Origin of the sequence: Paraburkholderia sediminicola, assembly GCF_046030555.1 — a bacterium.
GTDB lineage: Bacteria > Pseudomonadota > Gammaproteobacteria > Burkholderiales > Burkholderiaceae > Paraburkholderia > Paraburkholderia sediminicola_E.
Genome location: NZ_JAQQCH010000026.1, coordinates 1 through 102,201 on the forward strand (window position 1 = coordinate 1; position 102,201 = coordinate 102,201).

At 61.8% G+C, this 102,201-nt stretch carries 87 protein-coding genes and 4 pseudogenes; 39 read left to right on the forward strand and 52 right to left on the reverse strand.

Going from position 1 to position 102,201, the window contains the following annotated elements; translation table 11 throughout:
- A partial coding sequence (locus PQQ52_RS28485; RefSeq protein WP_408218903.1) for a hypothetical protein occupies positions 1-256 on the forward strand: 256 nt, incomplete at its 5' end.
- Positions 257-420: 164 nt separating this feature from the next.
- On the opposite strand, the gene PQQ52_RS28490 is transcribed toward PQQ52_RS28485, so the two are convergent.
- The 5 genes from PQQ52_RS28490 to mprF all read right to left on the reverse strand — a co-directional run bounded on the left by PQQ52_RS28490 (position 421) and on the right by mprF (position 8,465).
- A complete protein-coding gene (locus PQQ52_RS28490) occupies positions 421-2,277 on the reverse strand; it encodes a serine aminopeptidase domain-containing protein (protein ID WP_408218906.1) in 1,857 nt (618 codons plus the stop codon).
- Entirely contained in the window at positions 2,261-2,521 is a 261-nt protein-coding gene (locus PQQ52_RS28495; RefSeq protein ID WP_408218909.1) for an acyl carrier protein, read from the reverse strand. The genes PQQ52_RS28490 and PQQ52_RS28495 overlap by 17 nt, the downstream gene beginning before the upstream one ends.
- A 172-nt stretch (positions 2,522-2,693) precedes the next feature.
- Positions 2,694-4,307: an amino acid adenylation domain-containing protein gene (locus PQQ52_RS28500; RefSeq protein ID WP_408218912.1), complete on the reverse strand. Its 1,614-nt coding sequence runs from the start codon at positions 4,305-4,307 to the stop codon at positions 2,694-2,696.
- A gap of 343 nt (positions 4,308-4,650) precedes the next feature.
- Entirely contained in the window at positions 4,651-5,916 is a 1,266-nt protein-coding gene (locus tag PQQ52_RS28505) for a virulence factor family protein (RefSeq protein WP_408218915.1), read from the reverse strand.
- A complete protein-coding gene (gene mprF, locus PQQ52_RS28510; protein ID WP_408219126.1) occupies positions 5,913-8,465 on the reverse strand; it encodes a bifunctional lysylphosphatidylglycerol flippase/synthetase MprF in 2,553 nt (850 codons plus the stop codon). Before mprF ends, PQQ52_RS28505 begins: the two co-directional genes overlap by 4 nt.
- A gap of 502 nt (positions 8,466-8,967) precedes the next feature.
- Here mprF and PQQ52_RS28515 point away from each other — a divergent pair.
- Both PQQ52_RS28515 and PQQ52_RS28520 read left to right on the forward strand, forming a co-directional pair.
- The gene (locus PQQ52_RS28515) at positions 8,968-9,102 is read left to right on the forward strand and encodes a hypothetical protein (RefSeq protein ID WP_408218918.1); all 135 of its coding nucleotides are present in this window, start codon (positions 8,968-8,970) and stop codon (positions 9,100-9,102) included.
- Between the two features lie 166 nt (positions 9,103-9,268).
- Positions 9,269-9,811: a PaaI family thioesterase gene (locus PQQ52_RS28520; RefSeq protein WP_408218921.1), complete on the forward strand. Its 543-nt coding sequence runs from the start codon at positions 9,269-9,271 to the stop codon at positions 9,809-9,811.
- Positions 9,812-9,844: 33 nt separating this feature from the next.
- On the opposite strand, the gene PQQ52_RS28525 is transcribed toward PQQ52_RS28520, so the two are convergent.
- Positions 9,845-9,997: a hypothetical protein gene (locus PQQ52_RS28525; protein ID WP_408218924.1), complete on the reverse strand. Its 153-nt coding sequence runs from the start codon at positions 9,995-9,997 to the stop codon at positions 9,845-9,847.
- A 243-nt stretch (positions 9,998-10,240) separates the two neighbouring features.
- Between PQQ52_RS28525 and PQQ52_RS28530 the strand changes: the two genes are divergently transcribed.
- Positions 10,241-11,638, forward strand: coding sequence for an MFS transporter (locus PQQ52_RS28530; protein ID WP_408218927.1), 1,398 nt, complete (start codon positions 10,241-10,243; stop codon positions 11,636-11,638).
- Between the two features lie 69 nt (positions 11,639-11,707).
- On the opposite strand, the gene PQQ52_RS28535 is transcribed toward PQQ52_RS28530, so the two are convergent.
- The 5 genes from PQQ52_RS28535 to PQQ52_RS28555 form a co-directional block, all read right to left on the reverse strand.
- Positions 11,708-12,361: a glycosyltransferase family 2 protein gene (locus PQQ52_RS28535; RefSeq protein WP_408218930.1), complete on the reverse strand. Its 654-nt coding sequence runs from the start codon at positions 12,359-12,361 to the stop codon at positions 11,708-11,710.
- Entirely contained in the window at positions 12,358-12,963 is a 606-nt protein-coding gene (locus tag PQQ52_RS28540) for a class I SAM-dependent methyltransferase (protein ID WP_408218933.1), read from the reverse strand. The genes PQQ52_RS28535 and PQQ52_RS28540 overlap by 4 nt, the downstream gene beginning before the upstream one ends.
- A gap of 24 nt (positions 12,964-12,987) precedes the next feature.
- Positions 12,988-14,157 carry an acyl-CoA dehydrogenase family protein gene (locus tag PQQ52_RS28545; protein WP_408218936.1) on the reverse strand — a complete coding sequence of 390 codons (1,170 nt, stop codon included), beginning with the start codon at positions 14,155-14,157 and terminating at the stop codon, positions 12,988-12,990.
- Positions 14,158-14,343: 186 nt separating this feature from the next.
- Positions 14,344-16,317, reverse strand: a complete 1,974-nt coding sequence (locus PQQ52_RS28550; RefSeq protein WP_408218939.1) for a PAS domain-containing hybrid sensor histidine kinase/response regulator — start codon at positions 16,315-16,317, stop codon at positions 14,344-14,346.
- 143 nt (positions 16,318-16,460) lie between these two features.
- Complete coding sequence (locus PQQ52_RS28555; protein ID WP_408218941.1) at positions 16,461-17,510, reverse strand: NAD(P)/FAD-dependent oxidoreductase; 1,050 nt, start codon at positions 17,508-17,510, stop codon at positions 16,461-16,463.
- Between the two features lie 270 nt (positions 17,511-17,780).
- Between PQQ52_RS28555 and PQQ52_RS28560 the strand changes: the two genes are divergently transcribed.
- Positions 17,781-18,890 (forward strand): porin, encoded by a 1,110-nt coding sequence (locus PQQ52_RS28560; RefSeq protein WP_408218944.1) that lies wholly within the window; start codon positions 17,781-17,783, stop codon positions 18,888-18,890.
- A gap of 2 nt (positions 18,891-18,892) precedes the next feature.
- Positions 18,893-20,011, forward strand: a complete 1,119-nt coding sequence (locus tag PQQ52_RS28565) for a nucleoside hydrolase (RefSeq protein ID WP_408218947.1) — start codon at positions 18,893-18,895, stop codon at positions 20,009-20,011.
- Between the two features lie 46 nt (positions 20,012-20,057).
- On the opposite strand, the gene PQQ52_RS28570 is transcribed toward PQQ52_RS28565, so the two are convergent.
- Entirely contained in the window at positions 20,058-20,984 is a 927-nt protein-coding gene (locus PQQ52_RS28570; protein WP_408218950.1) for a LysR family transcriptional regulator, read from the reverse strand.
- A gap of 83 nt (positions 20,985-21,067) precedes the next feature.
- Between PQQ52_RS28570 and PQQ52_RS28575 the strand changes: the two genes are divergently transcribed.
- Positions 21,068-22,414, forward strand: coding sequence for an NCS2 family permease (locus PQQ52_RS28575; protein WP_408218953.1), 1,347 nt, complete (start codon positions 21,068-21,070; stop codon positions 22,412-22,414).
- Positions 22,415-22,522: 108 nt separating this feature from the next.
- Positions 22,523-23,620 (forward strand): adenosine deaminase, encoded by a 1,098-nt coding sequence (gene add, locus PQQ52_RS28580; RefSeq protein WP_408218955.1) that lies wholly within the window; start codon positions 22,523-22,525, stop codon positions 23,618-23,620.
- Between the two features lie 52 nt (positions 23,621-23,672).
- On the opposite strand, the gene PQQ52_RS28585 is transcribed toward add, so the two are convergent.
- Complete coding sequence (locus PQQ52_RS28585) at positions 23,673-24,533, reverse strand: LysR family transcriptional regulator (protein ID WP_408218958.1); 861 nt, start codon at positions 24,531-24,533, stop codon at positions 23,673-23,675.
- 166 nt (positions 24,534-24,699) lie between these two features.
- Between PQQ52_RS28585 and PQQ52_RS28590 the strand changes: the two genes are divergently transcribed.
- Both PQQ52_RS28590 and PQQ52_RS28595 read left to right on the forward strand, forming a co-directional pair.
- Entirely contained in the window at positions 24,700-26,100 is a 1,401-nt protein-coding gene (locus tag PQQ52_RS28590; protein WP_408218961.1) for a DHA2 family efflux MFS transporter permease subunit, read from the forward strand.
- A 226-nt stretch (positions 26,101-26,326) separates the two neighbouring features.
- Positions 26,327-27,256: a LysR family transcriptional regulator gene (locus tag PQQ52_RS28595; RefSeq protein WP_408218964.1), complete on the forward strand. Its 930-nt coding sequence runs from the start codon at positions 26,327-26,329 to the stop codon at positions 27,254-27,256.
- Between the two features lie 469 nt (positions 27,257-27,725).
- Here the strand turns inward: PQQ52_RS28595 and PQQ52_RS28600 are convergent, their stop codons facing one another.
- From PQQ52_RS28600 to PQQ52_RS28610, 3 genes are all read right to left on the reverse strand, one after another.
- On the reverse strand, positions 27,726-28,442 hold the full coding sequence (locus PQQ52_RS28600) for a Crp/Fnr family transcriptional regulator (protein ID WP_408218967.1): 717 nt from the start codon (positions 28,440-28,442) through the stop codon (positions 27,726-27,728).
- Positions 28,443-28,660: 218 nt separating this feature from the next.
- A complete protein-coding gene (locus PQQ52_RS28605) occupies positions 28,661-28,903 on the reverse strand; it encodes a hypothetical protein (protein ID WP_408218970.1) in 243 nt (80 codons plus the stop codon).
- A gap of 113 nt (positions 28,904-29,016) precedes the next feature.
- Positions 29,017-29,268 (reverse strand): DUF1488 family protein, encoded by a 252-nt coding sequence (locus PQQ52_RS28610; protein WP_408218973.1) that lies wholly within the window; start codon positions 29,266-29,268, stop codon positions 29,017-29,019.
- Between PQQ52_RS28610 and PQQ52_RS28615 the strand changes: the two genes are divergently transcribed.
- On the forward strand, positions 29,267-29,617 hold the full coding sequence (locus PQQ52_RS28615; RefSeq protein WP_408218976.1) for a hypothetical protein: 351 nt from the start codon (positions 29,267-29,269) through the stop codon (positions 29,615-29,617). The two genes, PQQ52_RS28610 and PQQ52_RS28615, sit on opposite strands and share 2 nt — an antisense overlap.
- A gap of 521 nt (positions 29,618-30,138) precedes the next feature.
- On the opposite strand, the gene PQQ52_RS28620 is transcribed toward PQQ52_RS28615, so the two are convergent.
- The 5 genes from PQQ52_RS28620 to PQQ52_RS28640 all read right to left on the reverse strand — a co-directional run bounded on the left by PQQ52_RS28620 (position 30,139) and on the right by PQQ52_RS28640 (position 35,533).
- The gene (locus PQQ52_RS28620; RefSeq protein WP_408218978.1) at positions 30,139-31,584 is read right to left on the reverse strand and encodes an isoxanthopterin deaminase; all 1,446 of its coding nucleotides are present in this window, start codon (positions 31,582-31,584) and stop codon (positions 30,139-30,141) included.
- 18 nt (positions 31,585-31,602) lie between these two features.
- Positions 31,603-32,331: an ABC transporter permease gene (locus PQQ52_RS28625; protein ID WP_408219129.1), complete on the reverse strand. Its 729-nt coding sequence runs from the start codon at positions 32,329-32,331 to the stop codon at positions 31,603-31,605.
- Positions 32,332-32,516: 185 nt separating this feature from the next.
- Entirely contained in the window at positions 32,517-33,350 is an 834-nt protein-coding gene (locus tag PQQ52_RS28630; protein ID WP_408218981.1) for an ABC transporter ATP-binding protein, read from the reverse strand.
- 2 nt (positions 33,351-33,352) lie between these two features.
- Complete coding sequence (locus PQQ52_RS28635) at positions 33,353-34,399, reverse strand: aromatic ring-hydroxylating dioxygenase subunit alpha (protein WP_408218984.1); 1,047 nt, start codon at positions 34,397-34,399, stop codon at positions 33,353-33,355.
- A 69-nt stretch (positions 34,400-34,468) separates the two neighbouring features.
- On the reverse strand, positions 34,469-35,533 hold the full coding sequence (locus tag PQQ52_RS28640) for an ABC transporter substrate-binding protein (protein ID WP_408218986.1): 1,065 nt from the start codon (positions 35,531-35,533) through the stop codon (positions 34,469-34,471).
- A gap of 562 nt (positions 35,534-36,095) precedes the next feature.
- Here PQQ52_RS28640 and PQQ52_RS28645 point away from each other — a divergent pair.
- Positions 36,096-36,275 (forward strand): hypothetical protein, encoded by a 180-nt coding sequence (locus PQQ52_RS28645; protein ID WP_408218988.1) that lies wholly within the window; start codon positions 36,096-36,098, stop codon positions 36,273-36,275.
- A 214-nt stretch (positions 36,276-36,489) separates the two neighbouring features.
- Positions 36,490-37,569, forward strand: coding sequence for a glycosyltransferase family 2 protein (locus PQQ52_RS28650; RefSeq protein WP_408218990.1), 1,080 nt, complete (start codon positions 36,490-36,492; stop codon positions 37,567-37,569).
- A gap of 176 nt (positions 37,570-37,745) precedes the next feature.
- Here the strand turns inward: PQQ52_RS28650 and PQQ52_RS28655 are convergent, their stop codons facing one another.
- The 3 genes from PQQ52_RS28655 to PQQ52_RS28665 form a co-directional block, all read right to left on the reverse strand.
- Positions 37,746-38,471 carry an amino acid ABC transporter permease gene (locus tag PQQ52_RS28655; protein ID WP_408218992.1) on the reverse strand — a complete coding sequence of 242 codons (726 nt, stop codon included), beginning with the start codon at positions 38,469-38,471 and terminating at the stop codon, positions 37,746-37,748.
- Between the two features lie 2 nt (positions 38,472-38,473).
- On the reverse strand, positions 38,474-39,199 hold the full coding sequence (locus PQQ52_RS28660) for an amino acid ABC transporter permease (protein WP_408218995.1): 726 nt from the start codon (positions 39,197-39,199) through the stop codon (positions 38,474-38,476).
- Positions 39,200-39,309: 110 nt separating this feature from the next.
- A complete protein-coding gene (locus tag PQQ52_RS28665) occupies positions 39,310-40,131 on the reverse strand; it encodes an ABC transporter substrate-binding protein (RefSeq protein ID WP_408218998.1) in 822 nt (273 codons plus the stop codon).
- On the opposite strand from PQQ52_RS28665, the gene PQQ52_RS28670 reads away from it, so the two are divergent.
- Both PQQ52_RS28670 and PQQ52_RS28675 read left to right on the forward strand, forming a co-directional pair.
- The gene (locus PQQ52_RS28670) at positions 40,118-40,372 is read left to right on the forward strand and encodes a hypothetical protein (protein WP_408219001.1); all 255 of its coding nucleotides are present in this window, start codon (positions 40,118-40,120) and stop codon (positions 40,370-40,372) included. The two genes, PQQ52_RS28665 and PQQ52_RS28670, sit on opposite strands and share 14 nt — an antisense overlap.
- Positions 40,373-40,419: 47 nt before the next feature.
- Positions 40,420-40,641, forward strand: a complete 222-nt coding sequence (locus PQQ52_RS28675; RefSeq protein WP_408219004.1) for a hypothetical protein — start codon at positions 40,420-40,422, stop codon at positions 40,639-40,641.
- A gap of 174 nt (positions 40,642-40,815) precedes the next feature.
- On the opposite strand, the gene PQQ52_RS28680 is transcribed toward PQQ52_RS28675, so the two are convergent.
- The 12 genes and pseudogenes from PQQ52_RS28680 to PQQ52_RS28735 all read right to left on the reverse strand — a co-directional run bounded on the left by PQQ52_RS28680 (position 40,816) and on the right by PQQ52_RS28735 (position 57,348).
- Positions 40,816-42,129 carry an MFS family transporter gene (locus PQQ52_RS28680; RefSeq protein ID WP_408219007.1) on the reverse strand — a complete coding sequence of 438 codons (1,314 nt, stop codon included), beginning with the start codon at positions 42,127-42,129 and terminating at the stop codon, positions 40,816-40,818.
- A gap of 1,257 nt (positions 42,130-43,386) precedes the next feature.
- Positions 43,387-45,099 carry a SpoVR family protein gene (locus PQQ52_RS28685; RefSeq protein WP_408219009.1) on the reverse strand — a complete coding sequence of 571 codons (1,713 nt, stop codon included), beginning with the start codon at positions 45,097-45,099 and terminating at the stop codon, positions 43,387-43,389.
- Entirely contained in the window at positions 45,096-46,367 is a 1,272-nt protein-coding gene (locus tag PQQ52_RS28690) for a YeaH/YhbH family protein (protein ID WP_063495930.1), read from the reverse strand. Before PQQ52_RS28690 ends, PQQ52_RS28685 begins: the two co-directional genes overlap by 4 nt.
- A 187-nt stretch (positions 46,368-46,554) precedes the next feature.
- Positions 46,555-48,477, reverse strand: a complete 1,923-nt coding sequence (locus PQQ52_RS28695) for a PrkA family serine protein kinase (protein ID WP_408219012.1) — start codon at positions 48,475-48,477, stop codon at positions 46,555-46,557.
- A gap of 662 nt (positions 48,478-49,139) precedes the next feature.
- A complete protein-coding gene (locus PQQ52_RS28700) occupies positions 49,140-49,901 on the reverse strand; it encodes a hydratase (protein ID WP_408219015.1) in 762 nt (253 codons plus the stop codon).
- A 434-nt stretch (positions 49,902-50,335) separates the two neighbouring features.
- A complete protein-coding gene (locus PQQ52_RS28705; protein WP_408219018.1) occupies positions 50,336-52,108 on the reverse strand; it encodes a methyl-accepting chemotaxis protein in 1,773 nt (590 codons plus the stop codon).
- Between the two features lie 362 nt (positions 52,109-52,470).
- Entirely contained in the window at positions 52,471-53,511 is a 1,041-nt protein-coding gene (locus PQQ52_RS28710; protein WP_408219021.1) for a LacI family DNA-binding transcriptional regulator, read from the reverse strand.
- 164 nt (positions 53,512-53,675) lie between these two features.
- Positions 53,676-53,786 (reverse strand): annotated as a pseudogene (locus tag PQQ52_RS28715) (ABC transporter permease); the annotation flags it as partial.
- 186 nt (positions 53,787-53,972) lie between these two features.
- Complete coding sequence (locus PQQ52_RS28720; protein ID WP_408219131.1) at positions 53,973-54,125, reverse strand: hypothetical protein; 153 nt, start codon at positions 54,123-54,125, stop codon at positions 53,973-53,975.
- A 351-nt stretch (positions 54,126-54,476) separates the two neighbouring features.
- A complete protein-coding gene (locus PQQ52_RS28725; RefSeq protein ID WP_408219024.1) occupies positions 54,477-55,439 on the reverse strand; it encodes a sugar ABC transporter substrate-binding protein in 963 nt (320 codons plus the stop codon).
- A 346-nt stretch (positions 55,440-55,785) separates the two neighbouring features.
- Entirely contained in the window at positions 55,786-56,763 is a 978-nt protein-coding gene (gene corA / locus PQQ52_RS28730; protein WP_408219026.1) for a magnesium/cobalt transporter CorA, read from the reverse strand.
- A gap of 144 nt (positions 56,764-56,907) precedes the next feature.
- The gene (locus PQQ52_RS28735) at positions 56,908-57,348 is read right to left on the reverse strand and encodes a hypothetical protein (RefSeq protein WP_408219029.1); all 441 of its coding nucleotides are present in this window, start codon (positions 57,346-57,348) and stop codon (positions 56,908-56,910) included.
- 274 nt (positions 57,349-57,622) lie between these two features.
- On the opposite strand from PQQ52_RS28735, the gene cydX reads away from it, so the two are divergent.
- The 3 genes and pseudogenes from cydX to PQQ52_RS28750 all read left to right on the forward strand — a co-directional run.
- Positions 57,623-57,772 carry a cytochrome bd-I oxidase subunit CydX gene (gene cydX, locus PQQ52_RS28740; RefSeq protein WP_408219032.1) on the forward strand — a complete coding sequence of 50 codons (150 nt, stop codon included), beginning with the start codon at positions 57,623-57,625 and terminating at the stop codon, positions 57,770-57,772.
- Positions 57,769-57,846, forward strand: a pseudogene (locus PQQ52_RS28745) (ATP-binding protein); the annotation flags it as partial. The gene cydX and the pseudogene PQQ52_RS28745, both read left to right, overlap by 4 nt.
- Positions 57,832-57,969: pseudogene (locus PQQ52_RS28750) on the forward strand (ATP-binding protein); the annotation flags it as partial. The pseudogenes PQQ52_RS28745 and PQQ52_RS28750, both read left to right, overlap by 15 nt.
- 166 nt (positions 57,970-58,135) lie before the next feature.
- Here PQQ52_RS28750 and PQQ52_RS28755 read toward each other — a convergent pair.
- From PQQ52_RS28755 to PQQ52_RS28765, 3 genes are all read right to left on the reverse strand, one after another.
- Positions 58,136-59,233: a saccharopine dehydrogenase family protein gene (locus tag PQQ52_RS28755; RefSeq protein WP_408219034.1), complete on the reverse strand. Its 1,098-nt coding sequence runs from the start codon at positions 59,231-59,233 to the stop codon at positions 58,136-58,138.
- Positions 59,234-59,505: 272 nt separating this feature from the next.
- The gene (locus PQQ52_RS28760; RefSeq protein ID WP_408219037.1) at positions 59,506-59,964 is read right to left on the reverse strand and encodes an Lrp/AsnC family transcriptional regulator; all 459 of its coding nucleotides are present in this window, start codon (positions 59,962-59,964) and stop codon (positions 59,506-59,508) included.
- Positions 59,965-60,130: 166 nt separating this feature from the next.
- The gene (locus PQQ52_RS28765) at positions 60,131-61,015 is read right to left on the reverse strand and encodes a LysR substrate-binding domain-containing protein (RefSeq protein ID WP_408219040.1); all 885 of its coding nucleotides are present in this window, start codon (positions 61,013-61,015) and stop codon (positions 60,131-60,133) included.
- Positions 61,016-61,202: 187 nt separating this feature from the next.
- Here PQQ52_RS28765 and PQQ52_RS28770 point away from each other — a divergent pair.
- Together PQQ52_RS28770 and PQQ52_RS28775 are read left to right on the forward strand one after the other, a co-directional pair.
- Positions 61,203-61,722 (forward strand): annotated as a pseudogene (locus PQQ52_RS28770) (Spy/CpxP family protein refolding chaperone).
- A 206-nt stretch (positions 61,723-61,928) separates the two neighbouring features.
- On the forward strand, positions 61,929-62,366 hold the full coding sequence (locus PQQ52_RS28775) for a PGDYG domain-containing protein (protein WP_408219042.1): 438 nt from the start codon (positions 61,929-61,931) through the stop codon (positions 62,364-62,366).
- Positions 62,367-62,477: 111 nt separating this feature from the next.
- Here PQQ52_RS28775 and PQQ52_RS28780 read toward each other — a convergent pair whose 3' ends face one another.
- The 8 genes from PQQ52_RS28780 to PQQ52_RS28815 all read right to left on the reverse strand — a co-directional run bounded on the left by PQQ52_RS28780 (position 62,478) and on the right by PQQ52_RS28815 (position 70,446).
- Complete coding sequence (locus tag PQQ52_RS28780; protein ID WP_408219043.1) at positions 62,478-62,846, reverse strand: DUF3022 domain-containing protein; 369 nt, start codon at positions 62,844-62,846, stop codon at positions 62,478-62,480.
- A gap of 100 nt (positions 62,847-62,946) precedes the next feature.
- The gene (locus PQQ52_RS28785) at positions 62,947-63,759 is read right to left on the reverse strand and encodes a YhfC family intramembrane metalloprotease (protein ID WP_408219045.1); all 813 of its coding nucleotides are present in this window, start codon (positions 63,757-63,759) and stop codon (positions 62,947-62,949) included.
- A gap of 60 nt (positions 63,760-63,819) precedes the next feature.
- Positions 63,820-65,034 carry a LacI family DNA-binding transcriptional regulator gene (locus PQQ52_RS28790; protein WP_408219048.1) on the reverse strand — a complete coding sequence of 405 codons (1,215 nt, stop codon included), beginning with the start codon at positions 65,032-65,034 and terminating at the stop codon, positions 63,820-63,822.
- Positions 65,031-65,996: a 2-hydroxyacid dehydrogenase gene (locus PQQ52_RS28795; RefSeq protein ID WP_408219050.1), complete on the reverse strand. Its 966-nt coding sequence runs from the start codon at positions 65,994-65,996 to the stop codon at positions 65,031-65,033. Before PQQ52_RS28795 ends, PQQ52_RS28790 begins: the two co-directional genes overlap by 4 nt.
- A complete protein-coding gene (locus PQQ52_RS28800) occupies positions 65,996-67,288 on the reverse strand; it encodes an MFS transporter (protein WP_408219053.1) in 1,293 nt (430 codons plus the stop codon). The genes PQQ52_RS28795 and PQQ52_RS28800 overlap by 1 nt, the downstream gene beginning before the upstream one ends.
- Positions 67,289-67,438: 150 nt before the next feature.
- Entirely contained in the window at positions 67,439-68,422 is a 984-nt protein-coding gene (locus PQQ52_RS28805) for a sugar kinase (RefSeq protein ID WP_408219056.1), read from the reverse strand.
- A 171-nt stretch (positions 68,423-68,593) separates the two neighbouring features.
- Positions 68,594-69,367: an IolE/MocC family protein gene (locus PQQ52_RS28810; protein WP_408219059.1), complete on the reverse strand. Its 774-nt coding sequence runs from the start codon at positions 69,365-69,367 to the stop codon at positions 68,594-68,596.
- A gap of 149 nt (positions 69,368-69,516) precedes the next feature.
- Positions 69,517-70,446, reverse strand: a complete 930-nt coding sequence (locus PQQ52_RS28815; RefSeq protein ID WP_408219061.1) for a LysR family transcriptional regulator — start codon at positions 70,444-70,446, stop codon at positions 69,517-69,519.
- A 120-nt stretch (positions 70,447-70,566) separates the two neighbouring features.
- On the opposite strand from PQQ52_RS28815, the gene PQQ52_RS28820 reads away from it, so the two are divergent.
- From PQQ52_RS28820 to PQQ52_RS28860, 9 genes are all read left to right on the forward strand, one after another.
- A complete protein-coding gene (locus PQQ52_RS28820; RefSeq protein WP_408219064.1) occupies positions 70,567-71,667 on the forward strand; it encodes a YeiH family protein in 1,101 nt (366 codons plus the stop codon).
- 131 nt (positions 71,668-71,798) lie between these two features.
- Positions 71,799-72,536 carry a glutathione S-transferase gene (locus PQQ52_RS28825; RefSeq protein ID WP_408219067.1) on the forward strand — a complete coding sequence of 246 codons (738 nt, stop codon included), beginning with the start codon at positions 71,799-71,801 and terminating at the stop codon, positions 72,534-72,536.
- Between the two features lie 112 nt (positions 72,537-72,648).
- The gene (locus PQQ52_RS28830; protein ID WP_408219069.1) at positions 72,649-74,382 is read left to right on the forward strand and encodes a ClcB-like voltage-gated chloride channel protein; all 1,734 of its coding nucleotides are present in this window, start codon (positions 72,649-72,651) and stop codon (positions 74,380-74,382) included.
- 528 nt (positions 74,383-74,910) lie between these two features.
- Complete coding sequence (locus PQQ52_RS28835; protein ID WP_408219071.1) at positions 74,911-76,290, forward strand: CBM96 family carbohydrate-binding protein; 1,380 nt, start codon at positions 74,911-74,913, stop codon at positions 76,288-76,290.
- Positions 76,291-76,562: 272 nt separating this feature from the next.
- Entirely contained in the window at positions 76,563-77,900 is a 1,338-nt protein-coding gene (locus PQQ52_RS28840; protein WP_408219074.1) for a C45 family autoproteolytic acyltransferase/hydrolase, read from the forward strand.
- Positions 77,901-78,159: 259 nt separating this feature from the next.
- Positions 78,160-78,414, forward strand: coding sequence for a hypothetical protein (locus tag PQQ52_RS28845; RefSeq protein WP_408219075.1), 255 nt, complete (start codon positions 78,160-78,162; stop codon positions 78,412-78,414).
- Between the two features lie 25 nt (positions 78,415-78,439).
- Entirely contained in the window at positions 78,440-78,670 is a 231-nt protein-coding gene (locus PQQ52_RS28850) for a DUF2795 domain-containing protein (protein WP_408219078.1), read from the forward strand.
- Complete coding sequence (locus PQQ52_RS28855) at positions 78,667-79,539, forward strand: AraC family transcriptional regulator (RefSeq protein ID WP_408219081.1); 873 nt, start codon at positions 78,667-78,669, stop codon at positions 79,537-79,539. The genes PQQ52_RS28850 and PQQ52_RS28855 overlap by 4 nt, the downstream gene beginning before the upstream one ends.
- A gap of 134 nt (positions 79,540-79,673) precedes the next feature.
- Entirely contained in the window at positions 79,674-80,063 is a 390-nt protein-coding gene (locus tag PQQ52_RS28860; RefSeq protein ID WP_408219084.1) for a cupin domain-containing protein, read from the forward strand.
- Positions 80,064-80,107: 44 nt separating this feature from the next.
- On the opposite strand, the gene gvmR is transcribed toward PQQ52_RS28860, so the two are convergent.
- The gene (gene gvmR, locus PQQ52_RS28865) at positions 80,108-81,157 is read right to left on the reverse strand and encodes a transcriptional regulator GvmR (protein ID WP_408219086.1); all 1,050 of its coding nucleotides are present in this window, start codon (positions 81,155-81,157) and stop codon (positions 80,108-80,110) included.
- Between the two features lie 256 nt (positions 81,158-81,413).
- Here gvmR and PQQ52_RS28870 point away from each other — a divergent pair, with 256 nt between their 5' ends.
- Positions 81,414-81,626, forward strand: a complete 213-nt coding sequence (locus PQQ52_RS28870; RefSeq protein ID WP_408219089.1) for a hypothetical protein — start codon at positions 81,414-81,416, stop codon at positions 81,624-81,626.
- A gap of 22 nt (positions 81,627-81,648) precedes the next feature.
- Here the strand turns inward: PQQ52_RS28870 and PQQ52_RS28875 are convergent, their stop codons facing one another.
- The gene (locus PQQ52_RS28875) at positions 81,649-82,266 is read right to left on the reverse strand and encodes a TetR/AcrR family transcriptional regulator (protein WP_408219091.1); all 618 of its coding nucleotides are present in this window, start codon (positions 82,264-82,266) and stop codon (positions 81,649-81,651) included.
- Between the two features lie 219 nt (positions 82,267-82,485).
- Here PQQ52_RS28875 and PQQ52_RS28880 point away from each other — a divergent pair, with 219 nt between their 5' ends.
- From PQQ52_RS28880 to PQQ52_RS28890, 3 genes are read left to right on the forward strand one after another with little or no spacing between them, the layout of a single operon-like run.
- Complete coding sequence (locus PQQ52_RS28880) at positions 82,486-83,640, forward strand: efflux RND transporter periplasmic adaptor subunit (RefSeq protein ID WP_408219094.1); 1,155 nt, start codon at positions 82,486-82,488, stop codon at positions 83,638-83,640.
- Positions 83,637-86,759: an efflux RND transporter permease subunit gene (locus tag PQQ52_RS28885; RefSeq protein WP_408219096.1), complete on the forward strand. Its 3,123-nt coding sequence runs from the start codon at positions 83,637-83,639 to the stop codon at positions 86,757-86,759. The genes PQQ52_RS28880 and PQQ52_RS28885 overlap by 4 nt, the downstream gene beginning before the upstream one ends.
- Positions 86,760-86,763: 4 nt before the next feature.
- On the forward strand, positions 86,764-88,275 hold the full coding sequence (locus tag PQQ52_RS28890; RefSeq protein WP_408219099.1) for an efflux transporter outer membrane subunit: 1,512 nt from the start codon (positions 86,764-86,766) through the stop codon (positions 88,273-88,275).
- Positions 88,276-88,789: 514 nt separating this feature from the next.
- Here the strand turns inward: PQQ52_RS28890 and PQQ52_RS28895 are convergent.
- Together PQQ52_RS28895 and PQQ52_RS28900 are read right to left on the reverse strand one after the other, a co-directional pair.
- Positions 88,790-89,668: a lipid A biosynthesis lauroyl acyltransferase gene (locus PQQ52_RS28895; RefSeq protein ID WP_459252561.1), complete on the reverse strand. Its 879-nt coding sequence runs from the start codon at positions 89,666-89,668 to the stop codon at positions 88,790-88,792.
- 414 nt (positions 89,669-90,082) lie between these two features.
- A complete protein-coding gene (locus PQQ52_RS28900; RefSeq protein WP_408219104.1) occupies positions 90,083-92,584 on the reverse strand; it encodes a penicillin-binding protein 1A in 2,502 nt (833 codons plus the stop codon).
- Between the two features lie 586 nt (positions 92,585-93,170).
- Here PQQ52_RS28900 and PQQ52_RS28905 point away from each other — a divergent pair.
- The 3 genes from PQQ52_RS28905 (at position 93,171) to PQQ52_RS28915 (ending at position 96,240) form a co-directional block, all read left to right on the forward strand.
- Entirely contained in the window at positions 93,171-93,788 is a 618-nt protein-coding gene (locus tag PQQ52_RS28905; RefSeq protein WP_408219107.1) for a hypothetical protein, read from the forward strand.
- Positions 93,789-94,240: 452 nt separating this feature from the next.
- Complete coding sequence (locus tag PQQ52_RS28910; RefSeq protein WP_408219109.1) at positions 94,241-94,921, forward strand: PspA/IM30 family protein; 681 nt, start codon at positions 94,241-94,243, stop codon at positions 94,919-94,921.
- Between the two features lie 122 nt (positions 94,922-95,043).
- Positions 95,044-96,240, forward strand: a complete 1,197-nt coding sequence (locus PQQ52_RS28915; protein WP_408219112.1) for a tetratricopeptide repeat protein — start codon at positions 95,044-95,046, stop codon at positions 96,238-96,240.
- A 104-nt stretch (positions 96,241-96,344) separates the two neighbouring features.
- Here PQQ52_RS28915 and PQQ52_RS28920 read toward each other — a convergent pair whose 3' ends face one another.
- Positions 96,345-97,034 carry a TetR family transcriptional regulator gene (locus PQQ52_RS28920; RefSeq protein ID WP_408219115.1) on the reverse strand — a complete coding sequence of 230 codons (690 nt, stop codon included), beginning with the start codon at positions 97,032-97,034 and terminating at the stop codon, positions 96,345-96,347.
- Between the two features lie 149 nt (positions 97,035-97,183).
- Between PQQ52_RS28920 and PQQ52_RS28925 the strand changes: the two genes are divergently transcribed.
- The 3 genes from PQQ52_RS28925 to PQQ52_RS28935 all read left to right on the forward strand — a co-directional run bounded on the left by PQQ52_RS28925 (position 97,184) and on the right by PQQ52_RS28935 (position 101,594).
- Entirely contained in the window at positions 97,184-98,674 is a 1,491-nt protein-coding gene (locus PQQ52_RS28925) for a flavin-containing monooxygenase (protein WP_408219118.1), read from the forward strand.
- A 170-nt stretch (positions 98,675-98,844) separates the two neighbouring features.
- Positions 98,845-99,846: an alpha/beta fold hydrolase gene (locus PQQ52_RS28930; protein ID WP_408219120.1), complete on the forward strand. Its 1,002-nt coding sequence runs from the start codon at positions 98,845-98,847 to the stop codon at positions 99,844-99,846.
- A gap of 344 nt (positions 99,847-100,190) precedes the next feature.
- Complete coding sequence (locus tag PQQ52_RS28935) at positions 100,191-101,594, forward strand: methyl-accepting chemotaxis protein (RefSeq protein WP_408219123.1); 1,404 nt, start codon at positions 100,191-100,193, stop codon at positions 101,592-101,594.
- Positions 101,595-102,201: the final 607 nt, after the last annotated feature.

The window sequence follows — 102,201 nt, forward strand, 5'->3', positions numbered from 1 at the left end:
CGCAACGCCACGCTGTCCGCAGGTTCCGCAACCTGATTGGGTTCGTGTAACGACAAAGCAAGCTCCTGTGCGGCAAGGGCAAATCAACAGAAAGATCACCAGGAGGCAGGCGAAAAGCGGACATAAAAAAACCCGCCTCGTGGGGCGGGTTGATGTCGCTGCTATCAGACGCGCGCTAACCCACCATTCGATGAATGGTGCTAATAATCAGCGCAATACGGATGTCGAGGCAGTTCATGCGGTTGATCTTCGTTGAGTTGGCGGCCTTTGTCAATCCCTGTTCGTTACGTCGGGCAACGTCGCCTGTGAGCCGTGCGACGGCGGCGATGTCTCGCCGTATTGCTAACCACTGCAGCAAACGGTGTAGTACCCGGCGCGGTAAAGGGAAACGCTGAGGGAGGCGCGAAGGGAACCGCAAACTCACGGTTGCGGCACTTTCACGACCCGCAAGCCAGGATTCGGCGCAACGGTTTCACGCCGCGTACTCAGCACTCTTTCGCGCAGAAACAGGTCGAACTGCGCCATCACCGCATCACGGGCAGCGCGTGAAAAGAGCGCGTGATCCACCTTGCCGACGACCTTCGCGGTGATGTTCCTCAGCTTGCCGAGCTGCGTGCCGTTCGGTCCGAAATGAATCTCCAGTTGGTCCAATCCCTCGTCGAGCGGACCGTACATCAGCGAGGTTTGCACACCCTTGCGCTCGAGTTCCAGCGCGATTCTGCGGGCCGCGCCAGCTGGCGTCGACAGCCCGAAGAGTCGCTCGAGCGCCCTGCTGGCGCGCGCGGTGATGCGCGCGCATAGGCGGCGCGCGAGTTCGGCACTGATCGCGCGGCCATTCACCTGTCCGGTCAGAAGCCGCAGCCATTTGCGTGGATTGCGCATTGCACGCCGGTAGACGACGCTCGACGCCACGTGCTGCGCGCCGGGTCGCGTTTGTGCTCCACCCCACACGAACAGCGGCGGATTGACGGCGGCGCAACCCACCACGCCGGGATGCGTGAGCGCCGTATGAATGCTCACATACGCACCTGTGCAAACGCCGAACATGACGGTTTTCGGATAGCCGGCCGCTGCTAGCCAGTCGACGCCCGAGCGAGCGTCCGAGACTGCATATTGGGCGTACACCCTATCGAGCGTCAGCGCTTCGTCGCGGCGCAGACTATCGCCGAGACCACGGAAGTCCATGCGCAGCGATGCGATGCCCTGCCCCGCGAGATGCCGCGCCATGAGCACCGCGAAACGGCCGTCGCCGATCCGGTGCACGCCGCCCGTGTTGACGAACAGTACCGCCGGCGCCCCTTCAAGCGCGCGCAATGGCTGACAGAACACCCCTGCGTAGTGCCCGCCATCGAACACCACGGGCACCTCCTGACCGTGTTCGAACTCGATCCGCGCCGTCGCTGCGCAGCCCAGCAGCTCAACCGCCGTCCCGGTCGCTGTGACCGCCTTTGCGCCCAGCCATTCGAGCACGCTGCCGAATGCCTGGGCCGGCGGCTCGCTATAGCTAGGATCGAGCAGGAACCTGCTGTACTCGCTGAAAATCTGCAGGTCAGCTTGAGCGCCCTGAGCCTGATAATGCATGGCCAGCCGCTTCAGACGCGCACTTTCGCCCAGCTCCTGCAGCAGCACACGCCGCGCGGGACATTGCGTGCCCTGCTCGAGGTCGACCTTCGCGAGCATCTCGAGTGAGTCGGGATAGAGACGGAAGCCATGCGCACCGATCGTTTCCGCGGCCTCGGCATCGAGGGTGACCCCAAGTGATTTTTGCGCACTAAGCCAGCTTTGATGCTGGATTTCCAACTCGCGGATGTAGTTCTTGCCCGAACTCAGCGGCAGGAGCAGCACGAGATTCTCGACATCGCCCAACTCTTCGGCGGCCAACGCCGCGAGCGTAGCACCCAGCCGAAGCCCGCATAAGCTCAGGCGCGTCACGCCGGTTTCGGCGCGCAGCCACGCTGCGGCTGCCTTGATGCTGTCGAGCCACACGCGCAAGCGCTGCGGGTCTTCTTCGCTACCGCTCGAATCGCCAGTGCCGGGGTAGTCGAAGCGCAGCGCGGGCATGCCGTGCGCGGCGAGCGCCTCGGCAAATTCGCGCCAGCCGTGATACGTGCACAGTGCTTCGTAGCCGAACGGATTGCATAGCAACACAGCCATTTCCGCCTGGGTGTGGACTGGTCGGTGCAACCATCCGAAACAACCGTCGAATGTTACCGGCATCATGGTGGTCGGATTCGTCATGATCTGTCGCTGCAACGCCACTTCAGGTTCGCGGCGCAAGCGATTCCTCCGGCACGAGGTGCGCAATCGTGCGCGCGAGGGATTCGATGCTCTGAAACAGATCGTGGGTAATCAGTGCGGCCGGAATTTCGATGGCGAATTTTTCTTCGATGGCCATCATTATGCGAACCGAGCCGAGCGACGACAAACCTGCCGCGTAGAGATCGTCGTGATCGACCAGCGAGTTGACCGGTACGTCGAGACAGGCAGCCTCTTGAAGAATGCTGCGCACGTAAGTTTTCATTTGATACCCCGAAAATCTGAATTTTTAGCTACAGCATCGATGCATCGATTCAAAAGCGCACACACGGATGCACCGTCATCCATGACCTGGTCCAAAACACTCGCTAACGCGAGGAAATCGTCGGCATTTCAAAACAATATTTCGTTATACCGATCATGTTCGTTCATGAAAATCAGGCGACCGCATTGCTGCTTGCACAGCATTCGGCGAGCGCCTTTCTGTCGATCTTGCCGTTCACATTGAGTGGCAACGCGTCGAGCATCACGATTCGCTGTGGTAAGGCATACACGGGCAATCGCTGACGGCACGCCTGCAGAATCTGCAACGCGCTGCCTTGCGCGTTGGTGACGAAGGCAATCAGGCCACCGGCACGGCCCGCATCGTCGACGGGCCAGGCGACCACCGCGCAAAGCGCCGCATGACTGCATGCCTGCACGACATGCTCGACTTCTTCGAGCTCGATCCGGTTGCCGCGAATCTTGATTTGCGTGTCCAGCCGCCCTTGAAACACAATGCCCTGCCCGGCTACTTCGCGTGCGGCGTCCGAGCTTCGATACCAGCGCTGCGAGCTATGACCCGGATAACTCGTCGAAACGAAGTGGCAATTGCCCGATTCGTTCGGTGACAGATAGCCCGCGGCCAACTGCGGTCCACCGATCAGCAGTTCACCGCTTTCGCCGGGTGCGACCGGCGTAAGCGCGGCGTCGACGATCAACAACTCCATCCCGGGCAATGCGGCCCCGAGTGGCATGACCGCATGCTGCGGGTCGTCCGCAAATTCCGGTGTGACTTCGAAAGCGGCACAGGCCACCGTCGTTTCGGTCGGCCCGTACATATTCAGCACACGGCTGTTCGGCGCGGCGCGCAACCACGCCTGTACCAGCAAACGCGGTAACGGCTCACCGCCGAACTGGGTGACACGCACGCTCGGAAATTCGTTCGCCGCCAGTTTGCGAAACTGCTGCATGAAGCCGGCCACCGAAGGCACGCTGCTCCAGTGGGTGATCGCATGTTCCTTGATGAATGCCGCGTTGTAGATCGGCTCGACGGTCTTCGGCACATACAGACAGCCGCCGTTTGCCCAGCACACGAACATATCGTGTACCGACGGATCGAAGGTGAGCTCGCATAATTGCGCGTAGCGCGCGCGAGGAACCCTGCCCAGCAATTGCAGCTGCCCTGTCACGTAAGCGTTGGCGTTGGCGTGCGAGATCGGTACGCCTTTGGGTGCGCCGGTCGAACCGGACGTGAAGAGAATGTAGGCCAGATCGTGCGGTGCGCGTAACGCAGGCGCTTTTGCAACAGATGAGTCCGGATGGAGCCTGCCCCGCGCACCGGCGGCAGAGACTGACGCCGCGCTCGTCCCCTGGACATCTTCAGCGGCCTGCACGCCTTCACCATCGAGCAGCAAAATCCGTGGGCAGTCGTCGAGCAGCGACAACGCTTCTTCGAGTAAGGCCGTGCAACGCCGATCGACCACCAGCAGCGGCGCGCCCGACTGTTCGATCACAGCCGCAATGCGCGCGGCGGGCACATTGGCATTGAGCGGCACATAAGCGAAACCGGCCTTCAGTATCCCCAGCAGACCGGCGTAGGCGGCCACGCTGCGATGTGCAAACAACAGGCAGCGCCCCGGGCGGCCGGCCGGCATTGCGTCTGCCAGACTGGCTGCAATCCGGCGCGCCCGCGATGCGATCTCACCGTAGTAATAGAGGCGTTCATCGACCCATAGCGCGGGACTATCCGGCTCGCTCGCGGCAGTGTCGAAGAAGAAGGAGTCCAGCATTGACAGCCTCAGTCCGTTGGGCATTGAACCGGCACGCGCATCGGCCTATCCGGACGGGCGCGAGAACAACTGCCGGTCATGCCGAAAGCACGCCGCGGGGCAGCAGAGCTACCCGGTGGCGCGCTGCGTTGTAGCAGAAGAGTTTCAAGAAAGATCCGCGGACGACACTGAGGAGTAGCAGTGTTCTCACGCGATATCGCGTGGGAACACTGTCGTCCAGGGCTTCGTAAGGATCATAGAATCCGGCAGAGCCGGTATATGTGCGATACCGCTCTCAACAGACGAATGAGGGTATGCAGGACAGACGCGCCGCTGCTCCGGCGACGCGCTTCAAACAGATGTGCTAATCACGCACGCCGCTTTGCTTCCTGAAGGCGTCCAGCATGCGCCGCTCCAGCGCGTTGTAATCGCGGCCGAAGTGATGATCGCCCGACGTGCGAATTACCGTGATGCCGGTGTTGGTAAGCGCCGGGCACAGCGTGTCTTTCTCGTTCTCACCATAGAAGCACTGCACGATTGCGGGCGGTACGCGCGTCAATTCCGGCTGTACCTTCAAGGCTTTATCGCTCGCCGGCATACCGAGCCAGCCACCCACGCGGATCTGGAAATCGGCATCCGGCGCGAAGCCGAGCAGCGCAATCAGCGACACTTTCGCGCGCAGCGCTTCAGGCAGGCGGTTATACGCGAACGGCATCACGTCGGCGCCAAACGAATAGCCGACGAGCGCAATGTGTTCCGCATGCCAGCGCGCCCCGTAGGTTTGCATAATGCGCGCCAGATCGCGGCTCGTCTGCGCCGGCGTCTTTTCGCTCCAGAAATAGCGCAGGCTGTCCACACCGACTACCGAGACGCCGTCTTTCTGCAAGGCGAGCGAGATGGTCTTGTCGAGATCGCGCCAGCCGCCGTCGCCGGAAATCACGATCGCCATGAGACCGTTCAGATGCGCGGCCGGCAATTCGATCAGCGGCAGGTCGGAGACGTCGTCATCATTCGTCGACGCCGTTTGCAAATGCGGCGTGACCATGGCAACGAGTCGCGTGCGATCGCCGTTGCCGGGCGTCGCCTTTTCGACGAAGCCAGGCACCTTGTCGCGGATGATCGTCGGGTCCGGCGGGCACGGTTGAAAGCGCGGATCCAGATCGCGCTCCGCATCCACCGAGACCGCGCCGGCAACCGTATTCGACGGTGCCTGTTCAAGCACATGCATCGCGAGCGTCGCGCCCTGCCCCGTCCCGGCGACGATCGGCGCGAAATAGCGGCTCGATTGCGATTGCCGTTCGAGTTGATGGCTCAAGGCCTCAGCATCGCCCACCAGTTGATGACAGGCTTCTTTTTTCGCACTGAGGTTGGCCACATAGCGGGCCGTATCCACACCTACGGTCAACGCGCCGGCCTTGGCGAGCGCATCGGCGGTTTGCTGGTCGGCTGCGCTCCAGCCGGTTGCCGGCGAGTAAAGCACCACGAAACCGCGCAAGGGTCCGGCCGGCTGGGTCACCGTCACGTCGCCATAACGGCCGCCGGACACGGTAGTGGTCGCAGCAAAGGCAGCCGCGCTGCCAATAACGAGGCTCGCCGCAGCGGCGAGCCTGAAAAACGAATGCAATGTCATGAACGCCGGCCTCCTGCCAGCAATGACAGGTCCGCGAGCGTGAAAAACACCCCCATCGAACCCGACGCCGCGAGATAGCGCGGCTCCCAATGCGGCTGGAACTTACTCTTGAAAGCGCGCAGTCCGCGGAAGTTATAGAAGTGGCCACCGAAGCGCCACACGATACCCGCCAACCGATGCCAGCGCGACGCGAGTGGCGTCGGCTGCATGCCGGAGAGCGGTGCGATGCCGAGACTGAGCGAGCGGAACCCTGCCTGCTTCAGATGCAACGCCAGTTGGGTGAACAGATATTCCATCGCATACGGCGACGCGCTTTCCACGTGCCGCATTACGCCGACCGTCGCTTCGGTGTTCATGTCGGTCGTCATGAAAGTCACAAAAGCGGCCGGCTCGCCGTTCTGGCGTACCAGCATCACGGATTGCGCGGCAAGGTATTCGTCGGTAAACGCGGCCACTGAAAAGCTCTTTTCACGCGCGTCGCGGCTATCGAGCCAGCCGTCGGAAATCTCGCGCAGCGTTTCGAGCGACGCCGGCACATCGGCCTGATCGATCACTTCGACGGTAAAGCCATCACGCTCGCCACGTTTGAGCGCATAGCGAAGATGCGCGCGATGCGAGCCCTTCAGGTCGAAATCGTCGAGCACCACGTGGGCTTCTTCGCCGAGCTTCATTAGCGTGAGGCCGGCGTCGAGATAGAGCGGCAGGGCGTTGGCGCGCACCTGATAGAACGCCGCACGGCCGCCGTGCGCATGCGCGAGCGCGACGAACTTGCTGATCAAACCGGCCCACTCCTCGCGCGGTCCGACCGGATCGTGAAGCGCGGCCCACGTGCGGCCATTTTTCGCGTACATCAGGAAGGCTTGGCGCGACTCGGAAAAGAGAAAGCTCTTGTCGCCCATCAGGGCGAGACCGGCGTCGCTACGCTCCTGGGCGCGTACGATGCGCGCCGCGTCCCGCAAATCTTGCGGCGCGGGCATGACGAATCGGCCCGCCGCCGGACGCAGCAACTGCCAGAAAGAAAACGTGGCGGCGAACAGACTCGCGGCCAGCGTCGCGCGCAGCGCCCGCGGCGCGCGTTCGTCGAAAGCGAATTGCCACCACAGGTCTTGCGTATACGGCACGTCGCGAAACGCAAACAGCATGACCCACACGGCCAGCATCAGCACCATCGCCACCGACACCAGCCAGCCCGCCGTAAAGCGCTCGGCGAACAGCGACGAATGACGGTTGAAACGGCGACGCGTGGACAGCAGCAGCGCGATCAGCATGCCGAGCACGCCCGCTTCCACGAACGCAAGCCCTTTGGTCAGCGACAGCGCGAGGCTTAACACCGCCAGCAGCAAGGTCACCCACCACGCGGCATCCAGACGCCGCAGCAAACCGCGCGCGACGAACAACAGCAGCACGCCGAGCACGCTGCACAACATCTGCGAGCTTTCGAGCACCCACAGCGGCAGCACGTCACGCAGAATCAGAATGCGTTGCCAGAACGCCGGCGTCGCGCTGGAAATCACCAGCATGCCGCCGACCACGAACGTGACAAGGCTCAGAAACAGCGGCGCGAGTTTGTACGCGCCCGCCGCATGACGCAGCGGCAAACGGCTTTTCAGCGCGCGGCCTTCGAAACCGGCGAGTAGCGCCGCCGAGACGATCAACGGGACGCCAAAGTAAATCGCACGATAGGCGAGCAGCGCCGCGACCATCTGATGCGTTTCCACGCTGCCGTTCAGCGTGAACACCATCGCTGCTTCGAACACGCCGACGCCGCCAGGCGTGTGGCCGATCATGCCGAGCAGCATCGCGGCGGCATAGACGGTGATGAAGGTCACGAAGCCGACGTCCGCATGTGGCAGCAGCGCCCACAACGCGAGACCCGCGGCCACCACGTCGAGCACGGCGAGGGCCACTTGCGCGACCAGGTCGCGACGCGCCGGGATATCGAACGACAACCATTGCCAGCGTGTGCGGATCGGGCGTGTGTCGGGACGGCAGGCGGCCGCCCCGAGTCCGAGCGCGACGAGCAGCGCCGCGCCGCTCCAGCGCAGCGTGGGCGGCGCGAGATGCAGCATCGTCGCGAGACGGTCGGCGAGGCACACCATGCCGAGCGCCGTCATCAGCACCAGCGCGAGCGCCAGCGAAACACTCGTAAAAACCGTCATGCGGCCGATCTGTGCGGGTGTGACGTTCGACACGCCGTACACGCGGGCGCGCACGGCGCCCCCCGTCAACGCGCCGAAGCCAGTCGCATTGCCGAGCGCCGAGCCCGCGGTCGCACCGATCCACAGCGCCGCGCGCGGCACTGCCGCGCCCAGGTAGCGCAAGCCGACCGCGTCGCGGCCGACCAGCGCGATATAGCTGAGCGTGGTCGCGCCGAGCGCAGCAGCCCACTCGCCCGCCGTCAGGTGACGCAGTTGGCGCATAACCGAGCGATAGTCGACCGCTTGCGAGAGATGTTGCAAGACGAGCAGCAGCAGCCCGCAAATGACGAGCGCGAGCACGGGCGAGAGAACGCTTCGCTTGCCAAGTGTCTTCGATGCACGGACGAACATCGCGCCTAGCAGGTCGAATTTATTGTTATAGCGGTGGAACATGGTCAATGCGGGCCTTGCGTAGAGCTGTCGCGGCGACGGGTCGTCTGCCACGGCGTCGCCTTACTTCGGCGATTACAAATGGATAACGGCAAAGCGTTAAAAAGGTTGACAGTGTTAGTCAAGGTCAACCAATTTGTCGGGTTTTAACCTGGACCGGCAATTGACGTAGAACGCGTTGCGCGGCGTGACAGAGCAATATGCGTCGATAAAACGGTCGATATTGCCGATTGACTTGCCGTGCTGATGAGGACCGCTGCGCTCGACAAGGGGTCGGATTTTAAACGTTTATTGAAGATTCGGAGATAAAGATTCGGTATCGCGTGAGTCGTGCAGGATCGCGCACCGTTTTAAAGGACGACTGACTCCATCAAGGTTTCTGCTTCGCGTGCCGTAATTGAGAGCAAGGGCACGGCGAAATGTTGAATCTCTCCGCGCGAAAACCGGTACTTGAAGGGGAACGATGATGGCAGATCAGGATTGGGTGATGGCCGGTATCTATCTGGTGGCGCTGGTGTCGACAGCGATTTTGATGAGCGCGCTATCCGCGCGAACGGCCAAAGTGCAGCGCGCCGTGGCGTCACGTACCCGCCAATAACGCACGAGCCGGCACGGACAATCCGAACCCCACTGTGAACGGCACGGGCGCCGCGCGTGCCTGCGATCCAGAGGGGGCCCTCCAGCGCCCTGAGACGGTTTGATGCTCTAATCGATGACGATGCATCGATTCCGAAGCATGCTTGCCTCAGGACAGGAGACACGGATTGACGAACGAACAACAGCTCGAGCGCTGGCTCGCACGCGAGCAGGAAGTATTGGCGATACTTAACGCCGGCCCGGGCCCTGGCGTTGCGCGCCCAGAACAGGTGGCGGGCAAGACCGGCCTGGAAGTCATGCAGGCAATGATGAACGCGGAACTGCCCTACGCCGCGATCGCGCGCACACTCAACTTTACGATCGTCGAAGTCAGTGCGGGACAGGCGGTGTTTCAGGGCACCCCGCTCGCGCAGCATCTGAATCCACTGGGCACCGTGCATGGCGGCTGGATCGCCACCCTGCTCGATTCCGCACTAGGCTGCTCGGTGCATACCTTGATGCCGCCAGGCCGTGCCTACACCACCGCCGAGCTAAGCGTGAATTACGTGAAAGCCGTGACGCCGCGCGTGCAACGCGTGCGTGCCGAGGGCAAGGTGATTCATTGCGGACGGCAACTGGCGACGGCGGAAGCTCGCCTTGTCGGCCCCGACGGCACGCTCTATGCGCATGCCACGACGACCTGTCTGGTGTTCGAGATTCCTAGCCGGTGACACACCAGCTATTTGACTAGCTGACTAGCCCGTTTACTGCGGACGACGGTGCGCTTCAGCGATCACCGCGCAGTTTTGCAGATGCAGATTGAGCGCATGCAGAGCCAGTGCGCGGATCTTGCCCAGCCACGTGGTGTTAGCAGCGTTAGCAGTGCGGGCGGTAGCGACGTTGGAAGCAGTGTTCATGGTGGACTCCTGTATAGGGTTTATACCTAGGCAATAACCCGATTATAGCCGTCTCATGCCGCGCCGCAACAAATATCAATAATGTCCTCCGGGTGTTGTGCGACGGTCACATCCGGAACCCGACCAATCTCGAAAAAGGGAAGCATCAGCCGCGCGCTATTAACCATCCGCACCGTACAGGTGCAATAATGGCCCCTTTGCCTGCGGCTCTCTGCCGCAGGCCGATCGCCCGCCCGCGCTCCCATGACCGTCGTCCAGAAAGCCCTGATTGCGCCCCTTATCGTCGCATGTGCGATGTTCATGGAAAGCGTCGATGCGAACGTGATCGTCACCGCGTTGCCCGCCATGGCACGCGACTTCGGGCGCGATCCGGTCACGCTGAAAATCGCGGTGACGAGCTATGTACTCGGTCTCGGCGTGTTCATCCCGGTATGCGGCTGGCTCGCGGACCGCTTCGGCGCGCGCACGATTTTCCGCACCGCGATCGGCATCTTCGTGACCGGCTCACTCTTGTGCGCTGCGTCGAACTCGCTGGCCACCTTCACCCTCGCTCGTTTTGTGCAGGGCGTCGGCGGCGCGATGATGGTCCCGGTTGGGCGGATCATCATCTTCCGCGTGGTCCACAAGTCCGACTTCATTCGCGCGATGAACTATCTGAGCGTTCCCGCGATGCTCGGACCGGCCGCCGGGCCGCTGCTCGGCGGCTTCATCACGACCTATCTGCACTGGCGTCTGATCTTCTTCATCAACGTGCCGATCGGCATTCTCGGCATCTATCTGACCAACCGGCACATCGCCAATACGCGCGAACCGGACCCCGGGCCACTCGACTGGATCGGTTTTTTTCTGTCGGCAGCGGGCGCGGTGCTGCTTCTGCTCGGACTGTCGCTAGTCGGTGGTGAACTCATGTCGAATCGGGACGCGTTCGGCATGTGCGCGAGCGGCGCAGTGCTGCTCGTGGGCTACGTCCTGTACGCGCAACGCGTCAAACTCCCCTTGCTCGATCTGCGCTTTTTCAAGGTACCGACGTTTCAGGCGAGCGTGCTCGGCGGCTCGCTGTTTCGCATCGGCCTCGGGGCGTTGCCGTTTCTGCTGCCGCTGATGCTGCAGGAGGGACACGGCATGAGCGCGTTCGAGTCCGGCCTGATTACCTGTGCGTCCGCGTTCGGCGGCATGTTCATGCGTACGGTCGCTTCGCGCGTGCTGCATCGCTTCGGTTTCCGTTCGGTGCTGGTGGTGAACGCGGCGCTGTCGGGCATTTCCATCGCGGCGTGCGGACTGTTTTTCCCCGGCACGCCGACCTGGATCATCTGGTTCGTCGTGTTGCTCGGCGGTTTCTTCCCCGCGCTGCAGTTCACGAGTCTCAACTCGCTGACTTACGCGGAAATCGCCAGCCGCGACGTGGGCCGCGCGACGAGTCTCGGCAGCGTCGTGCAGCAGATGTCGCTCGGCCTCGGCGTGACCGTGGGCGGTATCGTGCTGCAGATTTCGCGCGTGCTGCATGGACATCCGAGCATCATGTGGTCGGATTTCTGGCCCGCGTTCCTGGTGGTGGGCTTGTGCTCGTTCGCGTCGATCCCCGTAACGCTGCGCATGCCGCATCGCGCCGGTGAAGAGATCGCGCGAGGCGGTCGCGGGTAAAGTGCCGCCCCGTCGATTCTTCTATCGGATCAGCGCCGACCATCAAGCGGACTGCGGCCGCCGGCCGCATTAGCCAGCCGCCCATGCGGCGAGCGTGTCGCCGAAACCACCGCGTGCGCGGCTCATCGTGCGCGCGCTGGTGATCACGCGCGGGGCGGCGCTCCACGCGATGCGGGCACCCGTCGCGATCAACCGGTCGACGAGCGCGACGTCTTCGCTGCACGTGAGGGGTGGGAAACCGCCGGCCCGTCGATACGCGTCGGCCGAGACGCCGAGATTCGCGCCGTGCACGTGTCGATGACCGTCCGCGTCCACATAGGTCTTGCGAAAATATTCGCGCACGCTGTGCGGATGAGCACTCCACTCGTCGACGGCAATCGAGCCGCACACCGCATCTGCGTCCAGCGACAACTGCGCGACCAGCCAACCTGGCGACACGCGGCTGTCGGCGTCGGTGAAGGCAAGCCAGCGGGCGCCGTCCGCCAGCAACAGGTCAGCCCCCGTCGCCCGCGCGATGCCGACATTGCGCGCCTTCAGGCTCAGCGTCTCGACGCCGTAAGCGCGCGCGATCGCGCCGGAAAAATCGCTGCAGGCATCGAGCACGATGACGATCCGCACCGCTTCGCCGGCCAGACCATCGTGCCGCGAGGCTTCGATCAACGCGGCAAGACACGGCGCCAGCAACGCCTCTTCGTTATGCGCCGGAACGACCACGCCGATCATCGGAGCCCCTCGCGTTGCGCCACCGAACGCGCATCGCGCGACCATACGTCGATCAACAGATCGGCTTCGTCGTGATGCGCGAGACGCGAAAGGCCGCAGCGCGCATCGAACAACGCGTGGGCGGTGTCGGCGCTCTCCAGCGCCTCGGCAAACGGACGGCGCCAGTGGCACGCGAGCAGCGTGCCGTCCGGCGTGAGCGATGCTGCGATTCGCGCGGCCAGCGTCTCGAGGTCGGCTGCATCGAGATAGTAGGCAAATTCGCTGATCACGATCAGGTCGAACGGTCCCGCCTCGGTCGGCCATTCGTGCGGCACCGTGCGTTGTTCAACGCGGACCTGCGGCATATCGGCAACACGTTCGCGTGCAAGACGCACCGCTGTTTCGTGCAGATCGGCGGCGAGCAGCGCGTCGCAACGGGTCGCCAGTTCGGCTGTCAGTTCGCCAATCGCGCAGCCCGGCTCGAACGCGTTGAGATAGCGGGGACGCGGCAGCAGTGCGAGCGTGAGCGAGCGCTTGCGGCGCTCGTACCAGCCTTCGCGCAGATTCCACGGGTCGTCGCTGCTTGTGTAGAGTTCGTTGAAGTACGCCGCTGTCGAAGACATATCAGCAGCCCTCCCTGTCGTGCATCAGAGCATCCACGGCGCACCTCCGGCAGCGGCGTTGCAGTCGAACTTTGCCTTGACGGTCAACTCGCCGAGTGCGGCAAGATCGCGTTCGGCATGGCTCTGCCGCAAGAACACCGGCAGGTCGGCCAGCGCACGGGCAAAGTGCGCATCGCGGCACAGCGGACCGGCGCCGAGCGAGCGCGTCGCATGACTCATCACCGCAGTTGCCGCTTCTTCAACGACGAGGCGCGCGCGCATGGCTGCTCGCTGCGAATCGGCTCGCGGGTTCGCGTCGATATGAGCGGCGGTTTCGCGCAGCACCGCGGCGGCGCTTGCTAACGCAACATCGACCGCGCCAAGGTGGGCGTTGCGATGCGCGTCGGCGCGTTGGGTGGACGCCGCACGCAGCCTCCGGCCGATCTGCGCGGCGGCGCCATACCAGCACGCGGCAATGCCAGCACCGCCATGCCAGAAACCAGGCCGGCGCACATATGCATGCGCCGCACCCACGAGCGTGGCCGGCGTCTGATCGAAGGTGACGTCAGCGCTCGCCGTGGACTGCATGCCGACCGCTTGCCACGTCGACAGGTCGATCGAAATCGACGCGTGATCCATCGCGACGGCAGCCAGCACCGGTTCGTCGTCAAGCCATGCGGTGACGAGCGCGTGACTGACTACGCCCGCTCCCGAACACCAGGCTTTCGTGCCGCTTAGCTGCAGTTGCCCGGCATTACCGGGACGCACCTCACGCCGGCTGGCCCGAACACGCGCATCAGGCGGCTCCGCGGCCCACACGCCCCAACGACTGTCAGGGGACGGCGTGGGGCCACGCAACTCGGCGAGAATCGCCAGCGCATCGGTATGCCCTTCGAACAGTTTGACGAGACCGAGATCGCACGCCGCAACCGCGGCGAGAGCACGCCATCGCGCCAGCGTCTGCCCCTGCCCGGGCAATGGCATGAAGGGCAAACGGTCGTAGCCCTGTTCGACCAGCGTGCGCAGAACATCGCCCAGCGCGGCGGGATCGGCCGCATCGAAACGCGTGTCATGCAGAAAATCTTCGAGCGGCCTGGCGGAGCGCACAGCCTGCTGCGCGACAGGTGCCGCATGAGGATCGCGAGTGTGGATTCTGCTGACTTTTTCCGGCCGCCGCGCACTCACGCCGGCCGCACGATCACGCGTATCGAGCATTGCGCCTCCCTGGAACTGTTCGATCTAGGCGCGCGGACTTTCGATAGCCGCAGCGCGTGCAGACAAACAGCAAGCGGCGTGCCTCAGGCATCGAACGCCTGGAGGCACGCAATGGTTCAGGGGATAGAGCGCGCTGAGGATCGCGGCATGCAGCGCCGCGGGTTGAAGGAAGCTCGCCTGGGACCGTTAGCCGGCACCGTGCTGCTGGCGCCGGGCCTCCGCCTGCGCCAGCAACGCGTCGAACAACGCGAGTTCCACTGGCTTGACGAGATGGGCGTCAAAACCGGCCGCCCGCGTCTGTTCGCGATCGCTTGCATGACCGAAGCCCGTCATGGCGGCGAACACGGTACGGGCCAGCGCGGGCATTTCGCGCAACGCCGCCAGCGTCGCGTAACCGTCCATTTTTGGCATGGCAAGGTCGATCAGTGCAACATGGGGCGCGAGGCGCGGCGCGGCTTCGAGCGCCTGCGCGCCGTCGTAGGCAATGCGGACTTCGTGGCCTTTGAGTTGGAGCAGCATGGCGAGGCTGTCGGCGGAGTCCCGATTGTCGTCCACCAGCAGGATACGCAACGGCGACACCGCGTTTGCCGCAGCATCAGCCTGATCGGACTGACTTTCGGCGGGCGCCTCGGCCAACGGCAGACTGAGCGTGAACGAACTGCCACAGCCTTCTCCCTCGCTGCTCGCGATGATGCTGCCGCCATGCAGTTCAACCAGCGATTTGCACAATGTGAGGCCGATGCCGAGGCCCCCTTCGCCGGCGCTCTGCTTATCTTTCTCCTGGACGAATAACTCGAAGATCGCATCGAGCGAACGTACGGAAATGCCGCGGCCATGGTCCCGCACTTCCAGCACAGCCATGCGATGATTGAGACGTCCGAAGATCTCGATGCGGCTATTGAACGGCGAAAACTTCGATGCGTTGTGCAACAGGTTTTGCAGCACCTGCACGAGCCGCGTCGTATCGCCGTCGACGATAAGCGGGTCGGCCGGCATGTGTTGCACCACACTCTGCTCGCGTGCATCGGTGAACGGCCGCGCGGCTTCGATCGCGCGCACCACCACTTCGGCCAGATCGACGCGCGCGACGCGCAAATCGACCTTATCCGACATGATGCGGCCGACGTCGAGCAGATCGTCGACCAGACGTGTGAGATGGGTGACCTGACGGTCGATCATATCGCGCGAGCGCGCCAACGTCGGACTCAATCCCGCTTCGAGTTGCATCACCCCAACCGCGTTGCGCACCGGCGCCAGCGGATTGCGCAACTCGTGGGCGAGGGTCGCGAGAAATCTGCGCATGCGCTCGCCGGAGCGCTCCAGTTCTTCGCGTTCACGGCGCTCAGTCAGGTCGCGGGTGACCTTCGCGAAACCGCGCAGCTGGTTCGATTCGTCATACATGGCGGTGATGTTGACGTTGGCCCAGAAGGTCGTGCCGTCCTTGCGCACGCGCCAGCCCTCGTCTTCGACATGGCCGATCTGCTTCGCGATCGCCAGCTCGCGCACCGGTTTGCCGGCCGCCACGTCTTCGGGCGGATAGAAAGTCGAAAAATGCCGGCCGATGATTTCGTCGCGCGTATAGCCTTTGATGCGCGCGGCGCCCGCGTTCCAACTCACAATACAGCCATCCGGATCGAGCATGAAAATCGCGTAGTCTTTCACGCTGTCGACCAGCAGACGGAAGCGCTCCTCGCTTCGCCGCAATGCTTCCAGATACTCGCGCTGCGCGGTCAGATCGCGGGTAATCTTGGCGAAACCGGTCAGCAGCCCAGCCTCATTGCGCACCGCCGTGATGACCACATTCGACCAGAAGGTCGTGCCGTCTTTGCGAATCCGCCAGCCTTCGTCCTCGAAGCGGCCGGTAAGCGCGGCCTGTTGCAACTCGTAAGCCGGCCAGCCACGCTGCACGGCTTCGTCAGTGTAAAAACGGGAGAAGTGCGCGCCGATGATCTCGTGTGCCGCGTAGCCGTTCAGCTTCTGCGCACCGGCATTCCAGCTGACGATATGCCCGGTCGGGTCCAGCAGGAAGATTGCGTAATCCTCGATCGACTGGACCAGCGCCCAGTAATCGACCTCCAAGGGTGTGTTCGCACGGAGCGCAGGCGGCTCCTGAGCGGACCCGCCGTGACCGCTTGCGGAAGCGGCGCCTGTCTTGTTCATAGTGGGAAGAATCAAGTGGTTTGCCCAAAAGCATACACCGGCCTGTCTTCATATCCTCCTTGTTGTCCAACGTTACCCATTCGACAACTGAAAACGCCGTTTTGCCACCCCGTGCGCAGCAAACCCGGTACCTTGCAGGACCCTTAACCCGCCGCCCCGACCTTTTCCGCCAGCTTCGCGTCATAACTGGAATGGACATGGACCCGTTTCTTCTCCGGAAACGCATACGTATACGCCTTGCGTAGCGCTAACGATGCCTCATGAAAACCGGACAGAATCAGTTTCTGCTTGTTCGGATAGTTGGCAATGTCGCCGACCGCGAAAATGCCGGGCCGCGAGCTTTCGTAGTTGGACGTATCTACATCGACGCGACCGCCGTGGGTCGACAGATTCCATTTCGCGATCGGTCCAAGATCGGCGACCAGACCGTACAGCACGACGAGTTGCTCCGCTTCGAGCTGCGTTTCGCCTTCGATATGCCGCAGCGCGATCGATTTCAACGTATCGTCCTCGACACCAAGCCCCGAAATCGCGCCGACTATAAAGTCCATCTCGCCCGCCTCGACCGCCCGCCGCATCGACGCCACGCTCGAATCCGCCGCACTGAAGCCGTTGCGACGATGCACCAGCGTCACGCGCCGCGCGACCTGGCGCAATGCCAGCGCCCAGTCGAGCGCGGAATCTCCGCCGCCGGCCACCACCACCGTCTTGCCTGCGAAATCCGCGAGACGTGGCACGCTGTAGTGCACATGGCGCGACTCCAGCGGCACGGCTTCGGCCAGCGCCAGTTTTTGCGGGACGAACGCACCATTCCCGGCGGCTAGCAGAATCGCCGCCACATCGAATATGAGCCCGCGGTCCGTGCACACAGTCCAGCGCCCGTCGTCGCGCTGCTCGACCGACTCGACTCTCTGCTCGAGATGGATCGGCACATCGAACGGCTTGCATTGCGCCATCAAACGCTCGACCAGCTCGCGCGCGGTACATGACGGAATCGCGGGAATATCGTAGATCGGCTTGTCCGGATAGAGCTCCGTGCACTGCCCGCCGATCTTGTCGAGCGCATCGACAATCTGGCATGACAGGCCGATCACGCCCGCTTCGAAAGCGGCAAAGAGACCCACGGGGCCCGCGCCGATGATCAGAACATCGGAGCGAACCGGTTGCGAAAGCTGGTCTGCGGGGAGCGTCATTCGGGATCTCTTCTCGTCTGATAGGTCAATGAGACCCACCATACAGAATCGATCGAAACCCGGCAACGATGCCATTACAGGCGGTAAGGACGCTAGAGTCGCGGTCGTCCCCCGGTTTCGCCGATGGCCGGCAAGGACCTCTTTGAATAGATTAAATTTATGGAACTATAAAAAAACAACATTATTTTTATAGCCGGTGACTTCGTATAGTCGAGCCCAGTTCGAATACGCCCTACGCAAGGCGCCCTCCTTTCCCGCTACTGGACCACGATGAAACTACTCAAGTTCGCCCCTCTCGCGATCGCCGGCGCACTCTCCAGCGCCGCCCATGCGCAAAGCAGCGTGACGCTGTATGGCCTGATTTCGGCGGGCGTCGGCTATGCGACGAATCAGGGCGGCAAGAACGCGTGGCAGGCACTCTCGGGAACCAACCAGAATCCGCGCTGGGGGCTGAAGGGCGTTGAAGATCTGGGCGGCGGCACGACCGCGATCTTCCAGCTGGAAAACGGCTTTAACGTGATGAGCGGGACCGCGTCACAAAACGGCCGCGAATTCGGCCGCCAGGCGTTTGTCGGACTCGCCAGCAAGACGTTCGGTACGCTGACGTTCGGCCGTCAGTACGACACGGTGCACGACTACGTCGGCCCGGTGATCATCGCGAGCAACGGCGTCAACATCGGCGACAACGACAACGGCTATAACGACATTCGCGTGCAAAACGCGGTGAAATACGTGACGCCTGACTACCGCGGCCTGAAGGCCACGGCCGAATATGGTTTCAGCAACGCCACCGGTTTCGCCAACAACAATGCGTACAGCTTCGGCGCCGGTTACGAGAACGGCCCGCTGAAGTGGAGCGCGGTCTACGCGCAGTACAACAACCCGTTTAGCGCGACTAATCCGGACGGCGCGATTTCAAACGACTATGCCTCGTCGCTGCTGATCTTCGCGAAGAGCGCGCTGCATCCGGCGGCGTATGCGAGCAAGCAGCGCATCTTCGGCACGGGCGGCTTCTATACGGTCGGTCCCGCGCAATTTGCAGCGCTCTTCACCGATGTCCGCTACGATTATCTCGACGGTTCACATCTGCATTTGCAGAACTACAACCTGAACCTGAACTATCACGTGACGCCCGCGTTCATTCTCGGCGCGGCCTATGCGTTCACTGACGGCAAATACGATGTGATCAACACGAGCCCCAAATGGCATCAGGTCAATCTGCAAGCCGATTATTTCCTGTCCAAACGCACCGACGTCGCGTTGACGGTGATCGCGCAGCAAGCCGCTGGCGACGCGCAACACGCGCAGATTTTTGCCTACGCTCAATCCACCGGCATACGTCAGATGATCGCGACGGTCGGCATGCGCCACGTGTTCTGACCATGATGAACGTCTTCGATCCAACGCAAGACCGGCGCGCGTTTTTGCGCACGGCCATGGGACTGGCTGCGAGTGCGTCGGCGTGGCCGATGCTGGCCGCCGCGTCGGGTGCTGGCGGGGCGGATAACGCGGCAAGTGGCACGTCATCTTCGAATAGCGCGGCTCTGCAAAGCGGCGCGCGCCGCAGCGTGATCATCGATTGCGATCCCGGTCAGGATGACGCAATTGCCATCCTGTTCGCCCTCGGCGCGAACGACCGGCTCGAGGTGCGTGCGATCACGGCGGTCGCGGGCAACGTGCCGCTCAATCTCACCGAGCGCAATGCGCGCATCGTGCGTGACTGGGCCGAGCGGTCGCAATCTTTGCCGGTCTATGCGGGCTGTCCGCGCCCACTCACACGCGAACTGATCACAGCCGCCAATGTGCACGGCAAGACCGGCCTCGAAGGCGTGCCGCTGCACGAACCGTTCGCGCCTGTCGCGCCGCAACACGCGGTTGCTTTTCTGATCGACGCTTTGCGCGCGGCGCCCCCGCATAGCGTGACGCTGTGCGCGCTCGGACCGCTGACCAATCTCGCCACCGCGCTCATCGAAGCACCGGAGATTCGCAATGGCATCCGCGAAATCGTGCTGATGGGTGGCGCTTTCTTCGAACGTGGCAACATCACGCCCGCGGCCGAATTCAATATCTACGTCGATCCGCAGGCTGCGCAAGTCGTGTTCGCAAGTGGTGTGCCGATCGTCGTGCTGCCGCGCGACGTCGCCGTGAAAGCGATGATCACGCCGGCACGGATCGCGCCGATTCGGGCGCTCGGCAATCGCTGCGGCACGATGGCCGCCGACATCATGGCTGCGGAAGTCGCGTATCAGAAGGGACGCAAGGGTGTCGAAGAAGCCCCGATGTACGACCCCTGCGCGACGGGCTACCTGATCGAGCCGTCGCTATTCAAAGGACGCGAGGTCAACGTGATGATCGAGACAGTCGGCGAATGGACGCTCGGTGAAACGGTGGTGGACTGGAGCGGGCACAGCGGCCGTAAGCCGAACGCGACCTGGATCACCGAAGTCGACGCGGACGGTTTTTACGCCGCCTTGCGCGCCCGGCTCGCCACGCTGCCGTGAATCGGTGAAAGACTCGACAACGCTCATGCATCCAGCGCGCGTTGCGTCAGATATGCGCGGCGATCCACTCGCGGCACGCACGCACATGCGGGCCGCGATCGTCGCCAGCGAGCGAAATCAGCGCGATCGAACGGGTGACGGACGGCTTGTCGAGGCGCAACGCGATCAGTTCCGTGTCATGCAGATGCATGGTGTAGAGACTGGGCAGCACCGCAATCGCCAGACGGTTGCGCACCAGTTCGTACAACGGCTCCGTGTACTCGACGCGGTATGCAACCGTCAGTTGCAGACCTTCGGCTCCGCCGGTGCGCCGCAACGCATCGCTGACGCTACCGCGCACGAACACCGCCAGATCGCGGCCCACCAGCTTTGCCCACGCAAGGCTCTTCTTCTGCGCGAGCGGATCGTCGCGCCGCACCACCCCCACGATCTGATCCTCGAACAGATCCTGGTAGCGCAGCGCGGCTTCGCCGTCGTTATCCGCCGCGGTCGCATCGGGCTCGTGCACACCGACGCCGAAGTCGACCGCGCCCTGGCGCACGGCATCGATCAAGGCGGTGTTCGGCATGTCGTTCAGCGTGAAACGCAGCGACGGTTGGTGGGCACGCAACAAGACGAGCGCGGGCAACAGGCGCGCCGCTGCCGACGGAATCAGTCCAATGCGCACCGTCTGCACGCGTTCGGCGAAGGTGCTCGCCATATCGTCGAAGGTGCCGCGCGCCTGATTCAGCAGCCGCTCCGCGAGCGGCAGCACGCTGGCGCCCGCATGCGTGAGCGTCAGCCGATGCGCGGAACGCGCGAACAGCGGGCCGCCGAGCAGAAATTCGATCTGCCGGATCGCCGCGGTCAGCGCCGGCTGGGTCAAGGCGAGCGATTGCGCGGCCTGCGTGAAACTGCGTGCATGCGCAAGCGTGACAAAGTACTGGATTTGCCGCAGCGTGAGCGCGGGCAGCAGGGACGAACGGTCGGTCATGGAGTGCAATGCATCGACGCAATGCGCAGCAGTATAAATGGCGTAGTTACAGGATGAATCAATTGATCAATAACGAATCTTCAATGCCGACGACAAACAACCCGGCACCCGTCGCGCGCGGCGGGTGGCTCGAACGGCGTTTCGCGCTCGCTGAGCGTAAAACCAGCGTGCGTATCGAAACCATCGCCGGCATCACGTCGTTTCTCGCGGCCGCCTATCTGCTGGTGGTCATTCCGTCATTGCTGTCGGCGGGCGGCATGGATCGCGGCGCGGCGACCACCGCAACGATTCTCGTGTTCGTGCTGAGCACGGTATTGATGGCGCTGTATGCGAATCTGCCGTTTCTGGTGGGGCCCGGCATCGGTGGCTCGGTGATTCTCGGCATTACGCTCGCAGGCGAACACGTCGCATGGCAAACGGGTCTGGGCATTGCGTTCGTGTCCGGCGTACTGTTCCTGATCCTGACGCTGGTGGGCGCGCGCAGTCTCGTGGTGCGCCTGATTCCGGCGCAGATCAAACTCGGACTCGGGGCATCGATCGGTTTGTTCATCGCGGTGCTCGGCTTCCGTAACGCAGGGATGGTAGTCGCCAACGCGAAAACCAATGCGCTGGCACTCGGCGATTTCTCGCGTCCCGGCACCCTGGTCGCATTGATCGGGCTCGGCGCGGCGGTCGTGCTGCAAGGCCGCCGCGTTCCCGGCGCGATTTTGTGGGCGATCCTGATTGCAGCCGGCGCCGGTGTGCCGCTCGGCGTCACGCATATGCCCGCGTCGCTTCTGTCATGGCCGCATAGCATCGCGCCGATCGCGTTCAAGCTCGACATTGCAAGTGCATTGAGCGCGGCCGCGATCCCCTATCTGTTCGTGTTCTTCGCGGCGGAGTTTTTCTCGACGCTCGGCACCACGCTCGCCGTCGGCGCCAAAGCGGATCTGCTCGACGAAAACGCGAATTTGCCGAATATCAACCGGCCGTTTCTCGTCGATTCGATTGCCGCAACCCTCGGTCCGGTATTCGGCATTCCGGCACTCACCGCGCTGGTTGAATCGGCGGCAGGCGTTGAAGCGGGTGGGCGTACCGGTCTTTCCTCGCTCGCCGCGGCCGCGATGTTCGCGCTGATGCTGTTGTTCGTGCCGGTCGCGCTGGCCATTCCGAAAGAAGCGACTGCTCCGGCACTCATGCTGATCGGGCTGTCGATGTTCAGCACGATTCGCCATACCCATTTCGACGACTTCAGCGACTCGCTGCCCGTTCTTTCGATGGTGCTGCTCACGCTGATGTCGAACAGTTTCGGCACCGGCATCGCGGGCGGCCTGCTCTGCTACGTCCTCGTCAAGCTGCTCGCCGGACGTTTCCGTGAAGTACCGTGGGGCCTTTACGTGCTGGCCGTGCCGCTCGGCTATTACTTCTATACCGTGGTCAAACCGCATTGAGTTCATCACTTTAACTTTAGCGACCCAACGCAGCGGCACGTTTCATCCTGCATTTGCACTAAACTGAATTTGCGTCGAGTCTTACGCACTACCGAAAACCATACCGACATGAAAGAGACATTGGGCAACGTGCCCACATCGCGCCTCGGCATTACGCTGACCGACGCCCATCGCGCCTTCTTCACCGCCCTCCCGAAGGTCGAATTGCATTGCCACCTTCTGGGCGCGGTGCGTCATGAGACTTTCGTCGCGCTCGCCGAAAAGAGCAACGCGCCGATCGACCGCGAAGAGATCGACGCGTTCTATACGCGCGGCGAAAAACCCGTCGGCGTGCTGCGTGTGCTGCGCGCGCTCGACGAACATCTGCTCACGCATGCAGACGACCTGCATCGCATCGCCTATGAATATCTCGCCGATGCCGCCTCGCATCAGGTACGTCATAGCGAGTTCTTCTGGAATCCTACCGGCACGGTGCGCGTTTCGAAGATTCCCTATGCGGATGCGCAAGCGGCCATCGTCACCGCGATTCGCGACGCCGCGCGCGATTTCGGCATCAGCGCGCGGCTGATCCCGAGCATCGACCGCGAAGCCGATCCCGACGAAGCGGTCGCGCTGGTCGAATGGATGTGCGCGCATCGCGCGGACGAAGTGGCGGGCCTCGGTATCGACTATCGCGAGAACGACAGGCCGCCGGAGCTGTTCTGGAAGGCGTACCGCAATGCACGTCACGCCGGTTTCAAAACCACCGCGCACGCGGGCGAATTCGGCATGCCGTGGCGCAATATCGAGACGGCCGTCGACCTGCTGCAATGCGACCGGATCGATCATGGCTATACGATCGTCGACAACCCTCAATTGGCGGCTCGCTATGCAGAGCGCGGCATCGTGTTCACCGTGGTGCCGACCAACTCCTACTATTTGCGCACGCTCGCCCCAGAAGTCTGGGCCGAGCAGCATCCGATGCGGCGCATGCCGGGCATGGGCCTGAAAATTCACCCGAACACCGACGACCCCACGCTGCACAAAGTAACGCCGAGCGAAGCATGGCAATTGATGTTTAGCCACTTCGGCTTCAGCATCGCCGAGTTGCGGCAGTTCATGCTGAACGGCATCGACGGCGCATGGGTCGACGAAGCGACGCGACGCGCATGGCGCGCAGCGTGGGGCGCGGAGTTCGACGCGTTGGCGGCAGCCCTGCCCGCTTAAGCGAAACAGCGCCTCGGGTCACGCCACCCGCTCAGGCGCCGCCCGCGCGGCTTCATTCGCCGATCCACGACCCGCGCAAATCGCTGTCGTGCAGCAATTGCAGCAACGTGCCCGCCGGACGGCTTAGCCGTTTGGCGGCCAGCGCGATGAATTCCACCGAGGGCAGCGTCGGCAAACTGGCCGCGTTGAGCGGCGGCGCCAGGCCCCGCGCGGCCAGATACTGCGGACGAACCGTGATGCCGAGCCCGCCCCGCGCGGCGGCGATGCAGCCCGCATGACTGCTGCTCGTGCACACCACCTGCCAGCTGAAACCCGCTTCGGCAAGTGCATCGAGCACCACGGCGCGCGTCACGCTCGGCTCGGCAACCAGAATGAGCGGCAAGGGCTGGCTGAGATCGACCAGCGTGCCGGTGCGCGCCAGCCACTCCAGCCGCCCCGTGAAAAGCGGCACGCCGCGGCGGTCGCCCAGACGCCGTTTCCCCACCAGCAAATCGATCGAACCGGCGTCCAGCAACTCGTACAGCTTGCCCGTCATGCCGATGGTGATTTCCAGTTCGACATCGGGATGGGCGTCGCGAAACGCCGCCAGCACCGTGGGCAGCGGCCCGAGCGCGACGTCGTCCGATGAGCCGAGCCGCACACGCCCTTTCAGACGCGGCGCGCGAAACTGCGACTCGGCCCGCGCGAGCGCCTGCAGGATCACGCTGGCGTGCGCGAGCATGGCCTCGCCGTCCGGGGTCATGGCGAGCGAATGGGTGTCGCGCACGAACAGGCGCCGCCCGACACTCTGTTCGAGCCGGCGGATATGTTCGCTGACGCTCGACTGAGTGAGGTCGAGTCGCCGCCCCGCCTCGGTGAAGCTGTGGCAAGCCGCGACTGTCGCGAAGGTCTTGAGCCAGATGGGATTGAGCATGGGCCATTGTCGTCCCGGTTATCGGCAAAGTCGATAACAGTCAATGCTCCTAGTGGGGTTCCCGATTGACGACAATGTCAATATCATGACGGAATCCCCCCAACAATTGCTTCGAGCACGGCCCGCCGGTCTGTCTGCCCCCGCCGCCCGGTCGCTCAATTGAACAATGAACAAGGATTCCGCCCAGACCGCGCTACTGTGGATCGTCGCCGCCGGCTTTTTCATGCAGTCGCTCGACACGACGATTGTCAACACGGCGTTGCCGTCGATTGCGAACAGCCTGCACGTCGCGCCTCTCGCGATGCAGCCGATCGTGGTCGCCTACACGCTGACGATGGCGATGCTCACGCCCGCTTCAGGCTGGCTCGCCGACCGCTTCGGCACGCGGCGCGTCTATTTCGCGGCGATCCTCGTGTTCGTGCTCGGCTCGATCTGCTGCGCGAGCGCACATACGCTCGGTCAGCTGGTGATGGCGCGGGTCCTGCAAGGGCTGGGCGGTTCGATGCTGCTGCCGATCGGCCGGCTTGCCGTCCTGCGCAGCGTCTCGAGCGAGCAATACGTGTCGGCGCTCGCGTTCATTTCGATTGCCGGCCAGTTGGGGCCGATCGCCGGGCCGACGCTCGGCGGCTGGTTCGTTGAGGCCATCACGTGGCACTGGATCTTTCTGATCAACGTACCGATCGGCGCATTGGGTCTCTACGCGGTACAGCGGTTTTTGCCGGCGCATGGAGAAACCAGGGCGCCGCCCTTCGACTTCGTCGGTTGCGGGCTGCTGTCGCTGTGCATGATCACTTTTTCGCTGGCCGTCGAGGCGCCGGTCGAGACGCACCGCGCGGCATGGTCGGCGGGTCTGTTCGCGCTCGCCGTGATCAGTGCGCTCGCCTACATTCCGCACGCGAGGCGCCGCAGCAATCCGCTCTTCAAACTCTCGCTCTTCAGCGAGCCGAATTTCAGCGTCGGTCTGATCGGCAACCTGGTGTGCCGCATCGGCTCGAGCGCCGTACCGTTCCTCGTGCCGTTACTGCTGCAATTGCAACTGGGTTACTCACCGCTGCATTCCGGCCTGATGATGCTGCCCGCCGCCCTGGCCGGCACCCTCACCAAACGCTGGATTGCGCCGCTCGTGCGGCGCTATGGCTATGACACGTTCCTGCTCGTCAACACGGTGATCGTGGGGTCGGCGATCGTTGCGTTCGCATTGATTACGCGTGGCACGCCGCTCATCGTCGAGATCGTGATTCTGGCTGTGTTCGGCGGCGCCAACTCCATGCAATTCGCGGCGATGAACAGCGTCACGCTCAAAGGCCTCTCGCATGAAGATGCCGGCAGCGGCAACAGCCTCTTTTCGATGGTGCAGATGCTCGCGATCGGGCTGGGCGTCTCCATCGGCGGCGGGCTGGTGAATCTGTTCACGGCGCAATGGGGATCGGCGGCGCTCGGCTTCCGCCTGAGCTTCGTGTGCGTGGGCGTCATCACGCTGGTGTCCGCCTGGGTGTTTCGTCATCTCGACGAGGCGCCTGTCACGCGCGATGTGGCTGGCCAGGCGAGCCAAGGCGCGGGGCGCTGATATGCCTCACGCATGGCGAGCATCGCAGCCCATGCGCGCGTCAGGCAAACTCATCCGGATTGGCGCCCATCCGGACGCCTGACGCGATAGCGCGACTGTCACTCCACTCATGATGCAGCGTCATCGATCCGCTCGGACAGATGGCCTTTCCCGACGTCGTCGCCTGAATTCAAACGGCGTTTCGCGTTAGCATGTCACGCATTAATGCATAACAAGGGAATATCACATGCCATTTGACGAGCGCATGCTGAACGGCATGGGCGTGCTGACGGCGATCGTCGACTGCGGCAGTTTTGCGGCAGCCGGCGAAGCACTCGACATGTCGCAATCCGGGGTCAGCCGTTCGGTTGCGCGGCTCGAAGCACGTCTCGGTATCCGGCTATTCGACCGCACGACCCGCTCGGTCACACTGACTGACGAAGGCCGGCGCTTTTACGAACAGATCGTTCCGCTACTCGGTGGACTCGAGGAAGCAGCGGCTTCGGCGGCGCTGGGCGCCACCGCGGTTCGCGGACGGCTGCGCGTGAACATGGACCCGTTCTTTTCGCGCCTCGTATTGGGGCCGAGGCTGGGTGGCTTCATCGATAAGCATACCGATCTGCAACTCGAGTTGGTCACGCGTGACCAGTTAGGCGACATGGTCGCCGACGGCTTCGACCTTGCGATCCGCTTCGGCGATCCGCCGGTTTCGACGCTGATTGCACGCAAGCTGCTCGACACACGGATTCTGACCGTGGCTGCGCCGTCGTATCTGAAGAAGCACGGACATCCAGCGAGCCCGGCCGAACTCGAAAGCGGCAAGCACGTGTGCATCAAGTTCCGTGATCCGCTGACGGGTTACCCGTTCAGCTGGGAGTTTCACCACGGACGCAAGAAGATCGTGATTACGCCGCAAGGCCGCTTGACCGTGAACGACGTCGGCACCTTGCATAGCGTGTGCGCCGCGGGCCAAGGTGTCGCGCAGATTCTCGCGCTCGGTGCCGAGTCCCTGCTCGCCAATGGCAAACTGGTCGAACTGTTCCCGGACTGGGGCGACGAGGTCTATCCGCTGTACGCGCTCTATCCTTCGCGACATCATCCGCCGGCCAAGGTGCGGGCATTCTTCGACTTTATCGTTTCGCTGACTGGAAGCCCGATACGCGAAACGGTTGCTTGAGTCGCGATGGGGCGAGCGCGATGCGTTGCCGAACATCAATCGTCAACCACGCGCCTACCGGCGCAGAGCACGCGAATTCGCATCCTGTACGGTAGCGTGCAGACAGCGTCCCGCGGCTGCGCGCATGCTGAGTGAAGGCACTCACAGCTCGCACGGAAGACCTATGTCGAACTACCCATTTGAGAGCGAGTTGGCTCATCTCGAGCAGATAATTCCATTTCTCATGACTGCCCCGCCGCTAGGCTTGCCCTATTGGCGACGCCGGATTCTCGCCCTGTCGCCACTTGAAGGACGACTGCCGCCTGACAGCGCCCAACGTATCGGAAGGTTGATGGACGTTTTCGAAAAGATCGAACGCAAGGCATCAGTGGATGCGGCGACCACGTCAACATCAACGGCACGGTAGCGTGCACGAGGCGGGCCGGTTCAGCGGTGCGGTGGGTTGCCCCGCTTCGCCAGGGCGCGTTCGCTAGATAGCCTGCAACGCCGGTAATAGCCGGTCGAATTCGCGCTTGACCACCGCGTAACATTCGCACACATGGGCTTCCAGACCGGGCCGGTCCAGCACGGTGATATGGCCGTGGCTATAGCGGATCAATCCAGCGTTTTGCAGTTTCAGCGCCGCGGCCGTCACGCCGGATCGGCGCACGCCAAGCATATTGGCAATGAGCTCCTGCGTCATGCGTAATTCGTTCGACGGCAGGCGGTCGATGCTGAGCAATAGCCAGCGGCACAATTGTTGGTCGATCGAATGATGGCGGTTGCATACCGCGGTCTGCGCCATCTGGGTAATAAGTGCCTGCGTGTAGCGCAATAAAAGGCGCTGCGTCGGACCCGCGCGCTTGAATTCGTCTTTCAGCATGTGGGCATTCAAGCGCCACGCGCAGCCCGCGCTTTGTACGATCGCGCGGCTCGGCGTCGTCTCACCGCCCATGAACAGCGACACGCCGACGATACCCTCATGCCCCACGATAGCGATTTCCGCCGAGGCGCCGTCTTCCATCACATAGAGCAACGAAATAATCGACGTGGTGGGGAAATAGACGTGTTCGAGTTGGCCGCCGGATTCGTAGATGACTTGACCCAAAGGCAAATCGACTTCGACCAGATACGGCTCGATGCGTGCCCACTCAATCTTGGGCAACACCGCCAACAGCTGATTCTCTCTTGGGTCACCTTGGGGCATCGGTGGCTCCTTGCTGGGTTCCGGACGCGCCCGAGGCGCGGCTGCGCATGGTCTGCGGAAACGGCGCAAGCATTCGTTCCGCTGCAATGGTGATTATGACTCGTGCGTGGGAAACACGGAATCGGGTAAAGCGCCCACTGTGCTGCTCCTGCAAACTTTAATGGAGACGGCACAAATAGAAAAACCGGCTTTACGCCGGTTATTTTTGCTCCGCCGGTCTAAAGAGCGGCGGGTTTCTTCTTGAGTATCAATGGACGACGCGCTTCCATCAGCGTGCGCTTTGCGCCCAGCCACTTCGTCACATGCTTGACCCATTGCTTCGGGGCGGGCTCATTGCCCTCGTTCTGCTGCGGATCGTTTGCCGCGGTTGTGGCCGCTTTTTCGCTTTCGGCGACACGTGCGGCCTCACGTCGCCGTTTGCTTTCGGCGATTTCTTCTAGGTTGACCTGGTCATCATCCATGCTGGAACTCCCGCGACAAAACAAGGCGAGGCGCCGGTGGGCGCCGCGCTGCTTCGGCTGTGGAGCAAGGCGGCGCACGGCAGATCCGGTTGGACGTGCCGCGCCGCGCTGCGTCAAGAAATCGTATAGCGGTTTTGCGGACCGCCGACATACAGACCGCGAGCGAGCGAAAGGATTTGCTCGCGATGACGGTCGAAAGCCGCCAGCAGTGCCGGTTCGTCGGAGCCTGCGCTCGGGCTCAGATTCGAAATGACCGAATCGTTGACAGTGAAGGCGATTTCGCGCGCGTTGTCATAGCCCCAGAAATTGACGCAGTGACGGAAGGCGTCATAGCTGCGGCTTGGGTTCGGGAAGTTGAGAGACATGTCACGCTCCCGTGGTTTTGCCTTCTTCACGGTGCGCCGATTAAGGGGCGCGGTCAAGGGGTTGTTTGTAAGTGTCAGGGTTTGCCCCTGCGGGGGGCTTTTGGGTTTTTTGCCTTTGGGTTTTTTGCCTTTGGGTTTTTTGCCTTCGCGGCGCTTTGGTGGTCTTTGTGCCTGCGGCGTTGGCCTTGTTTTGTTTGCCTGTGCGGCGCTTGATTGTCTGTTCGCCTGCGGCGTTGGCCTTTCCTTGATTACTTATTGGATTATTAGCGTTTGCCCCTGCGCGGGGCGGCACTTACTTTCTTTGCCGCCGCAAAGAAAGATAAGCAAAGAAAACGGCTCACACCGCTAATCCTTAAGCGGGTCCCCCGCACAGTCACGCTAGTGGTGCATCTGGAATCTGTGCCCTCGCACATTCAGCCCTGATGACAAAGGCGTCATACTTCCGGCGGCGCTGCGCGCGCCGAAGCGCAATTATCAGAAACGATTGCTGCGTTTTGCACTCACGTTTCATTCGGCATTTCGCCAAGGCGAAGCCGACGGCCCCCACCCCGCCCAAACGAAGCCCGTGCTTCCTGAAGAACCCTTCCGGCGAGCACGCAGTGCGAGGCGGGAAGCATGATTGCTTTGTCACAAGCGTTGAATGTGCGAGGGCACAGATTCCAGATGCACCACTATCCCCTCCAAGCCAGGGGACCCGCTTAAGAATTAGCGGGGTGAGCCGCTTTCTTTGCTTATCTTTCTTTGCGGCGGCAAAGAAAGTAAGTGCCTGCCCCGCACAGGGGCGAACGCTAATAGACCATTAAGAAAACAAGCAAAGGCCAACACCATAAAAACACAGACAAGAAAGCACCGCCCAGGCAAAAAAAACCGTCACTTAACTTCATCCAGCAACGCCCGAACCGCCCCCCGGGCCTCCCTGGCAAGCTCCTTAATATCGACACCTTCAATCTGATCATCAACCACAACCCGCTTCCCAGCAGAAAAAAGCGCCGCCAGCGAAGGCCTCCCGCCAGAGGCCACCGGCCCGATCGCCGGATCATGCAACCCAAAATACCTCGGATCATCGAGCCGATAAACCGCAAGATCCGCGGCATACCCCGCAGCCACCTTCCCAACCTCATCCAGGCCCATAATCCGGGCCCCACCCGCCGTCCCCCAATGAATCACATCGGCCACACTCGCCGCACCCGCGCCGCCTTCGAAGCTACCGCCGCGATACTTCGGCTGCGCCAGCATGCCGCGCCGCGCGCGTTGCGCAAGCCACGTCATGTGCACTTCGGAAATCATATCGGCCGCTTCGTTCGACGCCGCACCGTCGACGCCGATCGACACCGGCACGCCCGCGTCCGCCATCTCCCGCACGGGGCAAATGCCGCTGCCCAGCCGCCCATTACTCTGCGGGCAATGGGCGACTCCCGTGCCCGTCTGCGCGAGCAGCGCGATTTCGTCAGCGTCGACTTTGACGAGATGCGCGTACCACACGTCGCTGCCGAGCCAATCGTGCTCGCCGCAGAACGCAACCGGTGATTGCCGGTACACCGAATGCGCACTGTCCTGATAGCCGACCGTCTCCGATAAGTGGCTGTGCAAACGCAAACCCAACCGGCGTGCAACCGCCGCCGTCTCACGCATCTGCGCAGGAGAAATCGAATACAACACCGTGGTCGGCGCCATCACGACCCGCTGCATCGCTCGCGGTGAAGCATCGTGGTATCGGGCCGCGAGCCGTTCAATATCGGCGACGTACGCGTCCAGCGTCTCGGGTCGTAATGCCGTCGGCAATTCGGCCTCAAGTTGCCGCGTTTGCGTCGCGCCGCCGCGCAGCAGCACGAAACGCAAACCGAGCTTCTCTGCTTCTTCGAACAGAATTGCCGAACTGTCGAAGGGCATGCCCGGGTAGTACAGGTAGTTGTGATCGGCCACCGTCGCGCAGCCCGAGCGCGCAAGTTCGATCAGACCGATGCGCGCCGCGAGCCGGAAGCGCTGCTCGTCAAATAGCGCACGAAAGCGATACGGGGTCGCGGCAAGCCACGGCGTGAGCGTCGCATCGAGTCCGGCCGTGTCGCCCTTGAGCAACGACTGGAACAGATGGTGATGCGTGTTGACCCACGCCGGATAAATCACGCAATCGGTGGCATCCACTAACGTCTCGCCAGGCCGCGGCGTGAGCGCACCAATTGCGTCGATCGTATCGCCGACGATGCGAATGTCGGGACCCTGCGCGCGCGATGGATCATCTGCCGTACCACGACCGCCGGTCATGATCGCGGCCGCGTTGCGAATCAACGTGGAAGCCTGGATGTCGTATGTCGTCATAAACCTGCGCTCAAACAATCAAAGTTGGCTATCGTGCCAGCCGCGCAAACCGATGCGCGACACCCATGCCGTGATAGCGAACAACACGACGCCCGTCACGGTGATCAGCAACAGCGCAGCAAAAAGCCGCGGAATATTCAGCTGAAAACCCGCTTGCAGAATCTGATAGGCAAGCCCCGCCCCACTGCCGCCCGTGCCCGCGACAAACTCGGCGACCACCGCACCGATCAACGACAACCCGCTCGAAATCCTCAGACCGCCGAAGAAATAAGGCAACGCACTCGGAATGCGCAAGCGCACCAAAGTCTGCCAACGGGTCGCGCGATTGATCCTGAAGAGGTTGATCAATCCCGGATTCACACTGCGCAAGCCGAGCGCCGTGTTCGAGATGATCGGGAACAGAGCCACCAACGTCGCGCACAGCACCAGCGCCACATTCATGTCCTTGACCCAGATGATGATCAGCGGCGCGATCGCCACGACCGGCGTCACCTGCAACAGAATCGCATACGGAAACAGGCTTGCTTCGATCAGCGGACTCTGCACGAACAGCAAGGCGATGACGACACCCAGCACGGTGGCAAGCGCAAACGCCAGCAGCGTGATTTTCAACGTCGCCAGCAAACTGCCGAACAGCAAAGGCGCGTCCTGGACCAACTCGGTTACGATCGCCAACGGCGACGGCACCAGGTACGCCGGCACCTTCATCAGCACACACCAGCCCTGCCACAACGCCAGCACCACCATGCCGACGACCCACGGCGCGATTGCCTTTGCCACACCGGGACGTTGCAACCACGGTCGACGCGTGGGCGTCGCAGCCGCCGGGGTGCGGTTGATGTCCCCGCTGTCCCCGCCATCCCTCGCGTCCCTGATCTCTCTGGCGCCCCTGGCGTTTGTACTAGCCGAATGACCCGCAAGCACTTCGCCTGTCATGATTGCACTCCTGTTTCTTCGTTCGCGAACGACGCGCGATGCGCATCGGTAATCAGCTCTGAGAGCGTCTTGCAGTGCTGCATGAACGGCTCGCTGACGCGGAATGCATCGTCACGATCGAGCGGACCGTCGATCGGTACTTCAGCGATGATGCGGCCCGGGCGCGCCTGCATCACCACCACGCGGCTCGACAGATACACGGCTTCGTAAATACTGTGCGTGACGAACACCACCGTCATACCGCGCCGCTGCCACAGTGCGCGCAAATCGCTGTCGAGGCGGTTGCGGGTGAATTCGTCGAGCGCGCCGAAAGGTTCGTCGAGCAACAGCAGATCCGGTTCGGTGACGAGCGCACGCGCGAGCGACGCGCGCATCTGCATGCCGCCCGACAACTCGCGCGGCAGCACCTTGCCGAACTTCGCGAGCCCCACACCGTCGAGTGCCTCGGCGACACGCGCATCGGCTTCACGGCGCGGCACGTGCGCGAGATCGAGCGGCAGCCGCACGTTATCGGCAACGGTTGCCCATGGCATCAAGGTCGCTTCCTGAAATACCATCGACATACGCCGACCTGTCGAGCCGACCGTGTCGAACGGTTGCCCCCACCAGCGCATATGGCCGTGCGTCGGCGTTTCAATGCCGGCGAACATCTTCAGCAAGGTGCTCTTGCCGCAACCGGACGGCCCGAGCAATGAGATGAATTCGCCGGGTTCGATCGACAGCCGAACATCTTCGAGCGCCACCGTGCCGTTCGGATAGCGCTTGTCGACGCGCTGCACCGACAGCAACGGTGCAGACGGCTTCGGGGAACAGGTTTCAGTCGACGCCATGATCATTCCTCCACGTTGATGGGGAACACTTCGCGAAATACTTCGGACTCGCCGTTATCGTTCAACAACTTCAGCAACATGCGCCGCATCAGCAAACCGGGCTGGTCCGATTCCATGTGACATTCCTGCTGACGGCGTACGTCGATGCACGCGTCGTAGTCGGTGGCTTCGAGAATGTCGCGGTCTTCGTCGGTGATTGGACGGTCCCAGTCGATCAGTTCCTGCGTCGAACACGCGTCTTCGGTGTCGTTGCGATAGAGCCACTGCGAAAGCATCAGCGTGCGGTCGTCGATCGGCGTCGCGCAGTTATAGATGATGTGATGGATGCCGCTCGCCGGATACACGCAACCGAAGCGGCGCGCGAACGGCATATACCAGCGGTTGATCAGATGGCGCTCGGTGACTTCATCGGTCGTGCCCGTGATGCGATAGCTCGCCGGCGGATTGCGCACGGGGACATGCGTCTCCGCTTCGAAACCCCATTCGTTCGGCCGGAACTCATACTTCGACGGCTTCGGATTGTCGAACAGACCGAAGTTGCCTTTGTGCACGAAGCTGAAGTGCGAGTTGTCGAACGAGTTTTCCATCATGCGCAGCGGGCTTGTTTCCCAGCGCTCGTAGAACTGCAAGATGCGACGGTAGCCGGGTGCGCCTTCTTCCGGAAACTCGGGAATCGGTTGCAGCGGATCTTCAAGCGCAACCCACGCGTAGCCGTAGCGTTCTTCGCAGTGATACGACGGCACGATCGCGCGCGACGGAATCGCACTGCCGTTGTTCTGCGGAATCTTCACGCATTGACCCGTACAGTCGTAGGTCCAGCCGTGATAACCGCAGGCAATATTGCCGTCGCTGTCGACGAAACCCTTCGACAGTTTTGCCGTGCGATGGCAGCAGCGATCGCGCAGCGCATGCGGCTTGCCGCCTGCGCCCTTCCATAGCACGATCGGCTCACCAAGCAAGGTGAACGGCTGCGGACCGGCATCGAGTTGCGTCATCGGCATGATTGCGTACCAGAAGCGGCGCAAGACTTTTTGTCGGGTGACCAGCATGGTGAAACTCCTTCTTAGAGCGTTCAGGCGTATAAGCGGCGAATACTTTGAGTAACCGTTAAGGAACCCTTATGGCATGACCTTGGCGTTCTGGATGTATTGCAGCGTGTAGGCCGCGTGATAGTCGGTCGAGGGCTTGAGCAGCTTCGCGTCGACCATGTATTCGAAGGTCTTCTTCCAGCGCGCGTCAGTCATCGTGCCAATGCCTTGCGTGGCTGCATCGCCGCCCGTCACGAGCTTGAGCTTCTTCAGTTGTGCGACGCCGTACGCGAGTTGCGCGTCGCTCATCTGCGGGTTGTCTTTCTTGATCAGCGCGTTAGCGGGCGCCGGATCGTTCAGATAGCTCTTCCAGCCTTCCATCGACGCCTTCACGAAACGCGCCACCATGTCCGGCTTGTTCTTCATCGTGTCGCGCATCGTCACGATGGTCGAGTTGTACGGCGGATAGCCGTCGTCGGCGAACAGGAAGAAGTGCGCGTTCGCATGCGCCTGCTCGGCCTGGAACGTTTCCGACGAGGGATACGCCTGCATCGCCACATTCGGATCAGCGAAGAATGGTTGCAGGTTGAAGGTGTACGGACGCGCCTGCGCTTCGGTATAGCCGTACTTCGCTTTGAGCCACGGCCACCAGGTCGTGCGGCCCGAACCCGCGACCAGAATCGTCTTGTGCTTCAGACCCGCGAGACTCGTCACGTCGGCATGGGTCATCATGCCTTGCGGGTCGAACTGGAACGCGGCGGCGACCGTCGTCACGGGAATGCCGGCTTCGACGCTGGAGAGGACCTGGAAGTCATAGCCCAGCAGGAAGTCCGCCTGGCCTCCTGCGAGCAATTGCATGCCGTTGACTTGCGGACCACCCATTTTGATCGTGACATCCAGCCCGTACTTCTTATAGATGCCCGTCGCGACGGCCTGATAGAACCCACCGTGTTCGGCTTGCGCATACCAACTGGTCAGCAGCGTCACGTGATCGTCGGCGTGGGCTAACGGCGCGGCAAGCGTGGCACCGGCCAGCGCCGCGGCGCCGGCCGCGCGTGCGACTAGTGAGCGAGATGCGGAACGGGACGAAGAACGAAGCGGGCGGGCACCCAAGGCAAGTCGGGCAATGCGGGAAAGAAAACGCGTAACGCGCATGACTGAACTCCGTGTGAACGTGGGGATAGTTGGGATAGTGAGAAGGCAAAGCGATAAGAAGCGCTCGACGTGACCCATACGACGTGCGCGAGCGACACCACGCGCGGACGAACGCAGATCGCCTCGCGCAATAGCAAGGACGCACAACAGCCGGGTGAAAATTTGGGGCAACTGCATCGCACGCTCCTTGTTGGCGGAACCGGACGGTTCCGTTCAAACGCCGAATCGCTTCGACGTGGGCGCACGATGCGCCCCAAGAGCAATGCCCCACGATGACCGGCATATCCATGCCGGCTCGCTAGCCGCTTCTACTCTGGTTTCCTGTTAAGCGAATGTTGTGCCAGTTGCCGCGAAGCCCTCAGTGACACGGCGCTTCAGGCCTTTGATGTGTCGCAGCCCCGGCCAAACCGCCGGAATTTTGCACTCGCGCGAAGCGACTCGGCACCGTGAGGGTGCATCCAGCGCGCATTTAGCGCCCGCCCGCCACAGAGCGAGGCGTGAGAACAGTCCGTCGGGTCCGCGCCTTGCTGCGTCATGGATGTTCTCGAACCAGGAGCACGTCATGAACGAAACGAAAGGAAGCAAAGCCACCAAACCGGCCGACATCGAACATCCGCAACCGGCCATTCACAACGACAACGAAAAGAGCAAGATGCCCGAGCGCCACGATGAGGGGCGCAAACAGTCGCCAGCGGACCGGCCAGGCAAAAAACCCGGAGAGGGTGAGCCGTCAGTGAGTTGAAATATATTGAACGTAAGCCCACAAGCGGCTTTGCTGCGTTTCTGCACCAAAGTCGCACAATTCTTCCCCTTCGGAGCCCTTTCAGAAAAAAGACATTTTTTCCGACTTATTACGAATTATTTTTTTTGCGTAATGGACTATTTTCCTGCTTGCAGCGACGTGTGCGCCAAGCGAACCGGCTGCCGCCCCTCAACAGATAAAAAAGGCGAAGCCCATGTCCATTGCATCTACCGCCCCGATTGCCCCTGCCCCGCGGGTCTCCATTTGCCTGCCCACGTGCAATCGCCCTGATCTCCTCGTCGAGTGCATCGACTCCTGCCTCGCGCAAAGCTACGGCAATCTGGAAATCGTGATCGGCGACGATTCGAAGGACGCCCGCACACAGGCGTTAATGGCAACGCGCTATGCGAACGAGCCGCGTGTCCGCTACGTGATGAACCAGCCGCCGCTCGGGCAGGCGCGCAATGTCGCGAGCCTGTTCGAGCGGGCACGCGGCGACAAGATCCTGCTGATCCACGACGACGACCTGCTCACCACCGACGGCATCGAAAAGCTCGTCTCCCTATGGGCGCTTCATCCGCAACTGGAGGTGGCGTTCGCGGATCAGTACGAGGCCGATCACAGCGGCGCGGTCGACTTCGACGCGAGCACGCGCCTGAACACGGCGTTTCGCCGCACGAAGGACGCCGAAGGTTTGCAGCCTTTGCCAGGCAGAACCGGGCTGGTCCAGATGTTCCCGAACAACGGCTGGATGGCCAACGCGGACCTCGTCAAGCGAATCGGCTACAAAGATCAATACGGCATGTGCTGCGATTTCGTGTTCGGCACCGATCTGTGTCTCGCGGCTCGCGAGGTGTTCTATCTGCACGAGTACGTATCGGTGTATCGGAAGACAACGACCTCGATCTCGCATAGCACGCGCGGCACGGCGCTTGCCGCGACCGTCAGCGCGTATGCGTTCGTTAAGGCGCTGAACCTGCCGCCGCAACTGGAACCGTCACGCAAGCTGGCGTTGCGCCGGCTCGCGCCGATCGTCGTGTCGGTTCATGCGAAGAATCACCAGGCCGTGCTCGGGTTGAAGATCGCACTCACGCATCTCTTCGCCTACAACTATGGCTTTAGCATGCGGCTCTATTACCACCTGCTCATGCTCTCCCGTGTGGCCGTGGGCGTACGGCAGCGCGCAGCGGTGGCTGCTGTGGTCGCCGCCGCGCCAGCTGTCGTCGCGGAGCCCGTCGCCGCTGTGACGGAACTCGTCACGGACCTCGTGAGCGATCGATCTGAACTGATCTGACGGCGGCATAGCTGGACGCAACCGCTCATTCCTTCGCCACCTGGTTCATGCGCCCGATCAGCAGGCTAACTTCGCCGCGGCCTGGGGTTTAGTCGGTTAGTCGGTTAGTCGGTTAGTCGGTTAGTCGGTTAGTCGGTTAGTCGGTTAGTCGGTTAGTCGGTTAGTCGGTTAGTCGGTTAGTCGCCGGACAATGCCCGGGTGGCGGCCTGTCCGAGGGGTCGCACGATGCGCTTGCGCCGCGTCAACGCATACGTGGCGACGCGGTCAAGCGCCGTGCACAACACAAGATAGATAAAACCGACGAACAAAAAGATCTGCGCGGGATACACCATCAGCCGGTTGCTGACCTGCGTCGCGACGAACGACAACTCGCCGACGCCGACGATATACGCGAGCGAGGTGTCCTTCACGAGCGACACCCATTGATTCACGAACGAAGGCGCCATGATGCGCATCGCTTGCGGCAATAACACATAGCGCAGCGTTTGCATCCGCGTGAGGCCGAGCGACAGCCCGGCTTGCCACTGACCGTCGCCGACCGCGCGAATGCCCGCGTGCACCGAATGCGCGAGATACGCACCGCCGATCAGCGAGAGCGCGCAGACGACGGTCGCGAGTCCGGGCACATCGATCTGAAAGACCACCGGCAGCAGGAAATACGTCCAGAAAATCAGCATCAACACGGGAATCGCCCGGAAGAAGCCGATCAGGAGTAGCAAGGGCACCCGGACAATGCGCCCCGCCATCGTCAGCGCAATGCCACCCGCGACCCCGAGCACCGCCGACGCAAGCGCGGAGCACAATGCAAGCACCAGCGTGAGCGCCGCGCCGCCGAGTGGTCCCTGCGGAAATGCGCCGACCAGCAGATACGGCAGGTTATTGGCGAACAACGTCCATGTCATGTTCAGCGCCTCACGAATGAACGGTCGCGCGCATGCGCCACCCCATACGCGACGGCTTCGATCAACGCGACTGCGACGATATACAGCACGGTTGCCACGCCAAACGCTTCGAACGTTTTAAAGGTTTCGGTTTCGACCTGACGCGACGCGTACGACAGTTCGGCAAGACCGATCGCCATCGTCAGCGATGAATTTTTCACGAGATTCATGTATTGGCCGAAGAGCGGCGGCAGCGAAATGCGCACCGCTTGCGGCAAAACGACATACAGGAACGCCTGCAATGGCGTGAGGCCAAGCGCCGCGGCTGCAGCATGCTGACCAGGCGGCACGCCGCGCAAACCTGCCTGGAACTCTTCGGCGATGAAAGCCGCCGTATAACACGTGAGCCCGACCCATCCGGCGACACATTCGAACGACGGCCAGCGCAAGCCGTACGCACCGACGTGCACGCCGTGCGGCGTGTTCAGCCATTGCATCACCGCGTCCGGCATCAGCGTGGCCGCGCCGAAATACCAGAAGAACAGTTGGACGAGCAGCGGCGTGTTGCGAAACACAAGCACATACGCGGCCGTTGCGCGACGCAGCCAGCCGTATTGGGCATGACGCGCGATCGCCAGCACGAAGCCGAACAAGGTGGCCGCGAGCGCCGCGGTCACGGCGAGTCCGACGGTTACACCGAAGCCTTGCCACAACCACATCAGATACTTCGGAGCGAGCCACGCTTGCATCTTTAAACCTGCTTCTTTAAACGACTTCTTTAAACGACTTCTTTCGAAAACGCCGACGGGCACGTTATCGACGTGCCCATTCATTCCAGGGTGCTACCGCGACATCGCGATCAGGTCTTATCGCCGATCCTGAAGATACGCGCGAGCGGCGTCTTCGTTTGCGGACCGAACCAGCGGTTGTAGATCTTCGCGGCCGAGCCATCGGCTTCCAGCCCCTTCAGCGTGTCGTTCACGAAACCGACAAGGCGCGTCTCCCCCTTGGGGATGCCGACGCCCATATAGTCGTTCGAAATCGTGAATGCCGGAATCTCGTAGTTCTGCTTGTCCGGCACGTTGGCGAGCAGGCCGACCAGCTTTGGACCGTCCTGCGTAATCGCCTGCACGTTGCCCGCGCGCAACGCCGCAAACGCGAACGGCGTGTCGTCGTACGCAACGATTGTGGCTTGCGGGAATTTCTCGCGCAGCGTGATCTCGTTGGTGGTGCCCTTGTCGGCGCCCACCCGCAGGCTATTGATCTGATCCGCCGACTTCAGCACACCCTTCTTTGCCAGAAACTGCTGACCCGACGAGAAATACGGAATGCTGAAATCGACCTGTTTGGCGCGCTCGTCAGTGATCGTGAAATTGGCGAGCACCAGGTCCACTTTCTTCGACGTGAGGAACGGAATGCGGTTGGCCGGATTGGTCGGCTGCAGTTCGAGCTTCACGCCGAGCTTGTCGGCGAGCGCCTTCGCATAGTCGACGTCGAGGCCGACGATATGGTTGCTTGTTGCGTCGACGTAACCGAACGGCGGATTGCTGTCGAAGGTCGCGACACGCAGTACGCCGGCCTTTTTGATGTCGTCGAGACGGTCGGCGTGAGCGAGGCCCGATACCGTCATCGTCAGTCCCGTCATGGTCATTAGCCAGGCAGCGAGTATGGTTGATTTCATTCTTATGGATCTCTTTGATTGTCTGCGATGCTTGTTCAATATGCGTGCGATGTTTCAGAAACGGCTGCGTGTCGGCGATATCCGTCACAACCGCAAGGTGCAACCGATGGCCACGCATGGGCGCCACATTAGCAGCGGCGCGGCCTGCATCGAACCAAGAAATGCTCCTGTAATAAGCGTGTTTTCTGCTAAGCATCCGCTCATTAGCAAACGTGTATTTGTCGGTTGGTCCTGGGCCTGAGGCTGACTACGATGAATCTCGTACCGTCATCACCCGAGGTGATTCACATGTCCGACAGTGCCTGTTTCAAGCCGCGCGTGATCGAACCGGTCGCCGTCAATCAGCCGGAAGGATTGGGGCTCGCGGTGGAGTTATGGCTCGCGCATCCCGTCGACGGAATCGCGGGGCGCGCGCTGCAGATTCATCTGCGCAGCGATGCGAAGATGGCGCAAGCTGAGACGCTGCGCGATCTACTGCATGCATTGGGGACGGAGATTGTGGTGGCTTGAGCATGCGCTCCGCACCTGGCTCGCGGTGCTTGCGGTGCTTGCGGTGCTTGCGGTGCTTGCGGTGCTTGCGGTGCTTGCGGTGCTTGCCAACGAGATAAAAAAACGGCGGCCGGGTTGCCCCGTGCCGCCGTTCTCAAGCAGCGCTTAAGCGCGCCGTTCGAGCGTGGCACATGCTCAAGGCTCGTTACGCAGATACCCTTCTTTCGAAGGATCGCGCATGCGCAGCGACACGATGCCGGCGATCGCGCACAGCACGGTCACATACCAGTAGAACATCGACTCGTTACCTACCGACTTCAGCCACAGCGCGACGTATTCCGCTGAGCCGCCGAAGATCGCATTGGCCACCGCATACGACAGACCGACACCGAGCGCGCGCACTTCCGGCGGGAACATTTCCGCCTTGATCAGACCGCTGATCGACGTATAGAAACTGACGATCGCCAGCGCCACGACGATGAGGCCGAAGGCCGCATACGGGCTCGTCACGTCTTTCAGTGCGTGCAGCAGCGGCACGGTGCCGATGGTCGCGAAAAAGCCGAAGAACAGCATCGAACGACGGCGGCCGATACGGTCCGACAAAGCGCCGAACGCTGGCTGCATCACCATGTAGATGAACAGCGCCGCGGTCATCACGTTGCTGGCCGTCTTGGCGTGCATACCGGCTGTGTTGACCAGGTACTTCTGCATGTACGTGGTGAACGTATAGAAAATCAGCGAACCACCGGCCGTGAAACCAAGCACTGTCACAAATGCGCCCTTGTGCAACCACAAACCGCGCAGCGTGCCGGCTTCCTTGCGTTGGCGCATTTCAGCCGTGGTGGTTTCTTCGAGCGATTTACGCAAATACAGCGCGACCAGTGCCGCCAACGCACCAATCACGAACGGCACGCGCCAACCCCACGCTTTCAGTTCTTCGGTGGAGAGGGTTTGTTGCAGGATCACCAGCACCAGCAGCGCGCACAGCTGGCCGCCGATCAGCGTGACGTACTGGAACGACGCGAAGAAACCGCGACGGCCTTTGAGCGCGACCTCACTCATATAGGTGGCGCTGGTGCCGTACTCACCGCCCACCGACAAGCCCTGAAACAGGCGCGCGACCAGCAGCAGCGCCGGCGCCAACGCGCCGATCTGCGCATACGTGGGGAGCACCGCGATCACGAGCGAGCCGCCGCACATCATGAACACCGACACCATCATCGCGGTCTTGCGGCCGCGCTTGTCGGCGAGCCGGCCGAAGAACCAGCCGCCGATGGGGCGCATGAGGAATCCCGCGGCGAAGACGCCCGCGGTGTTGAGCAACTGCGTGGTGGTGTTGCCACTCGGGAAGAAGGCCGGCGCGAAGTACAGCGCGCAGAACGAGTACACGTAGAAGTCGAACCACTCGACTAGATTGCCCGATGAAGCGCCAACGATCGCGAAGATGCGGCGCCGGGTGTCATGGGCGTCGTGAGCCGTGGCCACGGTTTGATCGGTTAGGTCGGTCATGCTGTTGTCTTTCCTTGTCTTTGAACGGAGATGGCGGTCGTGGCGCCGCCTTCACAACGCGCGCATCGAGGTGCCGCGGGGGCGTCCATCGCGTGCGTGCGCGAATTTTACAGAATTGCAAGGAAAAGATGGGGGTTTGTTAGGTTTGCTGGTTTGAAAGGGTAGTTTTTTGCCTGGTTCGGCGCTTGTTTGTCTGTGTTTTTATGGTGTTGGCCTTTGCTTGAACTAGTTGCCCGGGCGGCGCTTTCTTGTCTGTGTTTTTATGGTGTTGGCCTTTCCTTGTTTTCTTATTGGTTTATTAGCGTCGCCCCTGTGCGGGGCAGGCACTTACTTTCTTTGCCGCCGCAAAGAAAGATAAGCAAAGAAAGCGGCTCACACCGCTAATTCTTAAGCGGGTCCCCCGCACAGTTGCGGTAGTGGTGCATCTGGAATCCGTGCCCTCGCACATTCGGCGCCCGTGACAAAGCCGTCATGCTTCCCGCCTCGCACTACGTACTCGCCGGAAGGGCCCTTCATGCAAACCATGGCTTCGCCTAGGCGTGCGAGGGCCATCGGGTCCGCTTCGGCGATATCCCTTGGGGGCTAGTGGTTCGGAAATGTCACGGACGCCAAGCATAACCGGCGGCACAGGAAGTACGGCTCGCCCCTGAAAACGGCAAGCGGCCTTCTGAAATGCCATGCCCATCAAATAAGCGGCGGCTTGCGAGGTGCCGCGGGTATCAAGCAAGGCAGGCGGCTTGTGAAGTGTCACGGGCATCGAGCAAGGCAGGCGGCTTGTGAAGTGTCACGGGCATCGAGCAAGGCAGGCGGCTTGTGAAGTGCTGTGGGCATCGAATATAGCGGGCGGGTTTGCGGAGCGCCGCTGAGTGTAAAGGCGGCGGGTGGTTTAATGAAGTACCGCGACGGCGCGCGCAGCGCCGCCGGAAGTATGACGCCCTTGTCACTCAGGTCGACTGTGCGGGAACACAGATTCCAGATGCGCCACTATCCCCTCCAAGCCAGGGGACCTGCTTATGAGCTGGCGGTGTTAGCCGCTTTCTTTGCTTATCTTTCTTTGCGGCTGCAAAGAAAGTAAGTGTCTGCCCCGCACAGGGGCGACGCTAATAAACCAATAAGAAAACAAGGAAAGGCCAACACCATAAAAACACAGACAAGAAAGCGCCGGCCAGGCAACCAGAGCAACCAGAGCAACCAGCTCAAAAAAAAGAAAACCACCCCGCGAAGCACAACCCCACCCCGCAGGGGCAAAAACCAGTATCAAACCCTTATTGCCGGAGGCACATACTTACACTCATACCGCTTCCTCACTGTGCCATTCTCATCGACGCTTTCCAGGTAGACGTCAAACTGCCACAAACGCGCCATGTGCCTCAGCACTTCATCGCTATCGCCGGACAGATGCCGGTTGTCGCTCATGAAATGCCGCAACGTCAAGCTCCGGTCACCACGCGTATTCACCGCCCAAACCTGAATATTCGGCTCCCGATGATGCATGTCGTACTGCCGCGACAACGCCTGACGCACATACTGATACCCACTGTCGTCATGAATCGCAGACACTTCGAGCGCATCACGCATATCGTCGTCCAGCACCGAGAACAGACGCATCTCGCGAATCAGATGCGGAGACAGATACTGCGCGACGAAACTCTCGTCCTTGAAGTTGCGCATCGCATAGTGCATCGCCGGTAGCCACGGACTGCCGGCCAGTTCCGGGAACCACTTGCGGTCCTCCTCCGTCGGCGCTTCGCAGATCCGGCGGATGTCGCTCATCATCGAAAAACCGAGCGCATACGGATTGATCCCGCTGTAATACGGTTTCGTGACCGGCGGCTGGTAGACCACATTGCTGTGCGAATGGAGAAACTCCATCATGAAACCGTCTTCCAGCTTGCCCTGCGCATACATCGTGTTGAGCAAGGTGTAGTGCCAGAACGTGGCCCAGCCTTCGTTCATGACCTGGGTTTGCCGTTGCGGATAAAAATACTGACCGACCTTGCGCACGATGCGGATCACTTCCCGCTCCCACGGCTCGAGTAACGGTGCGTTCTTCTCCGCGAAATACAGGAGGTTTTCCTGCGGCTCCGGCGGATAACGCTCCTCGGTTTCCTCCGGCAACGGCGTATGCCGGGTCGGCAAGGTGCGCCACAGTTCGTTGACCTGCGATTGCAGATAAGCCTCACGTTCGCGGCGCGCCGCAAACTCCTTTTCCAGCGACAGTTTCTGCGGACGTTTGTAACGGTCCACGCCGTAGTTCATCAACGCGTGGCACGAGTCGAGCAGTTCCTCCACCCGGTCGAGCCCGAAGCGCTCTTCGCATTCCGCGATGTAATTCTTCGCGTAGACGAGGTAATCGATGATCGCGTGCGCATCCGTCCACAACTTGAACAGATAGTTGCCCTTGAAGAACGAGTTGTGGCCATAGGCCGCGTGCGCGATGACGAGCGCCTGCATCGTCATCGTGTTCTCTTCCATCAGGTACGCGATGCAAGGGTTCGAATTGATGACGATCTCATACGCCAGCCCCATCTGCCCACGACGGTAGCTTTTTTCGGTCGAGAGAAAGTGTTTGCCGAACGACCAGTGACGGTAGTTCACCGGCATGCCGACGGACGCGTACGCGTCCATCATCTGTTCGGCGCTGATGAGTTCGAGCTGGATCGGATACACGTCGAGTTCATATTGCTCTGCAACACGGGCAATATGCGAGTCGTACTCTTCGATCAATTCGAAGGTCCAGTCGGACGGGCACGGCAAAGGCCGTCTATCGGCTACGTTCATACGGACTTCCCTTTGCCCCTCAGTGGGCGTTCCGGTGTGTCCCCGTGCTGCAGCGGTGTCGACTGCTCCGGCTGCGGCGGCTCCCGTATTGTCCGCCTTCGCCTCGGCATGCCCCGACTGACCTTGCGGCACGCCTTTCCCGCGCTCCGGCTGATAGCCGCGCGCTTCGTTGTGCAGGTGTTTTGTCATGAAGACGCCACCTGCTTTTCAAACAACTCCCGAAACACCGGATAAATGTCTGCCGCGGTTTCGACCTTCTTCATCGCCATGTGCGGCTGGCTCAGCGCCAACTGCGCATATTCGAGCCACAAGTTCTGCTCTTCTGGCGTGACCTGGATATATGCAAAATAGCGCACCTTCTCCAGGATGTCATCCGAAAGTATCTTGCGGCACTTGGGCGAATCGTCGGTCCAATTGTCGCCGTCCGAAGCCTGAGCGCCGTAAATATTCCATTCAGTCGGCGAATAGCGCTCGTCCATCACCTTCTGCATCAGCTCCAGCGCGCTCGACACCACCGTGCCGCCGCTTTCCGTGGAATGAAAGAACGTGTCTTCGTCGACCTCCTCGGCGCGGGTGTGGTGACGAATGAACACCACTTCGATCTTTTCGTAGTTACGCTTGAGGAACAGATACAGCAGGATGAAAAAGCGCTTGGCGAGATCCTTGCGCTGCTCGTCCATGGAACCGGACACATCCATCAGACAGAACATCACCGCCTGGCTGGACGGCGTGGGTTGCTTCACACGATTCACGTAGCGCAGATCGAACGGATCGATAAACGGAATGCGCCAGATGCGCCCGCGCAAATGGTGGATTTCCTCTTCGAGCAGTTTGATCTCGTCGCGACGGTCGTCCGGATCGGCTTTCATCACTTCAAGTTGCCGTTCCATCTCGTGCAACTGATTGACGAGCGGCGCACCGAGCGCAATACGGCGGCCGAGCGCGCTGCGCAGCGAACGGACCACGTCGATATTGTTCGGCGTACCCTCGGCCGCCCAGCCGGCGCGGATGCTTTTCCACGTTGGCACGGCCATCAGATGAGTTTTGACGAGACGTGGGAGTTCAAGGTCGTCGAAGAAATACTGCATGAACTCTTCGCGGCTCAGCTCGAACACGAAGTCGTCCTGACCGTCGCCCTCATTGCTGGCCTGATTGCCCCCGCCTCCTCCACCGCCCCCTTGCGGGCGCTGGATCTTGTCGCCGCGGATGTAATCCGAGTTACCCGGATGCACCATTTCACGTTTGCCGCCGGGGCCATGCCGGAACGACGGTTCCGCGATGTCCTTGCGCGGGATGGTGATGCTCTGGGTGTTCTGAATATCCTTGATGCTGCGATCGCGAACCGCCTCCGAAACGGCCCGCCGAATATAGTTCTTAACGCGGCGCAGAAAGCGCTCGCGGTTTGCAATGCTCTTGTTCTTGCCTGCCAACCTGCGGTCGATGATTTGATGAAGCACGCCCGGTCTCCCGTGTCGACCAGAGTGGGTGCAAAACACTTACTCTGGTCCCATGCAGCTGCACTATTTCGGGTGCGCGAGACGCACGCTGCATTCGCATGGCTGCCAACACAACGCTATGTCCATGCAGCTCGCGCCTCGCAAGGTGCCCGCGCGGTCGGACCGCACGGGCGGCACGCAGTGCGTATCATGACGACTTGCGCACGCGCAGATACCAGTCACATAGCAAGCGCACCTGCTTCGGCGTATAGCCCTTCGTCACCATCCGGTTGACGAAGTCTTCGTGCTTGCGCTGCTCTTCCGCCGACCCTTTCGCGTTGAACGAGATCACGGGCAGGAGTTCCTCCGTGTTCGAGAACATCTTCTTTTCGATCACCACGCGCAGCTTCTCGTAGCTGATCCAGGCAGGATTTTTCCCCGCATTGGCAGCACGCGCACGCAGCACGAAGTTGACGATCTCGTTGCGGAAGTCCTTCGGGTTGCTGATACCCGCAGGTTTCTCGATCTTCTCCAGTTCGGCGTTCAACGCCGCGCGGTCGAAACTCTCGCCGGTGTCGTGGTCGCGGAACTCCTGATCCTGAATCCAGAAGTCCGCATACGTCACGTAGCGGTCGAAAATATTCTGACCATATTCGGAATACGACTCCAGATACGCGGTCTGAATCTCCTTGCCGATGAACTCGGCATAGCGCGACGCCAGCACGTCCTTGATGAACGATAGATACTTCTGTTCGGTCTCCGGCGGAAACTGTTCGCGTTCGATCTGCTGTTCGAGCACGTACATGAGGTGTACCGGATTCGCCGCGACCTCAGTCGAATCGAAGTTGAATACACGCGACAGGATCTTGAACGCGAAGCGGGTCGACACGCCGGTCATCCCTTCATCCACGCCCGCGAAGTCGCGATACTCCTGATACGACTTGGCCTTCGGATCGGTGTCCTTGAGATTCTCGCCGTCGTACACCTGCATCTTCGAAAAGAGGCTGGAGTTTTCCGGCTCCTGCAAGCGCGTGAGCACCGACATCTGCGCCATCATCTTCAGCGTACCTGGCGCGCATATCGCACTGGCCAGCGACGAATTGCGCAGCAGTTTCTCGTAGATCTTGACCTCTTCGCCGTAGCGCAGGCAGTACGGCACCTTCACGACGAAGATCCGGTCGAGCAGTGCTTCGTTGTTCCGGTTGTTGCGGAACGCCTTCCATTCCGACTCGTTCGAGTGAGCGAGGATCACGCCGTCGAACGGAATCGCGCCGAACCCTTCCGTGCCCTTGAAGTTGCCTTCCTGAGTCGCGGTAAGCAGCGGGTGCAAGACCTTGATCGGCGCCTTGAACATTTCGACGAACTCGAGCAGGCCCTGATTCGCGAGGCACAGGCCACCGGAGTAGCTGTATGCGTCCGCATCGTCTTGTGCGTACTGTTCGAGTTTGCGGATGTCGACCTTACCGACCAGCGACGAAATGTCCTGATTGTTTTCGTCACCCGGCTCGGTCTTGGCGATACCGATCTGGCGAAGGATCGACGGGTAGCGGCGCACCACGCGGAATTTACGGATGTCGCCGTTGTATTCGTGCAGGCGTTTCACCGCCCACGGGCTCAGAATGTTTTTCAGGTAGCGGCGTGGAATACCATATTGCTCTTCGAGGATCGGACCGTCCTCGTCGTAATCGAACAGACCGAGAGGCGACTCGTTCACGGGCGAGCCCTTGATCGAGTAGAACGGCACGCGTTCCATGAGTTGCTTCAGACGTTCCGCGATCGACGATTTACCGCCGCCGACCGGTCCCAACAGATACAGAATCTGCTTCCTTTCTTCGAGCCCCTGGGCCGAGTGCCGGAAGTAGGCGACCACCTGCTCGATCACCTCTTCCATTCCGTAGAACTCACGGAATGCGGGGTATACCTTGATGACCTTGTTCGCAAAGATACGTGACATGCGCGGATCGTTGCGAGTGTCGATCTGTTCTGGTTCACCGATTGCCGTCAACATGCGTTCGCCAGCTGTGGCGTACGCGGCGGGATTGTCTTTGCAGAGCGCGAGATACTCCTCGAGCGAGAGTTCATCTTCTCGCGTTTTCTCGAAGCGGGTCGCGAAACTGCTGTAGATATCCATGCTACCTCCTCGCCGAAGTCTAGACCGATGTCGTGCGCGGCGCGCTATTCGGAAACGACATCGCTCGAATTCATCCTAAACCCTTTTAAATTTTTTTTCCATGAACTACGTTGCGAAAATCGCGCCGTATGTGCCTCCCAACATTCCTCACTTGGAAACACAGATTCGCTCACCTACAATTTTGCGCTCGCATCGCGGCTCTTGCGTAACGACGGCAGACCCACGTTGCGGCCTCTCCACTGCCATTGCGTTCTGACGGCGCCCGCTGCTTGCCGTGCTGCTCAGCACAGATCGCCATGCGCCGTTACACGAATCGTCTCGTTCATCGAACAATCTCACTGTTACACCGGACAGCCTGTCTGCACGCGCACGTTTTGTCGCATCCAGCACGGCCAAGCCGCTGCGCGTTGCCGCGCTTACCTGTCCCTCGTATTAACCGCGTCGGCCGCATGGTTAGTCGCGCGTATAACTGGATCACGGCAGTGCATCGGGTCGCTTCATAGGTGTATACGGCTAAGTGCCCAACACAGATGCGGCAAATGTAAAACGGCCGCCCGCGGGCAGCCGTTTGCTTGATGCTTCCTGATGCGTCCTGATACTTCGTAATCGCTGGTTACAGTCGAACCGTTACAAGCGCGCCGTTACAACTACGCGTGACACGCTCAGGTCAGTTCAACCTCCACTTCCCCGAGACCGTCGATGTGGCCGCGCACAACCCCCGGTTTGTCCACATTGTGCGCACCGACGTACGAACCGGTGGTCAAGGTCCATTCCGGCTCGATGGTGATGCCCATCGCGGCGCAATGGTTGACGAACCAGACGAGCAGTTCGCGCGGATCGCCGGCCGGATTGCCGGTGGCTTCGGGCACGAGCGAGTTGCCGTCGAAACTTAGCTCCAGTTCAGGCGATACGAAATCGAAGCCGCGTGCGAGGCCCGCATAGGCAGCGGGATGGCCGGTGATCAATGCGCCATTGTTCTGCGCGTCGGCCAGTTGCGCGAGCGGCGCGACATTGGGCCATTCGGCAAAGCGGCTATCGACGATCTCAATGGTCGGCAGCACGACGCCGACCTTCGACAGCACCTCGTCGCGCGCATAAGCCCGGCCGCGTGGCTCGATCGCCTCGGCGAAACGAAAGGCGATCTCCAGCTCGACCAGCACGCGGAAGAAGCCGGTATGGGCCACCCGTGCCGGCGACGGCAGCACCAGCGAAGCTGGAATGGGCGCGCCTCCGGCGGCCCCGCCGGGCGCTCTGGCGCCGATCTTCCACGCGCCCGTCGAGTCGCCAAGGCCCGCAATGACAGCCTGCTGGATCGCATAGGCGGTTGCCGCGTCGGGCGGCAGGCTGTCTGGTGGAGGCGCATCGATCGGGCGATGCTGCCGGCGGGCTTCGACGAGGTGGTGCGCGAGGTCGTATGGCGTCATGTCGGTCCTTTATGGCTGGCGCGTTGAGCGTTGGGTTGCCGCGCTGAGTTGCAGCAGTTGAAAAAGCGGGCTGACGGTCCGCGCGCTGACTGCCTGAAGCGGCGACGTCGCCGATGCAGGCCGTAGTCGCGTCCGTCAATGTACCGGATCACGACGCTCACCAGGGCGTGGACAGCACTTGGCAACGTTACTTAGTGCGCAGACCGTAAAAAAAGACCGCGGTTGCATGTGCAATCGCGGTCTTTGTCGTCATGCGGTCAATCCGCATCAGCACGCTTTCCGTCTAACGCTCCAGCGGGAACGAATGTTGCAACGTCGTGGCCGTTGCATGACCAGTCGCAGGCTCTGGCGTCGCGTTCAAAACGCGGTGCGGACGTCGCACGCCCCTATAGTAGCCACGCCGTTACCGTGTCGCGCCGGTCGTCGGTTCCCGATCAGAAGGTTTCCCAATCCTGATCGCTGCCCGCGCTTGCCACGGCCTTCGCCGGTGTTCTCGTGGGCACAGCGGCAACCGGCGTCGACGCTGATACAGCAGATGCCCTGGCTGCGGTGACGGCCTGCGCACCGGATTGTGACAAGGGTCGTGACACTTTACGTGCCGTCGTCGTGCGAACCGGCGCGGCCGCGCGCTTCGGCGCCACGCTGACCGGCGCCTTGACGCCGCTTTCGTCGAGGTGGAACACCGCGACCGCGGTACGCAGCTTGCCGGCCTGATCTTCGAGCGAAGACGCCGCGGCGGCCGCTTCTTCGACCAGGGCGGCATTCTGTTGCGTGACCTCGTCCATCTGGGTAACCGCGCGCGCCACCTGGTCGATGCCGCTGCTTTGCTCTTCCGAGGCCGCCGCGATCTCACCCATGATGTCGGTCACGCGCTGCACCGCACCGATGATCTCGGTCATCGTACGGCCGGCTTCGTCGACCAGCGCCGAGCCGGACTGCACGCGTTCCACCGAGGTGTCGATCAGTTCCTTGATTTCCTTGGCCGCCGCCGAGGAACGCTGCGCGAGGCTGCGCACTTCGCCTGCCACCACCGCGAACCCGCGTCCTTCTTCGCCAGCCCGCGCCGCTTCCACAGCCGCATTCAGGGCGAGGATGTTGGTCTGGAACGCAATTCCTTCAATGATCGAAATGATGTCGGCAATTTTCGCCGAGCTCTGATTGATGTCGCCCATCGTGCCGACCACCTGGCTGACCACCGAACTGCCTTTATTGGCGATCTCCGATGCATTGGCGGCGAGCGCGCTCGCCTGACGGGCGTTATCGGCATTCTGCTTAACCGTGCCGGTCAGCTCTTCCATGCTCGACGCGGTTTCCTGCAGCGCCGACGCCTGCTCTTCCGTTCGCGAGGACAGGTCGATATTGCCGGCTGCGATCTGGCGCGTGGCCGTCGCGATCGATTCACTGCCACTGCGCACAGCGCGCACCGTTTCGGTGAGACTGCGCTGCATCCTGGCGATGCCCTCAAGCAACTGCCCCATTTCGTTGCGCGAGGTGACCACGACCGGGTGGCGCAGGTCGCCTGCGGCGATGGCGTCGAAATGGCCGAGGGCCTGATCGAGCGGACGGCCAATCGCGCGACTCAGCGTCAGATAGGACAGCACCGCAGCCAGCACGCCGGCCAGCAGCGCAACGGCGCTCACGATGCGGAACACTTCAAAGTTGTTCTGCGCGGAGTCGTAACCTTGCTTGGCCGATACGAACTGATACTTGCGCAACGCGTCGTCGGCGTCGCCGAGATCGTTGTACGCCGCCTGCAAAGCCTTGGCACCGTCGACGACCTTGCTCGGGGCGTTCTCCGTGACAATCGCCGCAAACGCGTCCATTTGCTGATGCAGCACGTCGCGTTTGGCAATGACGGTCTGCGCAAGACGGTCTTCCTCGGCGTCGCGCGGCAGATCCATATACTTTTTCCACCACGCGTCGGACGTAACCCGCATCGAACGCGCGCGCTCGAGCGTCGGCGCCGCTTCCGGCGTGCCCATCATGAACGCAGCCCGGTCGAGCGCCAGCCGCTCGCGCGCCGAATAGATCTCGGCGTTGCCGATATCGACCGCGCTCGGCATGGCGTTAGTGAAGGTGTCCTGGTAGGCGTCGTTCGAACGGCTCATGCCGAACAGACCGAAAACGCCGATGGCGACTAGCAGTGCAGCGAGAAAAGCCGTCGTGAGGCCAATCCGTGCCTTGATCGTAATGCCTTTGTTCAACATGCTTGTTCCTGTACTTGGCAAATGAGAGGCTGTGTGCGCAGCGCGGGGTAACGTGTGACGTCTGCGTGCAGGGCGCTTATTTGATGTGGCGCTCTAATACCCTCGTTTACGGCACTCGATTTGCATACTTGAAGGATTTATATAGTATGAAGAAAGGCGTTGTAAGGAATTAGAAGAAATTACAAACCACTGACAGACAGCGCCGGCGCGAAGGTCGCGCAGCGCTTTTGGGGAGGGAGGGAATGGATTTCAGGCCGGGGCTGTACGAAAAGCCGAACGCGAAATCGAAAGGCCGGACACGAGGTCTTTCAACTCGCGTCCGGTAACGCAGTGCTCGATGCCGCCAACGCGGCGCGGCTGGATCAGGCAGCCAGATCGCGCCTCGCCGAGCCGGCCCAGGTCGCGGTGGATTCGCGCACGATCAGCCGCGGCGACACAACACGCCGGCGACCCGGCGCACGCGCGGTGCCGGCCGACGTCCCCGCGATCCGCTCAATCAACGTCTGCGCGGCCATATCGCCGAGCGCGCGGACCGACTGCCCGACGGTCGAGAGCGCGGGATAGGTGAAGCGTCCCAGTTCGATATCGTCGAAGCCGATGATCGAACAATCGCGCGGCACGCTGATATTGCGCTCCGCCGCGGCGCGCAGCGCGCCGATGCCCATCATGTCGTTGCCGGCAAAAATCGCCGACGGCTTCACGGTGTCGAACAGTTGTCCAGCCGCACGATGGCCACCCGTCCCCGAAAAATCGCTTTCGACAATCGCGCCGGCCGGAATCTCAATGCCGCGCTCCGCCATGGCGCGAATGAAACCGTGCACCCGCATGGCGCTTACCGCCGTTTTCACCGGCCCGGTGATGCAGCCGATCCGCACGTGCCCCAGTTCGAGCAGATGACGCGTTGCGAGATAACCGCCCTTCTCGTGGTCGATCTGCACCAGATCCGCGTTCACGCCTTCAATATTGCGGTCCACGACGACCAGCGGCTCACGGGCGTTGGCGAGGGCCTGCGCCAGCACCGCGTCGTCGCCCGCGGAGGCGACAATCAGTCCGTCGATACGTTTTTCCTGCAGCACGCGCAGATAGTTACGCTGCTTGGCCGGGTCGTCGTCCGAATTGCAGAAGAACAGGCAGTAGCCGTTGCGCGAGCAACCATCCTCGATACCACGCGCCATCTCCGCGAAATACGGGTTCGTACTGTTCGGCACCACCAGACCGATCGTCGCCGTCGCCCGCGCTTTGAGCGAACGGGCCACCGCCGACGGCACATAGTGAAGCTGACGGATCGCGTGTTCGACCTTCGCGCGCACGTCGGCCGACACCGGCCGTGAGTTGTTCACCACGTGCGATACCGTCGTGAACGACACGCCCGCCACGGCCGCTACATCCTTGATCGTCGCCATAACCTGTTGCTCTCCTGCCTGTTGTTCCCGCCGGCCACGCCATCTGGCGACACACCGGACGTCTTCATCGATGACAGACCTAAACCCATGAATACTTACGCTTTACCGTTCCTGGTGCTTCGACTGCTCCTGACACGCTAGGCTGCTGACAACCCGTACCTTCTTCATGCGCGCTTACGGCGGCTGCGATAGGTATCCAGCACCACCGCCACTACGATCACCGCGCCGGTGATCATCCGCTTGGTCGGCTCGTTCGCGCCGATCTGCGCGAGGCCCAGGTAGTTCGAAAAGCCGAGCCGCGTGCCGGCCGGCTTGCCGCTTGCCGCTTGCCGCTTGCCGCTTGCCGCTTGCCAGCGGCGCGGAGGGGTCGGTAGGCGGCGTTATGTTGCCCGCGTTGGCCGCGTTGGCCACGTTTTCCGCACCCGGCTGCCCGCTCGATCCTTCACGCACCGATCGATCGGTCATGACAGACTCCCTGCTTCCTGAGTGACGGGCGCATCCTCGCGCAGCGACAGCGAAACGTCGGCGAGCAGCGGTTCGGCATAGGGCTTACCGATACCGCTGACAGACAGTACGAGTACGGCAGGCAACGCGTCGTGATCAGTTGAATCCATCGCAATCCCGGTTCCGTAACTCCCGGCGCGGCTTCATGCGATTCGCTCGAATGAAACCGCCAACCGCGGCCACGTGTCATGCCGGCCCGATGCGCCGAATGCGCAGGTGCTGTCGGCCCCGCCCCTCCCGCCGCGCAGCCACCGTCATGACGCTTACCTCTGGAATTAACGGCGGCGTAGCAGGTTTCTTGAGCGTTTATTGAATTGGCGCGGATTCGCGTGCTTCTTGCCGTGCATTCAAGATGCAGCGGCGTCGGCGCGAACCCGCGTGCCCTGCCGTGTTGCGGTGCTTCCTGGGGTGCTGCTTCCTCCGCTACTTTTCAGTACTTGGGAATATTTACTGGCCGCCGCTTACCTGGCCACCAGGTCGCACGGCGTTTCCACGACGCCTGACAATTGCGACTGCTTCTTGTGCTCGCTGATCGCTTTCAACGCGGTGTCGATGCCGAACACGGCCTGCTTGGCGGCGTACTGGTCGGCGGTGGCGAGCACGCGGCCGTCCTTGAGCATCGGCTTGATCGCGCCGATGTTGTCGTAGCCGACCACCATCACCTTGCCTTGCTTGCCCGCCGCGCGCACGGCCGAGACCGCGCCGATCGCCATGTTGCCGTTGCCGGCCAGCAGCGCCTTCAGGTTCGGATACTCATTGAGCATGGCCGACGCCACCGCGTTGCCCTTGTCGATTTCCCAGTCGCCCGATTGCACCGACACGACCTTGGCGCCGACGGTCTGCATGGCGTCCTTGAAGCCCGCGGTGCGCTGCTGCGCGTTGGTGGTGGTCGACACGCCTTCGATAATGCCGACTTCGTCGCCCGCCTTCAGCTTCTTGCCCAGGTAATCGCCGACCTTCTGCGCGCCCTTGCGGTTATCCGGGCCGACGAATGGCACGTTCAGGTCTTTCGACTTGAGCACATCCGGGTCGAGCCGGTTGTCGATGTTCACAACGATGATGCCTGCGTCGATAGCTTTCTTGACGACCGGCACCAGCGCCTTCGAATCAGCCGGAGCCAGCACGATCGCATCGACCTTCGAGACGATCATCTGTTCGACGATCCGGATCTGGTTCGCGGTATCGGTTTCGTCCTTGATACCGTTGGTGATCAGGTCGAACTGGGAGGTATTGTGTTTCTGATAGTCCTTGGCGCCGTTTTCCATGGTCAGGAAGAACTCGTTCGCGAGCGACTTCATCACCAGCGCGACCCTCGGCTTATGGGCAGGCGCGGTTTGCGCATAAGCGGACGAAAACGGCAAAGCGGCGGTAGCAGTGACGAGAACGGCGGCCGCCACCATGCGGCGGCGAATGCGATGACTCATGCATATCTCCAGGTTTGTCGGGCTCGCGGTCGAGCCGTATTTTTTGTGGTGCGCAAACGTTTGTGAGGGCCTATTCTCAGCGTGCCCTGTTCGGATTGTCAACGGATCGCCGTGCTGCGATGCATCGGTCCGCAAAAAGTGCGTCGATGCAGCGCGCTCGATAGTTTCGACCGGCGCGGCGCGCAAGCGCGCCGGCAGGCTGCAGGTTGGCAAAGGTTCCTCGCTGGGTCCGTGCGTGGCAAATTTGCCACCGGCTGCAAACTCAGCAGTCGGCGGGCCGTTTATGCTGGACTTTTATTGCGCACGGTGCAAGCGGCAACAGCGAGGGCGATGGGCCAAAGGCTCGTCAAAGCCAGCCGGCCTTGCGGAAGCGCCAGTACAGGATCACGTCCACGGTGAGCATGACAGCCAGACAGACCGGATAGCCGAACCGGTAATGCAGCTCAGGAATACTCTGGAAGTTCATCCCGTAGATGCCGGCGATCATGGTCGGCACCGCGAACAAGGCGGCAAACGAGCCGAGCCGCTTGGTCACCTCGCTTTCGGCAAGCGAGATCATCCCCAGATTGACCTGTACCGCGGTGACGACCATTTCGCGCCGGCCGTCGATGATTCGGACGATCCGTTCGAGATGGTCGTAGACATCGCGAAAATAGGCTTGCATGCCTTCGCAGACGCTCGGAATACGCCCGCCCGTCAATTTGCTGATCGCTTCCTGCAGTGGTGCAATGTGGTGCTGCAGGATCACGAGGCGGCGTTTCAACGAGTACAGATCCTCAATGATCGCGCGCGAGGCCGCCGAATTGTTGCGTTCGAAGATGCGGTCTTCGAGTGCTTCGATCTCGGTGTTCATCGCCTCGACGATCGGGAAATAACGATCGACGATGTCGTCCGCCAGCGCGTACAGCACGAACGCCGAGCCCTCCTTGAGCAATTGCGGCTCGCGCTCGCAGCGGGCGCGAACGTTCTGGAACCCGGCGCGCGCGCCGCGGCGCACCGATAACACATAGTTGTGCCCCACGAACACGTCGACCTCGCCGATCAGCAGTTCGCCCGCTTCGTCCATTTCCACGGTATGCATGACCGCGAATAGCGACTCGCCGTACTCCTCGATTTTCGGCCGCTGATGGCCGTTTTGCGCATCTTCTATCGCGAGTTCGTGCAGGCCGAACTCGTGTTTCATTACGGCCAGCTCCTCCGGCTCCGGGTCTTTCAGCGCGACCCAGACGAAGCACTCGGGCCGCGCCACGTAGTCGCTGATGCTCTCGATATCGATGTCAGCCAGCTTCCGGCCGTCCTGATAGGCGGCGCAATTGATCAGCATGTTGGATTACCTTGAAAACTGAATAGGCCGGCCGGCTTCACGCTTGCGTAAGCCCGGCGGCGGATATTCATGAACGAATACACGACAGCCGCCATGTTAAGGGCTGAGCGTGACCGCCATGTATCCAATTGTTAAAGCCCTGCGCTATCGCGCAACCCTGCGCAAAGCGATGCGGTGATCCTCCCCGAAAATGATCGACGCGCGGTTCGAATAGCGGGTGTCGGCCGTGACCGTAAAGCGCATCTCCACGACCGGATCGAATTGCGTGGAGACACCGATGCGGTGCACGCCCGGGCTCAGATAGAAGACCACATGTTCGCCGTTCATCAGATCGGTGACCTGCTCACCGTCGACATACACCAGGGCATCGCGAAACCGGACGATCACATCGCGGGAACGTTCGCGCCGCACGTCGACGGCAACCAGTCCGGTTCCGGGCTGCGTATAACCGGGCTGAACGATACGCGCTTGCGGTACTTCCTTGAACGGGACGGGTTCGGCAGGTGTGGCGGCGCAACCGGCAAGCAACGCGATGGCAAGCGCAAGCAACGCGGCTTTGCAGTGGAAGTGCTGGCGCATCGGCATGCTGGGTCTCCCGGTTTGTTGCGGGTGTTGCTCTTGTTATAGGCGCATTGCGCCATCCTGGCCGAACGGCCAGACTCCGCGCCCCCTCTTGCACAGGACCGCGTTCTTCTTCATGATCGCTGCAAAGCGCTGCGTTGTGGGCGCTGCGCGCTGCGGATTTACCCTCGGATCCGTCGCGTGCCACTTTTGTCTGCCAGCAGGTTCGCTTCGCTGTGCCGGCTATGCGCCACGCTTCAGCGCCCGCCTCGCCGGACATACGATCAAGGAGACTGCAATGTGGTATTTCACCTGGATTCTCGGCATCGGCGTGGCATTGGGCTTCGGCATCATCAATGTGATGTGGCTGGAAGCGAGCGGCAAATTCGCGCGTGACCCACAGCATGCCGGCACCCGGAGCGCGACGCCCGAGGACACGTCTTCGTGACCCATCTGGTTTTCTTCTGCGGTCACGCAGGCACCGGCAAGACCACTCTGGCAAAGAAGCCGAGCGGCGATATTCGCGAGGACCTGTTGATGTTCGACAACACCGCGCCAACCCACGCGGACTACGAAGCGCTGCTCGCACGCATCGTAGGCGACCCGTATGCGTCATCTGCGATGCTGCCGCCGCTGCCTGTCTAGCACCGGTGTTTCAAACGCAAAAACGCAAAACGCCCCGCATGGCGGGGCGTTCATCAGGCGGCCTTCTGCGAGGCCTGCTTCGTTACTCGCGGCAGAGTCACCGCCGCGTGGACGCACGGCCCCCGGTTTTGAGCCTCATTTGCACCCTCAACGCGACAGTTGCGGTTTACACCGTCGCCATCGCATCCAGCGACTGCCCTTCGTATAACTGGCCAAAGCGATTCGCGAGGAAATCGCGCAGCGACACCTGTTCCTGACGCACGAAACCGCTTTGCGGCAGTTTCTGCTCGCGGAACAGATCGAGCACCGCGCACATCGCGCCGGCCGTGGTGATCTGGATCGCACTCATCGCCACGCCACACACCGTCTTCGCGAAGATCTTGCGGGTGAAGACTTCCTGCACCAGTTGACCGTCGCGCATACCGCTCACGGTGATGAACACCAGCACGACGTCTTGCGCCGTCGCGGGCACCGAGCGGCGCATGATGGTCTTGAGCGTATCGCGATCGCTCGAAAGACGCAGGTCTTCCAGCAGGAACTGCATCAGGTTACGGTGGCCCGGATAGCGCACCGACTTGTAGTCGAGCGATTCGACACGGCCCGACAGGGTTTCGCATAGCGTGCCCAACCCGCCGGAAGTATTGAAAGCTTCGTATTCGGTGCCGTCGAGCGAGAAGTGCTCAAGGCCTTCAAGCGGCTGCACCCACTGCGTGCGGCTGTCGCGGATCGCTTCGCACGGCTGACAGTACTCGTTGATCAGGCCGTCGACACTCCACGTCAGGTTGTACTTCAGCGCATTGGTCGGAAACTCCGGCAGCGCGCCGACGCGCATCTTGACGTCGCGGATTTCAGTGAAACGGCTCGCCAGTTCATGCGCGGCGATGCCGATGAAGCCCGGCGCCAGACCACATTGCGGCATGAAGGCGTGATCGGCGTCGTCGGCGATCGCGCGGATCGCGCTGGTGGCGCGCACGTCTTCGGTCAGATCGAAGTAATGGACGCCGGCCCCCTTGGCCGCCGAGGCCACGTTCACCGCGAGGTAATACGGCAGCGCGTTGACGAGCGCGTCGAAGCCCTGAATAGCGGCGCGCAGCGCGGCGGCATCGGCGGAATCGACGCGCCGGGTCGGGATGCCTTGGGCAGCGAGCTTATCGAGCGCGTGCTGATCGCGGTCGAACGCGACGACGTCGTAGTCGCCGGTTTCACGCAACATGTGGGCGATGGTGTGACCGATCAAACCTGCGCCAACAATGGCTACTTTCATGCGCTTCTCCTTTGTCGACCGGAGTTAGCGCTTTAGCGCCTACTCCGGTCCCATTCAAGATGGTTTGTTATCTGCTGTCTCCAGCTTGGGAAGTGCGCTGCGCTTGGCGCTGCGCCCGGCGGGCTGAACCCTTGAGACACAGTTTAGGGAGAAGCAAAAACAGTTCATACGCGCAAAGTGCTGCGCTATGACCATGAATTTCGACGTTATGACGACGCAATCAGTCGATATGTCGAAAACATGTTAAAACGGCGTAAAAATTTGCCGTGCGCTCACACCATGCCGCGGTCGATCTTGCGTGCAAGAATGATCGACGTCGTGGTTCGCTCGACGCCTTCCAATCCACCGATCTCATCGAGCAGATCGTTGAGGCGGTCGGGCGAATCGGCACGCAGCCACGCGACATAGTCGAAATCACCACTCACCGCGCATAGCAACTGCACCTCGGGCATCTTGCCGAGGCGCTTCTGCACGGCGGGCCCGTACTTCGGCGCGATGATGATGCCGACGTACGCCTGGATGCTCGAGTCGAGCACGTCCTGGCCGAGCCGCACGCTGTAGCCGCCGATCACGTTGCTGCGCTCGAGCCGCGCAATCCGGGCGATCACCGTAGTGCGCGCCACGTCCAGTTGACGCGCGAGATTGGCGACGCTCTCACGGGCGTTGGCTTGCAGCAGCGCAACGAGGTTGCGGTCGAGGTCGTCGAGTTGGTCGAGGCGCGGAGGTCTCATCGAGGGCGAAAGAAGTTGGTCAACAATGGGCGGATTATCGCGCGTCTTCGGCATCGGGCGGCAGGCAGAGGAACCCCGAGTCATCGCCGACCGAATGATGAGCGGCTAGCAGCGATCGGGAAGCGGCACTGAGCGGGCGGGAAACGCAGCAAGGCAAGCGGCAGGATCACACCCCGAACCGCTCGATCACGAAATCGATAAAGCTGGTGAGCTTGGGCGTGGCGCGGCGATCGCGTGGATAGACCAGATGGACCGGCGCGCCATCGGGCAGATAGTCTTCCAGTACCGACACCAACTCGCCGCTGGCGATCTCTCGCGCAAGCAGCGCCTCCGGCTGCAACACCAGCCCGAAGCCGCGCAATGCGGCAACCTTGAGCGCCTGGCCGTTGTTCGCCCGGAACCGTCCGGCGCGCAGCTGGTTTTCGTTCGCGTTCTCACCACCTAGCCGCCACAAACCCTCGCGGCCCCAATGCAAAAAGCCCAGGCATTCGTGCTGCATAAGATCGGCCGGCGTGCGGGGTATGCCGGCCCGTTCCAGATAGGCCGGCGACGCGCACGCGCGCATCCGGTAAGGCTTCAACGGCCGCGCGACGAAACTGGAATCCGGCAAATGGCCGATTCGCACCGACGCGTCGAAGCCCTCTTCCACCAGGTCGATCACGCGATTCGACAGATCCAGTTCGAGGCTCACGTCCGGCCATGCGCTCAGATAATCGGTCATCGCCGGGGCAAAGACTTCGACGCCGTATGTCAGCGGCACCGTCACCTTCAGCACCCCGCGCGGCGCGGCTGCCATTGCCTCGGCGAGCGACTCCGCCTCCTTGACGTCCGCCAGAATGCGCCGGCACTGCTCGTAATATTGCCGGCCGATTTCAGTCAGACTCTGACGACGCGTGGTGCGCGTCAGAAGCCGCGTCGCGAGCCGTGTTTCGAGCGAACGGATATGCTTGCCCACCATCGCCGACGAAATGTCGAAGCGCTCGGCGGCCGCTGTGAGACTGCCCGCCTCGACCACGGCGACGAAGATTTCCATGCTGACGAATTTGTCCACCCGCTATTTCCTGTTCGTTTCGGTTGTAAGCGTTTGTCGCACTGCAGCCGCATTGTAGGGATATCGTGATACAAATAGCGGCGACGGCGAAGTGGGCAGCCGGCCGCCCTGCGTCGCTATGGCGACGCGCGTTGGGCCGCTCGCCATACTCGCCTTGTCATAATTCGAACAGACATCAGGAGTTTCGATGAAAAAAGCACTCGTAATGCTGGCCACCGCAGTCGCCATGAGCGGCGCGTTCGCACAAACTTCCGCACCGGCTTCGGCACCGGTTGCCGCCGCAGCTTCGGCGCCTGCCGCAAAAGCGGGTCACGAGCGCAACGTCGAAGACCGCATCGCCTACCTGCATAAGCAGTTGAAGATTACTTCGGCGCAGGAATCGCAATGGAACGCGTTCGCCGACGTCATGCGCAACAACGGCGAGACGATGGGACAGTTGTTCCAGCAGCGCAAGGCCAACACGAACCTGTCGGCAGTCGACGACATGAAACAATACGCGGCGATCGCACAAGCGCATGCGGACGGCATGAAGAAGCTGGTCGATGCGTTCGATCCGCTGTATAGCAGCTTCTCGCCGGAGCAGAAGAAGCTGGCCGACGTGACGTTCCATCAGGGCGGCCCTGAAGGCAGCCATCGCCACCACGGCAAGGGCGGCAGCAAGAAAGCGCCGGCCGCTGCCGCGGAGTGATACGGCTGTGAAGCCGTAAGAGCTTGATTGCGTAGTCAATTGCGCGCGGCGCGGGTTTCCGCGCTGCGCGCCCGGTTCTTTTGCCTTTGGCGGCGGGATGCGTCCGCCTGCCTACGCCAATGGCAAAAGAATCCGATCTTCACATGCATCTGGCATGATGCGAGTATGCCGCGCCGGGCGTAACGCCCCAGCGCGGCTGTCAATATTTCCACACCGACTCGCTCCATGACCGAACTCAAAAATCTCGATCTGAGTAACGATGCAAACGCCCGGCGCGTCGTCAAAAACGAAACCGTGAGCGTTGAATTCGCCGCCGTCGAAGGCGAACTGATGAGCCTGGAAGGCCCGAACCGCTATGCCCGCGGCGACGCGCTGATCACCGGATCGACCGGCGACCGCTGGGTCGTCTCACGTGAGCGGTTCGACGCCAAATACCTGCCTGAAGACACCGCCCTCGCTCATGGCGAGCCCGGTGCATACCGCAACCGCCCGGCCATCGTGCTAGCCAAACAGATGAATGAAGCGTTTTCACTGGCCCGCTCAGCGAGTGGTGGCGACGTACTGCACGGCGCGGCCGGCGACTGGATCATGCAGTACGCCCCCGGCGACTACGGCGTGGTGCAGGCCGCACGTTTCGCGAAGGTCTATCGGCTTGCGGACTGACTCGTCGCCTGAGTCACGGCCGGCGAGCGTTGGCCGGCTCGGCGCGGTCAGCCCCCCGCACTCAGGCCCGCCTTCCAGCCGATGGCCCGAGGGTCTTGAGTCACCATCGCTTCAGGCAAACTCGTCGCCGAGATCCACCGTCACATCGCGCGCTACCGTCTCGCCGTTCGCATACTGCTCTTCGAGCGAGCCGATGCTTGCTTCGACATACGCCCGCAGCACCGCGAAACTCCGCCCGCGCAGCCGCGCCGGCAACGCGCGATAACGCGCCAATGCCGTCGGCGCGATCACCACAGTCATCACGATACGGCGCGCGGTCGCACCGAAACGCATTGCAACCCAACGAATCGCCAGCGTCGGTGTGCCGTCTTCGCCCGCTTGCTGGATGAACTGCGTCTGCTCGGGAAACAGATCGCTGATGACGCGCGCCAATTCCTCGAACTCGGGATTCGCGCAGTCGTATTGGTAAGCTTCTTCCATGAGGTGTGCCGAAAGGATGAGCCTGAACGGTGTACCGAAAGGGTACGCCGAAAGTTAGTGAATCACGGATGGTCTGTGTAACAAGCGGCTCACAACAGGCTTACGCGGCAACCGCCGGGCGACGGAACACGCTGAACAACCAGCCCGCGACAATCACCGCCCCCAGTGCATACATACCGTCCACTGCGGCGAGCGGCATGAGCTGCGCCTGAAACAACGCTGCCGGCACGTCGACCAGCGCGTGCAGCGCAATCGCGAGCGGCAGAATGCCGCGCCAGCCCGCCCGCACGCCGCGCCACATCAGCACCGACAAGCCGATCTGGAACACCAGCGCGGCCACCCGTTCGAGCGCGAAAATGCCGGCCGTTTGCGGCGTCAGGCTGGCGAGAATCAGGTGGATGCGCATTATCGAGTCGGTCGGCAGATTGCTCAGGTAGCCGTCCAGCTCGCCGCGGTTTTCAAAGACGGCGAACAGGACCCATTGAAGCTGCACCAGCACGCCGGCCAGCCAGGCTTCAGCGCCACCGTGGCCGAGGCCATAAGTCAATGCTGTGCCGTCGCCCTGGCCCGCCACGGAGGACGCGGACTTCGCCGCCGCGCGCTTGAGCAACAGACGCATCCCGATGAAACGTCCCACTTCCTCGCAGATACCGGCGACCAGCGCGCCGTACACCACGAAAGCCAGTGGATTGGACAGGAAGGTGGCCGTCGCTTCGTTCCGATGCAGCACGTAGTCGTTCAGCGCGCGCTCGATCACCATGGCGAACAGCGCGAATATGGCGATGCCGATGATCGCGTCGCGGGGATTCAGCGCAAGCGGCCGGCGCAGACGACGGTAGATCAGGAACGGTAAGGCGGCGACGAACAGGGTCGCGACGGCGAGGCTCGAGAGAGTAATCGGTGCAACAACCATGAGTTTCCTTGCGATGATCGACGCGCACCCGCTGCGCGCCGCAGCCCGAATGATCGCAGATCAGCGCGAAGTTGAGGCGCGGACGATCAATTCGCCTGGCAAGAGGCAATCGCGTGCGGTGGTTTGAATCCCTTCGATGCGTTCATGGAGGAACTCGACCGCGCGGTAGCCGATCTCGTAAGTCGGCTGACGGATCGTCGTGACGCCGGTCAATTCGGCCCACTCGGGATCGTCGATCGACAGCAGCGCGACGCGCGCCTGCCAATCCGCGCCGTAGCGCGCTTTCAGATGCAGGGCGAGGCATAGCGCGACCGGCGCGTTCGCCGCGAACAAGGCGATGCGCGTGGTTTTGCCGGTGGCGTTAGCCGAGGCTTTGCGAGCGGCATCGCCTGTGGCGTCATCTAAGGCGTTGCGTTCGGCGCGACCTGTCACTCTGGCCATGGCGCCGGCAGGATCGCCAGCTGCATCGATTGCGCGGTCCAGTTCGGCGAGGGCACGCTCCACGGCCGCCGGCTCGCCAAGGTTCAACACCAGCGTATGCCCACGCGCGCCGCCCTTGCTGCTTTCATCGTTTCCGCGGTTTGCACCGTCTTCGCCTTTCCCGCGAATCCTGCCTTCGTGGCCCTCGCCGCTCATCACCTCACGAAACGCCGCCTCACGCAGTTGCCGTGAACTGACCTGCTCGAAGGGCTGCACGACAAACCAGATATCGTCGAAGCCGTTTTCGAGCAGATGCCGCGTGCCGAGCTCGGCCGCCGCCCGGTTGTCCAGCCCGACCATATCGGCGACAAGCCCATCTACCGAACGATCGACCAGCACCGCCGGAATCCCCCCGCCGCCTACCGGCCGCAATGTTTCCTCGCGCACGCCGAGCGCGTTCACGATCACGCCTTCCACGCGGTACGTGGTCAGCAATTGCAGATAGCGCCGTTCCATTTCGACTTCATTAGCCGCATGGCAGATCAGCGGCATCAGCCCGAGCGCGTGGCAAGCGGCTTCCACGCCTTGCAGTACTTCGACGGTGTACGGATTCGTCAAGTCGGCGAGCAGCATGCCGATCAGGCGATTGCGGCCACGCTTGAGGCCGCGTGCCATCTGGTTAGGCTGATAGTCGAGACGCTCGATGGCCGCCTCGATGCGCGCGCGCAATTCCGGCGACAGCACGCTTATCTCGCCATTCAGGTAGCGCGAGATGCTGGTCTTGCCGGTACCGGCTTCGCGCGCGACGTCAGTAATCGTCGCGCGTCGGGCGGCGGCAAGCGGCGGCGTGCTCATTTCTTCAACACTTGCCGGTTGACGATGTTCGTCGCCAGGGTACCGTCGAGCGCGGCGACGAGATTTTCCGCCGCATTACGCGCCATTGCATGGCGGGTCTCGTGCGTCGCCGAACCGATGTGCGGCAGCGCGACCACATTCGCCATTTTCAGCAGCGGCGAATCGGCCGGCAGTGGCTCGGTTTCGAACACGTCGAGACCCGCGCCGTGAATCGTGCCGTTTTGCAGTGCTTCGATCAGCGCCTGTTCATTGACCGTAGCGCCGCGCGATGCATTGATCAGAATCGCGCTCTGCTTCATCGACCTGAACTCCGCCGCGCCGATCATGTGCTTCGTTTCAGGCGTGAGCGGCACTTGCAGACAGACGAAGTCAGCGGTGGCAAGCAGCTCCGCCAACTCGACGCGGCGCGCACCGTAAGCCTGTTCCGCCTGCGGGTTCGCGCTGCGATTCGTATACAGCACCTTCATGTTGAAGCCAAGCGCCGCACGCCGCGCGACCGCACCGCCGATCCGTCCCAGTCCGACAATACCGAGCGTTTTGCCCTGCACGTCGACGCCGAAATGGGCCGGCCCGATGCTGTGCTTCCACTGGCCGGCCTTCACCCAATCCGCCAGTTCGACCACCCGCCGCGCCGACGCGAGGATCAGCGAGAATACGGTATCCGCCGTGGACTCGGTCAGCACGTCCGGTGTATGCGCGAGCACAATGCCGCGGCGCGTGAGGTCGGCCACATCAAACTGGTCAAAGCCCACCGAGATGGTCGACAAAGCCTTCAGCCGGCTCGCGCCTTCGAGCATCGCCGGCGTGATTTTTACGCTCGAACCGATGCCGCCGTCCGCATCCTTCAATGCGGCGACGAATGTGTCGTGCTGCGCGGGGTCGACCTGCACGACTTCCGCATGCTGTTGCAGATACGCGAGCACATCTTCAGGCAGCGACTTCCAGGCGACGATCTTCTTCATCAGCTTTTTCCTTGCAACGGTGTAGCGAGCGTGGCGGCCGCGGTCTGCGCTTGCTGCTGTGGTTTGACGATCAGCGTCAGAATCACCGCAGCGACCAATGCCACGCTCATGAAAGCATACGACGCCGCAGGCGAGCCGGTCGCGCCATTCAGATAGCCGACCACGTACGAGCCGACGAACGAACCGAGCGCGCCCATACTGTTGATCAGCGCCATCGCACCGCCCGCGACGTTCTTCGGCAGCAGTTCCGGCACGATCGCGAAGAACGGCCCATACGGCGCATACATCGCGCCGCCGGCAATCACCAGCAACGCGTACGAAATCCAGAAGTGGGTGGAACCGAGCGCATACGACGCGGCGAACGCAACCGCGCCGACCAGCAGGAACGGCCACACGAACACTTTGCGGCGGTTGAGTTTATCCGATGCCCATGAAGCCGCAAGCATCGCGATCGTTGCAGCCAGATAAGGCAACGCCGAAAGCCAGCCGGTTTCGACCATACCGAGCGTCGAACCGTTCTTCAGGATCGAGGGCAGCCACAGCACGAAACCATACACGCCGATGCTCCAGCAAAAATACTGCGCGCACAGCTTGATCACAGCGGGCGTGCGGAACGCTTCGCTGTAGTTACGCATCGGCTTGATCGCGGCCTGTTCGGCGCGCAAGGTTTCGGCGAGGTCGTCCTTTTGCTGCTGCGTGAGCCACGCCACCTGCTGCGGCTTGTCCTGCACGATGAACCACCAGCACACGGCCCAGATGATCGCGGGCGCGCCTTCAGCGATGAACATGTGACGCCAGCCGAACGAATGCACCAGATAGCCCGACACCACCGACATCCACAGCACCGTCACCGGATTGCCGAGAATCAGGAATGTATTGGCCCGCGAGCGCTCGCTCTTCGTGAACCAGTTGCTGATGAAAATCAGCATCGCCGGCATCACCGCGGCTTCAACCACGCCGAGCACGAAGCGGATCACCATCAGCGAGGGGATATTGCTGACCATGCCAGTCAGCGCCGCGCAACCGCCCCACAGGACCAGGCTCCAGAACACGAGTTTCTTGACGCTGCGGCGTTCCGCGTAAATCGCGCCGGGAATCTGGAAGAAAAAATAGCCGAGGAAGAACAGGGCGCCGATCAGCGACGACAGCCCTTTGCTAATACCGAGATCCTGGTTGATGCCGGCGGCCGATGCGAAACCGAAGTTCGCGCGATCGAGATAGGCGAGGCTGTACGTGATGAATACGATCGGCATGATCGTCCACCAGCGGCGAATCGCGAGCGATGAAGTCATGGGAATCTCCTTTTGCGGCTTCCCGAAAACAATGATGGGCTGTCATGGGGCGCTGTTCGAGCGCTCTTGCTGTTATCGAGCCAGCTACTGCTGGCCAGTGCTGAATCGCGGAATGCGCTGGATGACACGTTGTGCATTACATCCGCGCACTCAGGCCGCGCTTGCAACGCGCGGCACTTCGGCGAGTTCAAGCGCGTCGAGTTCGGCGCGGCTCGGCAGACCTTCGGAATCGCCGATCACCTGGATCGCCAGCGCGCCGATGCGGTTGCCGCGCGCGACCGCTTGCGCGAGCGGCTTGCCTTCGAGCAGCGCGCTGACCACGCCGACGGCGAAGCCATCGCCCGCGCCGACCGTGTCCACCACCTTCGCGACCGGTTGACCCGCAATCACGGCGGCATCGTCGGTGGTGCGGAAGTACGCGCCTTGCGCGCCGAGTTTGATGATCACGCCGCGCGCGCCCTGGTCGAGATAAAACTTTGCGATGTCGTCCGGCTGCGTGTAGCCCGTCAGGATCTCGCCTTCGCCGATGCCGGGCAGCACCCAGTCGGCCAAAGCGGCGAGCGCATTCAAGCCTTCGACCATCGCGGCGCGTGACGGCCACAGCGTCGGGCGCAGATTCGGATCGAACGAGACGGTCTTGCCGGCGGCACGCATTTCACGCGCCAGATGGAACGCGAGTTCACGCGAGCTCGCGGAGATTGCCGGCGCCACGCCTGTCAGATGGAGATGGCGCGCGGGCAGCACATAGTCGGCCGCGTAGTCGGCCAACGACAGGTAGCTCGCCGCCGACCCTTTGCGGAAGTACTCGACGGCTGGATCGCTGCCGTCGTCGTTCTTCGACTTCAGCTGGAAACCGGTCGGGTAGCGCGCGTCGGTGGTGACGCAGCGCTGGTCGATGCCCTCGTTCGTCAGCGTGTCGCGCACGTACTGGCCGAACGAATCGTTGCCAACCCGGCTCATCCAGCCCACCTTGAAACCCAATCGCGAGAGACCGATCGCCACATTCAGATCGGCGCCCGCGACGCGCTTGGTGAATTGCCCAACGCCGGCGAGCGCGCCGGGTTCGGCGGCCACGAACATGGCCATCGCTTCGCCGTAGGTGATGACGTCGAGTGCTGCGGTTGTGTTGCTCATCCTTCGCTCCTGCGTGTTTCTGTTTGCTGCCTGTTTTTGCGTGTGTTGTCCTGCTTGCGCCGCATTGCTTGCGCTTCGCTGCGTATGCTGCCGCCCGTACCGCGTGCACTTCTCCACACGCGCTGGTTGCCGGGCGTTTTTTGTACTGCTCTCTCAGGTCCTACGCGCCACTTACGCGGCGGCCAGCCACGCGACATAGTGCGCCGCGTCCTCATCGATACGGTTCGCGTCGAACGGAAATTCAATGCCGCGCGGCACGTGGCGCGGCAGCGTGTCGAGCACCGCGGCGAACTGCGTGTCGCCAGCGGCCGGCGCGGCGGGAAAGCGTCGTGCGCCCTCGCCCACCGTCGTCTTGCAATGGATGTATTCGACGTGAGCAGCCAGCGGCCCGGCGGCATCGAGCGGCGCGACCTCGCGCCATGCCCAGTTGCCCATGTCGAAGGTCATGCCGAGCACGCCGGCACAGCCTTCGCGCGCCAACGCGTCGAACAGCCCGACGAACTGCGCGAGCGAGCCGCCCTCGGCCAATTGACCGTTTTCGACGACAAGCCGCGGGTTCGCACCGCTCAGGTGATCAGCAATCGCCGCGCCATTGGCCTCGGCGGCGAATCCGCCGAGTTGCAGCTTCACGAAGCGGGCGCCGAGCGCCGTCGCTTCGTCAAGCGAGAGACGCAGTGCGTCGGCGTCGAGGAGTCCGTCGGACGTGTACAGCGATGCGGGCGTCGAATACACCGACCACAAGCCCAGTTCGGCGATCGATTTGCCGAGCGCGCTCAATGCCTGCGGTGCGGCATCGGCTTCGTCGGCGAACAGCTCGCGGCGCACTTCGAACGCCGCCGCGCCGGCCTGCCTGCTCACCTCGGCCCACTTCAGATGACCGTCCGTGCGAACCGCGTCCATCCCGAATGCGCTTGCGACGATCACTACGTCAACTGCATCAGCCATGTCGAATTTACGCAAACCTGTCTCTTGATCAGCGTCTGGAACCGGTTCCAAACACGCTTCGAAAAAAAGCGCCGAAGCGCCTTGGTTGACCGAATAGTGCGCCGAGCCAGCCGTCGTGCACCATAGTGGAAATCCCCAGGAGAACCCGATCAAGGCCCGTCCACGAGACATAACGCAAGGAACTGCTCGACGACCCGCGACGGCGCGCTCGCGTGGGGCACCAGAATCGACAGCCGCCGCGTCAGCGGCTCGGGGCTCAACGAGAACCGGCACAGCGCGCCGTCCTCGTGCCGCATCGACATCGCCGAGACGAAACCGACGCCCATTCCCGCCCGCACCGCCTCTTTCACGCCTTCGACGCCGGCAATCTCCAGTGCCACGCGCATCGGCACACCCGCCCGGGCAAAGGCCCGTTCGACGATCTGCCGCACGCCCGACCCGGCTTCGCGCAACACCAGCGGATACGGGCCGAATGCCGCCAGTTCCGCCCGCCCGCCATCGATGCGCAGCCCGTCCGCCATGCCCGGCTCGCCGGCGCCCCCCGCCTGCGCGAGCGGATGCGTGCGCGGCATGATCGCGACGATCTCGTCCTCGCGCCACGCATGCACCGCGGTGTCAGGCGGCAAATCCACGCCGACCGGCCCTTCGATCATGGCGATATCCACCGAACCCAGCGCGCCGACGATGTCCGAGGTGTTGCCGTCGGCGGTATGTAGTGTCACGTCGGGATAGCGGCGATGAAAGTCGGCGATCAGGTAGGGCAGCAGATAGCTCGCGGGCGTCGTGCTTGCGCCGATGCGCAAGGTGCCCTGCTCGAGGCCGCGCAGTGCGTCACGGTAGGCATGCGCCTGCCGCCATGTATCGCGCAGCCGCGCGGCATAGCTGGCGAGTTGCTCGCCGGCGGGCGTGAGGCGCACGCCGCGGCCATCGCGCAGATAAAGCGGCTCGCCGAATTCGTCCTGGAGTTGCCGCAATTGGCCGGACACCGCCGGCTGCGATAAATGCAGTGCCACAGCCGCCCGGCTGATGTTGCGATGTTCGGCGACAGCGGCAAACGTTATAAGTTGATCCGGGGTCATGGCGGTCGAAGTATCCGTAGAGCCGATACCTTACATCCTAAATCATGATTTTTCATATCGATATATCTAATTTAGGATTGGACCTATCGAATCAAGACAGTCATAGGAAGGCGCTACGCCATGCCCACCGCTCATCTCACCGCTTCTGCCACATCCGCCGGGTCGTCGGGATCATCGACCCGCGGCCAGCTCAACGGCATTCTGTTCGTTGCGCTGTTTGCCGCAGCCGTGACGCGCATCGCTGCCATCCCGGCCATCGCCGGTTTGGGTTTGAGCCCGCTGATCGTCGGCATCGTGGCGGGCGCCATTTACGGCAACGCGCTGCGCGACGGCATGCCTGAAAGCTGGGCGGCCGGCGTCAACTTCTCGGCGCGCAAGCTTCTGCGCATCGCCGTGGCGTTTTTTGGACTGCGCGTCAGCCTGCAGGAAATCGCTCAGGTCGGCTTGCCCGGGCTCGCTGAATCGGTTCTGATCGTCGCCAGCACATTGGTGATCGGCACGTGGGCCGGCATGAAGATCATGAAGCTCGACCGCGACACGGCGTTGCTCACGGCTGCGGGCAGCGCGATCTGCGGTGCGGCTGCGGTGCTCGCGTTCGAGTCGACGCTGCAATCGAAGCCGCATAAAAGCGCAATGGCCGTGGGCAGCGTGGTGCTGTTCGGCACCCTCTCGATGTTCCTGTACCCGGTGCTGTTCAAGGCGGGCTGGCTGCATCTCGACACGGTGGGCGCGGGCCTGTTCTTCGGCGGCACGATTCATGAAGTGGCACAGGTGGTGGGCGCGGCGAGCAATGTCAGCCCGGAAGCGACCCACATCGCGACCATCGTCAAGATGACCCGCGTGATGCTGCTCGTGCCGGTGCTGCTGGTCGTCGGCGTGTGGGTGAACCGCTCGGCACGCAGCGCGACCGCCCACGCAACGGCCGAAGACGGCAAGCAACACGCGCCGCGCAAGCTGGCGATTCCCTGGTTCGCGCTCGGCTTCCTTGCCTTCGTCGTGATCAATTCGCTGCACGTGCTGCCCGAAAACGCGACCAGCACGCTGAACATGCTCGACACCTTCGCGCTCACCATGGCCATGACCGCGCTCGGTATCGAAACCCGTATCTCGCAGATCCGTCAGGCCGGCCCCCGCGCATTGACCACCGGCTTCATTCTGTATATGTGGTTGATTGCCGGCGGACTGGGTATCACATGGACTGTCCAGCACCTGTTCGGCTAAAGCGCCCTCGCCTTTCCCCCAACCCCGCCGCGTGCGGGGTTTTGTGCGTTCAGGAGAACCATCGGTCACGCATGCGCGGCATACTGGTTGCTGACGTAACCAGTTCATGCAACCGGAATGAGGATCGATCGATGAGTCTGGAACTTTACTATTGGGACGGCCTGCAAGGCCGCGGCGAATTCGTGCGGCTGGCGCTGGAAGAAGCCGGCGCGGACTATGTGGAAGTGGCGCGTGGCGAGCCGTCGGACGGCCTGGGCACGAGCGCGATGATGACCGTGATGAAAAGCAGGGACGAGCCCTATCCGCCGTTCGCGCCGCCGTTTCTGAAGGACGGCGATCTGGTGATCGCGCAGACCGCCAACATTCTGTTCTACCTCGGCCCGAAGCTCAATCTCGCGCCTTCGGTTGAAAGCCTGCGCTACGTGGCCAACGGACTGCAATTGACGATCGCGGATATGGTGACCGAAGCGCACGACACGCATCATCCGCTTGCTAGCGCCCTATACTACGAAGACCAGAAAGACGCCGCCAAAGTGCGCGCGCACGACTTCATCGACAACCGGATTCCGAAGTTCATGACGTACTTCGAGCGCGTGCTGAAACAGAACCCGGCCGGCGATGCGTTCATGGTGGGCGACGCGCTCACCTACGTCGACCTGTCGATGTTCCAGCTGATCGACGGTCTGCTGTACGCGTTTCCGCGCGCGCTCAAGCGTTTCGGCGAGCACTATCCGCGCCTCGCGGCGCTGCACGACGCGGTGATCGAGCGGCCGAACATCGCCGCTTATCTCCAGTCCGAGCGGCGCATCGAGCATAACGAGGCCTGCATCTTCCGGCACTACCCGGAACTCGACAAGGCGGGGACTTGACCCACGCCACCCTCCTTCGCGAACCTTCCGCATCGCGCCCGCTTCCGACAGCGGGCGCGATGCTGTTACCGTACGCACATTTCATCCACCCATCACGCCCTCTCCTGCCGACGTGCTTTCATTCCTGCTGAAGCTGCGCACCCGCGCCCAAACCCTGTTCCGTCTGTCCGACGCCCATACGATGCTGGTCTGGTCGGTGGTCGTCGGCGTCGCGGGCGCGTTCGCGACGATTGCCTTTCGCGAGGGCATCGCGTTGCTGCAACTGGCGGTGGTCGGCAAGTCCGGCAGCTTCGTCGAAATGGCGCGCGGCTTGCCGTGGACGGTGCGCGTGTGGTTGCCTGCCGCGGGCGGCCTGATCGCCGGCTTCTTCCTGCTGATCGCGCAGCGTCACCTCGACAAGGGCAATCACATCGACTACATGGAAGCGGTCGCTATCGGCGATGGGGTGGTGCCGGTCAAGCTGAGCTTCTGGCGCAGCGTGTCGTCGCTCTTCACGATTTCGAGCGGCGGCTCAATCGGCCGCGAAGGGCCGATGGTGCAACTGGCGGCGCTGGCTGCGTCGCTGATCGGCCGCTGGGTGCACTTCGATCCGCCGCGTCTGCGCCTGCTCGTCGCATGCGGTGCCGCGGCCGGGATTACCGCTGCGTACAGTGCGCCGATTGCCGGCGCGTTTTTTGTCACTGAAATCGTGCTCGGCTCGATCGTGATGGAAAGCTTCGGCCCCGTGGTGGTCTCGGCGGTGGTCGCCAACATCACGATGCGCGAGTTCACCAGCTACAAGCCGCCATACGAAATGCCGGTGTTTCCCCCGGTGGCGGGTGCTGAAGTGCTGCTGTTCGTCGCGCTCGGGCTGCTATGTGGCGCGGTCGCACCGCAGTTTCTGCGGCTGATGGACTTTTCGAAAGCCAACTTTCGCAAGCTGCCCGTGCCGCTACCCATCCGGCTGGCGTTAGGCGGCCTGATCGTCGGTATTCTGTCGGTGTGGACGCCCGAGGTGTGGGGCAACGGCTACAGCGTCGTCAACTCCATTCTGCATTCACCGTGGACGTGGACGGCACTCGTCCTTGTGCTGGTGTTCAAGATCGTCGCAACGTCAGCGACTGTGGGGTCGGGCGCGATCGGCGGGGTGTTCACGCCGACGCTCTTCGTCGGCGCCGTAGTCGGCTCGCTGTTCGGCCTCGGCATGCACGCGTTGTGGCCGCACGGTACCTCGGCGCCGTTCGCCTATGCGATGGTCGGCATGGGCGCGTTTCTCGCCGGCGCTACACAGGCACCGCTGATGGCGATCCTGATGATCTTCGAAATGACCCTCAGTTATCAGGTGGTGCTGCCGCTCATGCTGTCATGCGTGGTCGCGTATTTCGTGTCGCGCGCGATCGGCAAGACGTCGATGTACGAAATCACATTGCGACGCAACCAGGAGGAACAGGAGCGCACCCGTCTGCGCGCCACGCAGATGCGCGAGCTGATCCGTCCCGCCGAAACGGTCGTGCCACCGAATGCGACCGTGCAGGACATGACGCGCGTGTTCCTCGAATATCCGGTGAAGTATCTGTACGTCGCCAACGAGTCCGGCGCGTTTCTTGGCGTGGTCGCGCTCAAGGACATTACCTCCGATCTGCTCGACAAGCGCGACACCGCCACGAAAACCGCCGCGGATTATCTGCAGCCGCATTTCGATGTGCTGACACCGGATATGCCGCTTGGCGTTGCGTTGCAGCACTTCATGGCGTTTCAGGGGGAGCGGCTGCCGGTAGTCGAAAGCGTTGCGGATCCGAAGCTGGCGGGGGTGGTGTACAAGACGTCGCTGCTCGACGCGTATTTCCGCATGAATCCGACGCGCTAGGCGGGGGCTCGAGTATTCGAGCCATTCGCGGCCAGGCATTCTAAACAAAAGATCTGGAAATTCGTGCATTTTGAATAATGACTTTAAGCCGAACACTATCCGAATAAAATTCATCCGGCCTAAGTGAAACAAAGAGGCGCATTATTCGCGTCAATTTGTCACTGGATGCAGAAAACCTTTGATGACAACACTCGCCATATGTCCCGCGCATACGGTAAAAAAATTTCAAATAAAAATTTGACGCTTAATTCCAGGATTTAGTAGAGTACACAAACGGATTTTGCGTCGCCTACCAAACCTCCCAGCCTCATGTCAGCAGGGAGTTCGTGTATGGCATGGCAAATATTCGGTATGCAAAAAATTCTGACCATAGGTTTCGAGCCATTCGGTAGTTAATAAACACGTGCTTCGAAAATGGTCAGGATTTTCAATTTCCGATTAATCTACTGATTGGGTACTTTCATGGTAAACATAAAAAGTACGAAGCGGTATATCTGCAGCCTATCCGTCCTTATCAGCAGTATGAGCATGGTACCGCGCCCTGCTTACGCGGATAATTACCAAACTAGCGTCAGATGTGCTTATAGCCATACCTTGGGTGATGACGCTATTTTGATGTTCGAAATGCCGGGTCATGCGATGTGGCATGATTTTTTTGGCAATACCAGCACAGATGCATCGTCAACTTATGCCAGCCTTCAAAAAGCACCAACCACCACCTGTACCGACCTGGCTGATTCATCGGCTTACTGGACACCGTCGCTGAGATTGCCCGATGGCACGGAAGTGCGCCCCGCTTATCAGAAAACATATTATCAAAACGGCGCTAAAAAACCGCTAACCTCATTCCCATCTGGTTTGCAGCTTTTGGCCGGCGATCATAAGGGCACTGCACCTAACGAGCACATCGATTTCTGGTGCAATGATACAAAAAAATATACCAATAACGCTGAGCGGACTTGTCTACCGCCTTCGACCGGTGAATCAATACAACTCGATATCGGCATTCAGTTTCCTAACTGCTGGGACGGTACCACTATCGCTGCAAAACCGTCAGGCGTGACGCATAAACCCAATGCAGTTTATGCCGATGCCAGCGGGGTCTGTCCGACTGATTATCCAAAACAGATCCCCACGGTTAACATGAATGTCGCTTATTTATTCCCCGGCTTAGCCTCTCTGGATTTGATTAAAGTTCAATTGTCGTTAGATCCCATCATGAACGGCGACCAGCGTACTGATCAATGGGGAAGTATCTATACAGCGCATGGCGATTTCATCAATGGCTGGACAGCAGATGCGGCGAAGTTCATGACCGAACGCTGCATGAATAATAACTACGATTGCACAAGTTATATGCCTCATAGCTATTTCGACCCCATTGCCGATACGTATGTAAGCAATAAATATGACAGTGACAGGAATTTTGGTGGAAGTGATCAACTACTAGTCCAGGGAGACACCTCCAACGCCAGCGAGAGCAGTAATCCCGAAAAAATAATTTTGTTGAAATATCAAATCCCATCCATGCCAACGTCTTACTCTGCAGAAGAAATTGCATTGTTTAAATATAAAGTTCACCTCTATGGCGGAAGAAGTACGTCGAGTGGAGCACAAACGGTTTATATTTACCCAACATCGACGGATTGGGATGAAAATAGCGTAACGTGGAACAATCATCCTGCCTGCAATTACAAATCCTATGCAAGCCTGTATCTGGATGAAACAGTTCAATATCGCGACATCGATGTAACCGATATCGTTAAGCAGGCTCAACAAGCAGGGCAACAGCAGATTGCATTCTGCATCAGCGGTGACACCAAAAAGAACGGAGATATTTATACCTTTTATTCGAAAGAGACGCATTACCCGCCACAGCTGATGATCATTGGCGTGCAGTCTGAATAGCTTGAAATTTCGTCACCTAGGCAATAGAGCCAGAAGTGCCAACGGTAACGTTGACGCTTCTGGAATATTAAAAAACTTTATTTTTTAAGTGTTCTGGGTAAGCGATTTAGAAATGGGTGCACGGCGCGGCGGCTCACCCACACTTCCCTCCCACAGCCCGTGCAAAGCACGGCAGATTCTCTACAATGAGGAGACCGCTGCAGCGATTGTGAGCAGCGCGCGTTACGCCAGGACGGGCGCACCGGGGCACCCGTCCTTCGATCGGAGCGAAGATGAGCGAACCGTCCCTCGATGCCGTACGCCGCGATCAGGCGGGCTGGATTTTTCTGCATATCGAAGGCGAGCCATACGATCGCGGCGAGCAGCATGGCCAGTTACTTGCCGCTGAAATCCAGAACGCGATCCGCACTGCCCGCTACCTTGCGAAATGGGACACCGGCGAAGACTTCGATACTTTCGTCGACGCCGCCGTCGCCCAGTTCGCCAACAAACTCGACACTGAATTCGCCGACGAAATCCAGGGCATCGCCGACGGTGCGAAGCTGCCGTTCGCCGAAGTGCTGGCCTGGAACGGATACATGGATCTGCTGCAAAGCTGGTGGCCGAGCCACGCGGCGGCCCAGCAACCGCAGCTCGGCCTGAAACCGTGGCGTGGACGCCGTGGTCATCACTGCAGCGCGTTCATCGCCACCGGCAATGCCACCCGGGACGGCCGCATCGTGATGGCGCACAACTCGTGGGACCGCTACGCCGCGGGCGACGCGTTCAATGTGGTGTTCGACATCGTGCCGGATCGCGGCAATCGCATCCTGATGCAGGGCTTGCCCGGCTGCATCTCCAGCCTCACCGATTTCTGGGTCACCCAAGCCGGCCTGATGGTGACCGAAACCACCATCTCCAACTTTGTCGGCTACAACGCAGCGGGTGCGCCGGAGTTCTATCGCTCGCGGCGCGCCTCGCAATACGCGAACAACATCGGCGAATGGTGTGAGATGTTCGCAATCGCCAATAACGGCGGCTATGCGAACAGCTGGCTGCTCGGCGATACCAAAACGGGCGAGATCGCGCGCTACGAACTGGGGCTGCACTATTCCGGCTTCGAAAGCACGAAAGACGGTTTCTATAGCGGCTACAACACCGCGACCGATCTGAAGATCCGCAACCAGGAATGCATCGGTGAAGGCGAAGACTATACGGACGTGCGCAAGAACGGCGCGCGCCGCTTGCGCTTCATGCAGCTCGAAGAAATGCACCACGGCAAGATCGATGTCGAACTCGCGAAAGCGATGATCGCCGATCATCACGACGTCTATCTCGACCGCAACGATAACCCGTGCTCGCGCACCATCTGCGGGCATCTGGAACTGGACGACGCACGCTTTGGCGGTTCCGATCAAGGGCCGTTCAATCCGTGGGGCGCCAACGACGGCAAGGTGGTCGACAGCGACATGGCGCGCAATATGGCGTTCACCGCCCGCTGGGGACATCCGTGCGGCCGCCCATTCGACGCGCAGGCGTTCATGAAGCGCCATCCGCAGTGGAACTGGCTCAACGGCTATATGCGCGACCGGCCATCGTGGCCGTGGACACGGTTCGACGTGCTGCGCTAGACGCCGGCATTTATTGCAGCGCAATATAAACGCGGCACGACCGTTCGCGACCGCGTTGCCTTTTTCCTGCCATCATGCGAAATCTACAATCAGGTTTTGTCTCTTTTGCGCGCGCACCGCAGCGGTTTGCCATCTAAGATAGTAAAGGCACGCTGCCCGCATAGCGCAACGCCGCGTGTAGTTGTGCCCTCCCTTCGACGCGGGGAGGGCACAGCTTTTGCTCAATTGTCAGCGCCGCATGAGCTTAGGAGGTCGGGCGATGAAAACCTCGACACTGTTGACCATGGTGACGCTGTCAGCCTCGTGTTTTGCCGCGCCGGTACATACCGCGCCGGACGGCACGACCGCGAATAGCGTTGCCGAACGCGCCGACTCCGCACCCGTCGCCCCGGCGGCGCCCGACGTCGCTGTCACGGACGAGAATCGTCCGCAACAATGGCAATTTATCGCGCTGCCCAAGTCGCGGCATCTGGAGCGAAGCTTCACGGGCCAGAATGAGCACTTGCAAACCTGATAACACCCTCCCTCGGAGCGCTTGCATGACCGCATCGGCTATTCCCGGCGAATCGATTGATCTGCAGATCGCCGACGTTTTGCGCGAAGTCAGTTTCCCGACGTACAAAGACGCACTAGTCGACGCCGCGCGCGAAGCCGGCGCAAGCAACGAAGTCTTATCCATGCTCGACGGTTTGCCGGAGCAGGATTACACCGACGTGACGTCGGTGACGCGCCTGGTTGGCGGCAATTACGGGCCGGGTCTCGGCGCATGAGCGAAAAGCAGGTGCTGACGCTGAACGCACTTTCCGCCGATCTGAAGTCCACCGCCGACTGGATTCATCGCTCGCCGCATTCGGGCGGCACGAGCGGCATCGAGCGAATCGAAGCCTTCTTTCATCATGCCGGTTATGCCATGCACCGGCACGATACCTATGCGATCGGCCGCACGCTGGCAGGCGTGCAGAGCTTTCGCTATCGCGGCAGCACGCGTAACAGCTTGCCCGGCGGCACGATGGTGCTGCATCCCGATGAACCGCATGACGGCCAGGCCGGTACCCGCGACGGTTTTCATTACCGGATGATCTATGTCGACCCGGCACTGTTCCAACAGGTGCTCGGCGGCAAGCCACTGCCTTTTCTCGAAGGCGGCCTGTCGAACGATCCGCGTCTCTTTGCTGCGACCGAAAGCCTGTTACGCGCAATGGACTGCGCAATCGACTCGCTCGAACAGGACGACGCGCTCTACGAGTTGACCATCGCGCTCGACACCGTGGCGGGTGCGGCGGCGACGCGCCGTCCGGTGGATTACCTCGCGGCGGAGCGGGCGCGCGAATATATGCTTGGCTCGCTCGATAGCGCGGTGACGCTCGACGAACTGGCCGCCGCCGCTGGCCGCGACCGCTGGAGTCTGTCGCGCGATTTTCGTGCGCTGTTCGGCACGAGTCCGCACCGTTATCTGACCATGCGCCGGCTCGATCTTGTGCGCCGCCTCGCGGTTCAGGGTGTGTCGCTCGCCGACGCATCGGCGGCGGCCGGCTTCACCGACCAGAGTCATATGACGCGGCACTTCAAGCGTGCGTGGGGCGTTGCGCCGGCGCACTGGCTCAGGATGCTCGGGCCGTCGACGCGCGGCACGCGTTAAGCGGCAACCCAACAAGCAGCAACCCGACGGATATTCCCCTGCCTCGCGGCCGCGCGCACAAACGTACAAGACCCGGTAGCGCCTTCCGCCCTACGCTGCTGCCTGACACCTACCCCCTCAGCAGGAGCACCGCGATGTCCACTCATCAAACAGTTCAACGGCCTCAGCGCGCCATCAACTTCACTGAAAAGCTGCAGCTCATCAGCGATCAATGGCAACCGCGCGTCGTCGCGGAAATGAACGACTACCAGTTCAAGCTGGTGCGCATCCAAGGCGACTTTGTCTGGCACGAGCATGCGGACACCGACGAGACGTTTATCGTGCTCGACGGGCAATTGCGCATCGACATGCGCGACGGGTCTGTGCTGCTCTCGGCAGGAGAAATGTTCGTCGTGCCCAAAGGCACGGAGCACAAGCCGTATGCCGAACGCGAGGTCAAGCTGCTGCTGATTGAACCGCGTGGCGTGAAGAACACCGGCGAAGAAAGCAACGAACGCACTGCGGCGAACGACGTGTGGATCTAGGCAGGCCTGCTGTTCGCTTCAGACTCCCGCATACTGCACGCCCGTCAAAGCGGTGACGACGCCAGGCTTCGTGCTCGCGAAACCTGGTGCGTCGGCCGCGCCGCGTCGCCCGGCAATGCGGGCACCGACAGGCCGGCGGCATAAACCGGTGAGCTGGCTACGGCACGCCGCGGCATCAGATCGCGTGGATCGCGCGCGTGCTCGTCAGTTCGCTGGAAATGCGCGACCAGGTGATCGATAAAAGTCCGCACCTTGGCCGGCAAATGAAGGCGGCTCGGATAAGCAATCGTGATTTCGACTTGCGGCAGGCGGAAATCGCCGAGCAACGGCACAAGGCGCCCGGACGCCAGATCCCGGCCAATCAGATAGCTCGGCAAAATCGCCACGCCCATACCCAGCAAGGCGAACTGCCTCAGCATCTCGGTGTTGTTCGCGGCAATCGCGTTGGTGGGCCTTACCCGCACTTCGCCGTTGGGTCCGGTGAATACCTTTTCGTCGCCGCCCTGCTCAGAAGGACGGCTCAGACACGGGTGCGTCAGCAAATCCTCAGGGCGGACCGGCGTGCCGTGCCGCTCAAGATAGGCGGGCGTCGCGCAGACCGTCATATAGCCGGTCGTCAAACGCCGCGTGACGATGCTCGCACTGCGCATCTGCCGCGCCACCATAATGCCGACGTCGAAACCCTCTTCCACCAGATCGACGTGGCGATCCGCCAGCGTGACGTCAGGCATCACATCCGGATAACGCTCGGCGTACGACTGCACCACCGGCGCGAGACTATGCAGCCCGAACACCACAGGCGCGACAATGCGCAAGGTCCCGACCGGTTCGTGATTGCGCGCTACCACCATCTGCTCGACGCCTTCCAGGTCGTCGAGAATGTGACGCACGCGTTCCAGATAGGTCGTGCCGGATTCGGTCAGCGAGAGGCGCCGCGTCGTGCGATTGAGCAGCCGCGTGCCGAGCCGTGCTTCCAGATCGGCGACATGGCGCGTGACGACAGCAGTGGAAAGATCCAGCGCGCCCGCCGCGCGAACGAAACTGCCAAGGTCGGCCACCTTGACGAATACGCGCATCGACTGCAATTGATTCATGGGACGACTCCTGCCTCGGTAAAGCCGGGCCGGCGCAACGCTGCCGCCTGTGTCGACCCGCACGGCAAGGCGCGCGCGGATTTGCCCAACGATTCGATTGTATCGACCCGACCATGTCCCAACACTGACCTGAACATGACAATCCGGTCAGGTTTCCAAGGCGCTCGCGACACTATTGCGAGGCTTATTGCGGATATTAGATAGGTATAAACCCTTAGATGCTGGTAACATAGCGCCCGAAAGGAAATCAATCGCTATGCCACATCGTTTTCAGCTTCTCGAAAAAATCGCGTTTTCACTGGTTTGCTGGTCCGCCGCAGCCTGTTCGGCCTTCATCGCTTACGAGCGGTGCCCGGACATCAAGGTCGTCCTGCATGCCGGTGAAGAAGCCCTGCGCTACAGCGGGCAGTATTCGTTCGTCTGCGCCACGCCGGTTGCGGACGCCTGCGCGCAATTGCCGGCGAGCTGATTCGCCGGCTTTCGTCAGACTATTACGCCTCGCGCCCGAACACCACGCGCGCGAAAAATCCCGCCAGCACCGCTTCAGTCATCTCCGCGGACACATTCTGCGGATCGACCGTGTGGAAGAACTGCACGCCGTCGCACAACCCCATCAAACCCATCGCCAAGGTCTCCGCCGGCAGCAGCAGCGGCGTGCCGACTCGCGTCGAAAATTCGCGGATGTACGCGCTCAACTGTTCAAGCTTCTCGTGCATGAACGCGTTAAAGCGTAGGCGGAAGCGACCGTCGCGCACGGCGAGCAGCTTCGCCTCCACCCATAGCAGAAAGCACTTGTTCTCACGATGCATGCCGCTGTAGTAGCGCAGCACGCGTTCTTCCATCTCCTCGCGCGAGGTCGCGTTTTCGAAGATGGCATGCAAGCCCGCCTGCATGGTCTCGTGGTCGCGCCGCAGTAGCTCGAGGAACAACTCGTTCTTGCTGCGGAAGTTCGAATAGAACGCGCCGCGTGTATAGCCCGCCGCCGCCGCGATGTCTTCGACACTCGCCGCCACAAAGCCTTTCTTCATAAAAATCGCTTGCGCAGCGTCGAGCAGACGCAGACGCGTCTGGTCTTTGCTCTGCTCGCGTGTAAGTCGTTGCCGTTTCATGGGCGCAAGTCTAGCACCGAAAAGAATTCCAATTCACCGCAACATTCAAATACAGGTGTGTATTAGAATGCATTCAATCATTCGAAGTCAGACGCGTATGCCGGTTGCATGTTTTCGGCCGCGGGTCTTCGCTGGCGGGCCGCTGCGGCTTGCCGTGTTCGTTCGCTGTCTCCAGTTGGGGTAATTGTGAAGCGTCCCGGTTCTCCCGCATCGTCTGCGATGCGCCACCAGTTCCATCGGTATGTCCGTCCCGCGCACTTGCGCCGCGCAGCATTCGCCCTCGCTCTCGCCGGTATCGTCACGCTCGCCGCATGCTCGAAGAAAGAAGTGGCCGCGCCCGCACCACGTCCGGTAGTCGCCGTCGCCGTTCATGCGGACGGCAGCGCGATGGCTGCGGCTTCGCTGCCTGGCGAAGTGCAGGCGCGCTATGCCACGCCGCTATCGTTTCGCGTCGGCGGCAAGATCGTCGAGCGGCGGGTGCGCCTGGGTGACGTGGTGAAAAACGGGCAGATACTCGCCCTGCTCGATCCGGCGGATGCACAGAAGAACGCCGCCAGCGCGCAGGCTCAACTCGAAGCCGCGCAACACAGTCTCGTGTATGCGAAGCAGCAACTCGATCGCGACCAGGCACAGGCCAAAGAAAACCTGATCGCGCCCGCGCAGCTCGAACAGACCACCAATGCCTATGCGTCAGCCGCCGCGCAGCGCGACCAGGCCGCGCAGCAGGCGGCGTTGTCGAAAGACCAGTTGCAGTACACCACGCTCATTGCCGACCACGCCGGTGTCATCACCGCGGAACAGGCCGACACCGGCCAGAATGTGTCCGCGGGTCAAGCCGTCTACAACCTTGCATGGAGCGGCGACATCGACGTAGTCTGCGACGTGCCGGAAAGCGCGCTAGCTGCGCTCTCGGTCGGGCAGGCCGCGAAGGTCACATTAGCCGCGCTGCCGGGCCGCAGCTTCAACGCGCGCGTGCGCGAACTGTCGCCCGCCGCCGATCCGCAAAGCCGCACTTACCGCGCCAAGCTCACACTCGACAATCCCGGCCCGGACGTGCGCCTCGGCATGACAGCCGACATCGCGCTTGCAGCGCCTTCCGCTTCAAATTTCGCGGATCAGGGCAGTGCCTTCACCGTGCCCGCCACCGCCCTGTTCCACGACGGCACGCAGCCGGCCGTGTGGGTCGTGCGTACTGCGGATAACGCCCTGGAACTGCGCCGCGTGACGGTCACGCGTTATAACCAGCGCACGATCGTGATCAGCCAGGGGCTCAAAGATGGCGAACGAGTCGTATTGCAAGGCGTGCACACCGTCACCGCCGGCGAAAAAGTCCACGTGATCCCGCCGCTGCATCCCGAGGACTTCGCTTCATGAGCACCACGCATGAAGAAGGACGCTTCAACCTGTCCGCATGGGCGCTGCGCCATCAGGCGCTGGTCGTCTTCCTGATCGCGCTCTCAACCGCGTTCGGCATCCTCGCCTATACCCGTCTCGCCCAATCTGAAGACCCGCCGTTCACGTTCCGTGTCATGGTGATCCGTACCTTCTGGCCCGGCGCGACCGCGCGCCAGATGCAGGAACAGGTCACCGACCGCATCGGCCGGAAGTTGCAGGAAACGCCCGCCATCGATTTCGTGCGCAGTTACTCGCGCCCCGGCGAATCGCTGATGTTCTTCTCGATGAAAGACTCGGCGCCGGTCAAGGACGTGCCCGAAACCTGGTATCAGGTGCGCAAGAAGGTCGGCGATATCGCGGCGACCTTGCCGCCAGGCATTCAAGGCCCATTTTTCAACGACGAATTCGGCGACGTCTACACCAACATCTACACGCTCGAGGGCGACGGCTTTTCCGCCGCGCAACTGCACGACTACGCAGACCAGTTGCGCACCGTGCTGCTGCGTGTGCCGGGCGTCGGCAAGGTCGATTATTTCGGCGATCCGGATCAGCACATCTACATCGAGATCGCCAACACGCAACTCACGCGACTCGGTATCTCGCCGCAGCAACTCGGTCAGGCGATCAATTCGCAGAACAGCGTCTCGCCGGCGGGCACGCTGACGACCACCGACGACCGCGTGTTCGTGCGCCCCACCGGCCAGTTCAAGGACGTCAATGCGCTCGCCGACACGCTGATCCGCATCAACAATCGCTCGTTCCGTCTCGGCGACATTGCGACCATCAAGCGCGGCTACGACGATCCGGTCGCCACGCAAATGCGCGCCGGCGGCAAGGCGGTGCTCGGCATCGGCGTCACGATGCAACCGGGCGGTGACGTGATCCGTCTGGGCAAAGCGCTCGATCAGCAGATGGTCACGCTGCGAGCCTCCCTGCCCGCCGGTCTGCACCTGGTCGAAGTGTCGAGCATGCCGAACGCGGTGGCGCATTCGGTCGACGACTTTCTCGAAGCGGTCGCCGAGGCAATTGCGATCGTGCTGGTGGTCAGCCTGCTGTCATTGGGCGTGCGCACCGGCATGGTGGTCGTGATCTCGATCCCTGTCGTGCTCGCCGTCACGGCGCTATGCATGTATCTGTTCGACATCGGCCTGCACAAGGTCTCGTTGGGCACGCTGGTGCTTGCTTTAGGACTCCTGGTCGACGACGCGATCATTGCGGTCGAAATGATGTCGGTGAAACTGGAGCAAGGCTGGAACCGCTCACGCGCAGCAGCCTTTGCGTACACCAGTACCGCATTTCCGATGCTGACCGGGACGCTCGTGACCGTGTCCGGCTTCCTGCCGATCGCGTTGGCGAAGTCGAGCACCGGTGAATACACGCGCTCGATCTTCGAAGTGTCGGCGATCGCGCTGATCGCGTCGTGGCTCGCGGCAGTCGTGCTAATTCCCCTGCTCGGCTATCACTTGCTGCCGGAGCGCAAACGTCAGGAACACGAAGCGGACGATCACGAACACGATATCTACGACACGCGCTTTTACAAGCGGCTGCGTGGCTGGATCAGCTGGTGCATCGAGCGGCGTTTCGTCGTGCTGGCGATCACCGTCGTACTGTTCATTCTGGCCATGGCAGGCTTCACACTGGTGCCGCAGCAATTCTTCCCGAGCTCGGACCGTCCCGAGTTGCTGGTGGATGTGCGCTTGCCTGAAGGCGCGTCGTTCGAAGCGACGTTGCGGCAGGCAGAGCGGCTGGAGAAAGTGCTGGTGGGCCGCCCGGAAATCGATCACACGGTGAATTTCGTCGGCACCGGTGCGCCGCGTTTCTACCTGCCGCTCGATCAGCAATTGCCGCAGCCGAATTTCGCGCAGTTCGTCATCACGGCGAAATCGGTGAAGGACCGCGAGAAGCTCGCGCAGTGGCTCGAACCGGAACTGCGCAACAACTTCCCGGCAATCCGCACACGCCTGTCGCGTCTTGAGAATGGCCCACCGGTCGGCTATCCCGTCCAGTTCCGCGTAAGCGGCGACGATATCGCCACCGTGCGCTCGATCGCCGAGCGTGTCGCCGCGACCATGCGGGCCGATCGCGGCACCAGCAACGTCCAGTTCGACTGGGATGAGCCCGCCGAGCGCTCGGTGCGTTTCGAGGTCGATCAGAAGAAAGCCCGTGAACTCGGCGTGACTTCGGAAGACATCTCGAGCTTCCTCGCGATGACGCTCTCCGGCTACACCGTCACGCAGTATCGCGAGCGCGACAAACTGATCAGCGTCGATCTGCGCGCGCCCAAAGCGGAACGCGTCGACCCCGCGCAACTCGTCACGTTGGCGATGCCGACCCCGAACGGCCCGGTGCCGCTCGGCACGCTCGGCCATTTGCGCAACGACCTCGAATACGGCGTGATCTGGGAACGCGACCGGCAACCCACCATCACCGTGCAGTCCGACGTCGCGCCCGGCGCACAAGGGATCGACGTCACGCATGCGGTCGATAAAGCCCTCAGCCAGATTCGCAGCACGCTGCCGGTCGGCTACCGGATCGAAATCGGCGGGTCGGTCGAAGAAAGCGGCAAGGGGCAAACATCGATCAATGCGCAGATGCCGATCATGATCATCGCCGTGCTGGTGCTCCTGATGGTCCAGTTGCAGAGTTTCGCGCGCGTGCTGATGGTGGTGATGACCGCGCCGCTCGGCCTGATCGGCGTGGTCATCACGCTGCTGCTGTTTGGCCAGCCATTTGGCTTCGTGGCGATGCTCGGGGTGATCGCCATGTTCGGCATCATCATGCGCAACTCGGTGATTCTGGTCGATCAGATCGAGCAGGACATTGCCGCGGGGCATAAGCGCTTCGACGCGATCGTCGGCGCGACGGTGCGGCGTTTCCGGCCGATCACGCTCACTGCGGCCGCCGCCGTGCTCGCGCTGATTCCGCTGTTGCGCTCAAACTTCTTCGGCCCGATGGCAACCGCGCTGATGGGCGGCATTACGAGCGCGACCATCCTCACGCTGTTCTATCTGCCGGCCCTGTACGCCACGTCGTTCAGAGTACGCATCGACGAGCGCGAGCCGCCGGCGCCGTCCGGCACGACGCATTCGGGGAACTGAGATCATGGCTACCTTTGCATTTCCTCGACACCTGCGCCGCACGCTTCCTGCCGCCGCCGCGCTGGTGCTGGCCGCCTGCTCGTTTGGGCCGAACGGCAAGCCGCCCGCGATGCCACAACCGGCTCATTACGGCGCCGAGGCACAACCGACGCAAACCGTGCCGGCTCAAGGCATCGCCCAGCAATTCGTGGTCGGCGCGAAGCCTGTGCCCGAATGGTGGAAGCTGTATCAATCGGAGGCGTTGAACGCACTGGTCGACGAAGGCTTGCGCAACAGCCCGACGCTCGCCGCCACCGACAAAAGCCTGGCTGCCGCGCGAGAGCAATTGCGCGCACAGATCGGCAGTTCGCTGCTGCCGACCATCGACCTGGGCGGCCAGGCCACCCGCAACCGTGCGCTGGCGATCCCCGAGGCCGGTCCGAATACGTTCCTGTACAACATCTTCGTCGGTCAATTGCAGGCGCACTACACGTTCGACCTGTTCGGCGCCTCACGTCTCGCCGATGCTGCGCTCGCGGCTCGCGTGAACGTGCAGGCCTATCAGTTCGATGCTGCGCGCCGCGCGCTGGCCGCCAACATCGTGACGGCGGCGATCACGAGTGCGGCGTTGCATGCACAGATCGAGACGACCGAACGGCTCGTGACGATTGCCAACGATCAGGCACGCGACACGCAGCGGCGCTACGCATTGGGCGCCGTCTCGCATGCCGACCAGTTGAGCGCGCAACAAAGTGCGGCGAGCCTGTCCGCGAGTTTGCCGGGCTTGAAGCAGCAATGGCTGACGACGCGTCATGCTCTGGCGGTGCTGCTCGGCCGCACACCGGACGCGGCCCCGGACGACCTCGATCTCGCGCAACTGCATGTGCCTGAGCAGGTGCCGGTGGTGGTGCCGTCCGAGTTGCTGCGCTCCCGACCTGACATTCAGGCTGCGGACGCCGCATTGAAGGCCGCCGCGGCCGACGTCGGCGTCGCGACGGCGCAGATGTTCCCGAGTCTTTCGCTGAGTGCATCGATGGGACAAGGCGGCTTTAGCTGGCCGGTGGCGCTGTCTGGCGCGGGGGCGATATGGAGCATTGGCGCGTCCTTGTCACAGCCGCTGTTCCACGGCGGCGCCCTGTTCGCGCAGCGCCGCGCGGCGGTCGACACGTACGACGCCACAGTTTCGCAATACAAGCAAACGGTGTTGGCCGCGTTCCAGAACGTCGCCGACACGCTCGCAGCACTGCAGCACGACGCGCAGGCGCTCGACGCCGCGAACATAGCAGCGCGCTCGGCGCAGGGAATTTTCGATGAGACGTCGGGACGCTACCGACTGGGCGCGTTACCGATCGCGTCGACGCGATCGAGCGAGCAACAGTTTCGCAACGCGCAACTCGATGAGATCCGCTATACGAGCGCGCGCCTGACGGACACTGCGGCCTTGTTCCAGGCGATGGGGAATCCACCATTGGAGTCGGAGCCGTCTGCGACGGCGGTACCGCCAGGTCCCGCAATGAATGTGGGTGCATCCAACTAAACCTGGGATTCCATACTGACGAGAGCGGACTTATCCCCAGTTTATGTTGACAGGGTTGTTGATAACTACGGGGCTACGCGCTTAAGTGCTTGATGCAGATCGGTTTGTGGTGTGCGGCGCGAGTGGATGCACAGGTGAGCAACTACTCGCTTCGCGAGGAGGGGTGCATGCGGCGGGACATCTTATCCACAGATTTTGTTGACAGGCATGTTGATAACACCTGGACATCCGGGCTAAGTGCTTGAGCGCGCAACGAAATCAGGCTTAGATGTATATAGCGCGGCCCATGAGACGAGTGACTCTGAAGTACCGCCTCGGCGCGCGCAGCGCCGCCGGAAATATGACGGCCTTGTCACTAGCGCGGAATGTGTGAGAACACGGATTCCAGATGCACCACTACCGTGGCTGCGCGGGGGACCCGCTTATGAGCTAGCGGTGTGAGCCGCTTTCTTTTGCCTACTTTTCTTTGCGGCAGGCAAAGAAAAGTAGGTGCCTGCCCCGCACAGGGGCGACGCTAATAAACCCCGGCCTCCCCCACCGGCCGATTCTTAAACCGCTTATGCACCCAATAATATTGATCAGGAATCCGCCGCACCTGCGTCTCGAGAAATTCCGTAATCCGTCGAGCATCGACAGAAACATCATCCGAAGGAAAATCAGCTAACGCATCAAAAATAGTCAGCTTGTAACCCCGATAGTCCGGCAAGACTTCAGTCACAAACGGCACCACCCGCGCATTCCCAGCCTTCGCCATCCGCGAAACAGAAGTCAGCGTACAAGCCGGCACACCAAAAAACGGCACAAACACCGAATCCCGCAGCCCAAAATCCATATCCGCAGCCAGCATGACCGGCTTACCGCCACGCAAAACCCGCAACGCACGCCGCACACTATCGCTCCGCGGAATCATCTCCGTACCGAAACGCCCGCGCTGCCGCTTGGCCATCGCATCGAGCAACAGATTCGACATCGGCGTATACAGCGAAGCAACCGGATGCCGCGTCGAATACATCATGCAACCCGCCTCGATACCGACAAAATGGAAGCCCACAAAAATCGTCGGCTTACCCTCCATGTCCGTAAGATCGATCGCGCTCTCCACTTCGACAAGGCGTGCCAGCGCCTGCGCATTGCCGAACCATTGCGGGCCGCGCTCGACATAGCTGCGGATCACATGACAGAAATGCGCGCGCGCGAGACGCTCACGCTCCTCGTCGCTCATGTCGGGAAAACACAGCTTCAGATTGGTATGCACGACGCGCCGGCGCGCGCTAGGAATCCGGTACAGCAATGCACCGATGCCGGTACCGATGCGCGCGACAACACCATACGGCAGGAAAGCAAACGCGCGTAGCAGACCTGTCATCAGACAGATGAGTATTCGACTTTTCACGAGGCAAAAGACCCGGTGGATGCTGAGTGACAAACACCCCAGCCGCGGCAACCTGGCAGTTGCCCACGGGTGAAGTGGCATGCGCGCGCGTTAAACGGGTCTCGCGCGGCGCGACTTTCGAGGATGGGCATCTCGCTCGCGGCGAGACGCAGCAGTGCCGGAGGCCGAAACCGCTTAGGAATCGGGCGTCCGTATAGGACCCAATATAAAAACACCGTAGGCGTGATTAAAACATATTGCGGGGGATGGGCACAAAAACTGCTGGCGGGGCCCCGCCTGATTGGCCCCGCAGACGCCACACCAGGCGGCGATTTCCCTGCCCTTCAAAAACTCGTGTGTGCGGCCTTGGGCAAACCCCCACACTCGCGACACACCTGGTCGGGACCCCCGAAAGAAAGTCCGCCCAGAGAGATATCAAGGTTTGTTCGTCTCGAACAAATCCATGATCTGCTTCTTTTCATTTGACGAGACGTTCGGCGGCGGCACCGCCGGCGGCGTCATACCCGCAGGCCCCACACCGCCGACCGCATCGCTCGCACCCGCGGTCGGATTCGCCGAATCGAGACCGATGCTGGCCACGAAACCATTGCCCGGCGTCATGTCCGTATAGAACAGTTCACCGTCGACCGACGTCACACCGTCAGGCTGCGCCGGTTCGCTTTGCGGCACACCGCGCAGCGCGCGCTGCATGTACTCGACCCAGATCGGCAATGCGAGCTGTGCACCGAATTCACGGCTGCCGAGACTCTTCGGCTGGTCGTAACCCATCCACGCCACCGCAACCAGCGATTGCTGATAACCGGCGAACCAGCCGTCCTTCGCGTCGTTGGTCGTACCCGTCTTGCCCTGCAAGTCAGAACGCTTCAGCACGTTGGTGCCCGCGCCGGTGCCGGCCGTGGCCACCGAATGCAGCAAACTGTTCATGATGTACGCGTTACGCGGTTCAAGCGTACGCGGCGCGTCCTGGCCCGCCGTCAAGGGTTGCGCTTTCGAGAGCGGCTCGCCACGCGCATCCGTCACTTCGTTGATCAGATACGGATTGATGCGATAACCGCCGTTCGCGAACACCGAGTATGCGCCCGCCGACTGCAGCGGCGTGACGAGGCCCGCGCCGAGCGCCATTGGCAGATACGGCGGGGTCTTGTCGGCGTCGAAACCAAAGCGCTGCGTGACGAAGTCTTGCGCGTACTTGGTGCCGATGAACGACAGGATGCGGATCGACACCAGGTTCTTCGACTTCTGCAACGCGAGGCGCAACGGCATCGGACCGTCCGGCTGATCGTCGTCCTTCGGCTCCCACGCATCGCCGCCCGGCGTGCTCGGCGGGAAGTACAGCGGCGCGTCGTTGATGATCGTAGCCGGTCCGAGACCCCTGTCGAGCGCGGCCGAGTAGATGAACGGCTTGAAGCTCGAACCCGGCTGACGCCACGCCTGCGTGATGTGGTTGAACTTGTTCTTGTTGAAGTCGAAGCCGCCCACCAGTGCGCGAATCGCGCCGTCTTGCGGCGTCAGCGAAACCAGCGCGCCTTCCACTTGCGGAAGCTGCGTGATCTGCCAGTTACCCTTGTCGTCGGCGACGAGGCGCACGATCGAACCCGGCTTGATCTTCGTGGCCGCCGCCGCGCGCGTGGAGAGCGCGCCGGCTACAAAGCGCAGACCGTCGCCGCTGATCGTCACGTCGGTACCGTCGACCAGTTGTGCTTTCACCTGCTTCGGATTGGCATCCGTCACGACACCGGCAATGATTTCGCCGTTGTCGGGGTGATCGGTGAGTGCGTCGTCGATCGCCTGATCGCGGTCGTCGCCCGGTGCGGGCAGTTGTACGAAGCCTTCCGGTCCGCGATAGCCGTGGCGCCGCTCGTAATCCATCACGCCCTTGCGCACCGCGCGATAGGCGGCGTCCTGGTCGGCGGAGTCGATCGTCGTGGTGACGTTCAGGCCGCGCGTATAGGTTTCGTCCTTGTACTGCGCGTACATCATCTGGCGAACCATTTCGGCGATGTACTCGGCATGCACGCTGTATTCGTTGCCCGGATTCTTGGTGTGAATCTCTTCCTTGATGGCCTGATCGTACTGATCCTGGGTGATGTATTTCAGCTCGAGCATGCGCTTCAGAATATATTCCTGACGGATCTTCGCGCGCTTCGGATTGACCACCGGGTTATACGCGGACGGCGCCTTCGGCAAGCCCGCCAGCATCGCGGCTTCAGCCAGCGTGATGTCTTTCAGATCCTTGCCGAAATAAACGCGCGCGGCCGCGGCAAAACCATACGAGCGCTCGCCCAGATAAATCTGGTTCATATAGACCTCGAGGATCTGATCCTTGGTCAGCGCGCGCTCGATCTTGTACGCCAGCATCATTTCGTAAATCTTGCGCGTGTAGGTCTTCTCGCTCGAGAGGAAGAAGTTGCGCGCCACCTGCATCGTGATCGTGCTCGCGCCCTGGGAGGCGCCGCCGTGCATGATGTCGGAAACACCCGCACGCAGAATGCCAACGAAGTCGACGCCGCCGTGCTCGTAGAAGCGATAGTCTTCGATCGCGAGCACCGCCTTCTTCATCTGGTCCGGTATGTCCTGGAAGCGCACGATGCTACGCCGCTCTTCGCCGAACTCGCCGATCAGCACGTGATCCGCGGTGTACACCCGCAATGGCACTTTCGGGCGATAGTCGGTCAGCGCGTCGAGCGACGGCAGTTGCGGCCCCATCACCACGAGCGCGTAACCGACAATCAGCGCGCCCACCACGGCGATAGTCGCCAGCAGACTGACAAACCAGATGGCGATGGTCGTACCGATCGACCGGCGGCCGGCCTCCCCGTCGCGCGAAGCGGCGTTGCGTCCTGGAGTGCGGTGGTAGGAGTCCCGGTCTTCACCAGCCGGAGAATTTGAAGAATGCGGTCGTTTGATGATTGGCATGACTGGAATAGTGGGCGCGTAACTGAACGCCTTTCTGCACACGCTCCTGGCGCGTGCATGGATCGTGGTCGTAGCGCAAGCGCCGTTGCCGCACGCCAGGCCGACAGCGAACCCAAGGTTCACCATAACGGCCGACCAGGCAGCAGGACACACGACAATAGCAAATGGACTGCATGAGGCGCAAAACACCGCGCGGCCCTACGCCCCCGGGCAGCCGCACGGCACGCCTGGGACATCGTCCGGCGCAACGTAACAGCGCATTTTAAAGAAATCAAGCGCCGTCCAAGACAGTTTTTTTGTAAGAATTCCCTTCGCGCGGCGTCCCGGCGGTAGCTTGTGGCAATCACACAAGCGCCCGGGCCCGTCTGCGGGGGTTATCAACAGAAAATGTTGAAAGGCCTGTGGACAAGGCCGCCGGAAACGCTACAACTCGTTGATGTCACGGGATTTTCATGTCGCGCCCGTTCCGCATCGGTGCAACTCGTCATATGATGGACTCGGCGCGCAAGTCGTTATCGACGCGCGCGACGGCGTACGCCAAATACACGCCTTGAACCGCCAATGCCAACAAGTATGCGAGCCGACCATGAACAAGCCCAGCGAACGCATCGTCGTATTCGTCACGACCGCGCAGAAACGCGCGATCGCCTCCACCGCCGAAGAAATGGGTATTAGCGTCAGCGAACTGATGCGGCGCGCGGTGTTGAGCTTTGGCGCGACCAGCGAGCAGGTGAAAGCGGCCAGCATTGTCGACCGGTTGAATGCACCGCGCGCGCCGGACGCGCTCGACGCGGCGCTGCAGCGCGTGGCGCGCGGCACGCGCCACGCACGGGCGGCGCTCCCGGCGGCCTTGCAGACCCACGGTAACCACGAATCCGCTGCGTCGGCGGAAAGCACGGCCGCATCGCATGCGGAAGAATTATTGGGCACACCCGCAGGTGGAAGCCCGGCACCGTTGCTGCCGGCCGGCGTACTGGCCGCGCTTACCGCGACAGACGAGGAAATAGAAGCCGCCGCAGCCGCCGCAGCCGTGGGACGCGTCGCCGCGGCCAAGGCGGCCTCCATTGCGGATTCGGCGCAGAACCCGGCCGACGCAGGAACACCGTTGCGCAACGTGCTCAAGCGTCCGCGCCTCGACGCCGCGCGCGGCGAAGACGATGATCCGCAGAGCGATCCAAGCACGGAAGGCGGCCGCTTCGCCTGAACCGAAAGGGGCACGGTCAAACGGCCCGACCCATCGCGCATCGACGCGTTGCGGGTGAGAAGCTCGAGCGCGCCGCTCAGGCGTCACACTCACGCGCCACGCCTGTTCACATCCGCGACACCGGCCGCGTGCAGAGTGGCCGATTGCGTCGTCGCGCCCTGCCCGCCATGCGCAAAGCCGGCGACTACGTCATCGTGCCCTTTAAGGCGGTTTTAAGAGAATGCGTGGTGTAATATCCGCGAGCGGCTGAATGACCCACCGCGCGTTTTTAGGCTGTTTGCAATTCGTTTCAAAAACGTAAATTTACGGCGCCGCTATTGCAATTGGCGTGTACGCCCCGAACTCCGGTCCGAACGCTGCGCAGCTTTGCGCGCAGCGGCGTAAAGTAGCATTGGAAAGCAGTTAAAGCGCATGGGGTTATTCAGCGCCGATTTCATTCTTTGGAGGTTTTCATGTCGCTTTTTGACAGCATTTCGCGCACGCTTAAAGGTCTCCTTAACGACGCAGCCGATTCCGTGCAAGACCCGTCGCGCGATTCGCGCCAGATCGTGCGCGAACTCGACGAGAGCATCGCTAAAGCCGAGAACTCGCTGATCGAGATTCAGGCGCAAGTCGCCACGCAGCAAAGCAAGCGCGATGTTGCCGCCGACAAGGCGAAGAAGTACGAAGACGGCGCGAAGCGCGCCCTGCAATCCGGCGACGAAGCACTCGCACGCGAAGCCCTCGGCGCGCAAGCCACCGCCGAAGCCGAGCGCGACGCGCTGGCCAAGGAACTGGTCACGCTGGAGCCTTCGGTTGAGCAGTTGAAGAGCCAGATCGACGACATGCGTGGCCGTCGTAACGACCTGAACGCGCGCTCGAACATCCTGCAAGCCAAGCAGCAGATCGCTCAGGCCAAAGATGTTGCAGCCACTGCGTTGGGCGGTATCGGCGGCAAAAATCTGTCCGAAGATTTCCAGAAGCTGGAAGACAAGGTCGCACTGTCGAATGCCCGTTCCGACGCGCGCCTGAATTCGGCTGACGTGAAGAGCGGCAAGGCACTCGACGACAAGCTCTCGGATCTGAACCGTGGTCCGTCCGTCGAAGATCGTCTCGAAGCTTTGAAGAAGCAGATCAACACGCCGGCCCAGTAAGGGCATCAGCAGTAGATACCGGCTGCCAAACGAGCGCAGCCGGTATGCCGGGCCACCGGAACGCCGGCCCCCGGAATCGACTGAAGACTGAAGGAGACGGGTGCATCGCACCCGGTCCGCAAATGAAAAAATTTCTCGCAAGCGCATTCGCCTCACTGCTGTTCGTGTCGGCCGCGGCGTTCGCTATGCCGACGGTTCAGCAGATCGAATCCGCCATGTCGCAAGGCAACTGGCAGCAGGCCGATGCCGGTTTGAGCGAAGTGCTGCAGGCGCATCCGAACAACGCGCGCGCGCACTACCTGTACAGCCAGGTGCTCGATCGCGAAGGCCGTTACGCCGACGCCCTCGCCCAGGTTCAACAGGCCAAGACGCTCGATCCGCAAATCCGTTTCACCGACCCCACCCGTTTCGCGCAAACCGAAGCGCGCATCCGCAAGGACGCGGAACGTGCCGGCGCCGCGGGCGGCAACACCACGAGCCGCGCGGCCAACCCGTTCGTGCAGCAGAATTCGCCGGCGGTGCAGCAGCAGTCGGCGATGGTGTCGCAAGCTCCGCAACGGCATGGCCCCGGTTTGGGCATGTGGGTCGGCATCATTCTCCTGATTGGCGTGATCGCGTTGGTGTTGCGCTGGACATTGCGCCGCGCCCGCTCGCAAGACGACTCGCGTGCCGACGACGATCGTCGCGTGCAGCTCAAGCGCGCGACCGAGATGCTCAACGCCGTGCGCTCGTTGAAGCTCGACGTGAAACTCTCCACCGTACAAGGTCATGAGGCGCTGGAGAAGGAAGTCGAATCGACCGAAGACCAGTTGCGCGGTGTGGTCGAAACGTTGTCGAACGGCAAGAATCCCGTGCCGCCGTATCAGCTCGACGAACTGGAGCAGCGCATTGGCAGCATGCGCGCCCGTGCCGACGGGCGGCCCGATCCGTATGCCGCGCCGGCCGCCGGCACGCAGCAGTCGCCGTATGCGCAGGAAGCCGAGCGCTTCGGCAACCCGCCGCAAGCGCCCTATCCGCAACAAGGACCGTATCAGCAACAGCCGCAGGTCATCGTGCAACAAGGTGGTGGCGGTTTCGGCGGCGGCATGGGCGGTCTGCTGACCGGCGTGCTGCTCGGCGAGGCGTTGAATTCCGGGCGTGATCGCGTCGTGGAGCGCGACGTGATTGTCGATGATGAAACGCGTCGCCGAGGCGGTGACAACGGCAATGGCGGTGGCCTCGACTTCGGCCAGGGCTCGAACGACTGGAGCGACGACAGCGGCGGCGGTGGCGTCGACATGGGCAGCAACGACGATTCCGGCGGCTGGAGCGACACCTGAGCAACAACCGCGCTGCTTGAGATGCAGTCAGGCAAATGCCAATCAATCAAGCTGCAACGAAAACAGGCTCCTGCATGGAGCCTGTTTTTTTATGTCGGCGCCCTTTACGCGCCCACTGACGCCGGCGCCCTCACCGGCTCGTGTTGCGCCAACAGCACCGAACCCGCGAACAGCCGGACGATGAAACGCTCCGCATACGCGACCAGCGCTTCCCGGCGCGTGGCGTCCGCATCGATGTACTCCGCCGACAAATGAAACAGCTGCAACACGATCTGCGTGCAGACTTCGTCGACGGTTGCGCGGGCGAGCGTCGGCATCAGTTCCAGCTGCACGACATCGTCCGCCATTTCCGCCGACACTTCGTGCAGGTTCGCCCGCACCGCTTCACGTAGCGCCGGCGACGTGCCGTGATACTCGGCCAGCGCGCTCAGAAACGCCTCGCGGTTCTCCAACGCAAACGCAAAAAACGCCACGCACGCGCGACGCGGCACGCTCTGCGGCTCGTCGTGCGCGGCCAGCCAGCGCTCGCGCCGCAGCATGGGCCGCAAGCGGCGGCTCACCGATTCGACCGCCTCGCGCGCCAGGTCGTCGAGCGTGTCGAAATGACGGTAGAACGTGTTGGGATTCAGCCCCGCCTCGCGTGCCAGTTCGCGCAGACCCAGGCTTGCAAAGCTCCGCCCGCCCGCGGTCAGGCGCAACGCAGCTTCGATCAGCTTGCGCTTGCCGGGCGGCAGGTCCTGCCCGGCAAAAGCGTCAGGGTCGGCGGTGGACGCCGCTTCGGGGACGAGTTTCATGAGCTTTCAGCCAGAGCGCGGCTCGCGCGTTTAATAGTCGTACTCTAAACGATCTTGACGCGAAGTGTACAGTTGTCTACCCTGCGCATTATGCCGATGTAGACATATGTAGACACTCGAATTTTGCCTGCCCCCCCCGGAGACCCGTCGTGACGCCTGCCTCATCTGCCCAACCCGCCACGCCACGCATCGCCATTGTCGGCAGCGGATTTGCGGGCATCGGCATGGCGATCCGCCTTCTCCAGATGGGCATCACGTCGTTCACGATTTACGAGGCCGCCGGCGATATTGGCGGTACGTGGCGCGACAACACCTATCCCGGCGCGGCCTGCGATGTGCCGTCGCATCTGTATTCGTTTTCGTTCGAGCCGAATCCGGCGTGGTCGCGTGCGTTCGGTGGCCAGGCGGAGATCTTCGCTTACCTCAAGCATTGCGCGCGCAAATACGGCGTCGATCGTTATGTGCGTTGCAATGCGCGCGTGGCAGCGATGCGCTTCGATGAAGCGCGCCAGACATGGCAAGTCGAAATCGATTTGAACGGCACACACGAGAGCATCGAGGCCGACGTGGTGATCGCGGCGAGCGGTCCGCTATCGCGTCCGGCCATGCCGCGAATCCAGGGGCTCGATCGTTTCGAAGGCAAGCTGTTTCATTCGGCTCGCTGGGATCATGACTATCCGCTCGACGGCAAGCGCGTCGCGGTGATCGGCACGGGCGCCAGCGCGATCCAGTTCGTGCCGCGGATCCAGCCGCGCGTCGCACAACTCGAACTGTTCCAGCGCACCGCACCGTGGATCATGCCGAAGCCCGACAAGCCGATCGGTCCGCGCGCGCATTGGCTATTCCGGCATGTGCCGTTCACGCAGCGCTTCGTGCGCAATGCGATCTACTGGCAGCTCGAATCGCGTGCCATTGCGTTCGTCGTCAATCCCAAGCTGATGAAGTTGCCGATGAAATTCGGCATGAGCTACCTCGAACGGCGCGTCAAGGACCCGGCACTGCGTGCCAAGCTGACGCCGAACTATCGGCTCGGTTGCAAGCGCGTGCTGCTGTCGAGCGATTACTATCCGGCGCTCGGCCAGCCGAACGTCGACGTGGTGACGACCGGCATCCGTGAAATCGTCGCTGACGGCATCGTCACCGACGACGGCGCCCATCATCAAGCCGATACGATCATCTGCGGCACGGGCTTCCAGGTGAACGACGTGGGTGCGCCATTCGACGTGACCGGCCTCGACGGCGCCGACCTCGGCGCGATGTGGCTGCGCGATGGGCCGGAGGCCTACCTCGGGACCAGCGTCGCCAACTTCCCGAACTTCTTCATGATTGTCGGTCCGAATACCGGGCTGGGTCACAACTCGATGATCTACATGATCGAGTCGCAAGTGCAGTACATCGCCGATTGCCTGCGCGTATTGCGCCGACGCAAGGCTCGTACGATGAATTTGCGGCCCGACGTGCAACGCGATTTCAATCAGCGCCTGCAGAAGGAGATGCAGCACTCCGTGTGGGTCAGCGGCTGCCATAGCTGGTATCAGACGAAGAGCGGCAAGGTCACGGCGCTGTGGCCGGGCTTCACGTTCAACTTTCGCAAACGCACACGGCGCGTGCGGCCGCACGATTATCGCTTCGCACCTTAGGCTCGCGGGCCGCTCGCGCGGCGAACGCGGACGCGGAGGCCGTGCGAATGCAGAGGCAGCGCAATGCAGACGCGAGGCTAAAGCTGAGGGTGACGCCGCGGTAAACACAGGTGCAAACGTAGACGTAGCCGCTGAGACGATCTAACTCGAACTAAAGGGAGATAACAATCATGGCAAGCATCGAATCCGCGACGCCGGCATCAACAGCACCGCTACCGCCCCGCTCGCTCGCCGCGCGCCTCGGGATCACCAGCGTGCCGCGCGCAGAATTGCAGCGGCGCTACACGCAAAGCGGTTCGAAGTTCGTCAAGATCATGGGCGCCGACGTGCATTACGTCGACGAAGGCAGCGGCGACACGATCGTGATGATTCACGGTTTCGCGTCTTCGTTGCATACGTGGAATCGCGTCGCCGACGAACTCAAGCGCGAGCATCGCGTAATCCGCCTCGATCTGCCGCCGTTCGGCGTGACCGGACCGTTGCGCACGAGCTCCGGTGAAATCGAAACGATGAATCTGCCGACCTACCGGCGTTTCATCGATACCTTCATGCAGGCGCTCGGCATCTCCCGCGCGACACTGATCGGCAACTCGCTCGGCGGCCTGATTTCGTGGGACTACGCGATACGCCATCGCGAGGCCGTCGAACGGCTCGTCTTGATCGACTCGGCCGGGTTCCCGATGAAGCTGCCAATTTACATCGGCCTCTTCAATAGCGCGCTGGTGCGGGTCAGTTCGCCGTGGTGGCTGCCCGAAATCATTATCAAAAGCGCGGTGCGCAACGTGTACGGCGATCCGCGCAAGATCGATGCGGTGACGCTGCGGCGTTACGTCGAATTCTTCCACGGCGAAGGCACCCGTGAGGCAATCGGCAAGATGGTGCCGACGCTCGACTTCAAGGACGTTGATACCGACGTGCTGAAGACGCTGAGCGTGCCGTCGCTGGTCCTATGGGGCGCGAAGGATCGCTGGATTCCGACTGCACACGCGGCCGAATTTGCGAGCCGCATTCCAGGAGCGAAATCGGTGATGTACGCCGGGCTCGGTCACATTCCGATGGAAGAAGCGCCCGAGCGCGTGATGGCCGATCTCCAGGCGTTTCTCGGCGCGAGCGCCGCGGCGGGCGCCGCGCATGCGCCTGTTGCCGAAGGCACACGCAGCGCGCCCGCCTGACCTGGCTTTTTCCAGCTGATTCGCCTGTACGCGCGCTCCGTCACCCTCCCCCTAGCAGGCGCAGCAAGCTCCAGAGAAACTTGCAGAGCATCACGATCAGTTCCCACAGGTGATAGAGCTGTTGCCAGCCCGAAACGCGCGCGAAGGAGTCGATCATGGATTGCCGGTGACAGAAAAGAATGGCTGCGCAGTTGCAGGCTGAGCGCACATGATAACGACTGGCTGCGGGATACTCCGTATCAAGTCCCTGGCAAGCTTGCCGTAAACGTGTCGAGAAGACGCGACATCCGCACTGGGTGATCGCGCTAACTGACTGCGCCAACCGCGCCATCATGGAGACAAGCATGACGCGTTTCAGCTTTCGCCGGGTCGGCCGTTCACAAACGGTTGTTGGCGATATTGCCGCGCAAGCCGGCAAACTGGGAATTGAAATCTGCGACGTATCGGGTCACGTCGAGGAAGTTGCCGCACGCGTGCAACGCCAGGCGCAGGTTTGCCGTGCGCTGCGCGAGTCCGCTGCGCAGACGCTCGCGGGCAATCATCGCATTGCCACTGCCGCGCGCGAAATGCGCAGCGTGTCGGCCGAAGCCGCGACCGGTGTGCAGGCGTCGCAACAGACGCTGGCGGCGTCGCTCGCCGACATCCACGGACTGGTGGAAGGTGTGACGGTGATCGAGAGCCAGATTGGCGCGCTGCGCAGCGCGTTGGCGCATGTGAGCCGCGTTTCCGAGGAGATTTCGCTGATCGCCCGCCAGACGCATTTGCTGGCGCTGAACGCCGCGATCGAAGCCGCGCGCGCCGGCGACTCCGGCAAGAGTTTCGCGGTAGTGGCCGCCGAGGTGAAGAACCTGTCGGCGAAGACCGCGCAGGCGACCGGCCAGATCGAGACCACACTGGCACAACTCACTCAGCAGACCGAGCAATTGATCAACGAGGGTTCGGTGAACACGGCGCGCGCACATCGGGTACGCGAAGGCACCCGCAAGATCGGCGATGTCGTCCATGCGACCGGCAATGCGATCACGCAGCTCAACGACGAGGCTGGGCAGATCGCAGCGTTGACCGGCGAGATCGAAACCCAATGCAACGGACTCGAGGCGCAGGTGCTGGAAATGGCGAGCGGGGTCGAGGATTCAAGCGAGAACTTTGCACAGGCGAAGGACCGGCTGGGGAATTTGCTCGGCGTGTCCGAGACGTTGATCGAGTTGACTGCGGCAACGGGGGTAGAGACGACGGATACGCCGTTCATCGATGCCGTGCAGCAGGCCGCGGCCGCCGTGGGCAAGGCATTCGAAACGGCCATTGCTCGGGGCGAGATATCGATTGAGGATCTGTTCGATCAGCGTTATGTGCCTGTTGCAGGGAGCAATCCGGCTCAGTTCGTTACCCGGTTTACGGCTTTTACTGATCGGGTTTTGCCTGCTGTTCAGGAGCCGTTACTCGGGCTCGATCCGCGCGTGGCGTTCTGCGCCGCCGTCGATGTGCGGGGCTATCTTCCGACTCACAATCTGAAGTTTTCTTTGCCGCAGCGCGACGATGTGGTCTGGAATATGGCCAATTGCCGGAACCGGCGGATGTTCGATGATCGCACCGGGATTGCGGCTGCGTCGCATACCAAGAAGTTTCTGTTGCAGACTTATCGTCGCGATATGGGTGGTGGGCAGTTTGTCTTGATGAAGGATGCGTCGGCGCCCGTGTTTGTTGCCGGGCGGCATTGGGGTGGGGTTCGGATTGGATATAAGGTTTGATTTTTTGCCTGTGCGGCGCTTGTTCGTCTGACTGCCTGTGGCGTTGGGCTTTACCTGAGTTGTTTGTCTCCTCGGTGTCCTCGGTGCTTGTTCGTCTGTGGTTTTATGACGTTGGCCTTTCCTTGTTTTGTTATTGGTTTGTTAGCGTCGCCCCTGTGCGGGGCGGGCACTTACTTCTCTTTGCCGCCGCAAAGAGAAGTAAGCAAGAGAAAGCGGCTCAAACCGCTAATTCTTAAGCGGGTCCCCTGGCTTGGAGGGGATAGTGGTGCATCTGGAATCTGTGTTCGCGCACACTCCGCATTAGCGACAAGGGCGTCATACTTCCGGCGGCGCTGCGCGCGCCGACGCGCACTTCAAAAACCGTTCGCCGCGTTTTTGCGCTCTCGCTCTTTGCTCGGTCATCGCTCGTCATGGCATCGCCACTGCAACTGTCATAGCAAACGAAGCCCCTGGTTTCCCAGGCATACCCGTCCGCGACGCACACAGTGCGGAGTGGGAGCTGACGAGCCCTGTGTCACTTACGCCGAATGTGCGAGGACACGGATTCCAGATGCACCACTATCCCCTCCAAGCCAGGGGGCCCGCTTAAGAATTAGCGGTTTGAGCT

Coding starts and splice junctions, on each gene's coding strand:
- PQQ52_RS28495 (WP_408218909.1), bottom strand. CDS start 2,521: ATGAAAACTTACGTGCGCAGCATTCTTCAAGAGGCTGCCTGTCTCGAC.
- PQQ52_RS28500 (WP_408218912.1), bottom strand. CDS start 4,307: ATGCTGGACTCCTTCTTCTTCGACACTGCCGCGAGCGAGCCGGATAGT.
- PQQ52_RS28505 (WP_408218915.1), bottom strand. CDS start 5,916: ATGACATTGCATTCGTTTTTCAGGCTCGCCGCTGCGGCGAGCCTCGTT.
- mprF (WP_408219126.1), bottom strand. CDS start 8,465: ATGTTCGTCCGTGCATCGAAGACACTTGGCAAGCGAAGCGTTCTCTCG.
- PQQ52_RS28515 (WP_408218918.1), top strand. CDS start 8,968: ATGATGGCAGATCAGGATTGGGTGATGGCCGGTATCTATCTGGTGGCG.
- PQQ52_RS28525 (WP_408218924.1), bottom strand. CDS start 9,997: ATGAACACTGCTTCCAACGTCGCTACCGCCCGCACTGCTAACGCTGCT.
- PQQ52_RS28530 (WP_408218927.1), top strand. CDS start 10,241: ATGACCGTCGTCCAGAAAGCCCTGATTGCGCCCCTTATCGTCGCATGT.
- PQQ52_RS28535 (WP_408218930.1), bottom strand. CDS start 12,361: ATGATCGGCGTGGTCGTTCCGGCGCATAACGAAGAGGCGTTGCTGGCG.
- PQQ52_RS28540 (WP_408218933.1), bottom strand. CDS start 12,963: ATGTCTTCGACAGCGGCGTACTTCAACGAACTCTACACAAGCAGCGAC.
- PQQ52_RS28545 (WP_408218936.1), bottom strand. CDS start 14,157: ATGCTCGATACGCGTGATCGTGCGGCCGGCGTGAGTGCGCGGCGGCCG.
- PQQ52_RS28550 (WP_408218939.1), bottom strand. CDS start 16,317: ATGAACAAGACAGGCGCCGCTTCCGCAAGCGGTCACGGCGGGTCCGCT.
- PQQ52_RS28555 (WP_408218941.1), bottom strand. CDS start 17,510: ATGACGCTCCCCGCAGACCAGCTTTCGCAACCGGTTCGCTCCGATGTT.
- PQQ52_RS28560 (WP_408218944.1), top strand. CDS start 17,781: ATGAAACTACTCAAGTTCGCCCCTCTCGCGATCGCCGGCGCACTCTCC.
- PQQ52_RS28565 (WP_408218947.1), top strand. CDS start 18,893: ATGATGAACGTCTTCGATCCAACGCAAGACCGGCGCGCGTTTTTGCGC.
- PQQ52_RS28570 (WP_408218950.1), bottom strand. CDS start 20,984: ATGACCGACCGTTCGTCCCTGCTGCCCGCGCTCACGCTGCGGCAAATC.
- PQQ52_RS28575 (WP_408218953.1), top strand. CDS start 21,068: ATGCCGACGACAAACAACCCGGCACCCGTCGCGCGCGGCGGGTGGCTC.
- add (WP_408218955.1), top strand. CDS start 22,523: ATGAAAGAGACATTGGGCAACGTGCCCACATCGCGCCTCGGCATTACG.
- PQQ52_RS28585 (WP_408218958.1), bottom strand. CDS start 24,533: ATGCTCAATCCCATCTGGCTCAAGACCTTCGCGACAGTCGCGGCTTGC.
- PQQ52_RS28590 (WP_408218961.1), top strand. CDS start 24,700: ATGAACAAGGATTCCGCCCAGACCGCGCTACTGTGGATCGTCGCCGCC.
- PQQ52_RS28595 (WP_408218964.1), top strand. CDS start 26,327: ATGCCATTTGACGAGCGCATGCTGAACGGCATGGGCGTGCTGACGGCG.
- PQQ52_RS28600 (WP_408218967.1), bottom strand. CDS start 28,442: ATGCCCCAAGGTGACCCAAGAGAGAATCAGCTGTTGGCGGTGTTGCCC.
- PQQ52_RS28605 (WP_408218970.1), bottom strand. CDS start 28,903: ATGGATGATGACCAGGTCAACCTAGAAGAAATCGCCGAAAGCAAACGG.
- PQQ52_RS28615 (WP_408218976.1), top strand. CDS start 29,267: ATGTCACGCTCCCGTGGTTTTGCCTTCTTCACGGTGCGCCGATTAAGG.
- PQQ52_RS28610 (WP_408218973.1), bottom strand. CDS start 29,268: ATGTCTCTCAACTTCCCGAACCCAAGCCGCAGCTATGACGCCTTCCGT.
- PQQ52_RS28620 (WP_408218978.1), bottom strand. CDS start 31,584: ATGACGACATACGACATCCAGGCTTCCACGTTGATTCGCAACGCGGCC.
- PQQ52_RS28625 (WP_408219129.1), bottom strand. CDS start 32,331: ATGGTGGTGCTGGCGTTGTGGCAGGGCTGGTGTGTGCTGATGAAGGTG.
- PQQ52_RS28630 (WP_408218981.1), bottom strand. CDS start 33,350: ATGGCGTCGACTGAAACCTGTTCCCCGAAGCCGTCTGCACCGTTGCTG.
- PQQ52_RS28635 (WP_408218984.1), bottom strand. CDS start 34,399: ATGCTGGTCACCCGACAAAAAGTCTTGCGCCGCTTCTGGTACGCAATC.
- PQQ52_RS28640 (WP_408218986.1), bottom strand. CDS start 35,533: ATGCGCGTTACGCGTTTTCTTTCCCGCATTGCCCGACTTGCCTTGGGT.
- PQQ52_RS28645 (WP_408218988.1), top strand. CDS start 36,096: ATGAACGAAACGAAAGGAAGCAAAGCCACCAAACCGGCCGACATCGAA.
- PQQ52_RS28650 (WP_408218990.1), top strand. CDS start 36,490: ATGTCCATTGCATCTACCGCCCCGATTGCCCCTGCCCCGCGGGTCTCC.
- PQQ52_RS28655 (WP_408218992.1), bottom strand. CDS start 38,471: ATGACATGGACGTTGTTCGCCAATAACCTGCCGTATCTGCTGGTCGGC.
- PQQ52_RS28660 (WP_408218995.1), bottom strand. CDS start 39,199: ATGCAAGCGTGGCTCGCTCCGAAGTATCTGATGTGGTTGTGGCAAGGC.
- PQQ52_RS28670 (WP_408219001.1), top strand. CDS start 40,118: ATGGTTGATTTCATTCTTATGGATCTCTTTGATTGTCTGCGATGCTTG.
- PQQ52_RS28665 (WP_408218998.1), bottom strand. CDS start 40,131: ATGAAATCAACCATACTCGCTGCCTGGCTAATGACCATGACGGGACTG.
- PQQ52_RS28675 (WP_408219004.1), top strand. CDS start 40,420: ATGTCCGACAGTGCCTGTTTCAAGCCGCGCGTGATCGAACCGGTCGCC.
- PQQ52_RS28680 (WP_408219007.1), bottom strand. CDS start 42,129: ATGACCGACCTAACCGATCAAACCGTGGCCACGGCTCACGACGCCCAT.
- PQQ52_RS28685 (WP_408219009.1), bottom strand. CDS start 45,099: ATGACAAAACACCTGCACAACGAAGCGCGCGGCTATCAGCCGGAGCGC.
- PQQ52_RS28695 (WP_408219012.1), bottom strand. CDS start 48,477: ATGGATATCTACAGCAGTTTCGCGACCCGCTTCGAGAAAACGCGAGAA.
- PQQ52_RS28700 (WP_408219015.1), bottom strand. CDS start 49,901: ATGACGCCATACGACCTCGCGCACCACCTCGTCGAAGCCCGCCGGCAG.
- PQQ52_RS28705 (WP_408219018.1), bottom strand. CDS start 52,108: ATGTTGAACAAAGGCATTACGATCAAGGCACGGATTGGCCTCACGACG.
- PQQ52_RS28710 (WP_408219021.1), bottom strand. CDS start 53,511: ATGGCGACGATCAAGGATGTAGCGGCCGTGGCGGGCGTGTCGTTCACG.
- PQQ52_RS28720 (WP_408219131.1), bottom strand. CDS start 54,125: ATGGATTCAACTGATCACGACGCGTTGCCTGCCGTACTCGTACTGTCT.
- PQQ52_RS28725 (WP_408219024.1), bottom strand. CDS start 55,439: ATGAGTCATCGCATTCGCCGCCGCATGGTGGCGGCCGCCGTTCTCGTC.
- corA (WP_408219026.1), bottom strand. CDS start 56,763: ATGCTGATCAATTGCGCCGCCTATCAGGACGGCCGGAAGCTGGCTGAC.
- PQQ52_RS28735 (WP_408219029.1), bottom strand. CDS start 57,348: ATGCCGATGCGCCAGCACTTCCACTGCAAAGCCGCGTTGCTTGCGCTT.
- cydX (WP_408219032.1), top strand. CDS start 57,623: ATGTGGTATTTCACCTGGATTCTCGGCATCGGCGTGGCATTGGGCTTC.
- PQQ52_RS28755 (WP_408219034.1), bottom strand. CDS start 59,233: ATGAAAGTAGCCATTGTTGGCGCAGGTTTGATCGGTCACACCATCGCC.
- PQQ52_RS28760 (WP_408219037.1), bottom strand. CDS start 59,964: ATGAGACCTCCGCGCCTCGACCAACTCGACGACCTCGACCGCAACCTC.
- PQQ52_RS28775 (WP_408219042.1), top strand. CDS start 61,929: ATGACCGAACTCAAAAATCTCGATCTGAGTAACGATGCAAACGCCCGG.
- PQQ52_RS28780 (WP_408219043.1), bottom strand. CDS start 62,846: ATGGAAGAAGCTTACCAATACGACTGCGCGAATCCCGAGTTCGAGGAA.
- PQQ52_RS28785 (WP_408219045.1), bottom strand. CDS start 63,759: ATGGTTGTTGCACCGATTACTCTCTCGAGCCTCGCCGTCGCGACCCTG.
- PQQ52_RS28790 (WP_408219048.1), bottom strand. CDS start 65,034: ATGAGCACGCCGCCGCTTGCCGCCGCCCGACGCGCGACGATTACTGAC.
- PQQ52_RS28795 (WP_408219050.1), bottom strand. CDS start 65,996: ATGAAGAAGATCGTCGCCTGGAAGTCGCTGCCTGAAGATGTGCTCGCG.
- PQQ52_RS28800 (WP_408219053.1), bottom strand. CDS start 67,288: ATGACTTCATCGCTCGCGATTCGCCGCTGGTGGACGATCATGCCGATC.
- PQQ52_RS28805 (WP_408219056.1), bottom strand. CDS start 68,422: ATGAGCAACACAACCGCAGCACTCGACGTCATCACCTACGGCGAAGCG.
- PQQ52_RS28810 (WP_408219059.1), bottom strand. CDS start 69,367: ATGGCTGATGCAGTTGACGTAGTGATCGTCGCAAGCGCATTCGGGATG.
- PQQ52_RS28815 (WP_408219061.1), bottom strand. CDS start 70,446: ATGACCCCGGATCAACTTATAACGTTTGCCGCTGTCGCCGAACATCGC.
- PQQ52_RS28820 (WP_408219064.1), top strand. CDS start 70,567: ATGCCCACCGCTCATCTCACCGCTTCTGCCACATCCGCCGGGTCGTCG.
- PQQ52_RS28825 (WP_408219067.1), top strand. CDS start 71,799: ATGAGTCTGGAACTTTACTATTGGGACGGCCTGCAAGGCCGCGGCGAA.
- PQQ52_RS28835 (WP_408219071.1), top strand. CDS start 74,911: ATGGTACCGCGCCCTGCTTACGCGGATAATTACCAAACTAGCGTCAGA.
- PQQ52_RS28840 (WP_408219074.1), top strand. CDS start 76,563: ATGAGCGAACCGTCCCTCGATGCCGTACGCCGCGATCAGGCGGGCTGG.
- PQQ52_RS28845 (WP_408219075.1), top strand. CDS start 78,160: ATGAAAACCTCGACACTGTTGACCATGGTGACGCTGTCAGCCTCGTGT.
- PQQ52_RS28850 (WP_408219078.1), top strand. CDS start 78,440: ATGACCGCATCGGCTATTCCCGGCGAATCGATTGATCTGCAGATCGCC.
- PQQ52_RS28855 (WP_408219081.1), top strand. CDS start 78,667: ATGAGCGAAAAGCAGGTGCTGACGCTGAACGCACTTTCCGCCGATCTG.
- PQQ52_RS28860 (WP_408219084.1), top strand. CDS start 79,674: ATGTCCACTCATCAAACAGTTCAACGGCCTCAGCGCGCCATCAACTTC.
- gvmR (WP_408219086.1), bottom strand. CDS start 81,157: ATGAATCAATTGCAGTCGATGCGCGTATTCGTCAAGGTGGCCGACCTT.
- PQQ52_RS28870 (WP_408219089.1), top strand. CDS start 81,414: ATGCCACATCGTTTTCAGCTTCTCGAAAAAATCGCGTTTTCACTGGTT.
- PQQ52_RS28875 (WP_408219091.1), bottom strand. CDS start 82,266: ATGAAACGGCAACGACTTACACGCGAGCAGAGCAAAGACCAGACGCGT.
- PQQ52_RS28880 (WP_408219094.1), top strand. CDS start 82,486: ATGCGCCACCAGTTCCATCGGTATGTCCGTCCCGCGCACTTGCGCCGC.
- PQQ52_RS28885 (WP_408219096.1), top strand. CDS start 83,637: ATGAGCACCACGCATGAAGAAGGACGCTTCAACCTGTCCGCATGGGCG.
- PQQ52_RS28890 (WP_408219099.1), top strand. CDS start 86,764: ATGGCTACCTTTGCATTTCCTCGACACCTGCGCCGCACGCTTCCTGCC.
- PQQ52_RS28900 (WP_408219104.1), bottom strand. CDS start 92,584: ATGCCAATCATCAAACGACCGCATTCTTCAAATTCTCCGGCTGGTGAA.
- PQQ52_RS28905 (WP_408219107.1), top strand. CDS start 93,171: ATGAACAAGCCCAGCGAACGCATCGTCGTATTCGTCACGACCGCGCAG.
- PQQ52_RS28910 (WP_408219109.1), top strand. CDS start 94,241: ATGTCGCTTTTTGACAGCATTTCGCGCACGCTTAAAGGTCTCCTTAAC.
- PQQ52_RS28915 (WP_408219112.1), top strand. CDS start 95,044: ATGAAAAAATTTCTCGCAAGCGCATTCGCCTCACTGCTGTTCGTGTCG.
- PQQ52_RS28920 (WP_408219115.1), bottom strand. CDS start 97,034: ATGAAACTCGTCCCCGAAGCGGCGTCCACCGCCGACCCTGACGCTTTT.
- PQQ52_RS28930 (WP_408219120.1), top strand. CDS start 98,845: ATGGCAAGCATCGAATCCGCGACGCCGGCATCAACAGCACCGCTACCG.
- PQQ52_RS28935 (WP_408219123.1), top strand. CDS start 100,191: ATGACGCGTTTCAGCTTTCGCCGGGTCGGCCGTTCACAAACGGTTGTT.